The 115343-nt window shown below is 41.4% G+C and carries 99 protein-coding genes (1 of these 99 running past the window's edge); 37 read left to right on the forward strand and 62 right to left on the reverse strand.

The genetic code is table 11. The features are described from left to right. Window positions 1-636 (forward strand): Ig-like domain-containing protein (locus AFM12_RS00025; RefSeq protein WP_055142925.1); only part of this gene is annotated, 636 nt, incomplete at its 5' end. A 22-nt stretch (window positions 637-658) separates the two neighbouring features. On the opposite strand, the gene AFM12_RS00030 is transcribed toward AFM12_RS00025, so the two are convergent. After that, on the reverse strand, window positions 659-1366 hold the full coding sequence (locus AFM12_RS00030; protein ID WP_055144962.1) for an NUDIX hydrolase: 708 nt from the start codon (window positions 1364-1366) through the stop codon (window positions 659-661). 100 nt (window positions 1367-1466) lie between these two features. Between AFM12_RS00030 and AFM12_RS00035 the strand changes: the two genes are divergently transcribed. After that, window positions 1467-2450: an ABC transporter ATP-binding protein gene (locus AFM12_RS00035; protein ID WP_157687239.1), complete on the forward strand. Its 984-nt coding sequence runs from the start codon at window positions 1467-1469 to the stop codon at window positions 2448-2450. Here AFM12_RS00035 and AFM12_RS00040 read toward each other — a convergent pair. Both AFM12_RS00040 and hpt read right to left on the reverse strand, forming a co-directional pair. Beyond that, window positions 2440-3162: a phage tail-like protein gene (locus tag AFM12_RS00040; protein WP_055142929.1), complete on the reverse strand. Its 723-nt coding sequence runs from the start codon at window positions 3160-3162 to the stop codon at window positions 2440-2442. The genes AFM12_RS00035 and AFM12_RS00040 overlap by 11 nt on opposite strands. 66 nt (window positions 3163-3228) lie before the next feature. Then, the gene (gene hpt, locus AFM12_RS00045) at window positions 3229-3759 is read right to left on the reverse strand and encodes a hypoxanthine phosphoribosyltransferase (protein ID WP_055142931.1); all 531 of its coding nucleotides are present in this window, start codon (window positions 3757-3759) and stop codon (window positions 3229-3231) included. Between the two features lie 66 nt (window positions 3760-3825). On the opposite strand from hpt, the gene AFM12_RS00050 reads away from it, so the two are divergent. Next, a complete protein-coding gene (locus AFM12_RS00050; RefSeq protein WP_055144966.1) occupies window positions 3826-5034 on the forward strand; it encodes a tetratricopeptide repeat protein in 1209 nt (402 codons plus the stop codon). 2 nt (window positions 5035-5036) lie between these two features. Here the strand turns inward: AFM12_RS00050 and AFM12_RS00055 are convergent, their stop codons facing one another. The 8 genes from AFM12_RS00055 to rimP all read right to left on the reverse strand — a co-directional run bounded on the left by AFM12_RS00055 (window position 5037) and on the right by rimP (window position 14085). Next, complete coding sequence (locus tag AFM12_RS00055; RefSeq protein WP_055142934.1) at window positions 5037-5507, reverse strand: Lrp/AsnC family transcriptional regulator; 471 nt, start codon at window positions 5505-5507, stop codon at window positions 5037-5039. Between the two features lie 135 nt (window positions 5508-5642). Next, window positions 5643-5969, reverse strand: a complete 327-nt coding sequence (locus AFM12_RS00060; protein ID WP_055142936.1) for an MGMT family protein — start codon at window positions 5967-5969, stop codon at window positions 5643-5645. After that, window positions 5956-6519 (reverse strand): DUF3109 family protein, encoded by a 564-nt coding sequence (locus AFM12_RS00065; protein ID WP_055142938.1) that lies wholly within the window; start codon window positions 6517-6519, stop codon window positions 5956-5958. Before AFM12_RS00065 ends, AFM12_RS00060 begins: the two co-directional genes overlap by 14 nt. A 66-nt stretch (window positions 6520-6585) precedes the next feature. After that, window positions 6586-8679: a LysM peptidoglycan-binding domain-containing protein gene (locus AFM12_RS00070; protein WP_055142940.1), complete on the reverse strand. Its 2094-nt coding sequence runs from the start codon at window positions 8677-8679 to the stop codon at window positions 6586-6588. 4 nt (window positions 8680-8683) lie between these two features. Continuing rightward, entirely contained in the window at window positions 8684-9322 is a 639-nt protein-coding gene (locus tag AFM12_RS00075) for an O-methyltransferase (RefSeq protein ID WP_055142942.1), read from the reverse strand. A 132-nt stretch (window positions 9323-9454) separates the two neighbouring features. Beyond that, entirely contained in the window at window positions 9455-12298 is a 2844-nt protein-coding gene (gene infB, locus AFM12_RS00080; RefSeq protein ID WP_055142944.1) for a translation initiation factor IF-2, read from the reverse strand. A gap of 56 nt (window positions 12299-12354) precedes the next feature. Next, complete coding sequence (gene nusA, locus AFM12_RS00085; protein ID WP_055142946.1) at window positions 12355-13599, reverse strand: transcription termination factor NusA; 1245 nt, start codon at window positions 13597-13599, stop codon at window positions 12355-12357. 24 nt (window positions 13600-13623) lie between these two features. Next, a complete protein-coding gene (rimP, locus tag AFM12_RS00090) occupies window positions 13624-14085 on the reverse strand; it encodes a ribosome maturation factor RimP (RefSeq protein WP_055142948.1) in 462 nt (153 codons plus the stop codon). A gap of 197 nt (window positions 14086-14282) precedes the next feature. Between rimP and AFM12_RS00095 the strand changes: the two genes are divergently transcribed. Next, window positions 14283-15377, forward strand: a complete 1095-nt coding sequence (locus AFM12_RS00095; RefSeq protein ID WP_055142950.1) for an endonuclease/exonuclease/phosphatase family protein — start codon at window positions 14283-14285, stop codon at window positions 15375-15377. Here AFM12_RS00095 and nadE read toward each other — a convergent pair. The 8 genes from nadE to AFM12_RS00135 all read right to left on the reverse strand — a co-directional run bounded on the left by nadE (window position 15374) and on the right by AFM12_RS00135 (window position 24796). Then, entirely contained in the window at window positions 15374-17410 is a 2037-nt protein-coding gene (gene nadE / locus AFM12_RS00100; protein ID WP_055142952.1) for an NAD(+) synthase, read from the reverse strand. The two genes, AFM12_RS00095 and nadE, sit on opposite strands and share 4 nt — an antisense overlap. Window positions 17411-17519: 109 nt before the next feature. Continuing rightward, on the reverse strand, window positions 17520-17990 hold the full coding sequence (locus tag AFM12_RS00105) for a RidA family protein (protein WP_055142954.1): 471 nt from the start codon (window positions 17988-17990) through the stop codon (window positions 17520-17522). 6 nt (window positions 17991-17996) lie between these two features. Next, window positions 17997-18776 (reverse strand): carboxylesterase family protein, encoded by a 780-nt coding sequence (locus AFM12_RS00110; RefSeq protein WP_055142956.1) that lies wholly within the window; start codon window positions 18774-18776, stop codon window positions 17997-17999. A 145-nt stretch (window positions 18777-18921) separates the two neighbouring features. Beyond that, window positions 18922-19239, reverse strand: a complete 318-nt coding sequence (locus AFM12_RS00115) for a LytTR family DNA-binding domain-containing protein (protein WP_055142958.1) — start codon at window positions 19237-19239, stop codon at window positions 18922-18924. A 17-nt stretch (window positions 19240-19256) separates the two neighbouring features. Next, a complete protein-coding gene (locus AFM12_RS00120) occupies window positions 19257-21632 on the reverse strand; it encodes a DUF4114 domain-containing protein (protein WP_055142960.1) in 2376 nt (791 codons plus the stop codon). 279 nt (window positions 21633-21911) lie between these two features. Beyond that, window positions 21912-22379, reverse strand: coding sequence for a hypothetical protein (locus AFM12_RS00125; protein WP_055142962.1), 468 nt, complete (start codon window positions 22377-22379; stop codon window positions 21912-21914). After that, window positions 22376-23689 carry a DEAD/DEAH box helicase gene (locus tag AFM12_RS00130; protein WP_055142964.1) on the reverse strand — a complete coding sequence of 438 codons (1314 nt, stop codon included), beginning with the start codon at window positions 23687-23689 and terminating at the stop codon, window positions 22376-22378. The genes AFM12_RS00125 and AFM12_RS00130 overlap by 4 nt, the downstream gene beginning before the upstream one ends. A 111-nt stretch (window positions 23690-23800) precedes the next feature. After that, the gene (locus AFM12_RS00135; RefSeq protein ID WP_082391137.1) at window positions 23801-24796 is read right to left on the reverse strand and encodes a sugar phosphate isomerase/epimerase family protein; all 996 of its coding nucleotides are present in this window, start codon (window positions 24794-24796) and stop codon (window positions 23801-23803) included. Window positions 24797-25039: 243 nt separating this feature from the next. Here AFM12_RS00135 and AFM12_RS00140 point away from each other — a divergent pair, with 243 nt between their 5' ends. Both AFM12_RS00140 and AFM12_RS00145 read left to right on the forward strand, forming a co-directional pair. Next, window positions 25040-26197, forward strand: coding sequence for an alpha/beta hydrolase-fold protein (locus tag AFM12_RS00140; RefSeq protein WP_055142966.1), 1158 nt, complete (start codon window positions 25040-25042; stop codon window positions 26195-26197). A 35-nt stretch (window positions 26198-26232) separates the two neighbouring features. Continuing rightward, window positions 26233-27435, forward strand: coding sequence for a DUF2264 domain-containing protein (locus AFM12_RS00145; RefSeq protein ID WP_055142968.1), 1203 nt, complete (start codon window positions 26233-26235; stop codon window positions 27433-27435). Window positions 27436-27732: 297 nt separating this feature from the next. Here AFM12_RS00145 and AFM12_RS00150 read toward each other — a convergent pair whose 3' ends face one another. The 8 genes from AFM12_RS00150 to AFM12_RS00185 form a co-directional block, all read right to left on the reverse strand. Next, entirely contained in the window at window positions 27733-28578 is an 846-nt protein-coding gene (locus tag AFM12_RS00150) for a helix-turn-helix domain-containing protein (protein WP_055142970.1), read from the reverse strand. Between the two features lie 88 nt (window positions 28579-28666). After that, complete coding sequence (locus AFM12_RS00155; protein ID WP_055142971.1) at window positions 28667-29053, reverse strand: putative signal transducing protein; 387 nt, start codon at window positions 29051-29053, stop codon at window positions 28667-28669. A 20-nt stretch (window positions 29054-29073) separates the two neighbouring features. After that, window positions 29074-29397: a DUF2185 domain-containing protein gene (locus AFM12_RS00160; RefSeq protein WP_055142973.1), complete on the reverse strand. Its 324-nt coding sequence runs from the start codon at window positions 29395-29397 to the stop codon at window positions 29074-29076. A gap of 88 nt (window positions 29398-29485) precedes the next feature. Beyond that, a complete protein-coding gene (locus tag AFM12_RS00165) occupies window positions 29486-30103 on the reverse strand; it encodes a MarC family protein (RefSeq protein WP_055142975.1) in 618 nt (205 codons plus the stop codon). 183 nt (window positions 30104-30286) lie between these two features. Then, window positions 30287-31585 (reverse strand): galactonate dehydratase, encoded by a 1299-nt coding sequence (gene dgoD / locus AFM12_RS00170; protein ID WP_055142977.1) that lies wholly within the window; start codon window positions 31583-31585, stop codon window positions 30287-30289. A 366-nt stretch (window positions 31586-31951) separates the two neighbouring features. Further along, window positions 31952-33439 (reverse strand): S41 family peptidase, encoded by a 1488-nt coding sequence (locus AFM12_RS00175; RefSeq protein ID WP_055142979.1) that lies wholly within the window; start codon window positions 33437-33439, stop codon window positions 31952-31954. Window positions 33440-33714: 275 nt separating this feature from the next. After that, complete coding sequence (locus AFM12_RS00180; protein ID WP_055142981.1) at window positions 33715-35022, reverse strand: GntT/GntP/DsdX family permease; 1308 nt, start codon at window positions 35020-35022, stop codon at window positions 33715-33717. A gap of 308 nt (window positions 35023-35330) precedes the next feature. Next, window positions 35331-35768, reverse strand: a complete 438-nt coding sequence (locus AFM12_RS00185) for a MarR family winged helix-turn-helix transcriptional regulator (protein ID WP_055142983.1) — start codon at window positions 35766-35768, stop codon at window positions 35331-35333. Between the two features lie 151 nt (window positions 35769-35919). On the opposite strand from AFM12_RS00185, the gene AFM12_RS00190 reads away from it, so the two are divergent. From AFM12_RS00190 to AFM12_RS00200, 3 genes are all read left to right on the forward strand, one after another. Next, a complete protein-coding gene (locus AFM12_RS00190) occupies window positions 35920-36591 on the forward strand; it encodes a porin family protein (protein ID WP_082391138.1) in 672 nt (223 codons plus the stop codon). A 194-nt stretch (window positions 36592-36785) separates the two neighbouring features. Beyond that, window positions 36786-38354 carry a solute:sodium symporter family transporter gene (locus tag AFM12_RS00195; RefSeq protein WP_055142987.1) on the forward strand — a complete coding sequence of 523 codons (1569 nt, stop codon included), beginning with the start codon at window positions 36786-36788 and terminating at the stop codon, window positions 38352-38354. A 24-nt stretch (window positions 38355-38378) separates the two neighbouring features. Beyond that, window positions 38379-39239 carry an inositol oxygenase family protein gene (locus AFM12_RS00200; RefSeq protein WP_055142989.1) on the forward strand — a complete coding sequence of 287 codons (861 nt, stop codon included), beginning with the start codon at window positions 38379-38381 and terminating at the stop codon, window positions 39237-39239. Here AFM12_RS00200 and AFM12_RS00205 read toward each other — a convergent pair. The 13 genes from AFM12_RS00205 to AFM12_RS00260 form a co-directional block, all read right to left on the reverse strand. Continuing rightward, window positions 39228-40850 (reverse strand): M1 family metallopeptidase, encoded by a 1623-nt coding sequence (locus AFM12_RS00205; protein ID WP_055142991.1) that lies wholly within the window; start codon window positions 40848-40850, stop codon window positions 39228-39230. The genes AFM12_RS00200 and AFM12_RS00205 overlap by 12 nt on opposite strands. 20 nt (window positions 40851-40870) lie before the next feature. Then, entirely contained in the window at window positions 40871-41773 is a 903-nt protein-coding gene (locus tag AFM12_RS00210) for an SDR family oxidoreductase (RefSeq protein ID WP_055142993.1), read from the reverse strand. Beyond that, window positions 41770-42489 (reverse strand): peptidylprolyl isomerase, encoded by a 720-nt coding sequence (locus tag AFM12_RS00215; RefSeq protein WP_055142995.1) that lies wholly within the window; start codon window positions 42487-42489, stop codon window positions 41770-41772. Before AFM12_RS00215 ends, AFM12_RS00210 begins: the two co-directional genes overlap by 4 nt. A 5-nt stretch (window positions 42490-42494) precedes the next feature. Then, window positions 42495-42878, reverse strand: a complete 384-nt coding sequence (locus tag AFM12_RS00220; protein ID WP_055142997.1) for a VOC family protein — start codon at window positions 42876-42878, stop codon at window positions 42495-42497. Continuing rightward, a complete protein-coding gene (gene hemC, locus AFM12_RS00225) occupies window positions 42875-43798 on the reverse strand; it encodes a hydroxymethylbilane synthase (protein WP_055142999.1) in 924 nt (307 codons plus the stop codon). The genes AFM12_RS00220 and hemC overlap by 4 nt, the downstream gene beginning before the upstream one ends. A 2-nt stretch (window positions 43799-43800) precedes the next feature. Next, on the reverse strand, window positions 43801-44424 hold the full coding sequence (locus AFM12_RS00230) for a hypothetical protein (protein ID WP_055143001.1): 624 nt from the start codon (window positions 44422-44424) through the stop codon (window positions 43801-43803). 59 nt (window positions 44425-44483) lie between these two features. Continuing rightward, window positions 44484-45965, reverse strand: coding sequence for an RNA polymerase factor sigma-54 (gene rpoN / locus AFM12_RS00235; RefSeq protein WP_055143003.1), 1482 nt, complete (start codon window positions 45963-45965; stop codon window positions 44484-44486). Between the two features lie 259 nt (window positions 45966-46224). Beyond that, on the reverse strand, window positions 46225-47409 hold the full coding sequence (locus tag AFM12_RS00240; RefSeq protein WP_082391139.1) for a chorismate-binding protein: 1185 nt from the start codon (window positions 47407-47409) through the stop codon (window positions 46225-46227). Continuing rightward, window positions 47409-47852 (reverse strand): cytochrome c maturation protein CcmE domain-containing protein, encoded by a 444-nt coding sequence (locus tag AFM12_RS00245; protein WP_055143004.1) that lies wholly within the window; start codon window positions 47850-47852, stop codon window positions 47409-47411. The genes AFM12_RS00240 and AFM12_RS00245 overlap by 1 nt, the downstream gene beginning before the upstream one ends. Continuing rightward, complete coding sequence (locus tag AFM12_RS19570) at window positions 47849-48025, reverse strand: CcmD family protein (RefSeq protein ID WP_095533182.1); 177 nt, start codon at window positions 48023-48025, stop codon at window positions 47849-47851. Before AFM12_RS19570 ends, AFM12_RS00245 begins: the two co-directional genes overlap by 4 nt. Beyond that, window positions 48025-48693 (reverse strand): cytochrome c biogenesis protein CcsA, encoded by a 669-nt coding sequence (gene ccsA, locus AFM12_RS00250; protein ID WP_055143006.1) that lies wholly within the window; start codon window positions 48691-48693, stop codon window positions 48025-48027. Before ccsA ends, AFM12_RS19570 begins: the two co-directional genes overlap by 1 nt. A 20-nt stretch (window positions 48694-48713) precedes the next feature. Further along, the gene (locus AFM12_RS00255) at window positions 48714-49376 is read right to left on the reverse strand and encodes a heme exporter protein CcmB (RefSeq protein ID WP_055143007.1); all 663 of its coding nucleotides are present in this window, start codon (window positions 49374-49376) and stop codon (window positions 48714-48716) included. A 117-nt stretch (window positions 49377-49493) separates the two neighbouring features. Continuing rightward, window positions 49494-50312 (reverse strand): 3-keto-disaccharide hydrolase, encoded by an 819-nt coding sequence (locus AFM12_RS00260; protein WP_055143009.1) that lies wholly within the window; start codon window positions 50310-50312, stop codon window positions 49494-49496. Between the two features lie 236 nt (window positions 50313-50548). Here AFM12_RS00260 and AFM12_RS00265 point away from each other — a divergent pair, with 236 nt between their 5' ends. The 5 genes from AFM12_RS00265 to AFM12_RS00285 all read left to right on the forward strand — a co-directional run bounded on the left by AFM12_RS00265 (window position 50549) and on the right by AFM12_RS00285 (window position 62111). Then, a complete protein-coding gene (locus AFM12_RS00265) occupies window positions 50549-53788 on the forward strand; it encodes a SusC/RagA family TonB-linked outer membrane protein (protein WP_082391140.1) in 3240 nt (1079 codons plus the stop codon). A gap of 12 nt (window positions 53789-53800) precedes the next feature. Next, window positions 53801-55678 carry a RagB/SusD family nutrient uptake outer membrane protein gene (locus AFM12_RS00270; protein WP_055143013.1) on the forward strand — a complete coding sequence of 626 codons (1878 nt, stop codon included), beginning with the start codon at window positions 53801-53803 and terminating at the stop codon, window positions 55676-55678. Window positions 55679-55754: 76 nt separating this feature from the next. Next, window positions 55755-59093, forward strand: a complete 3339-nt coding sequence (locus tag AFM12_RS00275; protein WP_055143015.1) for a VCBS repeat-containing protein — start codon at window positions 55755-55757, stop codon at window positions 59091-59093. 16 nt (window positions 59094-59109) lie between these two features. Further along, window positions 59110-60411: a vanadium-dependent haloperoxidase gene (locus AFM12_RS00280; protein ID WP_229308439.1), complete on the forward strand. Its 1302-nt coding sequence runs from the start codon at window positions 59110-59112 to the stop codon at window positions 60409-60411. Further along, complete coding sequence (locus tag AFM12_RS00285; protein WP_055144994.1) at window positions 60408-62111, forward strand: CRTAC1 family protein; 1704 nt, start codon at window positions 60408-60410, stop codon at window positions 62109-62111. Before AFM12_RS00280 ends, AFM12_RS00285 begins: the two co-directional genes overlap by 4 nt. Here the strand turns inward: AFM12_RS00285 and AFM12_RS00290 are convergent. Further along, the gene (locus AFM12_RS00290) at window positions 62108-63115 is read right to left on the reverse strand and encodes a LacI family DNA-binding transcriptional regulator (protein ID WP_055143017.1); all 1008 of its coding nucleotides are present in this window, start codon (window positions 63113-63115) and stop codon (window positions 62108-62110) included. The two genes, AFM12_RS00285 and AFM12_RS00290, sit on opposite strands and share 4 nt — an antisense overlap. A 341-nt stretch (window positions 63116-63456) precedes the next feature. On the opposite strand from AFM12_RS00290, the gene AFM12_RS00295 reads away from it, so the two are divergent. Both AFM12_RS00295 and AFM12_RS00300 read left to right on the forward strand, forming a co-directional pair. Then, window positions 63457-64617 (forward strand): galactokinase, encoded by a 1161-nt coding sequence (locus AFM12_RS00295; RefSeq protein ID WP_055143019.1) that lies wholly within the window; start codon window positions 63457-63459, stop codon window positions 64615-64617. Between the two features lie 54 nt (window positions 64618-64671). Further along, complete coding sequence (locus AFM12_RS00300) at window positions 64672-66315, forward strand: glycerol-3-phosphate dehydrogenase/oxidase (RefSeq protein WP_055143021.1); 1644 nt, start codon at window positions 64672-64674, stop codon at window positions 66313-66315. A 126-nt stretch (window positions 66316-66441) separates the two neighbouring features. Here AFM12_RS00300 and AFM12_RS00305 read toward each other — a convergent pair whose 3' ends face one another. Continuing rightward, on the reverse strand, window positions 66442-67311 hold the full coding sequence (locus AFM12_RS00305; RefSeq protein ID WP_055143023.1) for a sugar phosphate isomerase/epimerase family protein: 870 nt from the start codon (window positions 67309-67311) through the stop codon (window positions 66442-66444). 102 nt (window positions 67312-67413) lie between these two features. On the opposite strand from AFM12_RS00305, the gene AFM12_RS00310 reads away from it, so the two are divergent. The 3 genes from AFM12_RS00310 (at window position 67414) to feoB (ending at window position 70731) form a co-directional block, all read left to right on the forward strand. Next, window positions 67414-68274, forward strand: a complete 861-nt coding sequence (locus AFM12_RS00310) for a TlpA family protein disulfide reductase (protein ID WP_055143025.1) — start codon at window positions 67414-67416, stop codon at window positions 68272-68274. A gap of 92 nt (window positions 68275-68366) precedes the next feature. Next, a complete protein-coding gene (locus AFM12_RS00315) occupies window positions 68367-68606 on the forward strand; it encodes a FeoA family protein (protein ID WP_157687243.1) in 240 nt (79 codons plus the stop codon). Window positions 68607-68634: 28 nt separating this feature from the next. Further along, the gene (feoB, locus tag AFM12_RS00320) at window positions 68635-70731 is read left to right on the forward strand and encodes a ferrous iron transport protein B (protein ID WP_055143029.1); all 2097 of its coding nucleotides are present in this window, start codon (window positions 68635-68637) and stop codon (window positions 70729-70731) included. A gap of 50 nt (window positions 70732-70781) precedes the next feature. On the opposite strand, the gene AFM12_RS00325 is transcribed toward feoB, so the two are convergent. The 4 genes from AFM12_RS00325 to AFM12_RS00340 all read right to left on the reverse strand — a co-directional run bounded on the left by AFM12_RS00325 (window position 70782) and on the right by AFM12_RS00340 (window position 76428). After that, window positions 70782-71732 carry an aldo/keto reductase gene (locus AFM12_RS00325; protein ID WP_055143031.1) on the reverse strand — a complete coding sequence of 317 codons (951 nt, stop codon included), beginning with the start codon at window positions 71730-71732 and terminating at the stop codon, window positions 70782-70784. A gap of 91 nt (window positions 71733-71823) precedes the next feature. Further along, window positions 71824-72945, reverse strand: a complete 1122-nt coding sequence (locus tag AFM12_RS00330; protein ID WP_055143033.1) for a MalY/PatB family protein — start codon at window positions 72943-72945, stop codon at window positions 71824-71826. Window positions 72946-73004: 59 nt separating this feature from the next. Beyond that, window positions 73005-74042, reverse strand: a complete 1038-nt coding sequence (locus tag AFM12_RS00335) for a DUF4249 domain-containing protein (RefSeq protein ID WP_055143035.1) — start codon at window positions 74040-74042, stop codon at window positions 73005-73007. 1 nt (window position 74043) lies between these two features. After that, window positions 74044-76428 carry a TonB-dependent receptor gene (locus AFM12_RS00340; protein WP_055143037.1) on the reverse strand — a complete coding sequence of 795 codons (2385 nt, stop codon included), beginning with the start codon at window positions 76426-76428 and terminating at the stop codon, window positions 74044-74046. 118 nt (window positions 76429-76546) lie between these two features. Between AFM12_RS00340 and AFM12_RS00345 the strand changes: the two genes are divergently transcribed. The 3 genes from AFM12_RS00345 (at window position 76547) to AFM12_RS00355 (ending at window position 79546) form a co-directional block, all read left to right on the forward strand. Beyond that, complete coding sequence (locus tag AFM12_RS00345; RefSeq protein WP_055143039.1) at window positions 76547-77836, forward strand: Gfo/Idh/MocA family protein; 1290 nt, start codon at window positions 76547-76549, stop codon at window positions 77834-77836. An 84-nt stretch (window positions 77837-77920) separates the two neighbouring features. Further along, window positions 77921-78535: a DUF4254 domain-containing protein gene (locus AFM12_RS00350; protein ID WP_055143041.1), complete on the forward strand. Its 615-nt coding sequence runs from the start codon at window positions 77921-77923 to the stop codon at window positions 78533-78535. A gap of 3 nt (window positions 78536-78538) precedes the next feature. Further along, window positions 78539-79546 (forward strand): glycosyltransferase family 9 protein, encoded by a 1008-nt coding sequence (locus AFM12_RS00355; RefSeq protein ID WP_131458134.1) that lies wholly within the window; start codon window positions 78539-78541, stop codon window positions 79544-79546. Window positions 79547-79572: 26 nt separating this feature from the next. Here AFM12_RS00355 and AFM12_RS00360 read toward each other — a convergent pair whose 3' ends face one another. Together AFM12_RS00360 and AFM12_RS00365 are read right to left on the reverse strand one after the other, a co-directional pair. Further along, window positions 79573-79914, reverse strand: a complete 342-nt coding sequence (locus AFM12_RS00360) for a TfoX/Sxy family protein (protein ID WP_055143045.1) — start codon at window positions 79912-79914, stop codon at window positions 79573-79575. 4 nt (window positions 79915-79918) lie between these two features. Further along, the gene (locus AFM12_RS00365; RefSeq protein WP_055143047.1) at window positions 79919-81379 is read right to left on the reverse strand and encodes a UDP-N-acetylmuramate--L-alanine ligase; all 1461 of its coding nucleotides are present in this window, start codon (window positions 81377-81379) and stop codon (window positions 79919-79921) included. A gap of 158 nt (window positions 81380-81537) precedes the next feature. Here AFM12_RS00365 and AFM12_RS00370 point away from each other — a divergent pair, with 158 nt between their 5' ends. After that, a complete protein-coding gene (locus AFM12_RS00370; protein ID WP_055143049.1) occupies window positions 81538-82977 on the forward strand; it encodes a type III PLP-dependent enzyme domain-containing protein in 1440 nt (479 codons plus the stop codon). 263 nt (window positions 82978-83240) lie between these two features. On the opposite strand, the gene AFM12_RS00375 is transcribed toward AFM12_RS00370, so the two are convergent. Next, window positions 83241-84233, reverse strand: coding sequence for a Gfo/Idh/MocA family protein (locus tag AFM12_RS00375; protein ID WP_055143051.1), 993 nt, complete (start codon window positions 84231-84233; stop codon window positions 83241-83243). A 171-nt stretch (window positions 84234-84404) separates the two neighbouring features. Here AFM12_RS00375 and AFM12_RS00380 point away from each other — a divergent pair, with 171 nt between their 5' ends. From AFM12_RS00380 to AFM12_RS00400, 5 genes are all read left to right on the forward strand, one after another. Continuing rightward, window positions 84405-85238: a sugar phosphate isomerase/epimerase family protein gene (locus AFM12_RS00380; RefSeq protein ID WP_055143053.1), complete on the forward strand. Its 834-nt coding sequence runs from the start codon at window positions 84405-84407 to the stop codon at window positions 85236-85238. A gap of 84 nt (window positions 85239-85322) precedes the next feature. Beyond that, the gene (locus tag AFM12_RS00385; protein WP_055143055.1) at window positions 85323-86450 is read left to right on the forward strand and encodes a Gfo/Idh/MocA family protein; all 1128 of its coding nucleotides are present in this window, start codon (window positions 85323-85325) and stop codon (window positions 86448-86450) included. A 28-nt stretch (window positions 86451-86478) separates the two neighbouring features. Next, window positions 86479-90132 (forward strand): PVC-type heme-binding CxxCH protein, encoded by a 3654-nt coding sequence (locus AFM12_RS00390; RefSeq protein ID WP_055144999.1) that lies wholly within the window; start codon window positions 86479-86481, stop codon window positions 90130-90132. Window positions 90133-90258: 126 nt separating this feature from the next. Next, window positions 90259-93021 carry a T9SS type A sorting domain-containing protein gene (locus tag AFM12_RS00395; RefSeq protein WP_055143057.1) on the forward strand — a complete coding sequence of 921 codons (2763 nt, stop codon included), beginning with the start codon at window positions 90259-90261 and terminating at the stop codon, window positions 93019-93021. A gap of 16 nt (window positions 93022-93037) precedes the next feature. Beyond that, window positions 93038-94498, forward strand: coding sequence for a Gfo/Idh/MocA family protein (locus AFM12_RS00400; protein ID WP_055143059.1), 1461 nt, complete (start codon window positions 93038-93040; stop codon window positions 94496-94498). Window positions 94499-94650: 152 nt separating this feature from the next. On the opposite strand, the gene AFM12_RS00405 is transcribed toward AFM12_RS00400, so the two are convergent. From AFM12_RS00405 to AFM12_RS19580, 5 genes are all read right to left on the reverse strand, one after another. Beyond that, window positions 94651-95073: a DUF1801 domain-containing protein gene (locus AFM12_RS00405; protein ID WP_055143061.1), complete on the reverse strand. Its 423-nt coding sequence runs from the start codon at window positions 95071-95073 to the stop codon at window positions 94651-94653. 65 nt (window positions 95074-95138) lie between these two features. After that, window positions 95139-95678, reverse strand: coding sequence for a DNA-3-methyladenine glycosylase I (locus AFM12_RS00410; RefSeq protein ID WP_055143063.1), 540 nt, complete (start codon window positions 95676-95678; stop codon window positions 95139-95141). 72 nt (window positions 95679-95750) lie between these two features. Continuing rightward, window positions 95751-96182 (reverse strand): ABA4-like family protein, encoded by a 432-nt coding sequence (locus AFM12_RS00415; protein WP_055143065.1) that lies wholly within the window; start codon window positions 96180-96182, stop codon window positions 95751-95753. Between the two features lie 33 nt (window positions 96183-96215). Next, on the reverse strand, window positions 96216-96686 hold the full coding sequence (locus AFM12_RS19575) for an OsmC family protein (protein WP_055143067.1): 471 nt from the start codon (window positions 96684-96686) through the stop codon (window positions 96216-96218). Window positions 96687-96695: 9 nt separating this feature from the next. Continuing rightward, window positions 96696-97331, reverse strand: coding sequence for a pyridoxamine 5'-phosphate oxidase family protein (locus AFM12_RS19580; protein WP_055143069.1), 636 nt, complete (start codon window positions 97329-97331; stop codon window positions 96696-96698). 81 nt (window positions 97332-97412) lie between these two features. On the opposite strand from AFM12_RS19580, the gene AFM12_RS00430 reads away from it, so the two are divergent. Then, window positions 97413-98861, forward strand: a complete 1449-nt coding sequence (locus AFM12_RS00430) for an aminotransferase-like domain-containing protein (protein WP_055143072.1) — start codon at window positions 97413-97415, stop codon at window positions 98859-98861. A 7-nt stretch (window positions 98862-98868) separates the two neighbouring features. Here AFM12_RS00430 and AFM12_RS00435 read toward each other — a convergent pair whose 3' ends face one another. Beyond that, window positions 98869-99621: a hypothetical protein gene (locus tag AFM12_RS00435; RefSeq protein ID WP_055143073.1), complete on the reverse strand. Its 753-nt coding sequence runs from the start codon at window positions 99619-99621 to the stop codon at window positions 98869-98871. A gap of 127 nt (window positions 99622-99748) precedes the next feature. On the opposite strand from AFM12_RS00435, the gene AFM12_RS00440 reads away from it, so the two are divergent. Both AFM12_RS00440 and AFM12_RS19635 read left to right on the forward strand, forming a co-directional pair. Beyond that, window positions 99749-102010: a PQQ-dependent sugar dehydrogenase gene (locus AFM12_RS00440; protein ID WP_055143074.1), complete on the forward strand. Its 2262-nt coding sequence runs from the start codon at window positions 99749-99751 to the stop codon at window positions 102008-102010. A 144-nt stretch (window positions 102011-102154) separates the two neighbouring features. Further along, the gene (locus tag AFM12_RS19635; protein WP_157687245.1) at window positions 102155-102295 is read left to right on the forward strand and encodes a hypothetical protein; all 141 of its coding nucleotides are present in this window, start codon (window positions 102155-102157) and stop codon (window positions 102293-102295) included. Between the two features lies 1 nt (window position 102296). Here AFM12_RS19635 and AFM12_RS00445 read toward each other — a convergent pair whose 3' ends face one another. Further along, window positions 102297-102980, reverse strand: coding sequence for an NUDIX hydrolase (locus tag AFM12_RS00445; RefSeq protein WP_055143076.1), 684 nt, complete (start codon window positions 102978-102980; stop codon window positions 102297-102299). A 25-nt stretch (window positions 102981-103005) separates the two neighbouring features. On the opposite strand from AFM12_RS00445, the gene AFM12_RS00450 reads away from it, so the two are divergent. The 4 genes from AFM12_RS00450 to AFM12_RS19860 all read left to right on the forward strand — a co-directional run bounded on the left by AFM12_RS00450 (window position 103006) and on the right by AFM12_RS19860 (window position 108046). Beyond that, window positions 103006-104067, forward strand: coding sequence for a glycoside hydrolase family 113 (locus AFM12_RS00450; RefSeq protein ID WP_229308440.1), 1062 nt, complete (start codon window positions 103006-103008; stop codon window positions 104065-104067). A gap of 277 nt (window positions 104068-104344) precedes the next feature. Then, window positions 104345-105676, forward strand: a complete 1332-nt coding sequence (locus AFM12_RS00455) for a GntP family permease (RefSeq protein ID WP_055143078.1) — start codon at window positions 104345-104347, stop codon at window positions 105674-105676. A gap of 137 nt (window positions 105677-105813) precedes the next feature. Beyond that, entirely contained in the window at window positions 105814-107067 is a 1254-nt protein-coding gene (locus AFM12_RS00460; RefSeq protein ID WP_055143080.1) for a hypothetical protein, read from the forward strand. A 133-nt stretch (window positions 107068-107200) separates the two neighbouring features. Continuing rightward, the gene (locus tag AFM12_RS19860; RefSeq protein ID WP_216598488.1) at window positions 107201-108046 is read left to right on the forward strand and encodes an ankyrin repeat domain-containing protein; all 846 of its coding nucleotides are present in this window, start codon (window positions 107201-107203) and stop codon (window positions 108044-108046) included. A gap of 278 nt (window positions 108047-108324) precedes the next feature. On the opposite strand, the gene AFM12_RS19790 is transcribed toward AFM12_RS19860, so the two are convergent. The 3 genes from AFM12_RS19790 to AFM12_RS00470 all read right to left on the reverse strand — a co-directional run bounded on the left by AFM12_RS19790 (window position 108325) and on the right by AFM12_RS00470 (window position 109443). Next, window positions 108325-108498, reverse strand: a complete 174-nt coding sequence (locus tag AFM12_RS19790; protein ID WP_165492331.1) for a hypothetical protein — start codon at window positions 108496-108498, stop codon at window positions 108325-108327. 55 nt (window positions 108499-108553) lie between these two features. After that, the gene (locus AFM12_RS19585; protein WP_095533183.1) at window positions 108554-108712 is read right to left on the reverse strand and encodes a multidrug transporter; all 159 of its coding nucleotides are present in this window, start codon (window positions 108710-108712) and stop codon (window positions 108554-108556) included. 122 nt (window positions 108713-108834) lie between these two features. Next, window positions 108835-109443 (reverse strand): pseudouridine synthase, encoded by a 609-nt coding sequence (locus tag AFM12_RS00470; RefSeq protein WP_055143081.1) that lies wholly within the window; start codon window positions 109441-109443, stop codon window positions 108835-108837. 100 nt (window positions 109444-109543) lie between these two features. Here AFM12_RS00470 and AFM12_RS00475 point away from each other — a divergent pair, with 100 nt between their 5' ends. Further along, on the forward strand, window positions 109544-110902 hold the full coding sequence (locus tag AFM12_RS00475; protein WP_055143083.1) for a glycoside hydrolase family 30 protein: 1359 nt from the start codon (window positions 109544-109546) through the stop codon (window positions 110900-110902). A gap of 60 nt (window positions 110903-110962) precedes the next feature. Here the strand turns inward: AFM12_RS00475 and mgrA are convergent, their stop codons facing one another. From mgrA to AFM12_RS00490, 3 genes are all read right to left on the reverse strand, one after another. Then, window positions 110963-111991 carry an L-glyceraldehyde 3-phosphate reductase gene (gene mgrA, locus AFM12_RS00480; RefSeq protein WP_055143085.1) on the reverse strand — a complete coding sequence of 343 codons (1029 nt, stop codon included), beginning with the start codon at window positions 111989-111991 and terminating at the stop codon, window positions 110963-110965. Window positions 111992-112084: 93 nt separating this feature from the next. Continuing rightward, window positions 112085-112924, reverse strand: coding sequence for an alpha/beta hydrolase (locus AFM12_RS00485; protein WP_055143087.1), 840 nt, complete (start codon window positions 112922-112924; stop codon window positions 112085-112087). A 65-nt stretch (window positions 112925-112989) separates the two neighbouring features. After that, window positions 112990-114786 (reverse strand): FAD-dependent oxidoreductase, encoded by a 1797-nt coding sequence (locus AFM12_RS00490; RefSeq protein ID WP_055145005.1) that lies wholly within the window; start codon window positions 114784-114786, stop codon window positions 112990-112992. Window positions 114787-114997: 211 nt separating this feature from the next. On the opposite strand from AFM12_RS00490, the gene AFM12_RS00495 reads away from it, so the two are divergent. Further along, window positions 114998-115343: the 5' portion of an MCP four helix bundle domain-containing protein gene (locus AFM12_RS00495; RefSeq protein ID WP_055143089.1), read on the forward strand. Its footprint extends 251 nt past the window's final position; 346 of the gene's 597 nt are visible here — the first part of the coding sequence; it begins with the start codon at window positions 114998-115000; the stop codon falls past the right edge of the window.

A 115343-nucleotide genomic window follows, 5' to 3' on the forward strand; every position in this document is an offset into this window, starting at 1 on the left:
CTGTCTGATGGCACGAACATCGTTGACCTGACAGACATTACTGTGGATATTGATCCAGCCACCCCTGGAATTCAGGATAGCCTGATTGTGCCGGGAGAAGGAAGATATGATTACGATACGCTGACAGGTGAAGTAACCTTCAATCCTGAGGCAGGCTTCACGACCGATCCAACACCAATCATTTACACCTTGATTGAGAATGCGACCGGATTGGATAGCACCGCAACGATCACGATCACGTACACCGAAGAGCCACCAGTTGCCGTTAATGACAGCTCATTGGATAACAGGTTCGGGACAAAAGTTTATCTGAACATCATAGCTAACGATAGCTTAAGTGATGGTTCAACAATAATTTCTCTTTCGGATGTTCAAGTGGATATTGACCTTTTAACACCTGGCCTTCAAGATACTTTGGTAGTAGCCGGGCAGGGTGAATGGGTGTATAACTCTTTGACCGGAATTATTTCCTTTGATCCGTTTGGAGGGTTTATTGGAGATCCTGATGTAATCTCCTACCTGCTTATTGAAGTACAAACCGGGTTGTCAGATACGGCCAATATTATGATTACCTATCTTCCGGAGGAATGCACAGTTATTTGTGTACCCGTGCAAGTCACCAAAGTAAGCAACTAGAGGCTGCAGAAAATTCCGATGACTACACAATTCTATCGATACTGGGAACAAAATAGAGATTGGAACTGGCGGCTTTTACCGTGTTTTGAGAATTTAGTTCATAGAGGAAAGCTCCTTTTTTTGAGAAGCCTTTCTGTTTTTCGTCCAGTTTGGTCAAAAGGCCGCTTGCAAGGATTCTACGGCTAAAGTTTCTTTTGTCAAACTCGGTATCAAAAATCGCTTCATAGAGCTTTTGAAGCTGTGGGATTGTGAATTTGGAAGGAAGTAGCTCAAAGCCCACGGGATGAAATGCTGCCTTATTTCTTAATCTGGAGATTGCATTGTCCACCATTTCCTGATGGTCAAAAAGTAATTCAGGATGCTGATCTAAATCAAACCACTCTGCGTGATAACTTCCGGAATCAAAATTCTCATAGTCGGTTGAATTAATCAATGCAAAATAAGTTACGGAAACAGTTCTTTCTATTGGATCTCGATCAGGTCTCCCAAATACAGAGAGTTGTTCCAGATAAATATTCTCAAGGCCTGTTAAATCTTTAAGAACGCGGATAGCGGCTTCGTCAAGGCTTTCATTGGGCTGTAACCAACCACCCATTAATGACCAAATGTTTTTGCTTTCTTCAATTCCCCTTTTTACAAGTAATAGCTTTAGTTTTGAGCCATCAAATCCGAAAATAATTGAGTCTAAAGCCACCAGACATTTCGTCTGTTTGCCATATTGATCTAACATAGGTTTAAAAGGGTCTTCTTTTTCGTCAGGAATTGAACTTAAACTTAAGACATCGGATTTGAAATAAGTATTATTGAACGAACTTTTTAATCTTTTCACTTTGGCAAACACTCTCAAAGTCGACAAATTGCAATATAGCATTAATGCTAAAAAGATTATTCGAAGCATATCCTTTGAACTGGGTTCTGAAGAGGTTTTGGCTGTTTTAGGTGAAAGTGGTTCGGGTAAATCTACTCTTCTTAAACTGATTGCCGGTTTTCTTGATCCGGATAAAGGCACTCTTTTGATCGAAGGAGAGCCGATTCCTTCACCCTCTGAAAAGCTAATTCCTGGTCACCCTTCTATAAAAATGGTTCGGCAGGATAATCCGCTTTTTCCAAATCATTCACTGAGGGAGAATATTGATTATGAGCTTCGCAAATACAATTCAGAGTATCGCAAAGAAAGGGTTAATCATTTACTCAAATTGACAGGTCTTCAAAAAGTGGCTGATCAGTTACCCCGGCAGTCTTCAGAGGGTGAGCAACAACGGGCTTCTATTGCCAGGGCTCTGGCTGATGAACCTGCATTACTGCTGCTTGACGAACCTTTTAGTAATCTGGATTATGGAAGAAAAAAAGAATTGAAGAAAGCCATAAAAGACATCGTTCGAGAAGAAAAAATGGCCTGCATTTTCGTGACTCACGACATTTCCGATGTTTTTGGAACAGCCAATCAGTTGGCTATATTAAAAGACGGGAAAATTTCTCAATTGGATGATCCGGTTCAAATCTACAGACATCCGAATTCTCAATATGAAGCAGGCTTAACGGGAGAGTTTAATATTGTCGAAGCGAAAGAAGCAAATATGATATTGAAACTGAAGTCTTCTGATTTAAAGGTGTTAATAAGGCCTGAAGATATTGAGCTTTTTTCTAATGAAGGGATTGAAGCCGAGATCGGAGGCATTGTTGATTACGGAGCTTTCCGTCAGATTTCTCTCAAAATTGAGAATCTCTCTTTAACTGCTTTTACCTCTGAGAAGTATCTGAAGCCTTCTCTGGTCAAGATCAAAATTAACAGGTTTACCGAAATCAATCGATAGTTATAAAACCTGAGCACCAGGTGTTGGCCCCTGGATGTACACCTCCTGTTTCGGCCGATCTTAGTGTTATTTTCTGACCTTCTGTAATTGCCACGGATCCTGTGTTGGTAACCACTGAAGTTCCATCGGCGTTGTCAATAACCAAAGACAAAACCGCACTTCCGTTTACCATCACTTCCATCGTTACCTCAGAGCCGCTATCCAATGTTCTGGAACATGAAGCGGAAAGTTTCGAAATAGTACCGCTAAACGGTAAAGGCATTTCACTTGACTCAATGGAAGCAGAGTATGAAGTACTGAAAATATTAAATCTGGGGCCATAGTTAGCGGAACTTACATATGCCCTTACCGGTAAATAGTTTGCAGAGCCTCCACCACCACCGGATAAGCTACTTAAATTCACTGTTTTTGGTGCTTGTCCGTCTCCCGAAAGTGATAAATGGAGCGTTGTGCCAACCAAGCTTAGTTGATCTACCACCTGAGAATCGGTGTTTGGCCCCAGCTCAGACCATGTCGAATTGTAGTACCATAAGCTTGAGGTACTGGTGTTATAAACGACCATACCATCTATAGGACTTGATATGGCGTTCATTTCAGCGGTTGTTTTTGATGGGATTTTGACAGCATCAGGAGTCATCAGGGCATTCTGACCAACTGAATAGAAAGAGAGTGAAACAGTAAACAGAATGATGAGTAAAATATTGGCTTTCATTTTCAGGCTTTTGGTTCGTGATGAAAATAGAGCCTTCAGTAATGAAAACGTAATTGATTTTGTAAATCAATCAGACACTTTTACAATTTGATTAAGATTTCGCCCATAGCCATTATAATCTAATCCATAGCCAGCTACAAACACATCATCAATCACAAAAGCTTTAAAATCTGGCCTGTAATTCCCCTTAAAAGCAGATTCTTTAAAAAGCATAGTGACTATTTTAATAGAGTTAGGTTTCTTTTTATCAAAATCAGGCAAAATACGATTTAGTGTAAGCCCGGTATCGACAATATCCTCAACAATGATGACATCACGGTTTTCAATATTCTCCGTCAGACCGATTAACTCTGTAACCAATCCACTTGAATGCATATTTTCATATGATTTAACCTTGACAAAACTAATTTCACATTGAAAGTCCAGATGTTTGCTTAGTTCAGACAAAAACATGAAAGAGCCATTCAAAATACCGATGAGCAGTGGATTTTTACCTTTAAATTCTTTGTTCAGTTGTTGAGCCAATATTTCAATCCTTGACTCTAAAACATCTTTTGGTATCAGAGACACAAACTTTTTGTCTTTGATCGTTATCATAGGAGTATGGCAGAAAACCGTTTTTTAGAATGGAAAGGTCGTAAATTTGGGGCAATTAGATCCTTTATGAATAGAAATATCTTCATCACTTGCCTGGTTCTCATAATGCAGAGCACAGCTTTTGGTCAGCTTTTTTCATGGTTTGGTTCTGATGATGAGCCGGTGAAAGAACTTTTGATGGATCGCAAAATTCAGATTGAAACCACTGCGGCCATCAATAATATGTACAACTTCAAATTTTATGAGGCAGACCGCGAGTTCAAATGGCTATTGGTGAAATATCCAAATCACCCTATTGGCCATTTCTTGCTTGGTCTCAGTGATTGGTGGAAAATTGTGCCAGACACAGGAATTGAGAGATACGATAAAAGTATTCATGGTCACATGGATGAAACCATTGATCTTGCAGAGGATATGCTTGATGCTAACGGAGGGAGCAAAGAAGCAGCTTTTTTCATCGCTGCAGCTTATGCTTTCAAAGGCCGTTTATATGCTGAACGCGAAAACTGGGTGAAATCTGCCTGGGCAGGAAAACAGGCCTTGAAGTATCTTGAGAAAAGCAGAGGGGATGAAAATATAAATCCCGAGTTACTTTTTGGTGATGGCTTGTATAATTTCTATTCTAAATGGATTCATGAGAACTATAAGTCGCTTAAACCTCTTCTTACTTTTTTCAGGAAGGGAGACAAGCAACTGGGTATCGCTCAACTGGAAAATGTCAGTCAGAATGCGTTTTACACGCGAATGGAGGCACGTTACTTTCTTGTTCAAATCTATGCTATGGAAGGCCAAAACAGGAAGGCCCTTAGAATGTCGAGTATGATGCACAGTATTTATCCTGATAATTCCTTTTTTCATCGTTATGCGGCAAGAAGTAGTTTTGCCTTGGGCAGAATGCAGGAATCAGAAGTTTTTGCCCGCGAATTACTGGATAATATTACTGCAGGAAAGCCCGGATATGGTGATAACGAAGGCCGATATGGAGCCTACATACTTGGCTTTATTTACAATAATTATAAAAGAGATAAGGAAACCGCTAAATTCTATTACCAGAAATGTGTGGAATTTGCTCAATCAAATGATTCTGAGGATGCAGGTTACTCACTTAGCTCTCTTTTGGCTCTCGGTAACATTGAAATGGATCAAAAGAATTATGAAAAGGCCAAGTCATATTTTGATCTGATACTCGATCAGAAAAACAGGAAATCGAGTAGCTACAAAACCGCAAAAGAAAAGTCGCAGGAGTTGAAAAAGCTAATCAGAAAACAATCCTGATTTTAAGGAACCGGAAGAACCTTGCTGTTTTTAATGGTTTGAAGAATTACCATTGTTTGTGTGCTGGAAACCACCTCAATTTCATTAATCGTATCCATGATCAACTGTTGGTAGTGATTAATATCCTTCGCAATAACTTTCAGTAAGAAATCACACTGGCCGGTAACGTGATGACACTCAATAATTTCCGGAACCTGATTGATTTTATTTGTAAACGCTTCAATGATGGTTTTTTGATGGCCTTTCAAAGTAACCTGTACATATGTCAGAACACCTAAGCCTACTTTCTCGCGATTTACCTGGGCATGATAGCTCTGAATAATTCCGGATTGTTCAAGCTTTTTGACACGTTCAAGGGTAGGAGCTGGGGAGAGACCGACATCTTTCGAAAGTTGGGCATTCGTGATTTTTCCGTTTGCCTGAAGAATTTCTAAAAGTTTGTGATCAATTACGTCTAGTTTACCTTGTGCCATGCTTTAATTTGTTTCAGAATATTATTTGGGTCAAATCTACAATAGAAAACTATAATTTTATAATTTTCTATAAAAAAATCTAATATTCTAATTACAGAGTACAATTTAGAAGAAAGATTATGGCTGGAATATTCCTTAAAGCAGCTCTTTCACGGGCTCCCAGTAATGGGCTTCAAAGTCCTGGATTTGATCTTCTTTTATGGTAAGTCCTTCTTTTTCAAGAAGTTGTTGCATGGTGGATGGTGTTTCAAAAGCATTTTTACCCGTCAGGACTCCCTTGCGGTTAACCACCCTGTGAGCCGGAACATCTTTACGATGATGAAGTGCATTCATGGCCCAACCCACTAAACGAGCCCCGCCTTTTGAACCGAGGTACTCTGCTATGGCTCCATAAGATGATACTTTTCCCTTGGGGATGAGTTTCACCACGTCATAGATATCTTCGAATTTATTCTCCTTCAATTTCTTCTACCAATTGTTGGTACCACTCTTCTCCATAGGCTTTCTGGAGAGGTACTTTAAGAAATTTGTATACTGGAACACCAAGCTTTTCTCCGAGAGTACAGGCATCACTGCAGATACTCCATTGATCGTAATTCAGGGCATGATAATTTTCATACTTGGTAATTCTAATAGGGTAAAGGTGACAGGAAATTGGCTTTTGAAAATCAATTTTTTTGTCAATATAGGCTTGTTCAATCCCGCATTTCAAAATTCCTTTATCATCATAGATGGCATAAGCACATTCACGGCCATTGATCGTAGGTGTGCTATAATCATCTTCGTCGTCATATACGTATTCACCTTGTTCCTCAATTGCTTTGATTCCTTCAGGGCTTAAATAAGGTTTGACCAATGGGTAAATTTCCTGAAGAATCGGTAACTCGACTTCTTCTAAAGGAGCTCCCAGGTCGCCCTCTACGCAGCAGGCTCCTTTGCATTTCTCAAGGTCGCATACAAAATGCTTCTCTTTAATATCGTCACTTATGACTGTATCATCAATCAATATCATGGTACAAAAATAAAGAGGTCAGCCTAAAACTAAGCTGACCTTTCATATTATTTGGAAATATGGCTGTTATCTTACCTTTAAAACCTGTCCTACACTAATCGTGTTACTGCTCAGGTTATTGAGTGATTTTAGCTGGGCCACACTGATATCATTTCGTTTAGCAATACTGAAAAGCGTATCTCCTTTTTTCACAGTATAGCTAAAGGCTGATGTTGCTGGTTGACTATTACCACCATCAGATACTTTCAGACGTTGGCCTACAGAAATATCTGTTCCGGAAAGACTGTTCCATCGCTGAATACTGGAAACTGTAGTTCCATATAACTTTGATATGGAGTATAAGGTTTGTCCTCTGCTTACCGTATGATATTCAGCCCGTGATGGACTAGGTTCTACCGCTTGACTGGAAACTGAACGACTGATGGTTGTTTGCTGCGACTTTGGGTCGGCACTTACGATTAACTCCTGGTCATATTGCAAGACAGAAGATGAGGTCATATTATTCAAGTTTCTCAACTCTTCAACACTTAGACCGTACTTTCTGGCAAGTGAAAATAAAGTTTCACCCTGCTGAACTCGGTGAGTTGTACCCATTGAGGCAGCTTTTGTCGTTGTTTCTGGTTGCGGTTTGACAACTACTTTTTTAGACTCCTTTGGAGTGGTCTCCATTTTCGTGACCACTGGTTTTTCTTCCTCAATGAAACCCTCTTCTTCATTTTTCTCAACAGTAGGAGTAGGCTTCATAACTGCCGGCTTTTCGGTATTCAGATTTGGCTTATCTAAAGGCATCTCATTGACCTCTTTTTGCCTTTCATAGCTTGAAGCGATCGGAAGATCAGGCTTGTTTTCCTCTTGAGGAAGAGCTTGTTTTATAATTTCGACAGGCTTGTTTTTAGGTCTTTTACCCTGAATCCAAACTACCCGGCCAGGTTGAAGCTGCTCAACAGTCTTCAATCTGTTATATTTTAAAACCTTCTTCAGTCTAATTCCATACATCTGAGAAACATCCCAAAAAGATTGATCAAGACCTGCGGTATGGAACTCGACAGGGGCCTTGTTTCCTTTCTTTTGAAGGTAATAAACCTTCCCGGTTTTAATCATATCCCGGTCTGTAAGGTCATTAAACTTCAAAAATTCTTTTAGAGGAACTCTCCCTTTTTTTGCCAGCTGAGCTGCTTCATCACCCGGCTGAGCTAAAATTCCGGCCTTGCCATTAATTTCATATAAAATAGGTTCATCATCAGAAGTAGTTGTAGCCGTAATTCTTCTTAGAATCGGGTAACCCTTATCGGTAATTGTGAGATCTTGACGTTGGTTAATTTTGAGCATAACTTCGTCAGCTCTTTCGGCATTTACAGGAACAACCACGTTATAATTAGTGCCTGCCGGTATAGCCGGAGCATACAGCCATGCATTATAACTTCTCAATTCGCTTAAATCGACCGTAAGCTCTACCGCAATTTCAGCCAGTGATTTTGAATGAGTAGGGTAGATAACAAGTTTTCTTGGTGAATTTTTAAGACGGTTTAAGCGATACTCAAAGGCAATTCGGTGAGCAAGAGCCTTTATTAAATATTCTGGTGTGTTTTTGTCAAATTTTACTTCACTGGCGTAAGACCAGTTATCAGGAATTTCCTTTCCGGCACCAGTGGGCCCCTGATTGTATGCATAAATACAGGAGAGCCAGTTTTTGAAGATAATATTATTCTTTTTGAAGTACTTGGCGGCAGCACGGGTACTTTCAAAAATGTACTTTCTTTCATCTACTTCGCGATTCATTTTAAGACCTAATTCAGCAGCAGTAGGCTCCTTAAATTGCCAGAAACCCACAGCTCCTGAACTTGACAAAGCATCGGGCATAAGATTACTTTCCTGAACCGCCAGATATTTTAGGTCATCAGGTACACCCTCTTCTTCTAAAATGGATTCAATGATTGGAAAATACCATTGCATTCTTTCCAATTTAGCGTCCAGATAAGAGTTTTCCGGTGTGAGTAAATTGAGAATAAGATTGTCAACTTTGCTTTTCGTCTGATCATCAAGACTGACTATGACATTAGCAAATTCTACTCTTGAAGGAGCCTCAGGCAGGCTGTATTGTGATTGACCTAAGGCAGTGAACGAAATAAAAGTGATGAGGAAAGCAGTCAATCTTTTCATAATTCTATTTTTTTCTGGTAACAAAAAGTCCGTCCCGGAATGGGAGAAGGATTTTTTCAGTTCTGGTGTCATTCTTAACTTTTTGATTGAATTCACGTAAGTACTTTGTTTTTTTGTCATTTTGAGTGGAGTCAAAGACTTTTCCATCCCACAAGACATTGTCACTCAATATCAGGCCTCCGCTACGTACTTTATCGATGACCAAGTCATAATAGAGACCATAATTCAGTTTGTCAGCGTCTATAAAGACGAGGTCAATTGGAGTTTCTATCTCGGGAATAATTTCTGCAGCTTTTCCAATTCTCAATTCTATTTGATCAGTCAACCCCGCTTTCGAAATGTTGGCATTTGCCAAAGTTTCAATCTCCTCATTATAGTCAATGGTAAGAAGGCGTCCGTTTTTCTTCAGGCCTTCGGCCAAACAAATGGCAGAATACCCCGTGTAGGTTCCGATTTCAAGAATAAATTCTGGCTTTATCAAATGAGAGATCATTGACAAAAGGCGACCTTGAAAATGGCCGGAAAGCATTCTTGGCTGCATTACATTGGCATGCGTGTCTCTGTTTATTTCCTGTAAAACAGCAGGTTCAGAGTCACTTAAGGCTTCGCAGTAAGCCTCAGCATCTGGATTAATTATTAGCATAGCACGTTTATGTACAGCAAATTAACTGCTTATAATTAGCTTTTGCAAATGTTTGTTTGTATTAAAAGTTCAGAAATAATTGAAAAAAATGAACATTTAAAAAGACTGTTTTTGAGACAGCCTTTTTAAAGTTTATTTCAGCGAGCGTTTAATCTCACGGATTTCGTAAGATTCAATGATATCTCCAACCTGAAGGTCATTGAATTTCTCAATATTAATACCGCACTCATATCCGGCTCTCACTTCGCCTACATCGTCTTTGAAACGTTTAAGTTGAGCAATCTTCCCGTCATGCAAAACAATACCTTCACGAATCACTCGAACGCTATTCTGACGTTTCACATAGCCATCGAGTACGTAGCTACCGGCGATTGTTCCGATTTTAGAGATCTTGAAGATTTCTCTTACTTCGATATTACCAGTAATTACTTCTTCTTCGGTCGGTGCTAACAGACCTTCCATAGCATCTTTGATCTCATTGATGGCATCGTAGATGACTGAGTACAGTCTTATTTCAATTTCTTCTGTATCAGCAATTCTTCGTGCATTTGCGGAAGGTCTCACCTGGAAACCTAGAATAATCGCATCTGCGGCACTGGCCAAAAGAACATCAGACTCAGAAATTTGTCCTACCCCTTTGTGAATAATTTTCACCTGAACTTCGTCAGTTGAAAGTTTAAGAAGGGAATCAGAGAGAGCTTCTACTGAACCATCCACGTCACCTTTCACTATGACACTGAGTTCTTTAAATGAACCTATTGCCTTTCTTCTACCAATCTCATCTAGTGTGATGTGACGTTTGGCTCTGATACTTTGCTCACGAATGATTTGTTCACGTTTGTTGGCGATTTCTCTGGCCTCACGGTCAGACTCCATTACATTAAACTTATCACCCGCCTGAGGAGCTCCTGGTAAACCAAGAATTTGAACCGGAGTTGATGGACCTGCGGTTTTGATTCGCTCACCTACATCGTTGATCATGGCTCTTACACGACCGAAATATTGACCGGCAAGAATGATGTCGCCTACGTTCAAAGTACCTGCTTCTACCAGAATGGTTGAAACATAACCTCTTCCTTTGTCGAGAGAGGCTTCGATTACAGCCCCATTAGCTTTTCTGTCAGGGTTAGCTGTCAACTCAAGCAATTCAGCTTCCAGAAGTACTTTGTCAAGAAGTTCGTCAATACCAATTCCGGTCTTCGCTGAAACTTCCTGCTCCTGGTACTTACCACCCCATGATTCCACAAGAATATTCTCTTTTGAAAGATCTTCTCTGATTTTATCAGGGTTGGCACCCGGCTTATCGATTTTGTTCAGAGCAAATACGATAGGCACATTAGCATTTTTGGCGTGGTTAATGGCCTCACGCGTTTGAGGCATCACTGAGTCGTCTGCAGAAATTACAATAATAACCACATCAGTTACCTTGGCTCCACGAGCACGCATAGCGGTAAAGGCTTCGTGACCCGGTGTATCAAGGAAAGTTACGGACTTGCCTTTATTTTCACCTTCCTGAACTTCTACGTTGTAGGCACCAATGTGCTGGGTGATTCCACCAGCCTCACCACTGGCAACTTTTGTAGTTCTGATGTAGTCAAGTAAGGATGTCTTACCGTGGTCAACGTGACCCATGATCGTAACGATAGGAGCACGCGGCTTCAGGTCTTCCTCGTCATCTACAATTTCAAGGTTGTCTGCCTGAATTTCCTCTTCAGCAGAGATAAACTCAACCTCATAATTGTATTCCATCGCTATCAACTGAATTGATTCAGCATCAAGACGTTGATTGATAGAAACGAACATGCCTAATTGCATGCAAGTTGAGATAACGTCATTGACAGAAACATCCATCATGGAAGCTAATTCAGAGGCAGATATAAACTCTGTTACTTTAAGAATTGTGCTTTCTTCATTAACTCTTGCTTCGTCAAGCTCTGCCTGTTCCGCACGGGTTCTACGTTTCTCTCTTCTGTGTTTTGCACCAAAATCAGGACCTTTGGCCTTCATCTTGGCCATTGTAGCCTTGATGCTGTCTTTGATATCTTCCTGAGTAAGCTCTTCTTTTTGTCCTTTAGCAGGACCTTTTCCTTTGTTCTTATTATTACCCTTCTGGTTCTGGCTTCTTCCGCCACCGCCACCTTCGCTTTCTTTCTTTTTGAAATATTGCTGATCGGTGATGTCGGTAAGGTTACCCAGACGGCTAACTCTTTTCCTTTTTCTTTTCTTTCGGTCTTCTTTAGACTCCGGTTTCTTTTCAACCGGCAATTCGATTTTGCCGAGTACTTTAAGGCCGGCAAGTTTATCTCCTTTAGCCTTAATAAGTTGATTTTCGGGCTCCTTGGCTTCTTCCTTCTTTTCTTCTTTTGGAGCCTCAGCTTTAGCTTCAGCCTTCTCTTCTTTTACAGGCTCTTTAACCTCTTCCTTCTCCTCAGCTTTCGGTGCTTCAGATTTGGCTTCTTCGGCTTTAGGAGCAGCTTGTTCTTTTACGGGCTCTTCTACCTTAACTTCTTCAGGTGCTGGAGCTGGCTTAGATTCCTGAACCGGTTCAGGAGCAGGAGTTTCTGCCTTTACTTCAGGCTTTTCCTCCTCAGGTTCAATTGATTTCGGAGCTGGCTTCTTGTCCAGATCAATTTTTCCGACAACTTTTGGCCCGGTTATGTTGTGTTCGAATTTAACCCGCTCTGGAGCTTTTTCTTCTTTTTTAACCTCAGGCTCTTCTCTGAAATAAAGAATATCTTCATCAGAGCTATGTGTTTTTGGCTTTTCAGAAGGTGATGCAGCCGCTGGGGCTGCTCCCAATAAGACGTTAGTGTCGTATTCTTTTTCAAGAACCTCGAGCAGGTCCGATCCAATTTTGGCGTTTGGTTTGCGGTCTATTTCATGACCCTTATTCACAAGGGTATCTACAACCTGAGTCCAGCTCACGTTCAGTTTCCTTGCCACAAGGTTCAATCGCATCTCAGTTGTTTCTGCCATATATCTTGGTTATCCGATTCTTTTTATTGGATTTGGTATCTACTAATATATTGATTCTATTCAAACTCTTTGTTCAGGATGTCCAATACATCCGTCACAGTTTCTTCTTCAAGTTCAGTTCTTCTTACAAGCTCTTCTTTAGTCAAAGCAAGCACTGATTTTGCTGTGTCAAGGCCAATTTTATGAAGCTCCTGAAGAATCCACTCGTCAATTTCGTCAGTGAATTCCATCAAGTCAACATCTTCTTCGATGAAATCCTGTTCAATATCGCGGAAGACGTCAAGTTCCATTCCTATCAGTCTGCTGGCGAGTTTAATATTTAAACCACCACGACCAATTGCCAAAGACACCTGATCAGGCTTAAGGAATACTGATGCTCTTTCTCCGTTTTCGTCAATCTGAACCGAGCTGATTTTTGCCGGGCTTAGTGCACGAGAAATTAGAAGTGGCATATTATCAGTCCATTGAATAACGTCAATGTTCTCGTTTTCCAATTCACGAACAATACTGTGAATTCTGCTACCCTTCATACCCACACAAGCTCCCACAGGGTCAATTCTGTCATCAAATGACTCAACTGCTACTTTAGCTCTGTCACCCGGCTCACGAACGATTTTTTTCACAGAAATTAAACCGTCGAGAATCTCAGGAATCTCAAGCTCAAAAAGTCTCTCAAGGAATACCGGAGAAGTTCTCGACAATAGAACACGTGGATTACCATTATTTAGTTCCGCCTTGTGAACCACACAGCGAATACTGTTTCCTTTCCTGAAACGATCTTTAGGGATTTGCTCAAATTTTGGCAAAGAAAGCTCATTGCCATCCTGATCAAGACAAATCACCTCACGACCAAGAATTTGATAAACCTCAACGGTAATAAGCTCACCAACCTGATCTTTGTAAAGGTCATACAACATTTCTTTCTCGAGGTCTTTAACCTTTTGAATTAATGTTTGACGTGCTGTCTGAACTACTCTGCGACCGAAGTCTTCAAGCTTAATTTCTTCAGCTACTTCTTCGCCTATCTCAAAGTCAGGTTCAATTTTCTTCGCTTCCGCCAATGGAATTTTGTCAAAATCCCAGATGTCCTCTGAATTGTCGTCCACAATTTCACGAGTACGCCACATTTCAAGGTCACCATTTTCGGCGTTCAGAATGATATCAAAGTTACTGTCGTCGTCAAATTTCTTACGAATCATTGTTCTAAGTACCTCTTCCAGGATAGAAATCATGGTAGGTCTATCAATGTTCTTTTCGCGGGCAAACTCCGCAAATGAAGCAACTAAATCTCCACTGTGCATACGATTTGTCTGTTTCGTTTCTATTTACTTGAAAGAAACCTGAACTACGGCTTCTTTTATCTCATCATATCCAAGCTCTACAGGCTCGGGTTTTGTTTTTTCTTTCTTCTTTTTGTCAGGCTGAATGGTAAATACATTTTCGCTTGCATTTACAAGTTCACCTTTTACTTCAGTACCATCTTTTTGAATCACTTTAAGCGTGCGTCCGATGTTTTTAACGAACTGCCTTGAAAGTTTTAGCGGATGGTCAATACCGGGAGAAGAAACTTCAAGCGTGTATGCATTGTCAATTTCTTCATCCAGAAGTTCACCAAGCTGCCTGCTGATGGTCGAGCATTCATCAATCAGGATACCTTCGTCAGTGTCAACTAATACCGTAATCTTCTGTTTGATTTTCGAGGTACTTACCTTTAAATCAACAAGATAGAATTTAGAGTCGGCAATAATGCCATCAATAATTCCGGTAATTTGCTCTGCTGTGATCATTGCCAAAATGGTAATAAACGAAATGTTGTGTAACAAAAAAGGAGGATTGACGCCCTCCTTAACACTCCAATTCTTCTGCAAAATTAGTCTAATATTTGGTTTTGCCCAAGTTTTGTCTTCAAATTTAAACTAATGATAAACTGGCAGAAAGAGTCCGGTATTTTAATTCTATCTTTCGGCGTGCATTCTTTTTTACTGTGCGATTTTTAAGAGATTTTATCACCAAGTTTTTCTTTCTGCTGAATTTTCTGGCAGCTCTGTATGCCCTTCTGGTATTTCAGATTTCTTATGCTGCAGATATAAGACATTGGCTTGGTGGTTTTCTAATGCTCTCAATTCCGTTTGCCTTTGCCATAAATCTTTTTTTTCTCTTTACGTATGCTTTTTCACGTTCGTGGAAATTTGTGGTGTCACTGGTGGTACTCATTATTGGGTACCCACTGATGGAACGAACACTTAAGTTCTCTCTTCGCTCTGAAACAGAGCTGGGCGATCAAAGGCTTTCAGTGATGAGCTATAACGTGATGTATCTGAATCATGCAGATAGGTCAGATGATGGAAAAGCCTTGGCTGCAAGAATTAGCAATGACCTTGACACTCTCAGGGCTGATATAAAATGCTTTCAGGAAATAATGAACAGCCCTCAGGAACCCCTTTTTGATACCTTTGATCGCCTGAAAAAAGTGAATAAGCATTTCACGTATATGCACTCTGAAATTGACCCGAAAAGTGAATTTGGTGCTGTAGGCCTTGCCACTTTTTCAAAATATCCGATTGTAGCCAAAAAGGAGATTTCATGGAAAATCAATAATAATGGTGTCCTGATAACAGATATAAAGGTCAAAGAGGATACTGTCAGGGTGTTTAACCTGCAGTTTAAATCTATGGGTATACGGGTTCAAAAGGCGATTACGGCGGATGAAATTAAACGGAAACAGGAAGCACGTAATATTCTGAGCCAACTTAAATCTGGTTTTGAGGATCGTGCTCTTCAGGTAGACCAGGTGGAGGAATTAATAAAGGAAAGTCCTTATCCTGTTATTTTGGCCGGTGATTTTAATGAATTGCCATATGGGTATGCCTATGGCCGAGTTAGAAAAGAGCTGGCAAATGCATTTGAAGAAGCCGGTTTTGGATTTGGTTTTACCTATCACAAGCTACCCAGTTTCATCAGAATTGATAATATCTTTTTTGACTCGGATAAATTTGAAGTACTAAACTTCAAAACCTTTAACGAGCTCAAAGGTTCTGATCATTATCCAATCAAGGCAAGTCTCAAAATTAGAAACTAGCCTTTTTGCCGAAAACCAATTTTCGTTTTAGTTGGTCTGTTTTTACCCGAAAGATAGTCGTCCAATTCTTCCAACTCTTTGGTAAAGCCACCACTAAGAATTGGGAAACGACACCAGCTTCTTGGATCCAGATTTCGATTATCCAGATGGAAAGATGGAGCATATCGTTCACGTTTCCACTGGTTACGACTCCATAATTGATAGAAACGTTTTACGTAACCGCCGAGGTGCTCTTTTGAATATTGCTCATGGAAAAGCACTTCCATGTATTTCATGGCTTCGATTGGAGATTTCTTGTCTTTAATGGCCACCTTTTCAATGGCATCAAGAACCTCGTAGGGCATCAGGTCTTTTTCGTCGGTTTGATCGTACTCTTTAGGACGAAGCTCAGCAGTAGGGTGCAAAGCATTTACGTATTTTAAACCTTCAATTTTGATATGCTTGCCTTTGACTTCACAACCGGTTTTCTCGAGCCATATCAACCATTGACGCAACCAATGTTTATCTATTCCGGCGATTGGACTGATGCTGCCCGCTGTATCACCATCCATTGTGGCGTAACCAACGGCCACTTCAGAACGATTTGAGGTGGCTAAAAGTAGATGGCCTGTCAAATTGGTAAGAAGCCAAACACCTGGAGCACGCACTCTGGCTTGTATATTTTGTAAAGGTATGTCGTCGGTCTCCCAGCTCAGCTTGCGATGAATCTGAGCCTCAATCATCTCAGTATATTGCTCAACTATGCCATTGATTTTGACATCAAAAAACTGGGCACCCATTGATTCTGCCAGTGCCTTTGCCGAGTTTCGGGTTTCGTCAGAGCTGTTTTCTGAGCCTTGATATATGGTATGTATGATCTCATGAGCCATCGCTTCTTCAGTTTTTGCTTTGGCAATTTTTGAGATATGACTCAGCTTCTTTTTTGTATTTTCAAAACCAATACTTTCATCTGCCAAACGAATCATCAAGCCGCAGAGAGCCGTGCATGCACTTGAATCGGCCCCGCCTGAAAGTGAAATGGTAAAACCCTGAGACCTTGATTTTCTCAGATAATCAAACAGACCCAAACAAACGGCCCGGGCAAATTCTTCTTCTTTGAGATAACCACCTCTTTCAAAAGGCTCAAGGTCGGCCACATGGTAACTCACCTCTACATCTGTTGGGAAAATAAAGTTTGATTTGATCAGGTTGTTCACCAGGGTAGCCTTTGATTTGATTTTGACCGCATCTACCAAAGCCACATCGGTATCAATAACCGCTGTGGTTAAGGTATGATTTGCATAACTAAAACGGGGGCTACTTTCTAATAATACCCCATTATTGGCTATCTGAGCATCACCATCAAAAATTAATCGGCCGGATTCGTTGCCCAATAAATTGGCATAAACATAGGTGCAGGCATGACTTCTTGAAGACTCAATAATCAGATTTTCGCGAGTCTGAAATTTGAAAAACTCAAACGGCGAGGCACTTGGATTCAAAATGATGTCTGCTCCCTTGGCAAAATGTCGATCTGCCGGTCTGCCCGGTACCCAGGCATCTTCGCAAATCTCAATGCCAATTTTCAGACCATCCAATTCAAAAATTAAATCGCCAACGGGGTAGGAGATATTCTTCAGATTCACTTCTGATTTAACTCCCCCGGGCCAGCGTTGAAACCAGCGGTCCTCATAGAAGAGTCCGTAATTTGGTAAATGCTGTTTACAAGTAAAACCAAGAATTTGCTTATTCGCAATAAGGCAGGCCGTATTGAAGAGTTTATTGTCAATTTCAAGTGGCAGCCCCACACAAACCACCATATCAGCAGTGTAATCAAGAAGCTCAAATAGAGACTCCAAAGCCTGCTTTCTCAGATCCGGCGAGTAAAAAGCATCTTCACAACCATAGCCCGTTAGTGCTAACTCAGGCAAACAAAGTACACTCACGTTTTCAACTCTGGCTTCCTCTATGACATCGAGACAGTTCCTGAGATTCTGTCGCCAATCCATTGGAGTTTGGTTAACTACGCCTGAGCCTACCTTGATAATCTTCATGTATGGTTCTTTTCTTTGGAATGATGCTGAGCAAATTTAGTACAAAATTCGGTGACCACTTGATAATGATATTCAGAAGCTGTAGTCCGCCTTTTAAACTATATTTTGCCTAATAAAGCTCAAACTGTGCTTCAATCTCAACCGTAATATTCTGGGGTAAAGACCCAAACCCAACAGCGGATCTTGATCCCACTCCATTTTCATTACCCCACACTTCTTCAAAAAGCTCACTGCAGCCATTAATAACGTATGGATGATTCTCAAAGTCAGCATCGGCATTTACCATACCCAGAACTTTAATTACTCTCTTCACCTTTGAAAGACTACCGAGATGTGCCCGAAGAGTTGCTAAAATGGCCAAACCAGTTTGTAAGGCGGCATCTTTGCCATATTCCTGTGAAACGGCAATTCCTATTCGTCCGCAAATGAGCTCATTATCGCTACCCGGAGGGTTTACAGGACCATGTCCACTGACAAAGGCCATGTTACCTGTAACGATCATGGGTTTATAGACTCCCTTTGGTTTTGGAGGTTCTGGTAGCCGGTCTGCGTACTTATCGAAAATCTGGTCTAAAAGCATATCTGATTATTTGGTAAACTGAAACATCCAGCCGGGGTAGTCTTTCTCCCCGAATGTATTATCCCAGCTATTATGATTGACGTTTGGGTACTCCTTATAGATGACATTCGCCCCTAGTTCCTGAAGTTTTGCATAGGCCTCCTGAGAATGTTTTACCGGAACCACGCCATCTTCTGAGCCGTGGAAAATATAAAACGGCACCCTGGCTTGCTTCTTTCCGTAGCTGCTTAAATCAGCTCCACCACAAATGGGCATTGCAGCAGCAAAGAGTTTTGGGTATCGGGCGACGGCTTCAAAAGTACCCATACCTCCCATAGAAAGGCCAGTTATGTAAATTCTCTTTTTATCTGCTTTTTTTGACTTTACAAAGGAGTTTACAAGTTCAATTGCCGCATGAAGAGACTCTTTTTCGTTGTAGTCGTAATTGAAGTCAAGATCAAGCGGATATTTGGTTCTTTCAAATTTGACTGATGACCAGTAATTATCTTTAGGACATTGCGGTGCAATCACAATGCAGGGATGATTTTTTTGAAGTTTCTCGAAGACCTTCATGGCTCCGTTTTTTAATTGAGAAACGTTGTCATCTCCTCTTTCGCCCGCACCGTGAAGAAAAAGAACCAATGGATACTGTTCAGACGCATCGTAATTCTCAGGATATAATATTCTGTATTTTAGTTCTGTGCCTTTACTGTCGGTAAATTGATCGGAGTCAAATTGAGCGTTTGCGATAAATCCAACAACAAGAAAAGTCAGGCTTATTATCGTTCGGCAGAAGAGATGATTCATAAGTGGAATCCATTGATAGGTTAGTTCGTGCGAATATATGACTCATCTGAGTATTTTTTTAATTCGTGTTGGATTATCCTGTGGAAGCAAACAAAAAATGCCCTGTTTGATAATGAAGAGATAAGATTACTCCGCATTAGTATGATTACCCAAATAAACTGTATTTCTCTGCCCGGGGTATAATCGTCTGTAATCTTCTTCTTGATACCTTCGTTTTTGTTCCGTCGGAGAGTCGAATGTCAAAAGTGCTATCTTGTTTGATGATCCGATCAATGTATTTTGGATTCAGGAGATAAGCTCGGTTTACTCTTAAAAATCCTTTTAGTTCAGGTTTTTCCTGGTGATGCTTCAATGTAAACCCCGAAATATCTTTTTCGCCATTGGTAAACTCAAATATGGTGTAGTTAGAGTCTGCTTTTAAGTAAATGATCTCGTTTGGCTCGTTTTTTCTCAATTTGTGCATTCTTAAAAGGAGGTTTTTTAGTTGGAACAATCGTTTATTTCTGCCTTCACTACAGCTCCATCTTCAGTACTGAAACCCGGCAAAAATTCTATTGCATTACCCGCAGTTAGTATAACTCTTGAATTAGTATGATTGACGTTTTCTGCCTGGATATACCCTGAGGCCTGATACATTTCTTCTGTATTTGAAGCACTTTTAATCAGTTGAGTATGGTCACATGCCCCGGTTTGACTAAATGCAATTTGATTCAGGTCGAAATCAAAATTTTTAAAGTTGACATTATCACTAATAACTGAAAATGTGATGGCCTGAATGTCTGAAAGGTCAATTCCGTTTCCATTAATATCCTTAAAATCGCAAAGCTTTAACTGAAACCTTTTCGTGTTTTCTGTAAGTGTGATAAAAGCTCTGGCCTGGTGATTCCAGTTTTCGACAGACTCTTTGCTCAGTACTATTTCAAGTGTGGACGATCTGGTTCCGGTGAATTGAAGGTAGCTGTAAGCCGTCAGATCCACTGGTCTTAGTCCGAGTCTTAACGGACGGTGGGCTGAATAGTAGTTCTTGACCTGGCCACTGGCGGTTATACCTCTTTCAACATAATACTTTTTCGATTCGGTTTCGTTAAGGGCACTTTGATAATGAACTTTAAGAGAGGTTTCGGCCACATTTTCAGGTTCATAATTCGCTACCCATGCACCATCAGCCAGATAAATGGCATCTTTATCTTCAATACCTTCTTCTTCGATAAACAGTCCGGCGTCAAAAATCCCGGATTTACTGATTTCAAAGCTTTGAAAAAGAGAGCCATCCAATACAAGGTTCGTTTCGTAAGGCAGCTGGGGGCCATTCTCGTATTCTCGGTAAGAGCCCCAAAGTTTTACCGTTTCTTTAACTTTATTGGTGTTTTTTATATCCAGCCGCAGTTTTCCCTGTTTGTATTCACCAGATCTCATTAAAATTGTAGGTGAAGAACTATATCCGGCTTCTTCTTCGATCCAAAACTTTTTTAAAAGGTTTTCAATACTTGCTTCGGCCAGAAAGAAAGAAAATGAAGGCTCAATAGCCCAAACCTGAATATTGTAGTATTCATAACCTATAGGGTAGTCTTCCGGACTCCAGTGTGATTCAAATTGATAAGTGCTGTCATTGATTTTCCTGAACGTAAAATTTAAGGAGTACTCAAGATCTCCGTTTGGTTTTTCAACGGTAAATAATGTACAAGGGTATTGACCTGATATTCTGATTTGTTTTGAATCAATCACCGAAGAGCCAGCCACTCTGTCGCAGATGGCTTTATTATGCTGGTATGCCTCTTCTTCAGTTTTGGTAATCAAACAAACCGCTTTGCGTTCAGTGTTTTTAAAGTAGTCAACGCTAAAAACGTCGGTTGCATTTGTAATATCTATCAGGTCTTCAGGAGTGGTTATATAGGCCATTGTGCTATCAGGACCTAGTACTGGTGGTATGAATTCTAATTCGCCTGCTGATGATATTTTGTTTTTGACGAAGGCCTTCATGGTAGATGGCCGGCTGAAATCTTTCTTTTCTTCCAGCAGTTCTCTCTTAATATTTCTTTTAGCGATTTTTTCAGCTAGAGAGCCGTTACTTTCTAAGCCTCCATCATTACCTGAGCTTACTGAGGTTCTGACTTTTGTAGTAATATTGATATTGCTGACATCAACAGCTTCCTGACTTGAAGTAGTAACAAAGAAAATGGCATCATTAAAATCGTGATCACAGCTACTGTAATCTCTTCGTATATCCTCAAAACCAAGAATAATTCTTTTGGTTTCCTCATCAAATAGCAGAACATTATGGTAACGTTGATATTCAAGAGGTTCCGGATTATACTGAATGTTTGAAAAAAGTCTTGAGTTACCCCAACCAACCAGCTGTGTAGTGCTGTTCCATCCATTGGCTATCAGTACCCAGCCAATTGAAGTGCCAGGGGTGAAAGTGCCCAGATTTACTTTGTCTCCGGCCGTTAATCCTCCACCACTTCCGATCGCTGAAGCGTTCGGGAAAATGATATTGAGATTAGAAATGTCAATGGTTGGGGGAGGGTTTCCTGTCGGATAGGTATAAAAGCCTAAAGAGTTTTTGAAACCTGCCCCTTCAGCCACAAATGTCACCCAGACATCGGTCGTTTCCTCTACATCAATGTTAGTGGCTACTCCTGAACTAATGTATTGGGGGTTATAGTTGGGGACAGGGTAACTCTCTGGTAGGGATGCGTTTACCATCGAAAGAAAGCTGGTACTTAGCAGGTCGCTTGTAGTCAGATAATCCGGTACACCTTGGGAGTCATAAGTGCCCATGTAGGTATAATTTTGTCCATCAACTTCTGTAAATTTAATGCCTATCAAGGCAATTAAAATAAATGCGTACTTCATGTTTATACTCTTCAATTCACAACCATTCAATGGTTTGCAATTGGATTGCCACAAACTTGATATTTCAATTTTAAGGCATTAAGTATTTGGTAGACAGTTGTTTAAATCTGATTAAAATTAAATGGATGGTTCTGGGAATTTCCAGAAATTGGAAGGCGGCTCTAAGGGGTGGAATTGAAGTGCCTTTTTTGAGGAACTTAATTCCGAATCAAGATTTCTTCATAGGTGTGCCAAAGAGAATAAATAGAGACTGCGGGGTTTGTCTAGCTACTAAAAAAGTTAAAAGACTCTCAAAAGCGGCCTGCTGGTTAATGGCAAAAACGACCATGGAATAGAACTCAGAATTAGAAGGAGGCCTATACTATACCAAACGTAAATTGTGTTGAATTTTTCTCTATCCGCGTGTTTTCTTTTGGCTTTCATGGAGCCAATCGTAATGACGAGAATGGCAAAGATCATAACCGTAATATGCTCCATCCCGAAAAAACGGATTTCTCTGAGATGAACCGCTTCGCCAAAATTATTCAGGAAATAAGTGACAATGGGACTTATGAAGTATAACCAAAAACCCAGCATCAGCTGAATATGGCAAATAGTTGCCGTCATGTGGCGAAGTTTATTGTCAAAAGTTGTAAAGGTTAATTTATTCCTCCGGCCAAACCAGGCACGGCCAATAGTGATAATTAAGCTAATTAAGACCGCCCATCTAAACCAGGAGTGTATGGTCAAAAGTGAAGAATAGTTCATTGGTTTTCAAGAATGCTAATTCTGACCTTCTTTTTCTTCAGTCTGGAGTTGTTAAGTTTATCTATAATAACTGAGGCTTTTTCCTTATGAACGGCAACAAATGCACAGTCTTTTTTGAGCTCTATATGACCTAATTCCTCATTACTGAGCCCTCCTTGCTTTAAGAAAAGACCCGCGATATCGCCTTTTGAAATTTTGTCTTTACGGCCTCCTGAGATAAAAAGAGTTTCCCATGTACTTACAGGGATTGGGAGGGAAATAGGCTTTAGGTCCTCTGTCTCAAAATCCTGAATGAAGTCGGGCAGGTTACGGTTTTTAGAATTCAAGATATAAGCGACGCCATCAGCGTGCATTCTTGCCGTTCGGCCATTTCGGTGGGTAAACTCTTCTTTTTTGAAAGGAATTTCATAATGAATGATAGAGTCAATCTCAGGCACATCAATTCCTCGGGCAGCCAGATCAGTAGCTAAAAGGTAAGGACTGCTCCCGTTTCTGAATCTGATAAGAGCACGTTCCCGGTCAATTTGCTCAAGCCCTCCGTAGAATAAAGAATGCTGAATTTGATGGCCTTCCAGAAACGCACTGACTTCCTGAATACTATCCTTGAAATTGCAAAAAATAATTCCTCTGCCTTGACCAATTTGGGAAAGAAGCCGTACCAAATCCTTAAGTTTTTGATCCTCTTTGGTTTCAATTACTTTAATGTCAAGATTTTTCGATTTTTCGGCGGTAAAATCCAGTTGAAAAGGGTGATTGAGATGCAAAAAGGAAGGAATGCCTACCTTTTGAGTCGCCGAAGTCAGGATTTTCCGTTTTGCCCTTGGCAGGGCTTCTGTTATCTCTCTCATTTCCTTCTCAAAGCCGATTTCAAGTGACTTATCAAATTCATCCAGGACAAGGGTTTGAATATCAAAGGTTTCAATATTTTCGCGACGGATATGATCAGCCACCCGGCCAGGAGTGCCGATAAGAATTTGAGGGGTATGCTGCAAGTCGATTTTATCCTTGCTGCCTGCCCGACCACCGTAAACGGCATTTACTTTAAAACCACTTCCAATTTCTCGCAAAATTGTTTCTATCTGAATGGCCAGCTCACGAGAGGGTACAATGATCAGGGCCTGTATTTTCTCTTCGTCTAAATTTAGTTTACCAAGCAAGGGAAGAAGAAAGGCCAGCGTTTTGCCAGTGCCGGTAGGGGAGAGCAAAATGACCTCTTCATGCTTCTCTAAGGCCTCTTGAGTGGCCAATTGCATTTGATTGAGCTCTTTTATTCCTAATTTTTGAAGGATTTCAGCCGTTGATTTTACCATTTTGCAAAACTAGTTAATAATCGTGGCCTGAGTGTATTTGTTCTCTCCATCGGTTAAAACAAAAGCCCGGCGATTTTCGCCGGGCTTTAAGAAGTATTTTGTGGGTCAGAATTATAATTCTGCGATCACCTTCTCTAAAAGAGCTTTGGTCGCCAGGATTCCTTCTTTTTCAGTCATACCGTTACCTTCATACTCGACACCAATGGTACCCTTAAAACCAGAATCTTTAACAATGTTCATGATTCTTACGAAGTCTTTGTCAGTCTCATTTCCGTTCTCATCGAAATTGTGCGTTTTAGCTGAAACGCCGATAGCGTGAGGCATAAGCTCAGTAATACCTTTGTACATATCGTACTCATTGGCACAGCCATCCGGAGTTCTTTCAATACAAAAATTACCAAAATCTGGCAGAGTGCCTACGTTTTCCATGTCAACGGCTTCCATCACACCGGCAAGCCATTCGCCGTTTGAGCTGTATCCTCCGTGGTTTTCGACCACTACATTAATGCCTTTTTCAGCAGCATAGGTAGCAAGTTTTGCCAAACCATCTGCAGCATTCGTTGCTACTTCTTCAGCTGTACCTTCACCGGCAGCATTGACACGAATAGTGTGAGCTCCTAACATAGCAGCAATATCAATCCAAGGGTAATGGTTTTCAACGGTCTTCATTCTCTCTACTGAATCTGCATTACCAAGGTTGCCCAGGGCATCACACATGATAAGGCCAACTTCAACTCCTGCTTCATCACATTTGGCTTTGAAACCTTCCCAGAATTCAGTGTCATTAGCTTTGCTGAAATAGAAAGTGTTCACCAGTTCAATGGTGTTAAAACCCATTTCTTTAGCAATAGATGGAAAATCGTTAGGGTCAAGTTCGCCCTGAAGCAATGAATCAGGAGACTCCATCAATAGTCTTCCGAATTCAGCCCAGTTACCATTTAAAGCATCACCAAAGAAGCTTTTATGAAGTGACCATTGGGCCAGAGATATTTTATAATCTGAAGTTTCTTCAGCTGTCTGCTCAGACTCCGTTGAAGAATTACATGCTGTAAACAGCAAAGTGAACGAAAGGAAAAGTCCCAGAATACCGAGAGCTTGTTTTTTCATAGGTTTAATAGGTTTAATTGAGTTACAAAGCTAAGAAGTATTGTCTCTTTTGGAAACAATGGATGGTTCAGCAAAGGAAAGCGTCGACGGCGGGCCTGTTTTTTAAGGTTGTCTTGTCAAATTGCGATTCAGTTTCTAAAAGTCTGAGGTTTTAGGTCAATGAAAGAAGTTTTGCCCGCATTCGTCTTTTTGAAGCGTAATTCAGGGATTTATTCAATAATTTAAACCTGAAAAATCAACCCTATGCATAGAAAACAGTTTTTCTTGATCGCTTTTTTGTCTTTTGGTACCAATATTTTTGCTCAGCAAGAGCAGGTAAACATTGACTGGAGGCCTCACCGGAAAACGCTCGATATCCCGATTCCCTACAGTGCTGGTGTGGTATCGCCGCTGGTGCATGATGATCGTACGGTAACCATCAAACTCAAAGCACCTGAAGCCAGCTCGGTTTCGGTAGTTGGTTTACCCGGTGGGGAGCGTGAATTATCTCTTCAAGATGAAGGTATTTGGGAAGTGAAACTTGGTCCGCTTGAACCGGACATTTATATCTACCGCTTGAAGGTGGACGGTGTGACTGCCCCGGATCCGAATAACAGTTTTGTAGGTATGGCTAACCAGCCTCCCTACAGTAAGCTTTATGTACATGGTAATGAACCTCAGTACTTTGATATCAAGAACGTGCCTCACGGAAGTGTCACCCGTCATTTTTATCATTCTGATGTAACCAATGGTACACGTGAACTGTTTGTCTATACTCCACCAGGATATGATGCGGCTAATGAATATCCTGTGCTTTATCTCGCTGGTGGAAGCGGAGAATTAGCTCAGAATTGGATGATAGAAGGTCGTGCTAATTTTATCATGGATAACCTTCTGGCTGATGGAAAAGTTGAGCCCATGCTGATTGTGGTACCCAATAATCAGCTGTTACACAGGATGCATCCTGATCATGTTAACCTTACTTTTGATCTTTTTGAAAGAGACTTGAAGGAGCACATTATCCCATTTGTGGATTCCAATTACAGCACCATAGAAAACAAGCATGGTCGGGCACTGAGTGGACTCTCTATGGGTGGCCGACATAGCATGATCATTGGTCTCAGAAACCTCGATACTTTTGGCTCGTTCGGAATCATGAGTGCCGGTGATGCCGAGGCAGAAGAGACCTTAAAGGACTTTTTGAATGATCCCGCGGCGAATGAAAAAGTAGATTATCTGCTTGTGGGTCAGGGACCTTTGGAGGCCACAAACCGCATGGGTGAAAGGGTGTTTGCTTTAACAAAAGCTTTTGATAATCATGGGATTAAATACGAATACTATGATGAAAAAGGCGGAGCTCATGAATGGAAAACCTGGCGTCAGCTTTTGTATGCTAAATTATTACCTGAGCTCTGGCGTTAAATGGCAATGATAATTTTAAATCCTAAACCTTTACCATGAACCTGAAATTTTTACTCGTTTCTTTTTTTCTTGTAACTCAGCTAAATGCTCAAACCATTCGTGATCGATGGGTTGAAGAATTAGACAAAGTGGCCCGGCCGGTTCTTGAAAATCTGGCACAAGATCAGCTCAAAGCCCAAATGCCTGTTGAGCTTTCAGCACATATTGATAACCCGGATTCACGAAAACAGGTAGCCTACCTTGAAGCCGTTGGTAGAACAATCTCAGGCATATCCCCCTGGCTCATGAGCGAAGGTGGCTCTGAAAAAGAGATCACTTTGAGGGAAAAGTATAAACAATGGACTTTGGCCGGAATCAGGAATGCCGTTAACCCTAAGGCAAAAGATTATTTGCTGTGGGATGGTGGTCAACCATTGGTGGACGCTTCTTTTTTTGCATTAGGACTGGTTCGCTGCCCATGGATTTGGGAGAACCTCGATCAGGAAACAAAAGCCATGACGGTTGCCGCTCTCAACCAATCCCAGCATATCGTGCCGGTCTACAGTAATTGGATCCTTTTTTCAGCCATGATTGAAGCTTTTTATGCTCAAAATGAGCTGACCTATGATCCGGTAAGAATTGAATACGGAATCCGGGAATTTACAGAGCACTGGAGTGTGGGAGATGGCCTTTTTTCAGACGGGAACAGTTTCGCTATGGACTACTATAACAGTTATGTTATTCATCCGTATCTGTCGGCTATTGTGGAGGTAATGAGCAAAAAGACCCGGCGATATGATAAGCAAACTGAAAAAATTACCGAAATGGGGCAAAGATATGCTCAGATTCAGGAAAGAAGCATTGCTCCAGATGGTTCATATCCGCTATATGGCCGGTCAATTGTTTACCGAGGAGGAGCTTTCCAGCATTTAGCCGATGCCGCTCTCAGAGAGAAACTGCCGTCTTCAATATCACCTTCACAGGTGAGGTCGGCCCTAACAGCTGTGCTGGAAAAAACTCTGGCTTGCCCTGACACTTATAATGACCAGGGCTGGCTGAATATCGGAGTCTGCGGATATCAGCCGGAAATCGCTGACTTTTATATCACAACAGGAAGCCTGTACCTCTGTGCTAATATTTTTCTTCCATTGGGTCTGAATGCCGATCATGATTTCTGGACGACTCAAGAAGAGCCTTGGACTTCTAGAAAGGTTTTCGACGGAATTGATGTTCCGGGTGATCATGCTTTACACAAGTAAACAATGGCGGGAAATAAGTTTTTGCGTTCAGGGGAATAGCAAATGCATAAAAAAAGCAGTCATTAAATGACCGCTTCCTGAAAAATTATAATGGACTTCTCGGCAGAAAAGGGGACTATCAGAAAGCCCCGTTTTCTATTACACTAAATGTTATCAGGGCTATACTCAAGATTTTCGTGTGGACTTACAGCGAAATGTCAAACGACATTTTAGATAACCTGTGCCAAAGATAATTCTTGGTTAGCTGAAATAACTTACTGAAATTGGCCAATAGCTTATGAAAAAGGTTCAAAGTGACTATGGTTTCTTAAGCTGGTTTGGGCTGTAGCCAAATTTCTTTTTGAAAGCCGCACTAAAGTTTGATAAGTTTTTATATCCAAAGTCCAGATAAATATCAGTGGATTTTAGTTTGCCTTCTTCAAGAATAGCTTTGGCCCTTTGTAGCCTTTGATCCTGAAAATATTTTCCGGGAGCCACACCGTACTCATTAAAAAAATGTCTTTTGAAAGTGGAAAGACTCATATGGCATAAAAATGCCAGTTCTTCTATTTTGAGGTTTGCGAAGATGTTTTGCTCAATTACCCTGCTGAAGTCTGAGGTGTGTGGTGATATTAAAGAGAACAGGTAGTCCTCGAACTTTTTATCATATTTATTGAGAAGGTAAAGTAAGAGTTCTTCCAGTTTTACCGAATTCATGTCATGAGCACGCGTAGTTGCTGATGAATTAATTGCTGATAGTGAATTAAGGTAAGAGTGAATGTATAAGTCATTCTCTATAATAAAATAAGCCTCTGATCGTCGGGAAGGTCTTTTCTTAATACAAGTTTTATCCAGAAAGTTTCGCAGTTGCTTATCAGAGAAGAACAAGAGTTTACAGTAGTATAAATCAGAATTCTCCACCAGCATTTCTGACCAGAGCCAATTTCCTTTTTTAACAAGAAGAGACTGACCCATGTCTACCATAACCGATGAATCAGCAAAGTGTATTTCTTTTCTTCCATTTTGAAGAAAACTAAACATATGCTGGCTAAGATTTACCTTGGTCTTGAAGACATCATTACTCATCTTGAAATCATAGACCAAAATTTCCGGTTTAGGCGTATCCTGATTCAGGAACACTTCCGGTACATTCTGAATTGGCATTTGTTTTGGTAGTGGGTTACGGTCAAAATAAGGCTGAAAGTTAAATCAAAAAAATGGAATAAGTCTTTCGTATACAGGTAGTAAAGTGTCAGTTTTTCCAGTCTTGCCCACAGTTTAAGCAGCCAAACCTTTCTTTGGTGAAGGAGAATGGTAATCCCAGAAACAATTTTGATAACAAAAGAGCGACGCCCGTTTTCTTTTCTTTTTCTATGTTTTCTGAACTACAATTTGGGCAGATAGGGCCTTCCGGTTTTTGAATTAATCCGGCTTCATTGAGGTGTTTTTTGGCCAGTTCCAGATCTTCCTGTTTTACCATGAGTTTAACACCCCCGAATGCCGGGCTTAAAAAGTGCTGAGCCTGAACGGTAAGCTCGTCTTTAAGGTAGGAGTGGATGCCTTCAGCATCCAGTTTTAGTTTCGCTACCTGAGCCTCATGAGGGTAGGTGTAGGAGGTAAGGATGATCATTTCGCTCATATTGCTCTCTTTTCATATGATTAATCCCTGAGTCGTCTGAAGTAGTCCTGCCCTTCGGCCCTTTCCCATTCAGAGCCTATTGGCTTTTTAATCATTGGAATTATGGCTTTATCATAATTCGCCACCACATTAATATCACAGACCAGAGTATTCTCAGGGTCTGCCATGTAATTCTCATCTTCTGTACCTGACATAAACCGCCAGCCTGAGTCGTTTTCATCATCCGGCATTTCGCGATACATAAAGCCCACTTTCATGCCTTCAACAGTTATTTTATCTGTCACCATGCAGGTTTTCCCAGTGTCTAAGAGGTCTTCAAAGTCGGTAATAAGGTATTTTTTCATTTGATTCGTAAAGACAATCGTTTTGTAAGTCTTGTAAAGATAGGACCTTAAAATTGACTTTTTTTGAATTTAGATTCAAAGGCGGGCACTATTCCAGAATGGTAAAAAAGCCTCTCAATCCGCTAAGGATACTTTGTACTGCGTAGGAGGCCAGAATTAACCCCATAATTTTACTAATGACTGTAATGCCGTATTCACCAATTCTTTTTTGAACAAAGTTTGCCCCCAAAAGGATTAACATGGTGATAGCGACTACCACCATTACTAGTACAGTAGTAATAGCTTGTTGATCAATAGTGTACAGATGATTATCGGTTAATAAGACGACAGCCATTATTGCCCCCGGAGAGGCTATTGAAGGTATGGCTACAGGAAATATGGTGACATGTTTATAATCAGAAATCATCATTTTTTCGGATTCTGGCTTGCCATCACCAAAGATCATGGTCAAGGCAAACAAAAAGAGAATAACTCCACCTGAAATCTGAAAGGCATCAAGGGTTACTTCCATACCTTCAAGGATAATCTGACCCACCACAATGAAGAACAGTAGAATGAAAAAGGCAACGATTGAAGCTCTGATAGCCACTTTTGTCTTATGTTTCTGATCCAATTGCTTTGTTGCTTCCAGATAGACAGGAACAGAGCCAAGGGGGTCAATAACAGCAACGAGGAAAAGGATTTTTGTGATAATTTCGGTGAGCATTTTAATTCTGGCTTTAGGATACCATTGATTACAATTTTAAGTGGGAAGGGGTTCGGCGGGAATTGAGAAAATTTTATGTCTGTAGTAGTCACTATATCTCCGGATTACTTTCTCAAAATCATTGTTCCGTCAAGTAAATCATGAGATCATTTTGTATTTGCTGGAAGACAAACAATGGAATATTTAATGATCCAGAACAGAGCCGTCCTTATCCCACATTTCAGGGAATTCCCATTCAGGAACATTCCGTTCATTCTCAAAAATGTTTTCATCCAATTCAAGGCCAAGGCCCGGTCCGTCAAAATTACCTTTTACCATGATTTCGCCATTATTCATTGTTAGCGGTTTGGTAATATAACTTTTGCCTAAGTAGCTGCGTTCTACTCCATCGTCAGGGGCGGCCTGAAGACTCGGAAGCTCATGGCAAAGAAAATTAGGGATAGAGGCTGCCACATGCATAGAAGCCACGGCTCCTATCATTCCTTCTTTAGCATGTGGCAACATTCCAGCGTAATGTGCTTCAGCCAGAGTTGCTATCGATTTGAGCTCTGTTATGCCGCCGCAGTGGGTTATGTCCGGCTGCAAAAGAGAGGCTGCTTTGAGTTCGAGTAATTCTCTAAACTGCCATTTAGTGACCATTCTTTCACCTGTTGCAAAAGGTATATGCGTCTTTTTTGACATTTCGGCCATCAGTGGCAAATTTTGAAACTGTATCGGTTCTTCATAGAACCAAGGTTGAAATTTTTCCAAAGCCTTGATGATTAGCATTGAGGTTTGTGGCTGATGGTCGCCATGAAGCTCAATCCCCATATCCACCTTTGGCCCTATCACCTCACGAATAGCCGCAATGTTTTCTTCAATACCCTGAATAAAATCAGGGCTTTCTGCATATCGTGAAAGGCGACCACGGCTTGATGTAACCCCTACTTTCATTGAAGTGTAGCCCTCTGCCATAACTTTCTTTGCACCTTCGGGTGTTTGGGCCTGGCCATAGACTCTGATTCGGTCTCGGGTGAGTCCACCCAAAAGCTCATATATGGGTACTCCCAAGGCCTTTCCTTTGATATCCCACATCGCGATATCCACCGCAGATAAAGCGGAGGTCAGTATTATGCCGCCCCTGTAAAAGGCATGACGATAAATAGCCTGCCAGTGATGAGCCACTAGTCTGGGGTCTTTGCCAATCAGATATTTCTCAAGTTCCTGTATGGCGGCCATGGTTGTGGGTATGCGACCTTCAACTGTTCCTTCTCCCAAACCAATAATGCCTGCGTTAGTATACATTTTTACGAAAATGGTACGGAGCGTATGCACGGGGATGATCTCAAGTTTTGTGATTTTAAGATCATCTTTTGGGTCAATCAGGGCTTTGCTGTGATTTAACTTTTCTGGTTTACCGGCATTTGCCTTTTCACTTAAGGCCAAAGAAGCCACGCCGGCAGAAATACCTTTGATCCAGTTTCGGCGGGAGAAGTTTTTCATTTCAAAAAGGGTTTGTTTTCAGTAAGATACATGGCTTGAAAGGCTTTTCAAACTCAACAAAACCTACCCCTAAAATGAATAGATCAATGGTGGTTTTTAAGTTGATTCTTTAAGAGGTTCGACTTAATAAAAATTCAAACACAACTTTTATCTCCGCAAAACTTGAGTTGCAACACTTGGAGTAATATTAGTTTTCTTTTAGCTTGATGAATACCCGAAGAATTCAGTGATCATTAAAGAACAGGATGAATACAACTTCACAGGCCCCATGCGGGTCAGAAAGACTATGATCCTTGAGAAAGGTACCATTACCAAAGGCGAATTTGTAGTTGATCCTTAACGAATTATGGGTTAGATCATATTGTTCTAGTTCGTCTGCCCAGCCTGCTTTTCAGCCTCTCTTTTAAGTTTTCTGATAAGATACACGGCATAATCCAGCTGTGTATCACGACCTGAAATCAGCTGTAAAATAGTGGGGGTATATTGAACGTGAGGCTGAACTCCTTCAAACTCGTCTCCGTAACAAGTGGTATAATCCTTTGAGGTTGACATACCCACTGCCAGACCTGACCGGTTAAGTTCTATGTAGATAGGGTTGGCTCTGAAGATTTTAGTGCCGCCCGTCTCTTCGCCAATAATCAGGCCCATCTGGTAACATTGAAAAGTAGAGGCAAAACAAGAGGCAGCTGAGTAAGAATCACGATTGGTTAGAAGGTAGGTTTGACCTTTAAATTCTTCAATTTCTGTCTGTGGAGATTCATTATAGACCAGGGTCTCATCTGCAAAACTGCCGATAGGATTTCGTAGTAAGGCATTCATGTCTAAATAATGCCTGCCGCCACTCAAAAAGTAGTAATTTGGTAAAGCGGGGTCAAGTTCAAGAAGTTTGTTTCGGTAGGTATCACTGATTTTCTGACTGGTTTGAGCCATTGTTTTGAAATGATTCTCAGTGATATAATGAAAAAGCCCTGACGAAACCTTTGGCCAGCCGCCATAATTTCCTCTGATATCAATGATCAGAGAGTGAATTTCATCTCTTCTGATTTTGCTAAATGTTTGAGCCAGAAATACCTGATAGGAGTTATAATCTGGTACCCGGAAAGCGAATATGCTGATGAGGCCGATTCCATCAGCAATTTTCTCATAGTTATACGGCTCACTGGTACTGAGCTTAAGTTCACGGTCTTTTCTGTTTTCTTTCACGGCCTTTTTCCATTCGCGGTAATCCATATTCTTAACACTCACCTTTTCAGGCCGTTCTACAAAATACTCCAGCTCAGTATCTGCTGAGTGATCAAAGGCTGCATAAAGAAAACTCTCAAAAGAATTATCAATCAACGTATTTCTGAAAGGCGTTAGCTCGTATGAAATGTAGGGATCAATTCTATTGAGAAAGCTATCTACGCTTATTCCGTTTATAGCCAGAATTTTAGCTCCTTCCGGAATCTCCTGAGTGCCGTAATTCTTAATGATATAAAGTTGATTGTCATTGGTTAGATGAACCTTTAGCGGAAAAGCCCCCACCTCTTTTCTTGCGGTGTTTACCCACATTTCCGGAAGTCGCACAGAGCTATGCCCGTCTTTGATTAAAGCGATCATGGAAGCAGCTTCTCTGTAGAAGTCGAGCTTGGTATGAGGCTGGTCAAAAGTAGCCTTGATTTCTTCTGCTTTCTTTAAAAATTCTTCCTCTGAAATATGTGTGTACGGATCTGGGTGAGCCTCAACACTCTTGAGCAAAACCTCAAAATCAATCTCTAAATCATGTTGAGAAAGCTCTTTAAAAAGCTGAGCAAAAGAAGATTGGATGGTAAGAAATAGAAAAATGAGAAGAAGGGTGGTTCTTTTGAAAGTCAATGTGCTAGTGGTTTTTCTTTGCAAAATATTGAATGTGTGGTTGGTTTCAAAAAGTTGGCACTACTAAAGTAAAGTATTGATATCGTGGGCAGAGTTAGTTTGGCCATTACCTCTTTTGTAATGGGTGAGCCTGACTGTTCTAGACTCAGCTCGAACTGACGGTAAGATTAAAGCTTTTTAGCTTTTATTAGTTGTCAGTTCGAGCGAGAGTTGAGAACCTCTTCTTAGTACAAAGGCTAAGGCCCAAATGTTTGATAGGATGTACTTTTTTAAATTTAAACCACCCAGCTCAAAACCAAAACCCCAATCAATCCAATCACAGAAACAAGGGTTTCCATTACTGTCCAGGTGCGGAGAGTGTCTTTAATTGAGAGGTTAAAGTATTCTTTGAAAAGCCAGAAACCGCCGTCATTCATATGGCCCATGATAAGGCTTCCGCTACCGATAGCTAATACCATGAGTTCAGGTTGAAAGTCAGGGTTTGAGGCAAAAAGAGGGGCTAGTATACCTACAGCCGTCAGGCCCGAGACCGTTGCCGAGCCTACACACACACGAATAAACGCAGCCGTAGCCCAGCCTAAAACTAGCGGGTTGATGTTTACACCTTGCAGCATTTCACCAATGTATGTGGAGGTGCCCGTAGCAGAAAGGATTTCTTTCAATGCCCCAGCACCGGCGATGATCAGTAGAATCACCGAAATGTCTTTGAAAGATTCTGCCAGCGATTTTGAGATGTCTTCCAGCGTGCGACCTTGTCTCATTCCTAAAAAGTAAACGGCAAAAAATACGGAGAGCAACATGCCGAAATACGGTTCAGCCAAAAGTTTGACAATGGCATTATCCGGGAAATTGCCTTTGATTACTGAAAACGCCGAAAGTAAAATTACTGGCATCAAAGCCACCAAAAGACTGATGCCAAGCCCCGGTTGATTGTCTTTATTGACCGTCTTAAAACCAAAAAACGAAGGATCAGGATTGACATCGAAATTCTTTAAGGTTTTTCCAAAAATAGGTCCTGCAATGGCGATAGCAGGGATAGAGACAATTAGGCCGTAAATCAAAGTTTTACCCAAATCGGCATTCAACTGAGAAGCAATAGCCGCCGGCGATGGGTGAGGAGGCAGGTAGCCGTGAGCTACAGAAAGCGAGGCCAGCATCGGGATACCTACGTAAAGCATATTATAACCGGAAGCCTGAGCCACGGCAAAAATTAACGGAATCACGATGATAAAACCGGCATTGTAAAACAGCGGAATACCAATCACAAAACCCGCGATAGCGAGGCCCCATTGCAGGTTTTTCTTACCCATCATGCCAATAAGAGCATCCGTGATTTTATGTGCTGCTCCGCTTTCAGCCACGAGTTTACCGAGCATGGCACCAAAACCTACAATCAGAGTCAAATCACCGAGTGTTCCACCCACGCCGCCTTGAATGGCCTTGCCGATCTCAATGACATCGAGACCACTGACCAGCCCAATACCGATGGAAACAATAATGAAAGAAAGGAAGGTGTCTAATTTTACGACGGCAATGAGGAGAATCAAAGCCAAAATCCCCAGAAGGGCAATAACTAAAGGCATTTCAGTAAAGGGTTGAGTTTTAGAAAGACCGAAAAACGTGATTTTTTATGGCTTGAGCAAACGGGTGAGGAAGTTTGAAAATTTATAAGTCTGTTAGTTAAAAAGTTTTGTGTTCAGGGAATATATTTTTTCCCGACTTAAAATAGTGGAGAAGCTTGACACCAGACTCCTAAAACTTCCAAATTCTCAAACTTAAAAACTCTTAAACTTAGAACTACATAAACCAGTCAAGTCCGTTTAACCGTGTATCTACCTGCCACGAATTAGAAACTTCTCAACTTTCAGACTTAAAAACTCTTAAACTTGGATCACACAATTTCCAGATTCCCGTAAATGGTATCCATAATACGGACGAGCTCTGTAAAATCTTCATCAGAGAGGCGGCCCCAGGCTTTGGTTCTCACCTCGGCTACTATGGGGAAAGCACGGGTATGCATTTCTTTGCCGGCATCGGTGAGAAATAGCATTGATTTCCGGCGATCCAGCTTAGCCATCTGGCGTTCTATTAAACCTTTTTTGATGAGAATATCCAGAATTCGCGTAGTCGTGGGAGCGTCTTTGGCTGTGGCCTGTGCCAGGTCATTTTGTGAAATTCCCGGAGAGGGGTAAAGGTGATCTAAAACAACCCATTGATCAACAGTTAGATCAATTCCTTCCTGATTAAGCTGCTTTTGAAGATAGTTTCTTACCCGTTTAACCGTAGTGTCAATCTTGAAAAAATAAGCTCGCTTATCTGAATGGGTCATCTCGAAATCAAAGAGTTAAGAGGCAAATATACAAGGATAATTTATTGCTGCATTTTTTCTCTTAACGATGCCTTAACAATCGCCCTGAAAACCCTGAGAGCTTTGTCCGCATCCAAGAAACAGAACTAACAAAAAGAATAAATCAATAGATATGAAAAAGCTATTATCACTTGTTTTAATTGCCTTGAGTTTCGGAGCTGTTGGCCAAACCTCAATTGGAGTAAGAGGTGCCATTACGGGCTCAACATTTACACGTTTTGATCTCATCGAAAACATTACACCAGAATTTAGATTTATGCCTGCAGCTGGCGGAGCAGTCTTCGTCGAAATACCGGTCAGTAGCCATTTCTCTGTTCAACCTGAGCTATCTTATATACAAAAAGGTTTTGCGGTAAGAGAAGGTATTATTGTTGGCGGAGAATTTCTTGGGGTTGATATTCCAGTAAACGGGAAGGTCAATTTCAGATCACATTATGTAGAGATGCCGGTTTTAGCCAAATTTCATATTGGCGATAAAGAGGCCGCTCATTATTATCTGGCTCTTGGCCCGTCTGTTGGCTATTTAGCTGATGCTGATATGCGTATCAAAGTCTTAGATATCTTTCCGGTAACAGCGAATATTAATGAGAACTTTTACAAGCCTTTTGAGTTTAGTGGTGTGGCCGCACTAGGCTTTGAATTACCTGTTGCTAAGAAAATCGTGGCTTTTACAGAAGCCCGTTACACTCACGGTTTTAGCCGGGTGCTGGACACTCCAGTGGTAGATTTGCCTGTTAGAAGCAGAACACTTGCAGGAGGAGCTGGGATAAAGATTAAACTATAGGATTACACCGATTTTGATAGGTCTGAGGTTTAGGCATTTTTAGAAAAAGTAAAGTAAAGGCTACCGTTTGAGGTGGCCTTTTATCATTTTTCCAGAGCAATAAATTATCGTCTTTTGATCGGTTTTAGTACGAATCCATCCTCTGCTTTGCAATCTCTCAAAACTTCTCTACTTTCGGGTACAACCCTATACCTATGACCAATACTATTCTGGGCTTTTTAGCCTTTACGCTGGCCGTAATTATCTACGTCTGGTACAAGCTCCGCAAAGAAAATCTCGGAACCGAGAAAGGTTATTTTCTAGCAGGCAAAAGCCTCACAGGACCTATCATTGCTGGCTCAATGCTACTGACCAATATTTCAACAGAGCATCTCATTGGAATGAATGGGAACGCCTATAAAAACGGAATTCTGGTAATGGCCTGGGAGGTGACATCTGCGGTCGCACTGGTGATAGCAGCCATCTGGTTTATTCCCAAATACATAAGAATGGGCCTCACAACTATTCCGGAGTACCTCGAAAACCGCTTTGACAAACTCACCCGAACATTGGTAGCAGCTTTTTTGATGATCTCTTTTGTCGTGACTCTGTTACCCATTGTTTTATATACAGGAGCCCTGAATATTGAAGGAATTTTTGAAGTTTCATCTCAATTGAACATCAGCAAAACGGAGGGGCTTTGGTATACCGTATTGGCCATTGGAGGCATTGGTTCACTTTACGCCATTTTTGGAGGGCTCAAAGCTGTCGCTTTTTCGGATACGTTAAACGGTATCGGTCTGTTTCTAGGGGGGCTTTTGATCACCTATTTGGCTCTGAAACAAGTGGATGCCGGTAGTGCCTGGCAGGGTTTAAAGATCGTCTACAGCTCAAACCCTGAGAAATTTAATATGATAGGAGGACCTGAGACTGTATTACCCTTTTCAACCCTTTTCACCGGTTTAATGATTAATCAATTGTACTTCTGGGGGATGAATCAATCGATCATTCAGCGGGCTTTTGGAGCCAAAAACCTTGTTGAGGCCCAAAAAGGTCTCATCTACACCGGTGTTCTCAAGCTTTTTGTGCCGGTCATTATTGTTTTGCCGGGTTTGGTAGCTTTTCATCTATACGGCGATCAATTCTTTGAAAATCCTGATTTAATTTATCCGGTTCTGGTCAAAAGAGTTTTACCAGCCGGACTTACCGGCTTCTTTGCCGCTGTTATTCTCGGGGCTGTTTTGAGTACTTTTAATTCAGTGCTCAATTCTGCCAGTACTATCTTCTGCATTGACTTGTATAAACCATATTTCGCAAAAAAAGCCGATCAGAAAAAAATGGTTAGAGCCGGAAAGTGGGTGGCTCTTATTCTTGCTGTTTTTTCTATCGCAGCTGCCCCACTCGTGGCCGGGGCTCCGGATGGCCTGTATCAAATGCTCCAGCAGTTAAATGGGATATTCTTTATACCCATAGCTTCTATTATGTTTGCCGGGCTTTTTGTGAAACAAATCAATGCGAATGGTGCTAAGGCAGGCCTTCTTGTCGGACTTATTTTCTATTTGCTTACCACTTTTGTTTTTGAAGTTGACATACATTTTGTCCATATCTGGGGAATTGAGTTTGTACTCAACTTTCTTGTCATGATCATTATTTCAAGACTGATGCCGACGGATAAGGTGGTGGTAGATATTCAAAAAGATGACAGCCCTCAGTGGCCGCATGTCAAAACTGTCGGATTAATTTTGGTGGTGCTTACATTGCTGATATACATACTTTTATCCTAATTTTGTCAAAACATTCAATAACCTATGAGCGATTTTGAAAAGAATCCATTGCAGGATCTTGATCACTGGGAAGATGATCTGCTGAAAAGATATCCTGAGCCTGAAGTAAAGGCGAAAGAAGATTACAGAAACTACGTGGATTCTGAGCGTCAGAATACCGTTCGTGAGTTTTACCGACTCAATCATAAGTATCAAACCTATGATTTTGTAAAGGAGAAAGAAGCGGAGTTTTTGCAATTCAACAAACGAAAAATGTCAATCTGGGAGGCTGTTGACTTTCTCAATACTCTTGTAGATGACAGTGACCCTGATACCGATCTGGACCAGTTTCAACACCTTTTGCAAACCTCAGAGGCCATCAGAGCTGACGGTCATCCTGATTGGTTTGTCCTCACGGGTTTTCTGCACGATTTAGGCAAGGTTCTTTGTCTTTTCGGTGAACCGCAATGGGCAGTGGTAGGTGATACTTTTCCTGTCGGCTGTAAGCATTCTGACAAGATTGTATATCCTGAGTTCTTTGAGGACAATCCTGATAGCAAAGATGAAAGATACAATACAAAATATGGTGTTTATGAGGCCAACTGCGGACTTGATAATGTAAAAATGAGCTGGGGACATGATGAGTATATTTACCAGATCATGAAAGATTATCTACCGGAAGAAGGTTTGTACATGCTTCGATATCATTCCTTCTATCCGCAGCATCGCGAAAATGCTTATGATCACTTAATGAGCAAACACGACCATGAGATGTTCAAATGGGTTGATAAATTTAACCCGTATGATTTATACTCAAAAGTGCCTACCCCTCCTGATGCCAGGGCATTGAAGCCATATTATGAAGATTTAGCGGCTAAATATCTGCCGGATGTACTAGCCTTCTGATCTCCAACTGGTTTCTATATAAAAGTCTTCGTCCACTATCAGGCCGGAGACTTTTATTTTTTGCGGCTTCCTGGTGGGGCATATTCTCTTAGTTTCTCCATTGACCTTGATATCAACAGGCATTGAAAAACCGGAAACTACATTCTCCCAATGGTATTTTATTTTTTTACCTTTTTGAGTTAAGACCAGTTTCGGAATTTTAGTTGTTCTCAAATATTGGTCAAAGACCTTACTGAGATCAATTCCGCTTTTTTCACTGATATAATTTTCAACCTGAGCCGTGGTAACGGTTTGGTGATAGAAGTCTTTATTGAGACCTCTCAATATACTTCTCCATTTTTCATCGTCATTGATGATCTGACGTATAGTATGCAGCATATTGCCACCTTTGTAATACATATCAGAGGAACCGGATTGACTTACTTTATAATCTCCTATAATCGGGCGGTCATTTTGAATTAGCCTGCGGGTGCCTCTGACATATTCTGCTCCGGCTTCTTTGCCATAAAAGTATTCTGTAAACAGATTTTCGGAGTAATTGGTGAATCCTTCATGGATCCACATATCGGCTTTGTCTTTGTTGGTAATATTATTGGCAAACCATTCATGACCGCTTTCGTGAACGATGATGAAATCCCATTTCAGACCCCAACCGGTGCCGGAGAGGTCAGTTCCTTTATAACCATTGCTAAAGCCATTACCGTAAGTAACAGAGCTCTGGTGTTCCATTCCCAGATAGGGCACTTGTACCAATTTGTAGCCATCTTCATAAAAAGGGTAGGGGCCAAACCAGTGTTCGAGTGCTTCCAGTGTACGATAGGCATCAGTAAACTGAGCTTTGGCTTTTGGGAGGTCTTGTTCTAAAACATAGAATGAAACATCCAGAGGCCCTTTTTCTCCTTGATAAACATCTTTCCAGCTGACGTAGTTGCCAATGTTAATGTTGACCCCGTAGTTATTGATAGGGTTATTAACAAACCAGGTGGTACTTCTTTTTCCGTCACCGGAGAGCTGCATATCACGCATCTGACCGTTAGAAATATTCCATAGTTCATCAGGAACAGTTACTCTGATTTGCAGACTATCCACTTCATCTGCCGGGTGGTCTTTGCAAGGCCACCAAATACTGGCACCTATCCCTTGATTTGCCGTGGCTACAAACGGTTTTCCATTACTGTCTCGGGTGAAAACCACTCCGCCATCCCAGGGAGCATTTTTAGCCTCATGCGGCTGCCCCTCAAAATAAATTTTAATGGCACTTAACTGTCCTTTGACTATAGGTTCATTAAAAAAGATATGATAAGTATTCTTAGCAACTTTATTGAACTTCAAAACCAAATCTGCCTGAGAGACGTCCGTAATTTTCATCGGAGGCTGAAGATCGATCTGCATGACAGAACCCTCTTCTAAGGCTTGAAAAAGGATGACATTGGAACCTTTGAAAAATTTATTTTCAATGTCTACCTCAACATCAAGATCATAATATTTCAAATCCCACCAGGTTCTTTCAGGCGTAATGACGCCCATCAGACTGTCGTCTTTGGTGTACTGAGAAAAAACCTGACTCGTGAATACGAGCAGTACTAAAGTAATGAAGGCTTCTTTTTTCATAAGAAGCCCAAAATAGCAAATTACTTTTTGATTTGCTCTGCCAGCAGGGCAATCCCTTCCTGAAAACTTTTTGGTTGGTAACCCAATACCTTTTTGGCTTTTGAAATATCAAAACCTGTTTTTGGCGGTCTTTTGGCGGGTTGTGAGAAAGTAGCTGCCGTGGCCTCAGCAATAAGCGTTTTGTCCAGGTTAAAGAAATCGGCAGTCAAATTGGCCATTTGATACGGGTTCAAAAGCTGTTCGCCTGAGATATTGAATATGCCCGCAGCCTCTTTTTCGGCAATGAGTGCACAGCCTTTAGCCAGATCCTCAGCAAGTGTTGGAGTTCGCCATTGATCGGTAACCACATTGATTTTTTTGCCTTCTTCCAGCGATTTTTTCACCCAAAGGATGATATTTGACCTGCTCATATCATGAGCAATTCCATAGACTAAAACAGTACGGGCAATGGCCCATTTGATATCAGAATGGAGGATCAGCTTTTCGCCGGCCCACTTGCTCCAGCCGTAAAAACTTAATGGATTGGCTTCGGCTTCTTCTTTGTAGGGGCCCTCAGTTCCATCAAAAATAAAATCAGTGGAGAGATGGAGAAGAAATGAATCGCTTGCTTTGCAGGCTTCAATCAGATATTCAACAGCCGTAACATTCTGTGCCCAGCAGTTGTCTTTGTCAGACTCACACTGGTCCACGTTGGTCATGGCCGCAGTATTGATAACCACATCCGGTTTGGCTGCTTTTATAACAGACAAAACTTCTTCCCGGTCGGTGATATCCATTTTTTTGAAGGTGTAACCATCGGTATAAGGCAGACGGTTTTCTCCTCTGGCGGTAGCAATAATCTCTGATTTTCCTTCATTTTTGAGAAGTTCTACCAGTTTTTGACCAAGAAGTCCGTTTGAGCCTGTGATTAAAATTTTCTTCATTCTGGGTAGGCGTATCCGTATAAATTCGAAATCTTTTTCTTACTCATTCTTTTGGCAGAGATGTTCATTTTAACATCTTCCAGAGGTCTTTCTGCACCATCAGTCTCCATTTTTTCTATGGTTTCGGCCACCTCAATTCCTTGGATGATTTCTCCAAAAACAGTGTAATTATTATCAAGGAAGGGTGTTCCACCGATAGTTTGGTAAGCCTTGTATTGTTCAGGAGTGTATTCAAGTTCTATCCGAGGGGTGTTCCCGCTGACTTGTCGTGCTTCAATTGCTTTCAGTTGTTGCTCTTCGTATTTTTTTCCGGTAACAATGTAAAACTGGCAACCACTGGATTCTTTTCTTGGATTGTTCGTCCTTGCCGCTGCCAACGCTCCTTTTGTATGCACATGCTTCGCGGTGAATTCATAGGGAACTTTCGGTAGGTTACTACCTCCGGCTCCCAGTCTTGCTCCTTTTCTGGCATTCTTAGAGTCCGGATCTCCCCCCTGTATCATAAACTCATTCACGATTCTGTGAAAAAGTAAATCCTGATAAAATCCGGATTCTGTCAGTTTGAGAAAATTTGCTTTGTGTTTTGGCGTATCATCAAAAAGAACGGCATGCATGGTTCCCTTTGATGTTTCAATGGTAATCAGATAGTCTTTTTTGCTCTTCTTCTGTGCAAAAACAGATGTGCTTAAAAGTATTAGCAGAAGCAGTCTGGTCATAGTGCTTATTTTTTTGGCGGTTCCCAAAGTTCAATCTTTCGCCCTTCCGGGTCAATAATCCATCCGAAATTGCCAAAGTCGGAGTTTTCTCTTTCTGACATAACCTCTACTCCTTCCTTTTCAAGTGTTGTGAGAAGTTCGTCCAGATTTTCAACCTGAAAGTTGATCATAAAGTCAACATTTGAAGGCTTCATATAATCGCCTTTATCATCAAAAATGCTAAAAGCCGTGTATTTATTACCTGCCGGATTTTCAGGGGTATCCCATTGGAAGACGGCTCCCCATTCTTCCATGGCAATGCCGAGGTGTTTCTGGTACCATTCCATCAGGCCTTTTCTGTCTTTTGATTTGAAGAAAATACCGCCTATTCCTGTGACTCTGTTCTTCATAAAGCTGAATTTAGTTGGTTCCTGATTTCCTTGAGTATTTCTTTTCCACCCTGATCCATCAGTTTTTTGGCCGTATCTATGCCCAGCTGTTCAGGATCATCAAGCAAAGTGCTTACCCGAATAATCTTTTTGCCGTCCAGGCTCACAATCCCCGCATTGAGTTCAAGCAGATAATCATCAAACCAATTGCAATATCCGAATACGGGAATGCTACAGCCTCCATTGATTTCTTTCAGAAAACTTCTTTCAGCCCTCAGGCATATCTCTGTTAACGGATGGTTACAGGCATGGATGATCAATTCACGCTTTTCCTTATCAAGATTGACACTTGATTCTACAGCCACGGAGCCTTGTCCTACCGCAGGTGTAAAACGTTTAACAGGTAGTTTCTCTTTGATTTTATCATGATAGCCCATGCGGTGGACACCGGCGTAGGCAAGCAACAAGGCATCACAGTCTCCTGCTTCCATTTTACCAATCCGAGTTTGCAGGTTGCCACGCATATCCACAATATTGATATGAGGGTAAAAGGCTTTCAGCATGGCTACACGACGTGTGCTGGAGGTGCCTACTGTAAAAGAGGACTCCATGTTGAGCTCTTTATGACTCACCAAAACGTCATTAACTTCTTCACGCTCTGTAAAAGCAATGATTTCGAAATCTTCGTCAAGTGATGATTGAAGGTCTTTGGCACTGTGGACGGCTATATCGATTTCACCTGAGCGAAGCTGATCTTCCAGCTCCTCTGTAAAAACACCTTTGCTCCCGATTTTTGAAAGTGAGCGATCCAGAATTTTATCCCCTTTGGTATGGATGATTTTTATCTCTACCTGGGCACCGGCTTCTTTGAGTTTTTCCTCAATGTAATAAGCCTGCCAAAGTGCGAGTTTACTTCCCCGGGTTCCGATGGTTATAGTCATATCTAAATATAAAAGACGCCAAATATACTAATGAAAAGACCCAGCAGAAAGCCTGCTGCTATTTGCAAGGGCGTGTGAGCGTTGAGTTTTAAACGAGCTGAGAGTACCAGGCCACCAATAAACAGAGCCGTAAAAAAAGGTACACTTAATAAAGACTCGTCATAATGAATTCTGAGGGTGAAGAATGCTCCGATAACCCCGCCGATAGCTGCCGAATGAGCTGAAATTTTCCATTTCAGGTTTATGACGGCTACAAGGGCAATAACCAAAGTAATGAGCCCGATAATTAGTGCAGAAGGCAAAAGCATACTCGATTTCTGAGCGAAGAAATAAGCCAGAAAACCGGAGCTTACCACCGTTATCAGATAGGGGATTCTTCGCTCTTTGGGTTCTTCCATTGTAAGACTCTTTATTTGACCTCTTTTATACAGCCAGTAGACCATTAATGACGGAAAAATGAAAGTGTACAAGAGAACAAAAAATAGCAGTAGAAGCTTAGCAACAGTAGGGTAGCCCTCAATAGAAACAAGATATGGTGCCACGAAATACAAAACAGCCAGCAGGTAGGTGGGTATGAGCCCCGGGTAAAAAAGATAAGAAATATAAGCTGCTGTCTTTTGGCTCAAAAAAAAAGAGTTTCTGACGCAAATATAGCATCAGAAACTCCTCTAAGGTAATGTTTTGATTACAATTGTTTCCGAAGGCGGGCAACGGGTATGTTTAACTGCTCACGGTATTTTGCCACTGTTCTTCTGGCAATCTTATAGCCACGCTTTTTCAATTGCTTCTCCAGCTTATCATCAGAAAGTGGGGCGTGCTTAGGTTCTGAATCAATTAGCTCTTTCAGAATATTCTTAACCTCACGGCTTGATGCATCTTCGCCGGATTCTGTAGAGATACCCTCTGAGAAGAAATATTTAAGCGGATAAATACCGAAATCTGTCTGAACGGCTTTGCTGTTAGCAACTCTTGATACAGTAGAGATATCCATGTCAATCTTCTCAGCTATATCCTTCAAAATCATCGGCTTAAGCTTGCTCTCATCGCCATCCTGGAAGAACTCTTCCTGATATTTAACGATAGCTTCCATGGTCTTGAGTAAAGTTTGCTGACGCTGCTTAATAGCATCTATAAACCATTTTGCTGCATTTAATTTCTGCTTTACAAAAGTGACTGTTTCTTTAACTTCTTTATTCTTTTTGTCGCTTTTGTCATAGGTGTCAAGCATTTCTGAAAATGATCTGCTAACCCTTAGCTCCGGTGCATTCTTTGAATTAAGAATGATTTCAAGCTTGTTGTTTTCTGAGGTAACAATGAAGTCAGGCATCAGGTACTTGGCTGTGCCTTCGTTACCTGAAATTCCACCTGGTTTTGGGTTTAATCGGGTAATCAGGTCAATAGCATCTTTAAGCGTTTCCTGATCTGTCCCTAGCTTTTTACGAATTACCTCAAAGTGTTTTTTAGTAAACTCCTCAAAATAATTCTCAATAATATCGATGGCATACAGGCACTCCTGAGTGTGACATTTCATTCTTTCCAACTGTAGGCTCAGGCACTCCTTCAAGTCACGTGCACCAATACCAGCTGGTTCAAATTTCTGAACTTTGTGAAGTACGTCCTCAACCTCTTCCTCACTCACATAAAGGTTCTGACTGAAAGCCAGATCATTACAAATGGAGCGGACAGGTCTTCTAATATAGCCGTCGTCATCAATACTACCGATCAGCTGTTTGCCAATACTTTCTTGTTTTTCATTCAGTTTCAGAAATCCGAGTTGCTGCTCGAGTGATTCCATTAAACTGCTAATAGAAACCACCGGCATAACTTCACGATCTTCATCCCATCCATCGCTGTACATTTTGTAACCAGAATAATCATCCTGGTTCATATATTCTTTAACGTCAAACCGCTCGCTTGAATCAAGACTTTCGTAGTCACTGAAATCATCACCATAGTCGTCTTTGTCATCATAGCTGTCATCAGAGTAATCGTCTTCCTTGTTTTTCTCCTGCATTTCTTTTCCTTCTTCAAGGGCAGGGTTAATTTCAAGTTCTTCTTCGATTCTTTGGTCCAGCTCGGCAGTAGGGATTTGTAACAGTTTAATGAACTGAATCTGTTGCGGCGAAAGACGCTGCTGGAGGGATTGGCTGAAAGTTAATTTTTGCATCGTAAGTCAAGTTTCTTCAAAGTATATCAGGATAGTTGTTTATGCTTGATCATTAACCGTGCCAAACATTTTTTTTCTTTTCAGATTGACAGCCTGAATACATCTGTTAAACTTGTTTGGTTTAATATAGGAATTTGCGTAAGCCTTTGATTTTTAGACAACTATATTCAAATAGTTGCACCCAAATCAAATGTTTTATAATGATACAAAAAAAAACTGAAAATGAAGCAATGATTAGCCTGAGTATGAAAAATGCTCCTTAACCTATAATGGTTTTTAATTTCATTTCTGTCTCTTTCCATTCTTTTTCAGGAACAGAGTCGGCGGTGATTCCGCAGCCGCCGAAGAGGCTGATTTTATGATCAGCAATACATAAACTTCTAAGATTTACGAAGAGAGTGGTTCTTTGATTTAAGTTGACCGGCCCAAGGTATCCACTATAAAGGCCGCGATTGTATGGTTCATTTTCTTTAATAAACCCTAAGGCCTCTTCTTTCGGCATACCACAAACAGCGGAGGTTGGGTGCAGTAGCTCAAGCATGACTGAAGCTATCTGTGGAAAGTTAATTTTGTGAGAATCCACTTTGAAAGTGGTTTGTAGATGCATCAGGTTTCCGGCCTGAATAGTTTTAGGGCCTATTTCATCAAACTCACGCACTCTTATTTTCTTGAAGCAATTGATGATGTATCGACTAACCAACGCCTGTTCTTCAATTTCTTTCTGACGCCAAAGAGCCTCACTGCAAGAAATCAGCTCACCATTCTGGTCGTAAGCTGATTGAGTGCCGGCAAGAGCCATAGTTTCAAAAATGCCCTGATCGTCCTGAGTTACAAGAATCTCCGGAGATGCTCCTATCCATATTTGATTTTCCTGAGGCAAGTAAACCAATGAGCAAAACAGAGAGGCATACTTTTGACAAATTGACCTGAAGTGCTCAAGGGCGTCAAAATTTTCAGGAATGTCAATTTCTTTTTTCCTCGAAAGAACTACTTTCTGGAAAGAATCAGTTTCCTCAATTTTAGTTACAGCCCTCTCCACAAGTTCTTCAAAAGCTCTTTGTTCTCCTGCCTCAGACAGAAAGTTGATTTTAACTTCAGGTTTGCTTTTTGAAGGCGTCTGATTTTCAGTTATGACGAGCCCAAGTTCCTCCTCAATAAAGGTTAGTACTTTCTCCGGTGTCTGCTCATTTAGACTTGTGAGCTGAACCCATAAATCTGCCAGAATAAAATGAGACGCTTCCGAATCCTCAAAGGGAGTCATCAGAAAACCACCCGGAAGCTCTTCAAGGTCAGTTTTGAATACTTTTTGTTCCTGATTGGAGGAGAGGACAAGATTTATATCTTTTTGATTCGGTAACCGCCAAAGAGCAAAAGGGAACTGTCCGGTCATCAATTGCTTCAATGTCTGGAGAGTATTGATCTCTTTGGTTTTGGTTGGAATCATTATTCGTTTTCAATCATTGCTGTTTCTTCCACTTCTAATCCTTCATTATTGTATTTTGAAGGGCATTTCAGTAGAATTTGCTCAGCTTCAAAGTATTGGTTCTCAAGGTTCATTGACCCCACAACCACTACCTTTTCAGAACGCTCCAAATCCTGAGGTTTCGGCTTGTTGAAAACAACTTTGGATTCATTCTGAAGGGAATCAATCATCATAAATTCAAAACGGTTAGGATCAACTGAAGGCTCGTAAACCATTCCAGTAATGTTTCCCATTCCGTCTTTTTTGAGCTCTCCCACGACATGAACGGCATTTGAATTACCATCTTCAGCCATTCTTTTTGCTTCACCAAAATCAGAGTAGGTGCTGGCGTCACCAACGGTTGATATGATCATGGCAACAGCCACGGCTATAACCGCCAGAGCAATTATATGTGATTTCTTCATTGTTTTTCCAGTTTGCTAACTCGTTTGTCTAACAAAAATAAATAGAGTAAAATTCCTAAAGTTACCACCGCCACGACAGCGATAACCACCCAGAATTTTCCATCCTGACGAAGGCCGTCAGCCATTACCACGTCAGATTGAAGTAATATTGATAAAATAAGATCAAGAGACATTATTGATTCAGTTTATTGTATTCCAATTTGATAATTCTGGCCTTTAAAGAGGCTACCCAGATGCCTACTAAAACCCACCCGATAACAGCGGGGTAGAAAACCATTCGCATTTGATTGTCCATGTCGTACTTTCCGAAAGCAGGGTTGCCTCCGTTACCAGGGTGAAGCGAATCTGTAACACGAGGTAAAATCCAAACGAGTGGCATAAAAGCTGCAAAGGCAAAAATGTTGTAAACCGCTGAGAGTCTCGCTTTTTTCTGTTCATCCTCAAAAGAGCCTCTCAAAATGAAATAGGCGGCATAAATGAGCAAACCTACTTCTACGGCAATGAGTTTTGGGTCGGCCGGTAAGGCAGAGCCCCAGGTGAATTTGCCCCAGATGGCACCAGTGATGAAACCCAAAATTCCCAGATAAAATGCTGTACTGGCAAAAGCGATGGCCTGCTGGTCACGTATGATGTCTCCGGTTCGCAAATACTGAATTGATCTCCAGACCGAAATCGTCATCAAAGTCATCATTGAAAACCACATGGGTACGTGGAAATAAACGTTTCTGATGGTTTCATTGAGAATGGGCTGGCGAGGAACCTCACCCGCAAGACCCATTATAGAGACATATACCAGAAGAATGGCTCCCAGAATTTTCCACCATGTATTTTTTAGTGTCATTTTTTTGATGAATCAAACGTTTAGCTTCTCCATAAAAACGGGAAAAGAATAAAACTAAGAGCCAGAACTATGGCATCAAGGCCCAACAAAGTTAATATTTCGTCCTGACTGACACTGAATGCCAGCCCGTCCATAGCGTTTTTTGAAAGCCTCATGAGCATCAGCAACATGGGAATAATGATGGGGAAACTCAACAAGGCCATTATTGAAGTTGTATTTTCAGCTTTCGAAGCAATGCCCGAGATAAGGGTTAAAGTTCCCGAAAATCCCAAAGCTCCCAAAACCACCGATAAGATGTACATTGGCATATCCTGAACAGGATTTTGAAGAAAAGCCAGATAAATACCAAAGCCCACCACCGCCAGAAAAAGCATCAGGATGAAATTATAAATAAGTTTCGAGATGATAATGGCCTCCGGGCTGGCAAGCGTAAAATAGTAAGCTTGTCTGTTTTGGTTCTCCTGAGCAAAACTCTTAGCCATTGCGTTTATGGCTGTAAATAAGATAATTATCCAGAAAAGTGTATTCCAAACGACCGGGCTCAGACTGTTAGCCTTAATACGAAAACTTAGAAAACAGATGAAAACAGTAGAGACCAGATAGAGAATCATACCATTGAAAGCGTACTTATTTCGCCATTCAAGGGTGATGTCTTTCTGCAATAAAGCCAATATTTCTCTCATCGATCTTCCCCGACTCAATGCGGGAAGGCAAAGTTACAGTCAAAAAGCTTCGTGACATACCCTTTTGTCTAAAAAACTCCAACTCAAGAGGCTGATTTATCTCATATTCAGAACCGTCTATTTCTTGTACTGATGACTAAGGTCAAGGAGTTTAATATTTCTGAACCAAACGGGGTGACCTTCAGCCTGTAAGGCAATGTATCCTTCTTTTAATGGTTTGCCAAGGTTTTCAATATACCATGTTTTATCCTCAACCCACTGCGTTTCATCTTCCTGCTCCCACCCTCCAATTTGAGGTTTTGTGTAGGTTAATACAGTATCGCCTTCTACAATATGATGAACTATGGAGTCACCTAAAACCACGGCTTCAATACTTACCCATTGGTCTTCAAAGGTCGGCCCATCAGCATACATCATATGGTCAGTCCAAAGTTTCCCGTCTTTCACAACATGAGTTCCTGGATTGGCAAGGTTGCCTGTGGCACGATCCGATGAGTCAATTCTGGAAAGAAACTGAAATTCGATGGAAGCCGGGAAGTTCTGATTCAACTCCTGACTGGCGGCTGATTGCGAATGTAACATAATGCCGCTATTTGCCTCAGCATAATAAGGACTCCCAGGTGTGAGTTCTCCAAAAATCCGATATTCCATTTTTAGCCGGTAGTGCGAGAATGGCTTATTGTAATAAAGGTGACCAAACTCATGAGTGAAGGTATCGTACTCGGCATAGTTGACCTTAATGATGCTATCCTCTACAATAAATGTGTTGTTATAATTATCGTTAAGCTCATGTCCGGAGATTTTAATATCCCAGCCGGTAAGGTCTTTTCCATTAAAAAGAGAAATCCAGTTTTCACTTTCCTTCGGGTTTTCTTTACAGTTGGTAAAAGCAATTAAAAATAGGAGTAAAACTGAAAGGATTTTGAAATTCTTCATGTCAATGGGTTCGGGTTGAAATGATTGATAGTTAGGGTTGAAAAAATTACGTATATGGATTGCGTTAGCAAAGAGTGTTCAAGGTTCGTATTTGCAATCACAGCAAATATCCAGAAATTTCAATAAAAGATATTCTTTTAATGCAGTATATGCAGTTATTGTTTTTACATTTGCATCAACCTAATACTACCTAAACGGTCTGCTTTAAAGAATATTCACCTTAAACTATTTGTTGTATGACAAAAAGATCTACTTTTTGGAAAGTAGACAAAGGCATACCACAGTATTCTAGCAGGAAATCGTTTTCTAAAAGTTTATTGTCTGTCCTTTGTCTTATGCTGTTTGTTCTGCAGGTTAAGGCTGCTCAGCGTATTTCCGGAACGGTAACTGACGAATCAGGTATTGGAATGCCTGGTGTTAACGTTACCGAAAAAGGAACTACTAATGGAGCCGTAACTGATGTAGATGGAAAGTACACGCTCACTGTTGAAGGGGCGAACTCTGTACTCGTTTTCTCTTTTGTTGGTTACGAAAGTCAGGAAGTAACCGTTGGGTCTCAAACCGTAATTAATGCTTCTCTTGCTCCTGATTCAGGCACGCTTGAAGAGGTAGTGGTTGTTGGTTATGGTACTCAAAAGAAAGTAACTGTTACCGGTGCGGTTACAGCTATTAAAGGTACTGAAATTGTTAAGTCACCTGCGGTTGACATGTCAAACTCTCTTGCTGGTCGTTTGCCGGGTCTTGTTGTGATCCAGACAAGCGGTGAGCCAGGTTATGATGGAGCCAGAGTTCGTATCAGAGGTAATAACACACTGGGTAACAGTGAGCCTTTGATCGTAATTGATGGTATTCCTGACAGAGCTGGTGGACTTGGTCGTTTAAACCCGAAAGACATTGAGTCTATCTCTGTTTTGAAAGATGCCTCTGCAGCAATTTACGGTGCCAGAGCGGCGAATGGAGCGATTTTGATTACTACTAAAAGAGGTAAGTCAGGCAAGCCGACAATCTCTTACGATTTTAACCAAGGTTTTTCTCAGCCAGGAACTATCCCTCAAATGTCTAATGCTTATGAGTACATGAGTATTATGAATGAGCTACCGATTTATAAAACTGTACCGGTAGATGAGTGGGGAAATGCATGGCAATCAATTCAGTCAACAGGGACCTATGATTCACCGACAGCTGGTGTTTCTACCATTAACTCTCGTTACCCGTCTGATTTAGTTGAGCGTTATCGCACTGGTAACAGTGATCCGTGGTTCTACCCTGATACTGACTGGTATGATGATACTTTCAGAGACTGGGCTCCACAGGGACGTCACAATCTTCAGATTTCTGGTGGTGCAGAGAGTATTCGCTATATGGCTTCAATGGGTATTGTGAATCAGGAAGCGATCTACAATAATTCAGCGACCAAGTACAATCAGTATAATTTCAGAACAAATCTGGATGCCAATATCAATAAGTACATAAACACAAGTTTAGGTGTCTTGGTCAGAAGAGAGCAACGTAAATTCCCAACTGTGGGTGCCGGAGCTATCTTCCGTATGTTGATGCGTGGTCGTCCTAACGAGCCGGCTGTCTGGCCTACGGGTGAGCCAGGTCCTGATATTGAAAATGGGCAAAACCCTTATGCGGTTACTACAAACGCTACAGGTTATGTAGATGATCCTACAGATTATACACAGGCTCAAGGTGCCATTAATATCACCAACCCATGGATTGATGGTTTGAAACTGACACTTTCTGGTGCTATTGACAAAACCAACCGTACTACCAAGACCTTTGAAACTCCATGGAAATTATGGAAATGGGATGGTGAAACTGTTGGTGCTGATGGTTTACCTGTTCTTGAAGGTGCAATTCGCTCAAACTTCACTGATCCACGTCTTCGTCAGCGTTTTGAGTCGACATTGAATACTAACGCTACAGCGATGTTGAGCTATGATAAATCATTTAACAGTGGTATTCATAACCTTAATATGTTAGCGGGTGTTACTCGTGAGACATTCCAGGGTGAAAACTTCTCAGCATACAGAAGAAACTATATCTCTTCTGCAATTGATCAGATTTTCGCTGGTGGAACAGAAGGTCAGCAGACAGGTGGTAGTGCATACGAAAGAGCTCGTTTAGGTTACTATGGTCGTGCTCAGTATAACTTCAAAGAGAAATATCTTGCTGAGTTTATCTGGCGTTATGATGGCTCTTATATCTTCCCTGAGTCAGGTAGATTCGGTTTCTTCCCGGGAGTTTTGGTTGGTTACAACATCTCTGAAGAAGACTTCTTTAACGTAAGCGGAGTAGATTTCATGAAGTTAAGAGGGTCTTTCGGCCAGATGGGTAATGATCAGGTATTCTACAATGGTCAGCTTCAGGAGTATGCGTTCTTATCTACTTATGGTTTTGGTCAGTATCCGATCAATAATGCAGTAGTAAATACTCTTCGTGAAACGGTTTTAGCTAACCCTAACTTTACATGGGAAAGAGCGAATAATTTAAACGTAGGTTTAGATGCAGGATTCCTGAATAATAAGCTCGACCTTACTTTAGAGTACTTTGTGAATAAGCGTGACCAGATTTTGATTCAGAAAACAGGTTCAACACCAGCTTCTTCTGGTATCAGTTCTCTTCTACCTCCTGTAAACGCAGGTAAAGTAGAAAACAGAGGATTTGAATTTGCTCTGGGTTATAATGGTAGCACAAGAAGAGACCTTCGTTTCCGTGCAGGTGTAAATGGTGGCTATGCCAAGAACAAGATCATCTTTATGGATGAGGTTCCTGGTGCACCAGACTATCAAAGACAGGAGGGTAACCCTATTGGTGCTCCGTTGGTTTATCTATCTGATGGTGTTTTCCAAAGCGTAGCTGATATTGATGCCAATAACATCGATTACAGTGCAGTGACTTCTCAATTGCTTCCAGGTGATATGAAGTTTGTAGATTATAATAATGATGGTAAAATTGATGGAGATGATGCTGTTCGTTATGATAAGAATACAACTCCTACCTTCAACTATGGAGCTACTTTTGATCTGAACTACAAGAATTTTGATCTGGCTATTCTTTTGCAAGGTGCAATGGGTGCGGCTATCAGAGTTCAGACAGAGTCAGGTGATATTGGAAACTATTTGAGATATGACTACGAGAACCGTTGGTCAATTGACAATCCAAGTGCTACAAGCCCGCGTTTAGCAAGTAGAGGTGATACCTACTATACCGGTGGTAACTATGGAAACAATACATACTATCTGTTCAGCAAAGATTATATCCGTCTGAAAAACATTGAGTTGGGTTATACCTTGCCAAACACAGTGCTTGAGAAGGCTGGAATTGGAAATGTACGTTTGTACGTGAATGGCTTGAATGTGTTCACATTTGCTAAGCAGAAAGTGTTTGATCCTGAATTTGAGTCAGGTAGCGGTCAGTATTATCCGCAAAGTAGAGTGATTAATACAGGCTTAACTTTAACTTTCTAAATCGTATTAAGAATGAAGAAAATAAAACAAAAAATAGGCTTATTAGTAGCTCTGTTTGTCGTGAGTTTCTCATGTGATACGGAGTTCCTGAATACGCGGCCTTTAGATAAAATATCGAGTGATGCTACCTGGGCTGACGGTCCTTTGGCTGAAGCGTTTATTTTTAATATTTATTCCTTTTTGGGATATGGTGGTTTTGAGGAGCAAGCCTTGGCGGCTTACACTGATGAGGCCATGTTTACCCACTCTGGTCGTAATATCAATACCTTTACTGAAGGTACTGAGAGTCCAAATAACGTTGCCTGGGTTTCGGGAACGTATGAGTGGGGCAATATGTATCTTGCCATTCGTCAAGCCAATACGGCTATTCAGAACCTTCCTGATGCATCCTTTGATGATCAGGGTCTGAAAGACCGTCTGATGGGTGAAGCTCACTTCTTGAGAGCGTATTACTATCAGCAGTTATTGCGTTTTTATGGTGGTATCCCAATCATCGACAGACCTTATGGTTTGGATGAAGATTATAGTATTGCCAGAAACACTTATGAAGAGTGCGTGAATTTCATTGTTGCTGACCTTGACAAGGCCGCTTCTCTTTTGGACGGCAAGTCAAGAATTCCGGGACGTGCTTCAAGATTAGCTGCAATGGCTTTGAAAGCAAGAGTATTGCTTTATGCAGCTAGTGACTTGCACGATGCTGGTAAGGCTCAGGCGAATAGCTCAACGCTGGCTGGTTATTCTGATATCGCTCTTGTAGCTTACACTTCTGGTGATCAGACAACTCGTTATAATGCTGCAAAAAATGCAGCTAAAGCTGTTTTGGATGAACTTCCTGGCTATAAGCTGGATTTGTCAGCTCCTGTTTCAGAGAGTGAAGGACGTTCAAACTATAAGTCAATCGCTATGGGTGGTCGTTCTGCAATCGGTGACCCTGCCGCAGAAGCAGAGTTGATCTTTGAGCGTACGCACACTCCATTGTACACTCAGGAAGATAATTGGCCTTTGGGTGGTATTCACTATGGTATCAATAACGGACCAAACGGTTATCATAACTGGGCCGGAAATACTCCGATTCAGCAATTGGTTGATGACTATGAAATGATGGATGGTTCGTCTTTTGACTGGAATAACGGCGAGCACGCCTCGGCTCCATACCAAAACCGTGACCCACGTTTTTATGCAACTGTTCTTTTTGATGGAGCAGACTGGAAGCCAAGACCTGCCGATGTGGCTCCGCTTGACCCGGTAAATCAAATTCAGACTGGTTTCTACGATGATGGGAATGGTGGTGTAATTAATGGTATAGATACCCGTAAATCAGTTATTGAAGACTGGAACGGTACCCGTACACATTATTATACTCATAAGTTTATTGATGCTGATCCGGCTTTGGCTGACAATCAGTCTAACGCTCAGGTGATTCCATGGCCGTTTATCAGAGTTACAGAAATGGCTCTTTCTTATGCGGAGGCCGCCTTTAAAACAGGCGATGAAGCTTCGGCTAGAGAGTGGATTAACAAGATTAGATTCAGAGCAGGTATGCCGGCTATCAATGATAGCGGAGCAGACCTTTGGGCTCGTATTATAAATGAAAGACGTGTAGAATTGGCCTATGAAGAGCATCGTTATCATGATGCCCGTCGTTGGATGATTGCCCCTGAAACCCTTGGTCGAGGTATCAAAGCCATTGATGTCAAGGCTACTTTGAAGCCGGGTGCTACAGCTCATTCGCCATACAGGTATGACCCTGAAGTGTATAATTATACATACACGGTGGTAGATGAAACAACCAACGAATCCCGTAAATGGGATGACAAAATGTATTATCGTGTTTTGACTCGTGATGAGGTAAACAGAAACAACCTGTTGGTGCAAAACCCGGGATACTAAAATTTGTCAAAATCATTTTGAAATAGAAAAATCTATCCCTGAAAATTGGGATAGATTTTTTTACTTTTAGAGCTATATGCAAAAGCCCTTAAGTATCATAACTCCCTTTTTTCTTTTCCTCTTTTTGAGTGGCCTTTCTTCTTGTGACAGGTCCGGAGGCGGATCTGAAAAAAACACAGATGAAGGAGAAAAACTATTTACGCTATTATACCCGACACACACCAATATTAATTTCCAAAACTCCCTGACCGAAGGCCTGAATACGAATATATTGATGTATGAGTATTTCTATAATGGCGGGGGAGTAGCGGCGGCAGATTTTAATGGAGATGGCCTTGACGATCTCTACTTTACTGCAAACATGAGTGAAAATAAGTTGTATCAAAACAACGGCGATTTTCGCTTCCAGGACATAACGGGAATCGCCGGTGTCAGCGGAAGGCCAGGGCCGTGGAAAACCGGGGTTTCGGTTGTGGATATCAATGCGGATGGCAAAATGGACATATACCTCTGCTACTCAGGGGCTCTGCCACCTCATAAACGGGTCAATCAGCTATTTGTTAATCAGGGTAATAATGATCAGGGGGTTCCCCAATTTAAAGAAGCAGCCGAAGAGTACGGACTCGCCAGTGCTGGCTACAGTAATCAGGCCTACTTTTTTGATGCTGACCTCGATGGTGATTTGGATATGCTGCTACTCAATCACAATCCTAAAAATCTCCCGATTTTAAATGAAGCAGGTACCCGTCAATTGATGGCCAAAGATGATCCTGAAATGGGCCTTCGTTACTACAGAAATGATGAAGGTCTTTTTAAAGACGTTACCACTCAAAGTGGAATTAATGGCTCTGCTTTAAGCTATGGTTTAGGCCTTGGAATTTCTGATTTTAATCAGGATGGTCTCCCTGATTTTTATGTCTCAAATGACTACTCCGTTCCTGATTATTTATATCTCAATCTGGGAGGAGGTAAATTCAAGAACCAATTAGAAGAAAGTCTCAGACACACCAGTCAGTTCTCCATGGGAAATGATGTCGCGGATTATAATAATGATGGCCTGACCGACATTTTCACCCTTGACATGCTACCTGAGGATAATAAACGTCAAAAGCTTCTTCTGGCTCCTGACAACTGGAATAAATTTGACCTCAACTTAAGAAGCGGTTTCTATTATCAATATATGAGAAACATGCTTCAGCAGAATAATGGAGACGGTACTTTTAGTGAAATAGGCCAGCAAATGGGTGTATCTAACACTGACTGGAGTTGGTCTGCTTTACTGGCTGACTATAATAATGACGGCTTTAAAGATCTGTTCATATCAAATGGCTATTTCAGAGACTATACCAACCTCGACTTCATCAAATACATGGATGATTTTGTAAAGGAAAAGGGTAGACTTCAACGAGAAGACGTTCTTGAAATAATTAAGCAAATGCCCTCTTCTAATGTTGTCAACTATGCCTTTGAAAACCAAAATGGAAAAGGTTTTACCAACAAAACCGCTGAGTGGGGAGTTGGTGAGGTGGCCAATAGCAATGGAGCGGCCTACACTGACCTTGACAACGACGGAGATCTTGATTTGGTGGTCAATAATATTAATAAAGCGGCTTTTGTTTTTAAAAATGAGTCAAAGTCAAACTATCTCAAAATAAAATTCAAAGGCTCAGAAAAGAATCCTGACGGCCTTGGTGCGGCAGTGGAAATCAGGTCTTCGGCTGGTATGCAAAGACTTGAGCAAAATCCATACAGAGGTTACCTTTCAACCATGTCAAAGGAATTGATTTTTGGTCTGGGTGACCAGAAGCAGATTGACGAACTCATGGTGCAATGGCCAGATGGGAAAACACAGCGATTGGCTTCGGTGAAAGCTAATCAGGTTATAGAACTGGATTATAAAAATGCTTCAGAAAAAGTTAAAGGAGAAAAGGATAGCCAGAGGCTTTTTGACGAGGTAAAGGCTCCGTCTTTTGAGCATCAAAACAGAACTATTCGCGACTATGACAGGCAGTCGCTTTTGATTAATGAACTTTCATTTTCCGGCCCTTCATTAGCCAAAGCTGATGTGAACGGTGATGGCCTTGAAGATATTTTTGTCGGAGGAAATGCCGGGCAAAGTTCCACTATCTTTTACCAGAACGCTTCCGGCGGTTTTACCTCAAATTCAGACTCATTTAAGGCGGATGCAAGTTCTTCTGATGATATTGCTGCATTTGCTGATGTAGATGGCGACGGAGATTTTGATCTCTATGTTGGCGGTGGAGGCTACCATGATTTCAAAAAAGATGATAAAGTTTTGCAGGATCGTCTATACCTGAATGACGGAAAAGGTAATTTCACGAAATCCTCCGGTTTACCGGAGATGCTTACCTCTACCGGTGCCGTGGCTTTTTCAGATATCAATGGAGATGGTGCACAAGATCTCTTTGTGGGAGGAAGGGTGATTCCCGGTGGGTACCCTGAAAGTCCTCGATCTTATATTTTGATTAATGACGGCAAGGGAAGTTTTACCGATAAAACACTCGATTTTAATCAGGAACTCGGCTACATAGGTATGGTGTCAACAGCTCAATGGGCGGATTTAAATGCTGATGGAAGTAAAGAACTCATTCTGGCGGGAGAATGGATGCCACTTTCTGTGTTTGAGTTAAAGGCTGGCAAACTAGAGAATCAGACCCAAAAATATTTCGGTAAAGAACTAAAAGGCTGGTGGAATACTTTTGAAATCGCAGACCTGAACAAAGATGGCTTACCCGATATAATTGCTGGAAATATGGGTTTGAACACTCAATTTAAGGCGAGTAAAAAGGAGCCTTTGGAACTGTACTTTGATGATTTTGATGAAAACGGATCAATTGATCCTATTTTCAATTTTTATGTTCAAGGGAAAAGCTATCCGTACTTAACCAGAGATGAGCTGGTTAATCAAATTCCGAAATTCAAGACTCAGTTTAATACTTTTGAAAGTTACTCTACCGTAGGACTTGATAAGTTCTTAACCACAACTCAAATTGAAAAAGCAGGTCATCTCGCGGCCAACTTCATGGAAACTGCCATCTTTTTGAACCAAAAGGGTGGGACCTTCTCCAAAGTAACTTTGCCTGCACAGGCTCAATACTCACCAGTATATTCGATTCAGGTTCTTGATGCTGATAAAGACGGAGATCAGGATATTCTTTTATTTGGTAATAATAGCCATACTAAACTCCGTTTTGGAAAGTTTGATGCTAATTACGGTGTTTTGCTAAGGGGTGATGGAAAAGGTGGTTTTGAATACGCCAGTCAATCGGATTCAGGTTTTAGTGTGCGTGGAGATGTGAGATCCTCGGTTTTATTGAAGGATTATTTAATTTTGGGAATCAACGGAAAGTCGCTCAAAGCGTATAAGAACATTGAGAAACAACAAAATATTTAATCTAATAACCTTGTTGGTGGCTTTCTTAGCGACCATATCTTGTCAGGATAAGTCCGAGCCAATTTCTGAAAATGATGTAGCGGTTTCTTGGGCCAAAATGACTTTGTATTTGACCCAGTACACGCCGGCTAATTCTCCAACCTATGCCTCCAGAGCCATTGGTTATATAGGGCTTACTATGTATGAGTCGGTAGTGCCAGGTTACCCTGATTATCAATCTGTTCAGCCTCAGTTAAATGGATTGCCGGAATTGCCAAAACCTGAGGATGGTCTTGAGTATAACTGGGCAGCATCTTTCAATGCCGGCCAGGCTGAAATATTGAAAGGTATTTATATGCAAACCTCTGATGCTAATAAACTCAAAATTGACTCGTTGGAGGCTTTGATTGAGAAGAGATTGACTGATCATACTGAGGACAAAGCTATTATTGAACGATCCAAGGCTTTTGGCCAAAAAATCGCAGCCGCCATTTACGAATGGTCAAAAACAGACGGTGGTCATCGTGCTTACCTTCATAATTTTGATAAAGAACTTGAGCATCCTGATTTCCCTGGCTCCTGGAAACCACCCCTATATGCCCAGTCGTTCAGTCATCATCCTTTACATCCTTATTGGGGCGAAAATCGAACATTTTTGAAAGAAAATGACAGTCTGGCCACGCCTTATATGATTCCCTATGATCCATCAAAAGGCTCAGATTATTATAATCAGTATCTGGCCGTTTATGAAAAGGATTTGGAGCTGACTCAGGAAGATAAGGAAGTGGCCATATGGTGGGGCGATGACCCTGATGACACCTTCACGCCACCTGGTCATTCATTTTATGTAGCGACTAAAGCCGTTGAACATTATAACGTACCATTGATAAAAGCTGCTGAGACTTATGCTCGTGTCGGTATGGCTGTCGCTGACGCTTTTAGAAACTGTTGGAAATGGAAATATCATTTCTTTTCTGAACGGCCAAATACCTTTATTCCGGCCAATATTGATGAAAGTTGGGAGTCCTTCTGGCCGGATCCGCCTTTTCCAGCTTTTCCGTCAGGTCATGCCATAAATGCCGGGGCAATGGCTACTGTAATGGAAGATCTGTATGATCCGTTTACGTTTACAGACAGTTCACACGTCAATCGGGAGCGTGACCATGTACGTGATGTTGATTTTGTACCTCGTACTTTCAACGATTTCTGGTCTGTGGCCAAAGAGACGGCTGATTCGCGTTTTTATGGAGGAATTCATACTCCTCAGGATAATGAAGTTGGTCTGGAAGAAGGCCGAAAAATTGCGGGACATGTGAATAACTTGAAATGGAAAAAATGAGAACCAGATTATTCATCATACTGCTCCTTTTTTTGCTTCCTCTAGCTAATAGGGCCCAGAAGGCATTTACAGATGTTACTCAATTAACAGGCATAAATCATCAATTTAGGGTTTATGAGGGGATGTTTGGTGGTGGTGTGTGCGTTTTTGACTTCAATAAGGATGGCTTTGAAGACCTATATATCACCGGGGGCATGAATGATGATGCCCTTTACCAAAATCAGGGTGATGGTACTTTTAAAAACGTTTTTGTGGGTAGCGGTCTGGAGCGAACACGCGACTTTGTTACTCAGGGAGTAGTTTCAGCTGATTTCAATAAAGATGGTTTTCGTGATTTGTTAGTCACTACCATCACTAGCAGAAATGAGAAAAAGGTAATTCCAAGAGCTATAAACCTACTTTTTCTTGGAAAAGAAGGTGGAGTTTTTGAGGACGTTACGGAGGATTTTGATCTTGATAAAATCAACACTTTCAGTACAGGTGCAAATGTGGGTGATTTCAACGGAGACGGCTGGCCTGATGTTTACATCGCTAATTATTTCAATCAATTTGAAGGTGAATTGAGTGAAATCAATGATGCCACGGTGGTAGGTGCGAATCAAATTGCAGAAGGTAATCTTCTACTGAATGTTAAAGGCAACTATTTTAAAGACGTTTATGCCGATTATGGCCTGGACATGAAAGGCTTTGGCTTTGGTGGTCTTTTTACTGATTTTGATAACGATGGAGACCAGGATTTGCTGGTCAATCATGATTTTGGCTACAAGCGAACGCCTAATCTTCTCCTGCAGAATAATTATCCCGAAAAGAACTTTAAGAATGTTGCTAAAGAACTTGATATTAATTTGAGGATCAATGCCATGGGCTCGGCGGCAGGCGATTACAATAATGATGGCCTGATGGACTATTATATGACCAACATCCGTTTCAATCAGTTTGTGGTCAATCAGGGAGCTGGGAAACCCTTCAAAAAGATGGATAAAGAACTGGGAATGGATTTCGTCTCTATCAGTTGGGGGGCTAACTGGGCTGATTTTGATCATGACGGAGACCTTGATCTTTTTGTCTCTAATGGGGATCTCAATCCTAATTGCGTACCCATGGCCAATTACTATTTTGAAAATCTGGGTGGGCGTTTTGAGGATCATGCTCGTGAAAAGGGGTTAAATGGCTACGAAATAGGGCGAGGCTCAGCCATTTTTGACCTTGAAAATGATGGTGACATGGATATTATTGTGGTGAGCCAAAAACCGGTTTATGACAATTATCCCATGGAGTCAATGACCAGAGTTTACAGAAATGATAGTGTCTCTGGACATTGGTTAAAAGTTAAACTCAAAGGCACAAATGCTGAAGCAGATGGTTTTGGTTCGAAAGTTCAATTGATAGCCGGTGGCAAAATATTTATAAAGGAAATTGATGGAGGAGGTTCAAGTCATATTTCTCAAAACTCGTCCATTGCTCACTTTGGTTTGGGTGATATTCAGACGATTGACACATTGAAAGTTTACTGGACAGGTGGCTCAACTCAAATTATGACCAATATTAAGGCCGATCAGTTGCTAGAAATTATCCAACCTTATACCGAACCAAAGGCAAATCCGAATCTTTGGAAAGTGGGGGTCTTGGGTTTACTTTTATTTGCGGCCAGCAGTTATTATGCTCTCAGGCTTTACCGTAAGAAGAAAGAAAATGTTTAGTGAATTATTAATTCGGTTTTGATAATAATTTCTTGATAGTCAAGCTCTGACTCTTGATTCTGAAGGCACTTGAGAAGCAAGTTTGCCGCCTGAGCTCCCATTTTAGAGGCAAACTGCTCAACCGAGGCAATGGGTGGGTTTTCAAGAAAACTGGTAATTGGCAGGTTTGCGAAGCTTACAAAGAGGATATCTTTGTTTGGCTCTACACCGGCCTTCCTGCAAGCCGACATCGCATAAAGGGCCACATAATCATTAAAAGTAAGTACAGCTTGCGGTCGGTCTTCAAGAGCCAGTAACTCCATCATACATTGCTCCGTCTCCTCACGGGTAAGATTACCCGATTTGATATAATGCTGTCGGGCATCAATACCGAATTCCATGGCTGCTTCCAGATACCCATTTAGTCGCTCGCCAGAAACTTCCAGATTGCCGGGGCCATTAATTAGTCCAATTTTAGTAACTCCTTTGTTTACCAAAAATCGCATGGCTTCTTTAGCTCCCTGTGTAACACTATTACGGACCTTGTGGCATTTAATATTACGAGGTACTCTGTCAAAGAATACCACCGGGATACCATATTCTTCAAGAGCCTTGAAGTGCCCGTAATGGTTTGTTTCTGCTGATACCGAGGCAATAAGACCATCCACTCTACTGGCAATAAAGGATTCTATCATTTTCTTCTCCCGCTCCAGGCTATCTCTGGATTGACTAATCAGTACATGGTAGTCCTCTGGCATCAGAGTGTCCTCAATTGCCGAGATAGCCAGTGAAAAAAACTCTTCTTTGAGGAAAGGAAGCAAGACCCCGATGGTGTACGTTTTATTCTTCTTAAGTAATAAGGCCGCCGGGTTAGGAACATAATGCAATTTTTCAGCGAGTTCTTTTACTCTACTTTTGGTTTTTTCGCTAATTCTAGGATGATCATTGAGAGCTCGTGAGACAGTGCTCACTGAAACTCTGAGTTGCTCAGCTATGGCTTTTAAGGTGGCCGGACTCTTTTGCATTACTGTAAATTTTCTTCAATAACGATCTTTTTATGATGATGTGCAAAAGATTGCACAACAAGGTCTGAAGCATAATAAGGCCTATGCAAACATTTGCATTCTCCGTAATGGTATTTTATGAATAATTTATTAGACAGAATAAAGTAGGCTTTTCTTAGCTTTGTATTAGGCCAATCTTACGCTTTTCATCGGGAGTATCCTGATAAAGTTTAAGGTTAAAATTTAGGTAGACAATAAGAAACTATGCTGATGTTGTCGGCATAGTTTTTTTGTATTTTTGACCATTAATTATTTCTCATCCTTGCAAAAGGAACCTGATCCTATTGAATCAGAATTTTACAATGAACGCCTCACTAATCGCTAAATCATTTCAGGAGAAATTCAATGCCACACCCACTTTACAAGTTAAAGCTCCAGGTCGTATCAATCTTATTGGGGAGCATACAGATTATAATGATGGTTTTGTGTTGCCAGCAGCAATAGACAAGGCTATTTATTTTTCTTTAAAGCCTCGGGAAGATGACCAAATCAGACTTTATGCTGTAGACTTAAATGATGAAATAAACCTAGACCTTCAAAATCTAAAAAAATCGAAAAAAGCCTGGGCTAATTTTTTGATTGGAGTAATCAATGAACTTTTGGAGCGGGGAGCTCAGATTACTAACGGTTTTGACCTCGCATTTGGAGGAGACGTACCTCTTGGTGCCGGAATGTCCTCTTCTGCGGCCATTGAAAGTGGGATGGGTTTTGCTCTAAACCAAATGTTTGAATTAGGCCTTAGCCGTCTTCAATTGGCGAAAATTGCCCAATTGGCAGAGCATAATTTTGCCGGTGTAAAATGTGGCATAATGGATATGTATGCTTCCCTTTTTGGTAAATCAGAGCATTTAATCAAGCTTGATTGTAGATCTCTTTCACACGAATATCTCCCTTTTTCCTTTGACGAGGTGTCTGTTGTGTTGTTCAATACAGGGGTGAAACATAATCTGGCTGATTCAGCCTACAATAAGAGAAGAGAAGAGTGTGAGAGAGGTGTAGAGGTTTTAAAGCAAAGAAATCCGGACATTCTTAGTTTAAGAGACGCCACTTCTGATGATGTGAATGCCGCCAAATCGGAAATGACGGAAGACGTTTATAAACGATGCTTTTTCGTAACCTCAGAAACCAGAAGAATGATGGAGGCGACGGATGCTTTGAATAATCAAAACCTGATTCGCTTCGGTGAATTGATGTATGAAACGCATGACGGCCTGAGTCAGGATTACGAAGTGAGCTGTACCGAACTTGATTTTCTTGTGAACCTTGTCAGAGACAAAACCGGTGTTTTTGGAGCCAGAATGATGGGAGGTGGTTTTGGTGGATGCACGATTAATTTAATTGACAAGTCCAAGGCACGGGAAATAATATGCGATGTGACTAAAGCATATAAAGATCAGTTTGGTTTTGAGGCAGAACATTTTGAGGTTTGCATTACCGATGGATGCACAGTCGTAAGTGGATAGATAAAGGTGTCCAAACAAGCTTTTGCAATAGGCCAATCAGATACAGAAATTAAAATGAAGCGACCGGAAAATCTTGACAGACTTAGAACAGAGGAATTTGATATCTGTGTTATCGGGGCCGGAGCCAGCGGCTCCGGAGTAACTCTGGATGCTACTCTGAGAGGTTTTAAAGTTGCTCTGATAGACCGAAGTGACTTCTGCTCAGAGACTTCCTCAAGATCAACCAAACTCATTCATGGAGGTGTTCGGTATTTAGAACAAGCTTTCAAAAAATTAGATTTTGCTCAGTTAAAACAGGTAAATCATGGCTTACATGAACGTAAAACCTTGCTGAAATTAGCTCCCCATTTGGCCAAGCCTTTGGCTTTAATCACTCCTGTATTTTCCTGGTTTGAGGGTCTTTACTACTCTATTGGTTTGAAAATTTATGGTCTAATAGCCGGAGATGATGGAATGCCAAAGGCCAAATGGCTCAATAAAAAGGAAACATTTCAGCGTATTCCCGGCCTGACCCGAAGTCTTCATAGCTCTATTATGTATTACGACGGGCAGTTTGATGATTCAAGATTCACCGTCGCTATGGTACAGTCGGCCGTAAAAGAAGGGGCAGCAGCTGCCAATTATGTAGAACTGAAGAAGTTTCGAAAGAACGCCTCAGGGAAAATTCACAAGGCCGTTGTTTCGGATTTGATTTCGAATCAAGAGTTCTCAATTTCGGCGAAACTTTTTGTCAATTGTACTGGTCCTTATGCAGATCATGTACGATTAATGGCTGACCCGGCAGAGGAGCTTCGTATGCGACCTGCAAAAGGTGTGCATATCGTTTTTCCGTCTTCCTATTTGCAGAGTAAGGATGCTATGCTTATTCCAGAGACCAAAGACGGACGCGTCGTTTTTGTGAAACCATTAGACGACGAAGTGATGGTGGGCACCACGGATACAGCATACCATGATTTAGCCAATGAACCGGTTTTGGAGGAGCAGGAGGTGGATTATTTACTGGAAACGCTCGAACCTTTCATTGAGAAAATGCCTCAAAGGGCGGATATTAAAGCGGGTTTTGCAGGAATCAGACCACTGCTTGCTCCTAAAAGTTCAAATCGAAAAGATACGAAGAGTTTATTACGTGATCACGAGGTAGAATATGATCAAAACTCGGGACTTATCAGCCTTTTGGGAGGTAAATGGACCACCTACCGGGTTATGGCCAAAGATACAGTCGATTATGCCGCTGAACTTTTGAGGAACTCTGTGCCTTGTCAAACTGACTCCCACGTTTTAGTAGGAGCTCAGCAAAAAGACTTCAATGCGATTGAATTCTCAAAAAAGGCATTGGAAACCGGAATTTCAGAGGAACAAGTCACCCATTTATTGGATAAGTATGGCGATCAGGCTGAGGAAGTTTTGAAGCTCTTCAGCGAAAGCAAGGACTATTCAAATCCGATTATTGAAGGTTACCCATTCCTTAAAGCTGAGGTTGTTTACACTCTCAGAAACGAAATGGTTACCAAGCTTCGGGATTTTCTTTCCAGAAGAATTCGGCTTGAGATTTCAGACTGGGAGGGAAGCATAAAGGCGGCTGAAAGAATTGCACCAATACTTCAGAAAGAACTTGGTTGGAGTGAAGAACAAACTCTTATTGAGGTTGCTGAGTATGTGAAATTGATAGAAGGTTTTAAGGAGAAAGCTGGTCTTTAGGAGGTCAGATCGGAGCACCGGCCTGCCTTTGACATGTCTTCCAGGAAATACGTTTGCTACTTGTAAAAGAAAACCTCGAAGATCTTTAAGACCTTCGAGGTTTTCTTTGTATTAGAGGATTTAAGCTTACTTAAAACCAAACTTGATCAAACCCTCACGGCTAAGTTTGATGGCTTCCATTGGAGTCATTCCGTCAAAAACCTGATCTTGCTCTACGATATAATACTTCATTCCTGAAAGCTTTCTGTTCGCCAGAATTTTGCCGAAATCGATGTTTCCTTGTCCGACTGGAGCGAAACGACCTTCGTCATCCATATCCTTTACGTGCCAGATTTTGAAACGACCTGGGTATCTGGTGAAATACTCAACAGGATCTGCACCAGCCTTAGTTACCCAGTAAAGATCCATCTGGAAATTAACATACTTAGGGTCAAGGTTCTCTAGCATGTAATCAATCGGTACAATTCCATTTTTGTTTTCTACAAACTCAAAATTGTGGTTGTGATAGAGAAACTTAAGACCTTTTGCACTCACCTTGCGGGCAATAGTATTTAAAACCTCTGTAAGACCTTCCACATCATCTGTCATGGCAAGTGATCTTGTTTCACGATCAAAAGTGAACATTCCCATTGGAGGAACAGGAGCGATGAAATACTCGAAACCAGCCGCTTTTACATCATCAGCCAGTTGGTCAGCATTATCAACGGTCATAGAACCCATGTGAATGCTAATTGGCGTAAGACCAAGGCTCTTGGTGTAAGATTTGAATTCTGCTGGAGTTAATCCGTAGAATTTACCGTCTTTGTAATCAACGGCTTCAATGTACTTATATCCCAGATCAGCTACTTCTTTAAGAGTTTGTTTAGGGTCTTTGCCCATTTCATTTCTGACCGTGTAAAGGGTCATGCCGCCCCATTTTTTCTGGGCAAACACCGAAGAGCTCATTGAGAGCATCAAGACAACTGCTAATACCTTAGCAAAAAGACTTTTTTTCATGTTAAGTTTATTCAGGTTATAGTGTTTTAATAAACGAAGTCGCTAGTTACATAATTATCTTAAAACAGAATATGATTTTGGATGGATTAGGGCTAATTTTAGATGAAAGTGCTACAAAACTTTAATCCTTCTCAAAGGGTCTATTCAGATACTATAAGCCAGGTTGAATCTGTGAATATCTTAAATACTGCCATGCGTCATTTTCTTACAATTGCTTCAGCTATAATTCTCCTCAATTCTGCCTGCAAAGAATCAACTCAAAAAGTTGAAGTTCTTGAGACTTTTGAGCATCAAAGTCAGGATTTTATGACTTGGTGGGTTTATTATAACGATAGCATCAACCTTTCTTCTGATTTTTTAGCTTTGGATTCTTTGGGCAATGAAATGTCAAAAAGTGATTTTCTAGAAGTATTGACGACCAGTAGGTTTCTTCCGATGAAATTACCCGGGGAATTGAAATATCAGTTGTATAAACCTCAAGAGAAACTTCAGGAAGATATTTTCAATACGATCATGTGGCAAAGCAAAGACTATCTTCATCATTACCGAATGGAGGGGCTGACTTTGACGGACTCACCAATTAAAACTCTGGAAGGTCAAGAGCATCAACTATCAGACCCAAAAGGCAAATACCTCATTGTGAAATGTTGGTTTGTGGCTTGTCATCAATGCATTGAGGAAATGCCCGAACTCAATGAAATGGTGAAAAAGTACGAAAGTCGTGGAGATATGACATTTCTGAGTTTGGCATTTGACGATGAAGGTAAATTGAGAAACTTTCTGTCGAAAAGAGAGTTTCTTTATGAAACTGCTTCTGTACCAGAGGGTTTTATGGAGTCAGAATTAAGAGTTACGGCCTATCCGACTCATGTGGTTATCGGCAAAAACGGTAAGGTTCTGAAAGTAGTGAATGGGGCTGATCAACTTAAGAATTTTCTGGCCAAGGAAATTCTGGATTCCTGAAAATTGAAAATCTTTCAGATACTGATTGAAATCATTTTGAGGTAGAACGTTTTCTGATACCTTTGTGTTTAATTTAAACTAATTCTAAATTGGTGACAGAGACACATCTAACACTGGCAGATATACCGAAAGGCAGTAAAGCTGAAGTCATTGGTTTTCACGATATCCCTTTATCTCTTCGATTAATGGAGCTTGGTTTTGCACCAGGTGCTGAGATAAAAGTAGATTGCCATGCTCCTTTAGGCTGCCCGGTGTGTATCAGTTTAGATGGTGATTATCATCTGACGCTTCGTAAGTCTGAGGCGGAAACTATAGAAGTAAAACTAGTCTAAACTAAACCCCTGAAGGGTATTTCGGTGCATGAAAGTAGCTTTGTTAGGTAATCCCAATTCAGGAAAATCTTCCCTTTTTAATCAGCTTACAGGTCTACGTCAGAAAATTGGCAATTTCCCCGGAGTAACAGTCGATAAGAAAATTGGTTTTTGCAAAATCAAAAGTAACGTAGAAGTTGAAATCATCGATTTCCCCGGTACCTATAGTATTTATCCCGGATCATTGGACGAACAGGTAGTACTTGAAGTGCTTGCCAATCCTGATAGTCCCGATTATCCTGACCTCGCTGTGGTGGTGGTAGATGCCACTAACCTGAAAAGAAACATGTTGCTTTTTGAGCAGGTGAGTGATCTCAATATACCATGTATATTGGCTCTTAATATGCTGGATTCGGCTTTGGATCTTGGTATTGAGGTTAATTCCATGAAAATGGCGTCTCTTTTAGGAGTACCGGTGGTGGAAATTAACGCTCGTGAAGGAATTGGTCTGGAAGGACTGAAACTGGCTATTTTTAAGCAATTAGAGAAGCGGGAGTATCATCATAATGTTAGCATTCTGGATGAGGAATATTCTTTACTGGCTGATAAAGTCAAAGAGGAGTATGACATTAAAAACTCATATCTGGCTCTTCAATATCTCGCCCAGTCTCAAAAACTGGCATTTTTAGGTTTTGAAAAGCAAAAGGAACTCCAGCAACTGGCTAAAGCAAACAGCTTTGACCCTGATCGCTTTCAGTCAAATGATACCATAAAACGATACGCTGATATTGGGGGAACACTTGCCGAAGCCGTCCGAACTACCGGAGTTAAAAAAGAAACGGTAACTGAAAAAATTGACCGCGTTTTACTTCATACGGTTTGGGGCTACGTTATTTTTATTGGTGTCCTTTTTCTTCTTTTTCAAGCAGTTTTTGCTTTGGCTTCATATCCGCAAGATTGGATTGATGCCGGAATTGGCGAATTGACAGGTTGGCTTAGTTCACTCTTACCGGAATCAAAACTGACGGATTTATTACTGGATGGAGTTATCGCCGGTGTAGGAGGGGTGCTCATTTTTATTCCTCAAATCGCTTTTCTGTTTATCCTGATCAGTATTTTAGAGGAGTCGGGTTATATGTCAAGAGTGGTAGTCTTAATGGATCGCCTGATACGCCGTTTCGGAATGAGTGGCAGAAGTGTGGTACCACTTATTAGTGGAATGGCCTGTGCGGTTCCGGCGATTATGTCGGCCCGTACTATAGGAAACTGGAAAGATAGGCTTATTACTATAATGGTTACACCTCTGATGAGTTGTGCGGCTCGTTTACCTATCTACACTATCATTATTGCCTTGGTGGTGCCTGAACAAAAGGTTCTTGGCGTTTTTGGATTGCAAGGTTTGCTATTGATGGGCCTGTATCTTTTGGGTTTCTTTTCAGCCTTGATTTCAGGTTGGTTGATGAAACTGATTCTCAAATCAAAGGAACGTAGCTATTTTGTAATGGAGCTGCCTACTTATAAACGACCACGCTGGAGTCAGGTTTTTTATACAGTCTATGAAAAGGTGAAAACCTTTGTTTTTGAGGCCGGACGTGTGATTTTAGCTATTTCTATTGTCTTATGGGTTTTATCATCATATGGTCCGGGTGAAGATTTTAATAAGGCTGAAGAAATAGTGAGTACTCAATTTAGTGGCCTTGACGATGTTCAACTTGAGAATGAAATTGCTTCGTATAAGCTTGAAAACTCTTATGCTGGTCATTTCGGTCGGTTCATAGAGCCGGTAATTAAGCCGTTGGGTTACGACTGGAAAATCGGAATCGCTTTGATCACTTCTTTTGCTGCCCGTGAGGTGTTTGTTGGTACCATGAGCACGATTTACAGCATTGGTTCTTCTGCGGATGATGAGCGAACTATAAAGGCCCGATTAAAAAAGGAGATGAATCCTGAAACGGGAAAAGCCCGCTTTGATATTGCGACCTCTGCATCATTGCTTGTTTTCTATGTTTTTGCCATGATGTGTATGAGTACCTTAGCTGTTGTTTATAGAGAAACCAAAGGCTGGAAATGGCCAATGATTCAGTTAGGCTACATGACTGCACTAGCCTATTTGGCGGCTTTTGTGACGTATCAATTATTGAAATAACGAATTGGATTTGAGAGCCCAGTCAGGATAGAGAGGGCTCTCAGGATTATCTAGCCCCAAAGACTTTCCAAAGAATAGTCTGACCCTTCAATGCACCAGAAGTCACCTTTAATATATCGGTAATCTTTATTGACTTTGGCCAGTTCATTCATTTGGTCTTCAGATAAATCAATATCCGCGGCAGCCAGATTTTGTTTTAATCTTTCAGGATTTACCGACTTAGGAATTACCGAAGTACCTCGGTTTACTGCCCAGGCAAGCATTACCTGAGCCGGACTGGCATCAACTTCTTCCGCTATTTTCTTTATAGTCTCATTATCAAATAGCCTGGGTTCATTATCAGCGATTCTGTTGGCTGGCCTGTCAGCAGAGCCCAACGGTGAATAGGCCGTGAACAGGATTCCGCTTTGATCACAGAATGTTTTAAGCTCGTTTTGCTGGTGAAAAAGGTGGCTTTCTACCTGATTCATCTCGGGTCTTACCCCGGTTGCTCCTTCCACTTTTTTGATTTTTGCCGGAGAAAAATTGCTTACACCAATATGTTTTGTCAATCCTGTTTCTTTAACCGCGATCATTCCTTTCCAGGTGTCTTCCAGTGGAGTTGTTTGCAGGCTTACCAAATCTTCGGCCGTTTGAGGGTACATACTGTCATCTTTCAAAACCACCGGCCAGTGAATCAGGTATAAATCCAGATAATCAAGCTGAAGGTTCTTTAAAGTCAACTCCAAAGCCGGCTTTACCTGCTCCGTCCGATGCCTGTTATTCCACAATTTTGAGGTAACGAATATTTTATCCCTGCTGGTTTCACCTGCGGCAAAGGCATCTGTAAAAGCCTGACCAATCTCCTCTTCATTGCCATAAACATGGGCACAGTCAAAATGCGTGTAACCAATTCGAATTGCTTCTCTAACAGCTTCATAAACCTCTCCGGGTTTTGATTTCCAGGTACCAAGACCAAGTGAAGGTATTTTGTCGCCGTTATTAAATTGTAGGTATTTCATGTTGTAAGTCTTAAAGTCTGGAAGTTCTAAAGTTTAAAATTCGTACGTTTCGTTGAATAGGAAGAAAGCATATTTTATCTTCAATCACCAATCACGAAAAAGCTTTTTTTAGTATTCCAATTGCTTTCTCCAGATTTGCTCTTTGGGTTCCGAAATTGAGTCTAAAATAGCCTTTTCCCTTGAACTGATGAGCTCCTGAAACACCAAGTCCGTATTTCAATAGATATTCTTCCGGATTTTCTTTATCACAGGCTATCCAGGCCAAATAGGTCGCTTCGCATGGTTCCATTGATAAGCCAGGAATATTATTGACCTCTTTAAGTAAATAATCATGATTGGCTTTAAGGTATTTAATCAATTCTTTCCGCCATGGTTCTCCGTACTTATAGGCTGCCATCACTGATCGTATCTGCCAGTTGTTCATATGCGGCATAATACCAAAACAGGCCTTTTCAAACTTCTCTCTGATTTCAGGATTTGGGATTACGGCAAACGAGCCTCCCAAACCGGCAATGTTCCAGGTTTTACTAGGTGCCAAAAGTGTAATTGACTGATTTTCAATTTCCTTATTGAGAGACGCAACGGAGATATGCTCTTTTGATTCATCAAGAATAAGATCGCAATGAATTTCATCGGAAACGAGAATGAGATCATTTTTCAAACAAAAATCGGATAGCTCAAGAAGCTCTTCTTTATCAAAAACGCGACCGATGGGGTTTTGCGGATTACAAAGCATATACATTCCTGTTTGAGGAGTGATTTTCTTTTGCATCGATTTAAAATCCATCTTGCAGCCGCCATTTGAAAGATCAAAAGGCACTTCAATGGTTTCATTCCCCGCTGAGCCCGCCGCTTTAAATAAGTGGAAGTAGACAGGCGTGGATGTCATTACTGCAGGTTTGTCTTCCAAAATTCTTGCTGAAGCATGAAGGCCGGGAACAAGGCCGGATAACAGAACGATCCATTCTTTTTTGATTTGCCATTGGTGTCTTTTTGAAAGCCGATCTATAATAATCTCAAAAAGCTCATCAGGTGGCCAGGCATAGCCATAGATCTGGTGATCAACAAGGTCTTGCAAAGCATTTTTTATTTCATCAGGACTTTCAAAGTCCATATCCGCTACCCACATGGGGAGAATGTTTTCGGGCTTCATATCCCATTTCACGCTGCCGCTTCCTCTTCTTTGGGTGGGCTTATCAAAATTATAGGGCATTTCGGGGTTTATGTTTTGACTATAAAACTAACAAATCAGCAGGATGCTGGTTCCTTTTCTTATTGAGGAATCAGAAATTCGTTTTCATTAATTTTGAAAGCGGCTGTTGAACTTCTGAATGAACCAAAAAAACCGAGACCTCCGATGATATTACTGTAAAGGGGAGTAGGCTCCACAAACGGGTTTCCGTCATTCTGTTTTAATCTCGAATCTTCAAATTTTGCATAGGATTCATCAATATTGAGGAGTTTTACGGTCAATGTCTCCAAAACCGGAGATACATCTTCGTAATTACTTCCGTTATATTTTGAGGTTTGGAGGTACAACTCCGCTGTTTTTGAGAAATCCACCTGATTCAGAAAATCACCGGCAAGTGAATTGCCAAAATACAGATTATAGAGCGTATTGGTCGGTATTTTGTACCATCCATTTTCAACCGGAACTGCGTTTGAAGGAATTGAAGAATTTCCGGCAAAATTAAAAAAGAGGGTATCTGTACCGGTGGCAGAGCCCCTAACGATGTAATAATTACCAGCTTCAGTTAAGTCTTTCCAATTCACCGTGAACGAAGGAATCAAATACCGATTATCTTCTCCAAAATTTCGTTTGATCACCTTCATTTTAACCTCTTCAATATTTGGAACGGCATTAGGAATAGTGGTTTGGGCGGTAACTGTTTTACCGTTGGCTTTCACTGTTAATTGATAATGTTCACCGGGGTTCAGAAAAGGAGCTTCAACATCCTGAATAAAGCGGTAAGTGTAGGAGTTGGGGTCAAAAGTGAAGCTAATTTCACCGTTTTGGCCCAGAAGCTTTACTTCCGCATTACTGATACCAACAAAATCTGAGCCCAGTTGGGTGGTATCTCCTAATGCGTTGACATAATACGATTGGGTTAAGTTTTGATTGTACTCAAAAACCGGAACAGATTCCCCGACATAAACTTCTATGATTTCCTCGTCCGGTGATATAGCTGAAGAAACTACGAGTTTGGGCTTATAGCCTGAAAGCTTATCGCCCGGTATCGTCTCAATAAACTTTTCGCAGGAAGAGAAGAAAAGGCTGCTGAGTAATATATATAGGAGGCTTCTTCTCATCTCAAAACTTAAAATTATAGGTGAAAGATGGAATAATCGGGAATAGCGAAATCCTCTTCAGAACTGTACGTTCACCTTTGATGGCGTCAGTTTGAATCTCGGTCTGATAGAAAAATGGGTTTCTTCTGTTGTAGGCATTGACTACCCCAAACTCCCAGGTTCTTTCATGCCTTCTTTTCTTTTTGTGAAACTGAATGCTTAAATCCAGACGATGGTAAGATTCGGCTCTGAAAGAGTTTCTCTCTCCATAATCAGAGTATTGCGGCAAAATGTTTCGGTTAATGTCGTTATTGAGGTTGGCCGTAGGTATTCTTATTCTAAAGCTTGCCAAAGGCATGGTAAGGGCGTTACCGGTACCGTACACCCATACCCCAGATAATGAAATGCGTTCATTGACTTCATATATACCGACCAAAGAGATATCATGGCGTCGGTCGTATTTCGGGAAGAACTTTTTACCATTGTTTAATTCTTCAAACTGCCAGTTTGTCCAGGATAAAGTGTAGCCAGCCCATCCTGAGAATCGTCCGGTCTTTTTGTGCAGCAGAAACTCTGAACCATAAGAATTACCACGACCAGAAGTGATATTGTCCTGCCAGTCATTAAAGGAATTGGTATTGCCATCAAGTTCAAGAAAGGAAGCCCCTTCTTTATAACTGATGATGTTTTTCATGTCTTTGTAGTAGCCCTCAAGGCTCAGGTTGAAACCAGTATTACCCAGATCTTTGGCTAAGCCAATGGCCACCTGCTCTGAGCGTTGTGGTGCTACTCTATCCGTGGTAGGTACCCATAAATCTGTCGGAAGGCCAATGCCGGTATTGGTCAACAGGTGAATGTATTGATTCATGACTGCGTATGATCCTTTTAGCGAAAGGTCTGGTGCCATTTTATAGGCTATTGAAATACGTGGTTCTAGCCGGCCGTAATTCTTTGAGTCCGTGTTGAAATTGGAGTAACGAAGTCCAAAATTGAGTTTTGCCTTTGTATTGATAGTCCAAACATCTTCAGCATAAATACCCGATTCCAATGATTTGAGGCGGTCAGGTTTAACGTTGATATTACCCTCGCCCTCAGTCCCATTAATCACAAAGGCTGTAGGACTAAAAATATGGCGGGTAAACTGCAGGCCAAACTTGATTTCATGATTAGCATTGGGGTAAAAGTCGAAGTCTGTTTTTATACCGAGATCATCGATTCCGGAGGAGTAATCCAAGCTGAAATCTGAGACGTTGTTTCCATCCTCATCGTATTCAATAAGTTCATTATTAATCCCAAAATTGAAGTTGCTGAAAATGAGAGAGGTATTTGAAAATAATTTTGGATTGTAAAGGTGATTCCAACGTAACGTCCCTGTTTTATTGGCCCATTGTAACCCGGCGATTTCTTCAAAAGATTCATCCAAGGTATTCAGATTAAACTTGTCTTTACCGAAGAATCCACTAAGATATATTTTGTCTTTCTGACTGAAATCGTAATTGAATTTGAGGTTTAAATCCTGGAAGAAATAACCTGCAGAGCCTTCTCCACCTTCATTTTCAATAGCCCGCTCAATGAATGGTTTGGCCAGAATATCCAGATAAGTTCTTCTGCCTGACAAAAGGAAAGACCCTTTCTTTCTTTTACCCAAAGGTCCTTCTAAAGTTAGGCGTGAGGAGATCAGGCCAATTCCGCCTTCTCCGCTTAACTTTTCTTTATTACCATCTTTCATTTGCATGTCAATCACGCTGGAAAGCCGGCCGCCGTAACGGGAGGGAAAACCACCTTTGATGAGTTCAACACTCTTCAAGGCATCGCCATTAAATACTGAAAAGAAGCCGAAAAGGTGATTAGCATTATAAACTGTAGCGTCATCAAGAATGAGGAGATTTTGATCTGGCCCGCCTCCACGAACGTAAATTCCGGCCTGGCCTTCAGTTCCTTTTTGAACACCAGGCATCAGCTGAAGCACTTTTAATACATCTTTCTCACCCAAAAAAGCTGGAATCTTTTTGACCTGCGAAACCGGTAGTTGAATGCTTGACATTTGAATGTCATCAGAAATTCTTTGGCTTTCCCTTTCAGCATTTACTACGACTTCTTTGAGTGTATTGGCAGGTTCAAGGGTTATGTTGAATTCCTGATTTGTAGTTGCTGACTTTCTGAGTTCCAGTTTTCCGTATCCAACAAATGAAAAAATCAAGGATACCGTGTCTTGTTTAGGAATAGTTAGAGAGAAAAAACCGTAGTGATTGCTGCTGACACCAGCGGTTTGATTTGCGAGGTAAACACTAACTCCCGGGAGTAGCTCCTGACTGCCTGACTCCCTGATATAACCGCTGAAGGTTATCTGCTGGGCCATCGAGCCTGTGGTGATAAAAAAAACAAACAGTAAAAGTTTACACTTCATCAAGGGTTTTTAGCTGGATACAAAACGAATTCAAAACTATGGTATTGCTGATAAAAAGTATCTGGGGCAATTGCCTTAACGGCAAAATTATTAATTTCAGATTTCAACCCAATTTAATATGAACAGACAAGATTTTATAAAAACTTCTGCTCTGGCTACAGCCGGAATTATCTCAAGACCCTTTATCACCTTTGCAAATCAATCCAAATATAAGGTTGCTCTCATCGGTTGTGGCTGGTGGGGTACCAATATTCTTCGTGAAGCTGTGGCTTCCGGAGTCTCAAATGTGGTGGCTCTATGTGATGTGGATGAAACTCAAATTAAGACCTGCCAAAACGAACTCAAGACCTGGACAAGTGACCAGCCGAAAGTATTCAAAGATTTTAGAGAATGCATCAAAAATACTAAACCGGATATTGTGATCAATGCCACGCCTGATCACTGGCATGCTCTGATTGCGATAGAGGCGATGAAAAATGGAGCTCATGTTTTTCTTGAAAAGCCGATAGGACATACCATAAAAGAAGGCTCTGCAATTCTCAAAACGGCCAGAGATACCGGCAAAATGTGTATTGTGGATTTTCACCGCCGTTACTCGCCGCATAATGTCAGCGGGATGGAGTTTCTTAGAAGTGGTAAAGTAGGTCACATCAGCGAGGTGAGGGCGTTTGTGAATTATGCTCAAGGCTTTGGAGAACAAAAACCAAGCGAACCATTACCTGACGGGATGGACTGGGATATGTACTGTGGCCCGGCTAAGTTAATTCCTTACCACTCAGATATTCACCCAAGGGCATGGAGAAGGCAGCGTAACTTTGCAAACGGAACCTTGGGCGATTGGGCTCCGCATTGGTTTGATCAGATTTTATGGTGGACGGAAGAAAATGCTCCAAAAAAGATTTTCTCAACCAGCACTAAAAAGTCCAGAGATAATATTCAGGATGTGCCCGAAAATCAATTGGTGACCTATGAGTTTGAGAGTTTTATCTGTTTCTGGGAGCACAGTATCAATAATAAGCGGCCTGTGCAGCAGGGGGAGAATGTAGGAGCTTATTTTCATGGAACTGAGGGTACTTTTCATATGGGATGGCACGGTGGCTGGACCTTCTACCCACAGAGTAAAAATGCTTCAATAATTCATGAAGACCCTCAATTAGACCTGCCGGATGGTCAAAACATCAAATTAGTATGGGCTGATTTAATAAAAAGTATTGAGTCCGGAAAAATACCTCATGCTGATATTAAGCATGGTAGATATGCGACTAATATGTCTTTGTTGGGGATGCTCTCTAATGATCTTGGAAGAAGTATCATCTGGGACGATGAAAAGGACATGGTAGTAGGTGATGTGGATGCTAACAAGCTTTTACGAAGAGATTACAGAGGGGAGTGGGTTTATCCTTCATAAATGAATTTCAGAATGCCTCTTATTTTTTGACGAATGAAGTTCGTAGGAAACAGAATGTTCCCTAATTCCAGCTAAATTTGCTCCATGAATCTACTTTCAGCCAAAGAAATCATTTCTATTTTCAGAAAAGCCATTGATGATTACCATTTGCAGGATCATGTGAATGCTTCATTGACAAACCCTTTTGACCAGAATTCTTTTGAGGGTTTATTATATGTCAAAAACTGGATTGACACGGTTCAGTGGCACCTTGAAGACATCATCAGAAGAGATGATATTTCTACTGAAGAATTCGTGTTGACCAAGCGTAAAATTGATGCGTCAAATCAAAACCGAACTGATAAGGTGGAGGACATAGATGAGCTTTTCTATAAAGTTTTCTCAGAGGTCGATCGGTCAGAAAATGCACGAATGAATTCTGAGACGCCGGGCTGGTTGCTCGACAGGCTCTCTATTCTGGAGCTGAAGATTTATCATTTTATGGAGCAGGCTGAGCGTAAAGATGCAGATACTGAACACCGTGACAAGGCTGCGGCCAAGTTAGAGGTTTTGCTTCAGCAGGAAAATGACCTTTCCATCTGTTTTAACGAACTCATGCTTGACCTCAGCAGAGGGGATAAGTATATGAAAATGTATAAGCAGATGAAAATGTATAATGATCCCAGCCTTAACCCTGAACTATATAAAAGCAAAGTCTGATCGGTGAGAACTTTCCTTGTCATTCGGTTTTCAGCGATGGGTGATGTTTTACTTACCCTACCTGTTTTAGTGCAGGCGTGTGAGCAAAATCCGGACGTCAAATTTCTGGTCCTGACACGGCCAAGATTTAAGGCCTTTTTTGATGGATATGATCAAATTCAGATTATTGATGCTGATGTAGACAAACAATTCAAAGGTCTCATTGGAATTTTTCGTTTGGCTAAAAGACTCAAAAAGACCTATCAAATGGAAGGAGTTCTGGATCTACATCAAAACCTGAGATCGGGTTTGTTAAAGTTTTTTCTCACACCCTTAAAATCTTTTACGCTGGACAAGGGTAGGGCGGATAAGAAGGATTTGACTGTAGGTAAGAATAAAAAAAGAGTGCAACTAACTCATTCTACTGAACGGTACGCTGAAGTACTTAAGCAGGCCGGAATTGAGTTTGAATTTGATAGTAAGGCATCTAAAAACTATTTCAAAAACCTGCCAAAACCCTTTTTTGAAAAGGAAACATCTTGGATTGGAATCGCACCTTTTGCTCAGCACAAGGGGAAAATTTGGCCCAAAGAGAACATCAGAAAGGTAATGGAGCAGATTCCCAGGAGTTATTACATTTTTCTTTTTGGTGGCGGAGATGAGGAACTTTATCAGCTTAGGCAGCTTTCGGTTGATTTCCCAAATTCTCTTGTTGTTGGTATTTCATACAGCATGAAAGATCAGTTGGCCATGATTTCAGCTTTAGATGTCATGATTTGTATGGATAGCAGTAATATGCACCTGGCGGCACTGGCAGGCGTTAAAACGGTGTCAATTTGGGGTGCCACACATACTAATGCAGGTTTTGGCCCTTATGGTGCACAAAAACATGAAATCGTTGAGGTTTCAACAGATGAACTCCCATGCCGACCGTGCTCAGTCTATGGAAATAAGCCCTGCCTGCGTGAAGACCATGCTTGTTTGAATTGGATAACAGCTGAGGATGTTACACAACGTTTTCTGGGTGATTAAGAGAACGTTGAACGGTATCTCTGGATTCACTTTTTCTTCTTCGAAGCCTTTGCTCTGGGATTAAAATCAAGGCATAGGTTTATCCAGAAATCAAAATCAGCGTTTTTCTGAAGACCGATTTCATCTACCTGAATGAAGCTTTTCATTGGCCTGCCGGTGAAATCCATTGGGCGGGAGCCGGGGCGTTCTAAGGCATTAGGAATATCGACCGGATCAATACGACACATCATTTCATCCTTGATGACGCCGACGCACATTTTGTCATTGACCATAAACGCCAGACCACCCATCATTTTCTTTTCTTCAACGTTTTCCACGTTTTCAAGACGTTCTCTGATTCGTTGGGCAAGTTCCTCGTTATAGGCCATGGGTTTATTTTTTGCGTTTGAAAATTCCTCTGAGTTTAGAGCTCTTTTTATTCTTTACCGCAGTTTTTTCTCCCTCTGGTATATCAACGGGCATTTCAAGAATCTCTTTCGCCAGTTGGCTAAGGTCGGTTCCTCCGAAAGTCCCGGATGACATAAGGAGTAAATTACTGTTGTACCAATTTTGACTTTTCAGGAAGCTGTCAAGCTCTTCAGCGGTTGTAAATACCTCAATATCATCACGACCAAAAGCCTTTTTTATTTCATCTTTTGAGATCGCTGGCATCTTTTTGATCTCCAGTGTATGTGGGCTGTAAAACACTACAGCTCTATCTGCGGCATCCAGTTTTTCAGCGTAATGAGGCAGGAAATCCTTGTTTAGGCTACTGTAAGTATGTAACTCGTAGCAGGCAATAAGTTGACGCTCAGGCTGTAGCTCTTTGCCCGCCTTGGTGGTCGCTTCTACTTTTGAAGGTGCGTGAGCAAAATCACGGAATATTTGGGTGTACTTATTTTCGCCAAGCTTTTCAAGTCTCTTGGCCGCACCACTGAAGCTCTGGATAGCCTCGTAGAACATTTCTTCGGTAATGGCCAGTCGTTCTAATATCTTCTTTGCACCATTCAGGTTTTTCATATTGTGCTCTCCAAAAATCTTTAGAGGCACTTTTCCATTGTCCGTTAGAAGATAAGAAACTCCGTTTTTGACCTCATATGGGTGAGCTTTATAAGGGACTTTGTTGACATCCTCGCGTTCTTTTTCACAAATGACATCCACCATATTATCGGTTTCATCAAAAATGATAGCTCCGGCTTTTGGCAGGCCATCAGCCAGTTCTTCAAATGCCTTTACATAATCCTCAAACTTGGGAAAGACATTAAAGTGATCCCAGGCGATGCCGGAGAAAAGGGCGATATGCGGATGATAGAACAAAAACTTAGATCTCATCTCTAATGCAGATGAGAGGTATTCATCTCCTTCTATAATGATGGTAGGGGCATCATCTGATAACTTAACCATCAGATCAAATCCTTCAATCTGTGCACCTACCAGATAGTCGAAGTTACGATTGTAGTATTTTAAAACATGAAGTATAATGCTGGTGATAGATGTTTTTCCATGACTACCGGCAATCACTATTCGTTGCTTTTCTTTACTTTGCTCGTAAACATACTCCGGGAAAGAATAGATTTTCAGACCCAGCTTTTGAGCTTTGAGTAATTCAGGGTTTTCTTTTCTGGCGTGCATACCCAAAATCACGGCATCAAGGTCCTCCTTGATATTTTCCTCGTTCCAGCCTATATTGTCAGGTAAGATACCGGCAGATTGAAGTCTGCTTTTGGCAGGATCATAAATTTCGTCGTCTGATCCGGTGACCTGATAGCCTTTTTGATGGAGAGCAAGTGCCAGATTATGCATAACGGCACCGCCAATTGCGATGAAGTGAACTTTCTGAGGGCTGTTTGACATGTAAATGTTCGACCTGAATTGCTTAAAAAAAATGCTCTAGTGGAGCTTTAAATGGATTGCAATTTCTGAATTTATCTGCACATTTGCACGTTGTTTTTTTGAGTGCTAAAGCCAACTCACCATTTGAAATACAGGGTTTCTGAACCCGCGACAGATTAATGAAGAGATATATTGACCTTATTCAGCAAACTTTTGAGTTCCCAACCAGAGAATTCGGTATTGATGAAAATAATAGTTTGCTGTTCAATAATGTACCCTTGATGCCAATTATTGAAAAATATGGCACACCTCTGAAAATCACTTACTTACCTAAAATTACTGAGCATATAGAGAATGCCAGAATGATGTTCAGAAATGCGATCAAAAAGTACAATTATAAGGGAACATATACGTATTGCTATTGCACAAAATCATCGCACTTCAAGTTTGTTCTTGATGAAGCTTTAAAAAATGGTATTCACCTGGAGACTTCTTCAGCCTTTGATATGCCTATTATTAAAGCCCTGCATGAAGAAGGTAAAATAAGTAAAAGCACATATATCATTTGTAATGGTCATAAGCGGCCACAGTATCTTGAGTACATTTCAGAAATGCTGAATGATGGTTTTGAGAACCTCATTCCCTGTCTGGATAATCTTGACGAAATAGACCATTATCTGGAGCACGTAGATAAGGCCGAACAGGTTCAGATAGCTATTCGAATAGCAACAGATGAAGAGCCTAATTTCCCTTTCTATACATCAAGATTAGGGATCAGATATAAAGATGTCGATGAGATCTATTTGGAGAAAATAAAGCCAAATAAGCGTTTTAAGCTTAAAATGCTTCACTTTTTCATCAATTCAGGGATTAAAGACACGGCTTATTACTGGTCAGAGCTTACTCGCTTTATGTTTAAATATTGCGAAATGAAGAAGATTTGTCCTGAACTAGACAGTATTGATATCGGTGGAGGAATGCCAATTCAAACCTCGGTAGTTTTCAATTATGACTATCAGGCCATGATTGACGAAATCATTGAAAACATTCAATGGATCTGCAATAAAAACAACGTTCCTGTTCCAAATATTTACACTGAATTTGGTAGCTATACTGTTGGTGAAAGCGGTGCAACGCTTTACAAAGTAATTGACATCAAACAGCAGAATGATCGTGAGTTTTGGTACATGATCGATGGTTCTTTTATTACCCAATTGCCTGATTCATGGGGGATTGGGCAAAAATACATCATGTTGCCGGTCAATAATTGGGGTCTGCCATATACCAAGGTGAATCTTGGTGGCTTAACCTGTGATTCTGCCGATTACTATAATACAGAGGCTCATTCAGAAGACCTTTACCTACCGATGTTTGATGAAGAAATAGACGATCAGTATATCGGTTTCTTCCATACAGGAGCTTATCAGGAGTCCCTCGGCGGCTACGGTGGCATTCAGCATTGTCTAATACCGGCTACCAAGCACGTTTTGGTGGGCCAAGATGAAGAGGGTAACCTGACTACAGAGCTTTTTGCAGAAGAGCAGGATGCCGAGTCAATGATGAAAATATTGGGTTATCGTTCAAAACGAAAAAAGGCTGAAAAGCTAAAGCTTGACTAATTAATCTGGGATATTTTAGTCTCTCAAAGTCGGGTATTGAGAGTCAAAAATAAAATATCCTTATTTTTGGTTCGTTTTTTGAACAGTTAGCTACCAAAAGACTTAACTATTAAGATGAAACTTAAAATTGCGATCCTATTTATTCTAACTTCTGTGGCTTTTGCCTCTTGTAGCAAAAAGCAGTGTCCTGCCTATGGAAGTTCTCTTCAAGAAGCTGATGTAGAAGTGGTTAAGGCGTAAAGGTGAGATTGGCTGAGACTCAGCTATTTATCAACTCTTACGCAAATTTCTTCTAGAACTTTGTTGGTTCTTGCTCCGCTGATTCCTGTTGAGGGGCATCGGTTATTTAAACCATTTAGTTCATCAACCATACCTTGAATTAAGGGCTGCTGAATATGTTTTGGCATTTCAAAAGAGAATTTCTCGACCTTTGCGTTTTCCTGAAATAAAAAGACATCAGAACCCGTGAAGAAGCTAAATTCGATTCGGCCTTTAGACCCGTAGATCGTTGTTTTTTCAAGTTCCGAGTCTACGTCTGTTGCGAAGCACCAACTTCCCATACCTAATACACCGTTTTCAAACTCAAAAGTGCCCAGAGTGGTGTCTTCTGCTGAGTATAGTCCCCCAAAGTTTTTGGCTATTCCATTAGCTTTTACGACGTGCCCAAATAAAAAGTCAAAATAATCAAGCTGATGGGAGGCCAGGTCATAAAAGTATCCTGCTCCGGCTACATCAGGTTTGGTTCGCCAGTTGTCAAGGTTTTCGCTTTGGCCAACAATATCCGGTTTGAGTGATTTATGTACTTTGATGTCAATAAAGCGAATATCTCCAATGGTATTTGAGTCAATCAGTTCTTTGATTTTCAAAAAATTAGGAAGGGCTCTTCGGTAGTAAGCTACAAAAAGCTTGACGCCGGCTTTTTCGCAGGCTTCCACCATTGTGAGGCATTCTTCATGACTCCTGGCCATGGGTTTCTCTACATAAACAGTTTTGCCTGCTTCAGCAACCATTTTTGCGTAGGGAGCATGTCCATCCGGAGGGGTGGCAATATAAACTGCATTGATTTCAGCGTCGTTAATAAGGTCTTCAGCTTTGTCATACCATTTAGGCACTCCATGTCTTTTTGCAAAGTCTTCAGCCAGGTAGCCGGTCCGTCGCATGACAGCGACTAACTCAGAACCCTCTGCATTTTGGAGGGCTGGTCCGCTTTTTATTTCACACACATCACCAACTCCGATAATTCCCCATTTGATCATATTTTGTTGTTTTTTGGGTAGAATGATTTTCCAATTTATACAATGCTAATCAAAGAGCTGATTAACTTGTTGACAAGATATAAAAGTTAATAGACCAATGACACTTTCATAAGCATAGCTGTTATTATATAATCGTGTATATTTAACACATATAGAATTCGACCCTTAATAATGACAAACAAACGTGGAATTAACCTCCTGCTCTGGGGGGTAGAGATGACAGAAGATCTCTTGCCAGTTCTTAATCTCATAAAGGAAACGGGCTATGATACGGTGGAGATACCTATCATGAATGCCGATATTTCTCAATGGAAAAACTGGAAAAAAAGACTGGATGAACTTGGACTAAACGTGGTGGCCGAAACCATTAATGGACCAGACCTGAACTCAATTGACAAAGACCCCGATGTGCGAAAAATGGCTTTAGAGTTTAACAAGGGAGTTATCGATGTCGCCAATTTTCTGGAAGCCGAACTGTTTATAGGTCCATATCATTCAGCTTTGGGAGTCTTTACCAGTGAACCGGCTACTAACGAAGAGAAAAAATGGGCAGCAGAAAACCTCTGGCATTTAGCTGAGCATGGCCAAAAAAGTGGAGTCATGCTGGGGTTGGAATATCTTAATCGATTTGAGAGCTATTTATGCACTTGTACCGATGAAACCTTGGAGCTCATTGATCTGGTAGATCATCCGAATTGCCAGATGATGTTTGATACTTTTCATGCGAATATTGAAGAAAAAGACCTTGCTGAGGCGATTAAGAAAATCGGCAAAAGGCTGGTTCATGTTCAGCTTTCGGAAAATGACCGTGGAACTTTGGGAGCAGGGCATATTGATTTTCCGGAAATTGTCGACGCTCTGAAAGGCATTGATTATCAAGGTGTCATATCCGTTGAGGCTTTCAGTCAGAAACTTTCAGCGGCCCATATCTGGCGTCAAATGTTTGAAAGTGAGGAGCAATTGGTGAAGGATAGTTATGTGTACCTGAACAAGTTGCTTGAATGAGGTTCTCGGCTCCGCTCGAACTGACAGTTGAATAAGTCAAAATAAACATTTAGAAATTGAATAAACCCTTTAAAGAAATATAAAATGAACAAACCTATTAATGTGGCTATTGTGGGCCTTGGTTTTGGTGCTGAATTTATTCCTATTTATCAGCGTCACCCTGACGCCAATATGTACGCAATTTGTCAGCGAAATGCAGAGAAAATGAATGCGATTGGTGATGCGTTCAATATCGATGTACGCTATACCGATTATGATGAGCTTTTGAAAGATCCGAATATTGATGCGGTGCATATCAATTCACCCATTCCGAATCATGCAGAGCAAACGTTAAAAGGACTCTATGCGGGAAAGCATGTAGCTTGTACTGTTCCTATGGCAACTAGTGTGGAAGACTGCATGAAAATCGTAAAAGCATGCAAAGAAACCGGTAAAAAGTATATGATGATGGAAACCGTGGTTTATGCCCGTGAGTTTCTGTATGTGAAAGAGTTATACGAAAAAGGAGAACTTGGGAGAGTACAATTCTTAAAGGCTTCTCATCAACAGGATATGGATGGTTGGCCAGATTACTGGCCGGGCTTGCCACCGATGCATTATGCCACTCACTGTGTAGGGCCTGTCACTGGTTTACTGAAATTGGAGGCCGAATATGTTTCTTGTTTTGGCTCAGGAACAATAAGAAAAGAGTTGGCCGATATTCATAATTCTCCGTTTGCAGTGGAGTCGGCTCATATTAAATTCAAAGATTCAGATCTGAGTGCATATGTTTATCGTTCGCTTTTTGATGTGGCTCGTCAGTATCGGGAGAGCTTTGAAGTTTATGGCTCAAAAAAATCTTTTGAGTGGACTTTGATTGAAGACGAGGAGCATGTTTTACATACCGCCAAGAAACCTGAACCGGAAATCCCTGAGAAAGTCAAAGTACCTGATTACGCTCATTTATTGCCTGAAGGCATACAGGATTTCACCACTAAAGGTGTTTATGATATTGCCGAGAATACGCATTTGAGTTTTGCCCAAGGTGGTGGCCATGGTGGTTCGCATCCTCATATGGCTCATGAGTTTATTATGGCTTTAAAAGAGGATCGCGATCCGTTCCCAAATGCGGTTCAATCGGCGAATTGGACCTCTGTCGGAATTTTGGCTCATGAATCCGCCTTACAAGGCGGGGAGCGACTTTACCTTCCTGATTTTGCCGCTGAAGCCTGATTGATTGGAATTTGAAAACCTATTGAAAATGAGAAAAATAACGTTGTTTTTACTATTGATTTCCTCCTTTGCCATGGCACAAAGTGGCCGAAGGTTGGAAGTTTTATTTTTAGGGGATGACGGGCACCACAAGCCCATTGATCGCCTTCCAACCTTGATGGCTGCTTTAGGACCACAGGGGATTAATTTTACGTATACCGATAAACTTTCTGATCTGAATTCAGAAAATCTGAATCAGTATGATGCCCTAATGCTGTATGCGAATATCGATGTCATTGATAAGGCCGCCGAGAAAGCCTTGTTGGATTTTGTGGCCTCTGGTAAAGGATTTTTACCCATTCACTGTGCATCTTATTGTTTTAGAAATTCACCGGATTTTGTAAAACTGGTGGGAGGGCAGTTCTGGCGACATACGATGGACTCTATTCAAACTCAGACCGTGCAGCCAAATCATCCTATCATGAAAGGTCTGAAGTCTTTCAACGTTTTTGACGAGACCTATTTGCATACTCGTTTGCAATCGGATAATAATATTTTGGCTGTTCGTGAGATCAAAGCTGATCAGCGAAACGATAAACCGAATGAAAAAACGGAACCGTATACCTGGACCCGAACCCATGGCAAAGGCAAAGTCTTTTATACGGCCTACGGTCATGATGATCGGACCTGGTCAGACGAAGGTTTCCAGCAATTACTTTTTAATGCGATTGTTTGGTCAGTTAATGATGAGGCCAAGGCCGCCTTTCAAGCGAGAAATGTCAAACCTTTTGAGTACCGCGTAGCTCAACTGCCAAATTACGAAAGACGGCCTGGGGAACAATTGCAACAGCTTCCGCTTAGTCCGGAAGAATCAATGAAGCATATTCAGGTTCCGGTAGAGTTTGATCTTGAACTTTTCGCGGCCGAGCCGGATGTTATGCATCCTATTGCTATGACTTGGGATGAAAAAGGTAGACTTTACGTGCTCATCACCAAAGACTATCCCAATGAAAGAAAGCCCGAAGGCGGTGGTGATTACATTCTGATGTGTGAAGACACCGATAAAGATGGGAAAGCCGATAAGTTTACCCGTTTTGCGGACGGAATGAGTATTCCGACAGGGATGGTCTTTGCCAATGGGGGTTTGGTGGTAACACAGGCACCTGATATTCTCTTTTTTGAGGATACCAATGGCGATAATAAAGCGGATGTTAAAAAGACACTTTACTCCGGATTTGGTACTTATGATACTCATGCGGGTCCCTCAAACCTTAAATATGGTTTTGATAACTGGATATGGGGGAGTGTCGGCTACTCTGGATATCAGGGAGTTGATGGGAACGGCGATACGCTTCGGTTTGGGAATGCACTATTCAGGTTTAAAGCTGATGGCAGTGATTTACAATGGATGACCAGTACCTCAAATAATACCTGGGGAATGGCCTTTAATGAAACCAACGATATTTTTGCTTCAACGGCCAATAACTCGCATGGTTGGTATCTGGCGATCCCGAATCAGTTTTTCAATGCCGCTAACCGCACCAATAACGGGAGCCGTGGAACTGATACTCATAAAAATATGACGCCTATTACTCCAAAAGTGCGTCAGGTTGATGTTTTTGGTGGATTTACAGCGGCTTCAGGCCATGATTTTTATACAGCCCGTTCTTTCCCGAAGGAGTATTGGAATCAAATTGCTTTTGTTTCTGAGCCTACCGGTCATGTTTTGCACCGTAATCATATCGTTAAAAACGGCACGGACTTTAGTGACAAACAAGCCTTCAATCTGATGGCCGGGGCAGATGAATGGTTCTCACCGGTGTTTGCTCAGGTTGGGCCGGATGGGGCTGTTTGGGTAGCTGACTGGTACAGCTTTATTATTCAGCATAACCCAAAACCAGATGGTTTTGAAATGGGATCAGGGAATGCCTATGAGACCGATTTGAGAGACTACACGCATGGAAGAATTTACCGTGTTGGTTATAAGGATGCCGCTGATTATGAGCCTGTCGTGTTGTCAATGAACAATCCTAATGACTTGTTGAAAGCCCTGGAAAACGACAATATGTTCTGGCGAATGCAGGCTCAGCGATTGATCCTTCAAAGAGGCCAAAAAGATGCAGTTCCGGCCTTGATTAAATTGCTCAAAAATCAGGAAAGTGATGAGATTGGCATCAATGCTCCGGCTATTCATGCCCTTTGGACTTTGCAAGGCCTCGGTGAGGCCAGTCAGGAGATCATTGAAACAGGCTTAAGACACAGCAATGCCGATGTTCGGAAAAATGCCTTAAAAGTGATGCAAGAACAGGGTTTTGAGTCTGATGCTATGGCCGCCCGTAATATTGATCTGGTTTTGAAATATAATTTGCTGTACGATCAGGAGCCTCTTGTAGTAATGAATGCCTTGCTTGTTCTTTCTCAGGGAGATTTAAATGATGAGGCTGAGGCAGTCTTTCTCCAAAAGCTTCAAAACTCTAAAGATGTAAGTGATCGTTGGCTACCAGATGCCTACTCGGTGGTACTGACGGCAAACGATGGCAAGCTGATGAAACAATTGCTTTCTAAGCAGGAGTCGGCTCAGATGACGAATCATTCTTCTATGGATCATAGCGGTCATACTATGACAAGTTCCTCAGAACAAAATCTTAAGAAGTCGAAGGGTATTGATTTGATCATAAGCGATGTAAAAATGTCTCCTGAAAACCCTGTAGTCAGAGAGAGGGTAGCTTATACGGTAGAGGTAACCAATATCGGCTCAGAGGACGTACCGGCCGGTGTTTTTGTTCCTTTTGACCTACGTTTTGAAGGTATGGGGCAGGTTGAAACCTTAACAAGCCGAAATTTTAAAGATGGAATTAAATCAGGTGAAACGGTTTCTATTGATCAGACGATGAATGGTCCATGGAGAGGGAACATCCGTTTTTCATCTGATATTGCCGGAGATTACTCTCTCAATATTGACCTGAATAATGTAAACGAAGTAAACGAAAGCAATTACAGGAATAACAGCTATCGTAAAACATTCTCTTTCAGTCAACCTTCGAATACAGAGGCTTTTGCCTTAGAAAGAGCAGTGAGGTCATATGCTTCAGCAGTTTCTATTGATGAGCTAACCCCTATCATCAAAGAAGCCCAGAGATTGGGTGTTCAGGGTAAAAATGCCATTTACAGAGCTATTGCCGATGGCTGGAATTTCCGCCGAAAAGACATAGAAATGAGTCCTGTGAATATGACTTACTTAAAGAGTCTTGGTAGTACTGCCAATGAAAATTTGCAAAATGTACTGCTCGCCTGGAAAGTGATAGAACCTCAAAAAACCGATGAAAATGTAAAAGTGGTAACTATCAAAGCGGTGCGTGAAGCCATGAAATATGACCTCACAGAGTTTACCGTTAAAGCAGGCGAAATGGTTGAATTGGTTTTTGAAAACCCTGATGCTATGCAGCATAACCTACTTATTATTCAACCAAACTCTACAGAAAAGGTGGGTGAAGCGGCAGACATCATGGCTCAGGATGCCCGTGGTGCCGAGCGAAACTATACACCTTCAATGTCTGAAATTCTGTTTTCAACACCATTGGTAAATCCGGATGAAACTTTCAGGCTAAGGTTTAAGGCTCCTGCTGTTAAAGGAGATTATCCGTACATCTGTACTTTCCCTGGGCACTGGAGGCTAATGCAAGGGTTGATGAAGGTGGAATAGTAAATACATCTTTTTAAGAAAGAGGAGTCTGAATGTCGGGCTCCTCTTTTTTGTATTAGAAAGGCGGAGAGTCCTTCGGAGAACAGATTAGTTTTTCGATTTTTGTAGGCTCAAACATCAACATTTTTGAAAAACTTACTTCTTTTCCTACTCTTCACAGGTCCATCTGCCTTCTCACAATTCTTTTCTGAATCATTTTCTTACCCATCTGGTCAGTCGGTAACCGGCTTTGGTTGGACTGAACACAGTGGAGGAGGTTCTAATCCCTTGCAAACCGGAGAAGGACTTTCTTTTGGGGCTTTCGCAAATGATGGTGGTATTCTGATGAATGGTGGAGGTCAGGATGTTCATCACACATTTTCTCCTCAAAACAAGGGAGTTGTTTATGCTTCGTTTTTGGTCAATGTACAATCTGCTTCAGATGATGGCGAATACTTTTTCCATCTCGGGCCTGAGAGTTTAGGGACTAACTTCAGAGGTCGTGTTTTTGTTAAAAGTTCAGGTGACGGAATGCAGTTTGGCGTTAGTAAATCCTCAAACTCTCCAAACTACAGTGCACAGGTTTATGATCTGAACAAAACCTATCAGTTAATCTTGAAGTACACTTTTTTCAATACTTCAGGTACTGACGATGAAGTAGAGATTTTTGTACATGCTGAACCAACAAGCACTGAAACGATTTCAATTGCCAAAGCTGCTGACGGTGAGAATGATACTTCAGATCTGGGCTCTGTAGCTTTAAGGCAGGGTTCCTCCTCAAAAGCAGCAACCTTGATGATTGATGAAATCAGAGTGGCAGGTACCTGGACTGAAGTGACTGAACTTAAAAAAGAGGAGAAAATTGAGCTGGTGTTTCCGCCTTCGTTGTATAGCTTTTCAGGAGAAGCAGAAAAGGAGAGTGTTTTTGAGCTCGCTCTTTCAGGTTACTCTTCGGAGTCTTCTCTTTTCTTCTGGTCTCCATCTACAGATGTGGTAAAATTCTCAATAGATAAAGAGGATTGGTTTGATCAGCTTCACTTTAAATCTGAGGATGGTAACTACTTTGAGACCTTCTACATTCAGACTTTCCCCGTGGATACGGCAGTCGGTTCCGATCAGGTCGATTTCGTTGTTGATAATCAAAATGGGGAGGAGTTTGCTCGTTTTCAGACTTTAATAAAGATTTACAAGCTTAGAAGTAATGGTAGTTTGCCGGTCTTGTCAGCGAAAGAATTATTGCCCAATGCTCAGGTTAAAGTCGCTGGTAGGGTAACCGCCTCAGCCAATGAGTTTCCGGGTTTTAACTATTTGCAAGATGAAACCTCAGGGATTCGCTTGCAGGGAGATTATAGCTTTCAAATTGGTGACTCTGTCGCTTTTTACGGATTGTTGTCAGAAGTATACGAGGAGCCAATTTTGGTCTGGGATAGCACCAATACCATAGAACTTTATGACCGTAAGGTGGTACAGCCAATGGATATTTCTTGGCAAAATGCAGAACAAAACCAAGGCCGATTAGTAACGGTTCGTGAGCTTGAACTCAATGATCAGGACTTTGTCTTTTTACCCAATACCAATGAAAATTTCCGGCAAGATGGGATCTCTGGCACAGCCAGAATCTGGTCAAAAACAAATATTGACGGGCATATGAAACCTCAGGGTTCAAATGCCTTTACGGGTATTATTGGTCAATTCAGAAGCCAATATCAGCTTTATCCGCGAATGAAGGATGACATAGAAAGTGTTGGTGAAATTCCATCAGACCCATTAAATATTTCCAAAGAATATACATTTGACCTCGCCACCTGGAATCTCGAATGGTTTGGTAGTCCATCAAACGGCCCGGAAGACGATGAACTGCAATTACAAAATGCCATCAAAGTCATGCAAGAAATAGACGCGGACATTTATGTTCTTGAAGAAATTACTGACCTCAATAAGTTCTCTTCTCTGGTTTCTTTTTTAGGTGAATATTCCGGCGAATGTTCTCCTGCGGTATCGGGTGGAGGTGAGCCTGATCAGGCTCAGCGGGTTTGTTTCGTTTATAAAAATAAGACGGTAAGTAGGTTAGAACTGAAACCGCTGTTAAGAAATGTGCCTCCAATTTCCGGTTACCCGGATACTTTTGAACGCTTCTGGGCAAGTGGTCGCCTTCCGGCACTTTTTGAATGTGAGGTTGATATTGACGGAGTCAAAAGAAGACTTCATATTATTGGGATTCATGCCAGGGCTAATCGCAGTGGAGATGAAAAAGACCTGGTTTATGATATGCGGAAAATTGATATTGAGGTGCTTAAAGATAGCCTTGATGAGTATTACTCTAATGCATCTGTAATTATAGCAGGTGATTATAATGATGATGTGGACGAAACGGTGGTGAGCGGCCAGTCAGGCTCTACTTACCAGCCTTTTGTTAATGATGAAAGTCAATGGAAAGTACTAACCGCTGAATTGAGTAAAGCAGGCCACAAATCATACATCGGATACAATGATGTCATTGACCATATTACGATTTCCAATGAGCTTTTTAGTGATTATATCCAAGACGGAACAATCTTGCAATTGCCCTTCGTAGGGATTGAGGAATACCCTGATAATACCTCGGACCATCTTCCTGTTTTGAGCAGGTTTATGCTAAATGATGTACTAACGCCTGTTGAAAAGGAAGATTCTCTAATCATTTACCCTAATCCAACTACCGGAGGTTTGCGAATTAGAATGAGCCCAAATCAAAAAGTGAATGCCTGGTTAAGTGACAGCAAAGGGACTTCGCTACTTTTTGTCAATGGTTTTCAATCTGAGATTGAGAAAAAGCTAAGTAGAAAAATGGAGAAGCTCAATGCCGGGCAGTACGTTTTACAGCTTTTGATTGGAAATTCGGCTAAAAGCTACAAAATTGTGAAACAGTAAAACCTATTGAAAGTCTATGAACAAAAAATCAAATCGCAGAGATTTTATTAAATCCGGTGCATTAGCCGCCGGTTCATTTATGATAGTGCCCCGGCATGTACTGGGTAAAGGCTATAAGGCCCCCAGTGATAAATTAAATCTGGCTTCTATCGGAGCCGGAGGCAAGGGCTACGGCGATATTGTTAATGCTTGGAATAACGGTTCGGAGAATGTTGTGGCACTATGTGATGTAGACCTTAATCAGGCTCGGCGAGCTGTTGATAAATTCCCGAAGGCTAAGATTTATCGTGATTTCAGAGAGCTATTTGATCAGCAGAAGGATATTGATGCCGTTACCATTTCTACTCCCGATCATAACCACGGAGTAGCGGCCATGACGGCTATGCAAAATGGTATACACGTTTACGTTCAAAAGCCTTTGACCCATAATATTTATGAGGCCAGGATGCTGACAGAAGGTGCCCGTAAGTACAAAGTGGTTTCCCAAATGGGGAATCAGGGAGCATCAAACCCCGGCCAGCAGCAGATGATTGAGTGGTTTAAAAAAGGAACCATAGGTAAGGTTAATGAAGTACATATCTGGACCAATCGCCCGGTATGGCCACAGGGTATACCTATGCCGAAGGGAAAGCATGAATTACCAGAAACTATGTCTTCCAAAAACTGGGATACATGGCTTGGGCCTGCAGAATATGTGGATTATGATCCTCTTTACCATCCGTTTAAATGGCGTGGATGGTGGAATTTCGGTACAGGTGCTCTTGGTGACATGGGCTGCCACCTGATTGATCCACCTTTCAGAGTACTTGAATTGGGTTATCCAACTGAGGTTGAATGTAGTGTTGGGCAGGTCTTTTTACAGGATTGGGTGGCCGAGTACATTCCTGAAGGTTGCCCGCCTTCCTCGCATGTTCAGGTTAAGTTTCCAAAGACAGCGGCCAATAATAGTGAGGTAAAGATGATTTGGTCAGATGGAGGAATAAGACCGTTCCATCCGGATATTATCCCGGCGGATCACCCAATTGGGGATAACGATTCGGCTAACGGAGTAATGATGATGGGTGAAAAAGGTGTAATGACTTGTGGAACCTATGGTCTAATACCTAAGGTTTACCTGAACACTGGTGAGATTTTGGAAATGCCGGAAGGTTATACAGGAGGTTTGAAAAATACTTCTTTACCTGAATACGGTCATCAGACGAGCTGGGTTGAGGCCGTTAAGGCTGGTTTCAATAGCAAGGAGCATAAAAGTTTGACTTCCTCTTTTGATTACTCTGGTCCTCTTACAGAAACAGTTATAATGGGTAATCTGGCCATTAGAAGTTATCAGGAAAGCACGGGTGGCGAAGGTAGAGGTCGTCAATTTGCAGGCCGCAAAAAGCTAATTTGGGATGGTGATAATATGAAAATCACCAATTACGATGAAGCCAATAAGTTCGTTGGTCGTCAATATCGTGATGGTTGGAAATTGATCTGATTTTCAAAGACTTGTGAAGAGGAAAAGGCTGGGGAGGAATCTCCGGCCTTTTTCTATTTTAGATTTATCTAATACATACGAGGCTCAAAGTGAATATTTTGAGGAATACTTCTTTCCGCTTCTCAATACTCAAAACTTCTAAACGGCCGTTGTTAGCCATATTTCTCGTTCATGTAAGCCCAGCTTTCTTGACAAAGTTCTTTTAAAACGCTCTCGTTGACATCGGTCAATTTCTTAATGTAAAGACAAGATTTTCCGGTTTTGTATTTTCCTAAACTTCCCATCAGTTCCTCGTATCGCAGAAAACCTGGCATGATATAAACGGTCAGGGCTGCTTTGCGAGGAGAGAAACCTATTTTGAGCATATCGCCCTCCCGGCCACTGTCATATTTGTAGTGGTAAGTGCCAAAACCCACGATGCTTGGCCCCCACATTTTAGGCGGCAGGCCGGTGATTTCTTCCATCCATTTCATGACGATGAGGCTATCCTGACGTCTGGTTTCGTTTTCAACGCTGTTTAGAAAATCCAGAACTGAGGCTTCGTTTTCTTTTGTTTTTAGATCTGCTTTAGCCATTTGATCAAAGTTTTAGGTCAATTTAGTGAATTTGAAACAATTGGTTTCTCGAGGCCAAATCATAATCACTCAAAGAACCTCCTTTTCAAACCTTCAATTTCCTTATAAACAGGGCAGTCTTTATCATGTGGTGTAGGTAGATAGCCGCTACTTTGCAGAAATTCATTGACGATCTCACCACCGACAAATTTGAAATTCTTTTTGAAAAGTTTAACCCATTCTTCTTTGGTCAATGGGTAATGATGTAGAATCCATGCTTTTAAGCTTCCATACTCCTTCCGAAGCTCCAGAATTTGCTGAGCATTGTAGATGGCAGCATTTACTTTAAGTTTATTTCGAATGATACCCGCATCATTCAACAACCGCTCACGTTCATTTTCTTCGTAGGCCGCTACTTTTTCAATACTGAAATCATCAAAAGCCTTTTTGAAATTCTCCTGTTTTCTCAAGATGGTATCCCATGAAAGACCAGCCTGATTGATTTCTAAAACAAGTCGTTCAAAAAGCTCGTCGTCATTCTCAATTGGGTGTCCGTAATGAAAATCATGATAAATACGATGATGATTATCCGGGGGAAGATCAAGGCAGAATTTGCAGTAAGACATTCTTTTTTGAATGCAAAATGGGTTAAAAATAGCGAGAATAGAGGGAGGAGGAAGAATTGCTAAAATCTTTATCTAGACAGCATGTAGCCACTTTTTAGTATAAGCGAATCTCAAAATCAGGTAAAGTAAAACTCCTAAAGGCCCCATAATAAAAGTGAAAAGCTGACATGGAATGAGTAGATAGCGGTTAAGTCCAAGTTCTTCAGCGTTTTTTGTGATGTAGAGGCCGGCTAAAAGGTCAAACGCCAGATAATGTATCCAGCCAATGACTACGTTCATGGGGTCAGCATTAAGCTGAGCTAACTGGCTCAATTCGCCAAAACTCTCAAACGTATCAACCGAGAAATGTGTAAAAGCCAGGAAGCCATATAAAAGAGCAAAACCTGAGATTATTATACCGAGAAGTAGCTTTTTTGACCATTCTTTGAATGGAAATAATAGTAGAATAATCCAACTCAGAAGAGCAATGGTATTCACCAATTGAAAGATTTGATCAGGACTCATAAGATTGAAATTTATCCTGAAAATACTCAAATCTTATGGCTCTACCCGAATTCTTGGTTCGTGTTTTACCTCAAAATTGCAGGAATTAGCAATGAAACAAAACTCGTTTGCCTTATGATGTAATTCTAAGGCAAGATCGAGTTTCTCAGGTTCCCTTATACTTATTTGAGGCTTGAGTAAAACTGTTTTGAAACGTCCTTTTCCACTTTTCTCTTCTTCCATAAGGCCTTCCGCCTTGTCAAGGTAGCTGGTAACCGTGATACCATTTACAGAGCAAAAGTGCAAATACCATAACATATGACAAGAGGATAAAGAGGCCAGAAAAAGCTCTTCAGGATTATGTTTTGCCGGATCACCTCTGAAAGCCGGATCTGAACTCAGTTCAATGACAGTTTTATCATCTACTTTGAGAAGGTGAGACCTCTCATAACTTTTATAGCTAATGGTGCCTTCTCCTGTGTTGCCTGTCCACTCTGTAGTGATATGATAGTGGTGCTCTTTCATGCCTTAAAATTAATATTTAAGGTGATCAGGCAAAGGTATTTTTGCTCCATGTTCGTCTGGCAAGGGCTGGTGACGTAGTGGTTTGATAGGTATCAGTCCTGTCCAGATAGGTAAATCCATCTCATCTTCCTCATGGCTTGGGGCTCCCCGACGAATTTTGGCGGAAGCCTCATCGAGAGAAAAACGTATTGCAGTGGTCTTGTTGACCTCTGACTGAGACATTGGCTTTAGATAATCCCAACTGCCGGGCACCATCTTCTCCGTTAAAACTTTGAAGGCTTCGTATTTCTTTTCGATGTCATTGATTTCTTCACCTTTGGCAAAAATGACAACAGACCTGTAATTCACAGAATGATGAAATGCCGTTTTAGCCACTACCAATTCATCGGCCAGCATGACGGTAATACACACCGGGCGGCCATCTGTTAGCTTTCTGACAAAATGAGAACCCACAGAAGCGTGTAAATAAATGTAATTGTCTATTCTAACGAAAGACTGCGGAATACTAAAGGGTTGGTTGTCTTCAGCATAGCTTATGGTACAAAAAAGAGCTTCATCAAGAATTTCATAGATGTTTTCATCTGAATAATGTGCCCTTTGATTGGCCATGCGGCTTGGTGTCGTTCTTTTCGTTTTTCTACTCATACATTTTGAATTTGTGATTCAAAAGTAGATGTTTGCCGGATGGTCCAGGTAGTCCAATAAGTTTAAAAGTGATAGTCCGGTATGTTTCAAAACCTTATTCAAGTAGACAGGGAGTCTGATAAACCGATTTTTAGACAATTGGCAGATCAACTCATTGAGCAAATCAGAGAAGGCGTGCTTCCGGCTGAAACGAAGCTGCCGGGTACCAGAAAACTGGCGGATTTATGGGGTTTACATCGCAAAACGGTGATTGCGGCCATAGATGAATTGGTTCTTGGTGGCTGGCTAGAAACGCTTCCGGGAAGAGGAACTTATGTAGCTGCAAAAATTGAAATTTTACCTGCTGATTTTCAAAAAGAGAAGACTGTGGGTAACTGGGCAACATTGCCAAAAGTACCGGATACTTTGAGTCGGAAACTAAGGCTTACTACAGAGAAATTCAGATTAGACGACGGTTTACCTGACCCACGCCTGGCTCCTTCGGCAGAGTTACTCAGAGCATACAAAACAGCAATGAATCAGGGTAATATTTTTTTGAAATATGCCTACGGTGAAACCCTTGGAAATAGCTTTTTACGTGAAGTTTTGGCGGAGTACCTGAACTCGAGTCGCGGAATGAAAATTAGCAAAGATCAGATTTTGATTACCCGTGGGGTTACACAGGCTTTGTACTTGTTTATTCAGGGATTTGTAAAACAAGGTCAGAAAGTGGCCGTTCCTGAACTGAATTGGGAGTCTGCCAATGTGAATTTCATTCACCACGGAGCCCAACTGATTAAAGTAAAAATAGATGAAGAGGGCTTGGACACCGACCATCTTGAAGAACTATGTAAAGTCAACGATATCAGTGTTTTGTACATCACACCGCACCATCAATACCCCACCACTGTTATAATGCCGGCTTACAGGCGGGTGAAGTTGATTCAGTTGGCTCGTCAATATGGTTTCTACGTCTTCGAGGACGATTACGATTATGATTTCCATTACAGTAGCCACCCGCTCATGCCGCTGGCGTCAGCAGAGCATGGCGACTACGTTTTTTACACCGGCTCATTTACCAAGGCCATTTCACCTGTGTTTCGGGTAGGCTATCTGGTAGCTCACAATGATCAGGTCGATTTACTGGCCAGAATCCGACGCTTAGTTGATAGGCAGGGTGATACTATTCTGGAACTGGCCATCTCAGAATTAATGCAACTAGGATTGATTCAGCGGTCTTTGAAGAAAAATAAACGTATTTATGAACAGCGGAGAGACTATTTCAGCTCTTTGCTTGAGAGCGAATTGTCGTCTGTTTTATCATTCAAAAAACCTGAGGGGGGAATGTCTGTTTGGGGCCTTTTTGATGAAAAAATAGATATCCCGGAGTTATCACAGAAAGCTCATTTAAATGATCTGTATTTTCAGGATGGAGCTCAGTTTGACGCTTCCGGTCAAAAAATCAATGCGACCCGAATGGGCTTTGCTTCATCAAATGAAAGCGAGATCGAACAAAGTGTTGAAATCTTGAAGAGATTGATTAGGATCTAAGGTTTGATTACATCAGAAATTCCAGAAATTTTATAACATCTGTCTCTTCTTTGAAATTGATTTTTTGATCCTTTACAAACTGCTTTACTGCTTTTTTGTCTTTGGTGAATTGCTTAATAAAATAGCCTTTGGATTCCACTTTTAAAGTTTTCTTGCCATTGATTAAATAAAAGGAAGGGTTCTGAGAAAAAATGCCTGCATACTTATCCTTGTCTACAATGTATCCCTGCAGTTCATGGCTGGAGTTATTATGCTGCAATTTGTCATGTCTTTGAAGCAGGGAAAATCCGTTTTTCTCAAATCCCGTAAAAGTGTAAAAGCCATAACTCAACAAATCGTATTCTGGATATGAAGTGAATGTCAGAGAATCCAATTCAAAATACTCAGGCTGTATAAGTGTGCCGGCCCCGAAACCACCATGATTTTTAAAGTAGAGTCGCTGAAAGACCTGATTATAGCTTACGAAACCTTCCAAAGGAATTTGTCCCGGTAACTTCACTATAGCTCTTGTCCATTGTTGATTATTGAAATACGGTGTTCCTTTATAGTAGATTCTTTTTTCTTTGGCTGATCCGTTAAGTATTGATTTCTCCACCTTGATGAGCTCGGGCTCTCCCTGGCTGTTGTTTTTGATTTCAAAGTATTCTTCAATTTTGTACTCAGGGTTACGTTCTACAATATCCGTCAAAACATCATAATTCTGAGCCTTTGCAAAGGAGAAAAAGAGTGAAGCAAAAAATAGGAATGCTGTTTTTTTCATGTGCATATCAATGGTCTAACAAATTACGAATTAGTTTTAACTGCTCTAATCTTTGATCTTCTATATCTTTCAGATCGCCAAAATTCTGCTTTCTTTTGTAGAGTCAATTGACTAGAAAAAGCCATTTATGAAGTTCAAAAGTAGAATCACACGCTTACTGTTTTCCTTATTCCTTTTGCCTTTTTGTCTCTCTGCCCAGCCTCCGGGTTTTGTTGATGAGTTACTTTCTGATGGTTGGGATACACCAACAGGGCTCGCTTTTGACAAAACCGGGCAATTATACGTTTGGGAAAAGCCAGGACGAGTATATACGGTAGACAAAAAGAACGGAGAAAAGAGTCTTCTTCTTGATCTTAATGAGGAGGTTTACAGCTATCTTGATCATGGTTTAAACGGGATGGTGCTTGATCCCAACTTCTCAGAAAATGGGTATATGTATTTACTATACACCGTTGATAGGAATTACCTGTTTTTCAAAAACTCCGAAAGTTATGATCCTTCAAAGAATGATCAGTTTTCAGCTACCATTGGTCGTATAACCAGATACACCCTTGATTCAGGCCGGGTTGCAGAGGGTTCCAGAAAGATAATTTTAGGTGATCGCTATGATAACGGCATCCCTATTCTCATGGATAATCACGGTGTTGGCTCACTGGTTTTTGGTTCTGACGGAAGCCTGCTGGTGACGGTCGGTGATGTAGCAATTGCCAAAAATCCTCCATTCCAAAATGGAGATGCATTTTACTATGAATTGGCTATTTTGCCTATTGAGGAGGGGATTATCACTGAAGATCAAAATATCGGACCTTACAGAGCCCAATACCTCAACTCACTCAATGGAAAGTTATTGAGAATCAATTCTGAAACCGGCGATGGTTATGAATCAAATCCCTTCTACAATCGTGAAGCACCCGCTTCTGCGGCTTCTCGAATATGGGCATACGGACTCAGAAATCCTTTTCGCTTTTCAGTGAAGCCCGGTACAGGAAGCAGTGATCCGGCCGATGGCGATCCCGGAACTCTTTATGTGGGAGATGTAGGCTGGGCCAGTCGTGAAGAGGTGAATGTTATCACGGAAGGGGGGCAAAACTTTGGCTGGCCATATCTTGAAGGAATCAGTTTTGATACCGAATGGTTTGATGATCCTACATATCAGCCTTCGAATCCTTTACCACCTATTTTGGAATGGCGTGGAGACAGAGCTCAGGTTTTTGTGGATGGTGAGGCTTATGGAGTAGGGTCGCCTGAATTCATAGGTGAAAACTTTACCGGTAATTCATCGATCGGAGGGTTATGGCTTAGCACAGATCATTTTCCGGGATATGAAGGGACGTATTTACACGGTGATTATATGGGCTGGATTCGTTTCTTCAAATTCGATTTCAGGGATATCCCATTCCAGGTAGAGAAAATTGTAGACGGAATACACCCAACCTGCTTTGCTGAAGACCCTACAGACGGAAGTATTTATTACGTGAATCTATTTTACCCGGATATCAATGAAGTCAGGCATTTGTATAACGAGGAGAACCCGAATTACCCGCCGGTGACAAATGCAAGTGTGGGGCCTATTTATGGAGACTCCCCGCTTGTGGTTTATTTAGATGCCCGCCAATCTTCGGACCCCGAAGGTGGTCCTTTAACCTTTGAGTGGGATTTTGGTAATACATTTACCAGCCCTAATAATTTTGAAACGTTTGAATACCGAAGTAACATACAACAGACCTTTTCACCGAAAATTACGATTACCGATGAACAGGGAAAGTCGACTGTTAAACGCTTCAAAGTGTATGTCAATAACTTCCCACCTGATATTCAATCTACTTCGGTTGATGATATTGAGTCTTTCTATAACGAAGATGGTCTTACCTTGAATGCGAGTGCTGTGGTAGAGAACCATAATCCGGACGAAGAGCTTTTCTATGAGTGGTCTGTGGTGCTTCATCATGAAGATCATACCCATTTGATTACCTCATACAAAACTGAGCAGGCGGAGATCTATCTTGCACCAATTCCATGTGACGAACAGCAATATTTTTATGAAATTAAACTTCGGATTGTTGATGGTGAAGGGCTCGGAAGTACGTATTCACACTTCATTGAGCCTAGTTGTGAACAAGAGCCGGAACCAGAGCCTGTTCTGAGTTTAAGTCCAAATCCGGTCAGAGATGAAATCAATATCAGAGGAGAAGACCTGCTGGACGAGAGCTTTCTAAAGTATCAATTATTTGATAGCCACGGCCGTTTTTTAGCTCAAAATGAAGGGCAGTGGAAGCAGCTTAAGAGAGGTCTTAATAACAAGATTTCTGAATTCTCCACAGGTGTTTATATCCTCAAATTGATCACCGAAGACTATTCAAAAGCCTTCAAGTTTGTAAAGGAAGATTAATCCGAGAAGGTTTAAAACGGGCTCGTCTTAAACATTGATATGAGTGTACTCATATTCCTAGGAAAACGTCTTGTTTGTGTGACTTTTATCTTGTTTACTTACAAGTGTAAATAATGGCTTGGTGTCAAAATCAAAGTCTCACATATGGCAAAAGCATTTGTTACGCTCGTTTCTTACGGCAATGGTATTTTTATGATGGGTATCTTCGGCCTGGTTTGTTTAATTCTTGTAGCTGCCGTTTTAATTTCACTTTTTAGTGATAAAAAGAACCAAAAGCCAGAATAGCCTAAAGACTTAATTGGCTCATAAGTTCGAAGTCTCCCACTTCTTTGAGGTATAAGTAGTTCAGTAAGAGTCCGTTGGTATTATTAATTAGCTGATGTGCTTTCTGAAAGGATAGTACATGAGTGGTTATGAATTCATGTTCCTCATTGGTGCCGTGCCGTTGATTCTCGAAAGCTTCAATTTCTGCCTTTGTCATCTCAAGTTCACAGGCGAAAAAGAACATCGCTTCATCACTGGTGCCTGTACTTGGGTAATAGGGCTTGCCTTTTGAAAGATCAAGGAGCTGGTCTTCAGTAATATGAATACCTGTTTCCTCAAAAACCTCCTGAACGCAGATTTGAAAGGTGGTTTTAGTCCCGTCTACCATACCTGCCGGGTGTTCAAAAGTAAGTTCACCGGAAGCAATTCTTCTTTGCCTTACCAGCAGAAGATACTTCTCTTTTGTTTCGGCATCAATCAGACAAACCAAAATACACACGACATCTCCCTTAAGGAAGCAAATAGGAGGTATTTTATGACCTTCAGGAGTTACGGCATCCAGCATAAGTGTTGAAAAAAGTACCTCTCCATTATGATTGCGTCGGGTATAAACTTCCTCTACACCATTGATCTTCAGATTATTTTCAACGAGTTTCTCTTTCCAACGTTTAAATTTGCGTGCGTCCTGTAGTTTTTCTTCTTGCATTTAAAATACCTAACTTGAAATTAGAATGAAAACAAAACTACTGACTTCGGGGGTAATAGCTATTTTGCTGGCAGCTTATTTTCTAAACCGCAGCCGGCCAGAGCCTTTTGTTTATAAAGGTGAAAAGCATACAGGGGTCTCTTTTGTAGCCCCAAGAAACCCTCTGGAGCAATCGTCATTTGAAAACGTGAAACGTGTTAATGCCGAATGGGTCTCTTTCATGCCCTATGGTTTTGTAGGATCTGAAGATACCGAGTTACATTTTGTCAGAGAAGGAGCTGAGGATTCTGAGAGGCATCAGTGGTGGGGGGAACGGCCTGATGGGGTGAAAAAGTGTCTGGAGCTAGCCCGGAAAAGTGGTTTTAAGGTTATGATGAAGCCTCATATATGGGTTCAAAGAGGTACTTACACCGGTGATTTTACTTTAGAAACTGAGGAAGAATGGAATGCTTTTGAGAGAACATTCGCTGAGTATATTCTTCAATATGCCCGGATTGCTGAGGTTTTTCATGTGGAGGTCTTTTGTATTGCCACTGAAATGGAAAGTATGGTCAGAGAAAGGCCTGATTTTTTTCCGGCTCTTATTAGGGCGGTAAAAAAGGTTTACAAAGGCAAACTGACCTATGCTGAAAACTGGGACTGTTTTGAGGAAGTGCCTTTCTGGAATCAGCTCGACTTCGTGGGCATCGATGGCTACTTTCCTTTATCGGATGAAAAACACCCCGATTACGAAGAGCTAAAGAAGGGTTGGCGAAAGCATTTAAAGCAAATGGATCGTTTTGCTGCTGAAGTTCAGAAGCCAATTTTATTCACCGAGTACGGCTACCGAAGCTGTGATTTTTCAACTGAGAAACCATGGGAAACTGATTATTCCTTGCCTGATAATGAGGCACTTCAGGCTTCTGCTTATCGTTCACTGTATGAAGAGGTTTGGCAAAAGCCCTGGTTTGCCGGCGGCTATTTGTGGAAATGGTTTCCGGATAAGCCGCAAGATCGACCGTCCAGAGATAAGTTTTGCCCCCAACATAAGCAGGCAGAAAAAGTGATTACTGAATACTACGCAAAAAACGCTTCTGAGTTAGAATAGAGGATTTTGACTCATGATTCAAGAAACATTTTAATTTGCTCAATCAATTATTTCTTTATCCTGATGTGATTACAAAAGAAGCTTGGATTTCCAAAGATCTTTTATGAACCTGAAAAAGCATTTTAAGCTGCTCGAAAACTGAGCAGAAGGGTAGAGATCAAGCTTTTGTAGTCAAAATTCTACCCTTTGTTTTTCCTGTCAGCTTTTGCGAGGCCTGCCTTTAGGAATTGAGCGTTGTTTTTCATTAATTCACGGGATCAACCCTAATCTATAAAACATGCTGATTCTCTTATTGCTGCTTGCAGTAGCTCTCATTGTACTAAGTACCACCCGATTTAAACTTCACCCTTTTCTGGCTCTCATTTTTGTGGCTATCCTGTTTGGCCTAGCAGCCGGAGTAGATACTCAAACGCTAATTGAAAGCATCAATGAAGGCTTTGGTAAAACTCTGGGCAGTATTGGTTTGGTGATTATTATTGGGGTCATGATCGGTTCCTTTCTGGAGCATACGGGAGGAGCTGTACGTCTGGCAAATGGTATGTTAAAACTCATTGGCAAGAAGCGTGTTCCTGAAGCTATGTCGTTGACGGGTTGGTTAATTTCAATTCCGGTTTTTGGTGACAGCGGCTTCGTGATTTTGAACTCATTGAACAAGGCTTTGACGAAAAAAGCCGGGCTTTCATTGACCGTAACCACTGTTTGTCTGGCTACCGGCCTTATGGCAACCCATACTATGGTGCCGCCAACTCCGGGGCCCATTGCTACGGCCAGTATAATTGGGGCAGATCTTGGCCTTGTCATCATGTTTGGGGCAGTGATCAGCTTGATTGCATTAATTCCTCCCATCATATTTGCCAAGAAATATGCCTCTAAAACATGGATTGAGCCTGAGTTGGGAGATGATAACGCCGACTTCGATGAAAAGCTGAAAACAGCTCCTTCATTTATGAAATCGCTGCTTCCGGTGATAATTCCTTTGCTTCTGATTGTACTCAAGTCGGTTAATGATTTTGGCAGTTATATCGGCGATGGACAACTTAAAACGCTAATTGATTTTGTAGGAACTCCGGTTATTGCTTTGATTATAGGTCTTTTGCTTGCATTTCTGCTACCCCGTAAGCTTCAGCAAAGTATGATTTCGTCTGAAGGTTGGTTAGGGAAGGCCCTGCTGGACTCAGCATCCATTGTGATGATTACCGGTGCCGGTGGTGTTTTTGGTAAAGTTCTTCAAAATGCCGGACTTGGTGATGTTATAGGAAATGCTCTGGCTGATTATCCCGTTGGTATTTTGCTGCCATTTATAATTTCTTCTGCTCTAAAAACGGCTCAGGGTTCATCTACGGTAGCAATGATTACCACGGCCTCAATTATTACGCCGATGCTTCCTCAGCTGGGTCTTGATACGGAAGTTTCTAAGGCACTGGCGGTTTTAGCCATCGGGGCTGGTTCTGCTGTGGTTTCTCATGTTAGTGATAGTTTCTTTTGGCTTGTGACTCAAATGACCGGGATGAATATCTCACAAGGGTACCGAATTCATACGGTTGCCACAGGAATTGTGGGGGTTTCCTGTTTCATTCTGATTTTTATCGCCAAGATGATTTGGGGCTAATTTCGTCATCTTGTATGGACTTTTTTTGACTTATTTCCCAAGTCATAGGACAATATTGTACGATTCATCTACTTCGTTTCGATAGTGTAACTGTGCTTCATACCTTCGTATGTTGAATTGAAACACTTCGTCTTACCATGAATAAACACGTGCAATTTCTGTTGCTGTTGTTTGCGTTTTTAACTTTCAAAACACAAGCTCAAACAGAAAAACCTAAGCTTTTTATTAATTGTCAACAGGCTCGATGCTTTCAAACCTATCTTCTTACGGAGCTTGACTACTTTACTTTCACTCGTGATCAAGGCTTGGCTGATGTCCAGATTCTAATTACAGATCAGGGTAACGCCGGAGGAGGGCGAAACTATCAGATTAACTTTATCGGACAAAAAGAACGGGAGGGTGACGATTTCCTGATTGAGTTTGAGACAAGTCAGAATGATACTGAAGCTATTGCACGTAAGATTGTTTTATCAAAAGTTAGCCAGGGACTACTGCACTATGTGGGTGGCACAGAGATGGTAAAAGATGTTAAAGTATCATTTCCCAAATTAGCAGAAACTGATAATAAATCTACAGAAGAAGAGGAAAAAGACCCGTGGAATAACTGGATATTCGGGATTGGAGGTTCCGGGCGGTTTTCAGGTGAAAGTAACAGAAGCGAGGTCAGATTAAATACCAATGTACGTGGTGGACGTACCACTGATAAATCAAAGTATAGTTTTTACACTTACTTAAATCAAAATACCAATGAGGTAACCCTTGACGGAGAAAAGGAAGTGGCCAAAGTAAACAGTTATGGTTTCAGCACGCTTTATGTGACTTCTTTTGCCAAAAATTGGAGTTTAGGAGGTTTAATGAGGGGTTTTCATAGCGTTTACTCTAATATTCAGTTTTCAAATAGTTTGGCACCGGCAATTGAGTATTCAATTTTTCCTATTGAAGATTTCAATAAAAAGCAGTTCCGCTGGATTTATCAAGCCGGTTATCGTCGACTTGATTATATAGAACCAACAATCTACGATTTGGTACAGGAAGGAAAACCTTATCACCAATTGACCAGCATTTTAGGTTACACACAGCCCTGGGGTAATTTCTCAGCCGAGTTAAATGGCTACCAGTACATTGATGACCCGGATAAATATAGATTGAGTTTAGAGCTTGAGCTCAGTTGGCGGGTATTTCAGGGAGTATCCCTTCGCTTTTATGGGTCGGGTTCTCAAATTAAGGATCAAATCTCGCTGGCAAAAACCGAGAGTAGCAGCGAAGAAATTCTTCTTGGTGGACAGCAACTGCCTACTTCCTTTGCTTATTTCACCTCTTTTGGTCTGAATTATACCTTCGGATCTGTGAACAATAGTATTGTAAATCCTCGGTTTTCAGGTCTGAACTAGTGTCTCATCAGGAAGTAAGTTTTGTAGAATCTGAAAAGGTTTTCGGAAATCTCATTATTTGAAAACCATCTTTTTTGAGGGATAAGTCTTTTTGCATTAATGGTTAACTTTAGACTTTACCCGATAAAAGTCTATGGATCATACTGCGTTTTCACGTCGAAATCTGTTGAAAACCTCTCTTGCTGGCTTTGCCTTACCTGGATTAGGCTTCTTGCCTCATTTGAGTAGTAAAATCCTCGATCCCGAGCCACTATCTGTGCACTATCCAAATTTGGAACCTGATTTGGTTTCGGAAGTGGTCGGTGCTTCACATTTTGATTTTGATAAGGTTAAGATGCTCGTTGACAAACGTCCTGAACTGGCCGTAGCTACATGGGAGTGGCGTTTTGGAGATTTTGAGTCTGCATTAGGGGCTGCTTCACATGTGGGGCGTCGAGATATTGCTGAATATTTGATTTCTAAAGGTGCACGACCGAATATCTTCAGCTTTGCCATGCTTGGAGCTTTTGAGGTGGTTAAATCAATGATAGAATTTAGTCCCGGTCTTCAAAGAACTACCGGACCACATGGAATCAGTTTATTACGGCATGCCAAAACAGGACTCAGAAATAAGGATCAAATGACCACCAAAGAGTTTGACAAGGCTAACCAATTGGTCGATTATTTGGAAAGCCTGGGAGACGCCAATGGCCCGAATTATCTCAATGTTACCGAAGAAGAGCAAAAGCTTTATCTGGGAGATTATAGATATGGTGAAGGAAAGGATGAGGGTTTCTCTGTAAAAATCAATATGCAGAAATTACTTTCACTTGCCCCCCTGGGCGGATTTGGTGGCTCAATTTATAAAGTAGGGGAGAACCTTTTCATTTACAATGGAGCCCCATCGGTGAAAATCTCTTTTGAAATGAATGACGGATTAGTTCAATCGTTAACGGTTCGTGATCCTGACTATGAGGTAACAGCACAAAAAGTGAATTGAATACTTATTCTAGTTCATGCTCGATCACTTCAAGAGCTTTTGCAAGCTGCCATCGCTTCTATGGTCTATTTTCCTCTTTAGGCCTTAAAAGATCTTATAGTCATTGACGAATTACCTCATTTGAAAACAGGTTAGAATCAATGAAATGGGATCACCAAAAAATGGTTTCGCCTTAAAGTTTCCGGTACATTGAAGTTAATGTAATCAAAAAGACGGGATCTATTTGATGTATTTTGTTTACCATACTGGAAATTTACACCCTTGGAGGGCAATCAAAGTTATTTCCATTTAGAAAGTACTGCCGCCATGATGAGGCCAAGTCCTATGCCTCCAAGGATGCAGCCTACAAATGCCATGATATTGGTTTGAAGAAAAAAGAAGCCTATGCCTAAACCAAGCATGGTGCCACCACCCACTGCCCAGCTACTTTTGTCGTAATGTTCGTTTTCCATTGAATTAGATTTTTGTCAAGTTAATGAGAGTCTGAAAAGAATAATATGATTGGGCTCAATCCTTGTTCTTAAGGAAGGTAGAGGCCACCAAACCAATTCCCATCCCGATAAACATACAAGCTGTAAAAGCCATTGGGTGTATGTCTCTCAAAAAAAAGCCAATTCCCATTCCAATTAAAGTGCCACCACCGATAATACTGTATTTTCTGCTCATGTTATTAAGTGTTTATTTGATGCTAAGGTAGGTCAGGTGTACTATTCAGCGAAAGCGATTTGGAGTGAACCGGTATCAAACCGGAGTGAACCTTGGAAATAGAAGGATGAAATAGAGAATCTTTAAGTTTGTTTTATACTCAGCAACTTGAAAAACTCAACTTCATCCAACTCTTTGACTTGCCCACTTGCCAAATCACCCAATTCCAAATCATCTATGGAGACACGGATAAGACGTTTACATCGGTGATTGACTGCCATGACCATTTTTCGAACCTGACGGTATTTACCTTCTGTTAATGTAATTTTCAGCCAGGAGCTTCCTGCATTATGGTAAAGCCTTTCGGGTATTTCCGGCAAATTTTCAGGTGCTTCGCAAAGGTCTACTTCGCAAGGGGTGGTGGTCCACAAATGTCCGCCACCTCGTATTCTTATAGGTACTCCCGTACGAAGTCTTTCCAATGTCTTTTCAGAAACAATCCCCTGCACTTTAACCAAATAGGTACGCCGGTGTGGCTCTTTGCTTCCATAAAGCAGTTTTGTGACACGTTTATTTGTGGTAAGAATCAACAAGCCCTCTGATTCACTATCAAGTCTTCCGATAGCGTGAGTGCCTTCGGGGAAGTCAAAGTCCAGATCGGCCAATAGTTTATTGCCTTCCACAGGTTTAATAAACTGGGAGAGCATTTTGTAGGGCTTATTGACAATGTAGTATTTGTGATCTGAAGCCATAGTGAGCTTACAAAATTAGTGCTTGAATCTGTAATACTGTACGGAGTTTAGAATGTTGATAATTTATATTCTAGTTTTGCGGCAATAGATAACATCCTGTATGAAATACCTCGTCATTTTCCTCCTTCTGCCCATTCTTTCCATGGCTCAAAAAACCGAAAAATGGCTCACGGTCACCGATGGCTCGGTCTTATTTGAAAAACAAAACTTTAGGGGTGAGTTTGTCAATGCGGAGGATACCGATTTACCCACCGTTTTTGTCAATCCGGATCGCAAGTTTCAGGAGATGGATGGGTTTGGATTTACCTTGACGGGAGGTTCGGCTATGTTGATTGATCAACTTTCGCCAAAAGCTCGGAAAGAGTTGCTGCTGCACCTTTTTGGAAATGGAGAGCAGGAAGTTTCTATCAATTTCCTTCGTGTTTCTGTCGGAGCTTCTGATCTGGATGATCACGTTTTTTCTTATCAGGAGAGTGAGAATACACCTTTTGGTCTGGCTGAGGATGAAAAACATATGATTCCGGTTTTGAGAGACATTCTGAAAATACAGCCGAAACTGAAGTTGATGGCTTCGCCCTGGTCGCCCCCGGCATGGATGAAAACAAACGATAATTCCAAAGGAGGCTCACTGAAACCGGAGTATTTTGAGGCCTATGCCCAATACCTGATTACCTATTTGCAGGAAATGCAAAAACGAGGAATCGACATCGAATACCTCACTATTCAAAACGAGCCACTGCACCCGGGAAATAATCCCAGTCTTCTGATGTATGCCTATGATCAGGCGAAATTTATTCGTGAAAACCTGGGGCCTGCCTTGGCGAAGACCAATCTCAAAACCAAGTTACTTGTCTATGATCATAATGCCGACCGGCCCGATTACCCACTTACCATTTATGCCGATACTGCAGCTGCTAAATATGTGTATGGTGCTGCTTTTCATCTTTACGGCGGTCGTACGGAAGCCATCCGCGATGTAAAAGAAGCCTATCCGGAAAAAGCTCTTTTCTTTACTGAGCAGTGGATAGGTGCCCCCGGAAACCTGAAAGGAGATCTGGCCTGGCACGCGGAAACTCTGATGATGGATGCCGTGAAAAACGGCTGCAAAACGGTATTGCAATGGAACCTGGCCGCCGACGCCAAACAAGAACCACATACACCCGGCGGCTGCACGGCCTGTCTGGGAGCCCTTGCCATTGACGGACAAAAAATCACGAAAAACCCGGCTTACTACATTGTAGCCCATGCCAGCAAAATAGTAACTGCCGGCTCGGTACGCATCGCCAGCAATGAAACCATGAGCCTGCGAACTGTGGCCTACCAACGTCCCGACGGTAAAATCGCCATCCTCATTCTAAATCCAGCTGAGCAACCCATCGATTTTCAGATCAGAATAGGAGCCAGGGCCCTGAAAGATACCCTGCCGGGTGGAGGGTATGGGAGTTATTTGGTGAAGTGAGGTTATTTTATAGGTCAAATCTAAAAAACCCCTCCAGGGGTGATATTAGCTTTTCAATCGTTACCCATCCGAAGACCGCTTCCACAAATTAATCCCACCATCCTGAGCATATTTGTCAATTTCCTGTAGTTCGGTGTTCGAGAACTCCAGGTTATCGAGAGCGCCTACGCAGTCGATGATCTGCTGTGCTTTGCTGGCTCCTATGAGGGCGGAGGTGACACGGTCTTTTCTCAGAGTCCATGCGATGGCCATTTGGGCTAGGGTTTGATTTCGTTTGGCGGCTATTTCGTTAAGACTTCTGATTCGACTCAGATTTTCATCACTCAGGAAACCATCCAACAGTGATTTTCCCTGGCTGGCTCGACTGTCTTCGGGGATGTCTTTCAGGTATTTGTTGGTAAGCATACCCTGTGCCAGCGGTGAAAATACGATGGAACCTACGCCCGTTTCTTCCAGCGTATCCAGCAGTCCGTCGGTTTCCACCCAGCGGTTTAGCATGGAGTAACTGGGCTGGTGAATGATAAATGGTGTGCCCAGCGATTTCAGGATCTCGTAAGTTTCACGGGTACGTTGCGAATTATACGATGAAATGCCCACGTAAAGTGCTTTGCCTGAGCGAACCAGTTGGTCCAAAGCTATCATGGTTTCTTCCAGCGGCGTGTTAGGATCAAAACGATGCGAGTAGAAAATATCCACGTAATCAATGCCCATGCGTTTGAGGGATTGCTCACAGCTGGAAATCACGTATTTCCGGCTGCCCCACTCGCCATACGGGCCTGGCCACATCAGATAACCGGCTTTGGATGAGATGATTAGTTCATCCCGAAGTCCGTTAAATTCCTCTTTCAGAATACGTCCAAAGGCTTTTTCAGCACTGCCGGGAGGAGGTCCGTAGTTATTGGCCAGATCAAAATGCGTGATGCCCAGATCAAAGGCCGTGGTGCACATCTCCACCTTACGGGCATGCGGTGTGTCGTCACCGAAATTATGCCAAAGCCCCAATGAAATGGCAGGCAGTTTCAGGCCGCTGTTTCCGCAGCGGTTGTAAATCATTTTGTCGTATCGGGCTTCGTTGGGTTGATAGGGCATTTTTGAAGTACTTTTAATTTAGTGCATTTTAAGAATCCTGCTTCAAATAAAAAATTTCATGACGATTATTGACATAAGAAGTTGGAAGATAACTCACTCAATTTTAACTACCGGGGTTTCCTCCAAATAACCAAGGGACTGCAGAAACTGGTCTGCTTTCGTCAAGGTATCTTTGTAGAACTCAAAATTTCTGTAATTGAAGAAACCATGTTTTTGATCCTCATAGAGATGAAGGTCACATCGGCTATTGACCTGCTCCATCACTTTTTGGTAATATTTACCCGTCTCCACAGGTATCAGGTGATCACTGGTGCCTAGAAAAAAGATGGTAGGGGGTGCACCACTTTTTAAATTATGTAAGGGCGAAAAGCTTTTGTAGGCTTCATCAATTCTTTCGTAACCGTAGCCACCGGGGCCATTATCAATGACCGGGTTAAATAGTACCAGTGCCTGTGGAATGCAGCTTACCGAAAGATTATCGTTAGGGTCATTATAATCAGTAATTGTGGCCGAAGCTGCGGCCAGATGCCCTCCGGCTGAACCGCCTGAGGCAATGATTTTGGTCGGGTCAATATGGAATTCATCAGCATGTTCCCGGATAAACCGAATGGCAGATTTGGCATCTTTCAGGGACTCAAACGGAGATGTGTTATTTCGACTTTTTACCCGGTAGTCGACCAGAAAGCTGACGAGTCCTCTTTCGGAAAAATACCGGGCCTGTGGTTCAAATTGGGCGGTTGAACCTCCATTCCATCCACCACCAAAAAAGAAGATTATTGCCGGGTATTTTTGAAGTGGGTTTAAATCTTTTGGCATGTAAACCTCTAGAAATAATCTTGTGGTATCTACTTGTTTATAGGGGACTTGTTTCTGCGGAAAACCCGTAAATGGAATAATCAGGCTGAGAAGCAGTACTATCAAAGTCTTATTCATGGCAAGTGTAAAGCAGGAGTTCGATTAAATGTCTACCGAATTTATTGATTTTGAGAATAAAGTCGTTATTCCGAAATCAGGAAACCTTGTAGATCCACTTGAAACTGATGAAACGGGTCAGCCATTTGATCTAAAAGATAGGCAAATTCGGCTCTGGTAATTTTAGATTCTGCTGCTGAATTAGTGAGCAACAATTCTCTTGATTTACCTTTAAGTTTAAGGGCAATTTGCTGAGCTTCTTTAAGAGTAAGTTCTTTATTATCAGATGTCAATTCAATGTTGAAATCCTTAAGGTTATTTGTCAATTCCGAAACATTTACGGTGGAATCCGGAAAAAAGCGGGTGACATTCTCCCAGCCTATGGTTTCTCCTTTGCCCCGTAAAATTCCGGTAGCACCAATACGCTGAATTGCCTCAAAATATGGGTGATCAGGCATTACATCGCGATATGGCATCAGGTAGGCTTTGGCTTTCAAAAGTTCATCCTGGACATCCCGAACTTCTATTTCTTCTGGACTCTTGTTTTGCTGTACCGAAAGAGCAGCAAGGGCTCCGGCAGCCTGCCCCAGTAACATACAAACAGGCTGTAGTCGGGTGGTCCCATTGACAAGATTGGTGACCGAAATCGACTTTTCAGCCACAATGAAATTTTTCGCTTTTTCAGGGATCAATGTCCCCAGAGGAAGCGAGTAGGAAGGGACGGGATAAAAATGCAGATCGGGTAATTCTTGAGCATTGGGATAGGCCGCATGATGATGATCCACCGGATAATCGCCAACAGCGATCCCTGTTCGATAAAGGACATCCGGCTGCTCAAAAGGTTTCGCAAGATCATTCAGATCAAATCGAACCTTACCATGCATTCTTCTGGATTCCCGGTGATAGGGGATAAATGGAAGTTGATCTCTGGTTGGATAAACATCATCGGCGAGGCCCAAATGACTAAAACCCAGATAATGCTGCATGTAATACACGTAAGACAGCGTATGATTTTTGGCCTTCTCCAGCATCTTTTCTCTCCTCGTAGGGTTTACCTCTATGAGGTTCAGATAAAAGTCATTCCCGTAAATCGGCCAGTTGATCATATAATACCCATTGGGCAATTTGCCATAATTCAGCATCTGTTCGCAAGGCCAGAGAGTTCTTGAGATGGTGTCCGGGTCGCATTGGCCCTCGCAGGTACAGAGAAAGGGTGTTGGGTCAAAATGCTTTGGCTTCTCAATCGTCTTATTCGCTCCCTCTCCATAATCTTTTAAAATAGCAACATAGGTAAGGACCTGAATAATATCGTTAGCCTGCTTGGGAGCAATCTCCTCTCCAGTAACATATCGGCTGTCCATACCAATGTCATAAGGGATTTTGGCTTTGGGCAAAATATCTCCAAGTTCAGAGGCGTCAATCAATATTTTTGTTTCAATCCACACATTCGAATCAGTTTTGACCCGCCAGCCATTATCCAGTTTTTTCAGGGATTTAACAGAAGTGTTTAAATGAACTTTCACATCTGCTTCTTTGAGCATTTTTGTCAGAATTTGAGCCGCCACCTGCGGTTCAAAAAGTACATTGCTTACCCAACCTGTTTTCAGCGAGTCAGTTCCACCATAGTGTTCTTCCAAGGCCAATCTGAATTCGTGCCATAAGCCGCTGGGAAGCTTATAATTGCCGTCGATGGCACTCACACCTGCAGATGTCAGCATGCCGCCAGGCCACGGAGTTTCTTCGATGAGCATCACTTTTACACCTGAACGAGCTGCCTGAATGGCTGCCATGGTACCACTGGCTCCTGCACCGATGATCAGAACATCGGTGTGCTGGGCGAAGGTTATTCTTACAAATAATAAGATGATTAGAAGAAATCTCATAAAACAATTATAGCGAGAAAACTGCGAGGTTTCATGAAACATTCTGACGAATCTTCAAAGAAAGGACGAAACATTTTCTGATTGGCCAGGATGCAAAACTTTATTAAATTTCCACTCCTCTATCACTTTTCCAAAACTTGATATAATTCAACAAATTATTGAGTTTGTTTTATATATTTAACTACACTCTCATCAATAAATCTAAACGAATATGACCTTATTTGAAAAAGTAAAATGGGTGCTGGGCATCCTCTTAATTTTTGTAGTGGTACTTACCACTAATCTGGTAGATCGTGGTAATTATAACCGCATTAGAAACTCAGTTGTTACTATTTACGAGGATCGTATAGTGGCTAACGACCTTATTTTTGAAATATCAACTCTGGTACATGAAAAAGAGATAGCGATCAGAACCTCTGATAGCGACTTCTTTATGCAACGCAACCCAGCCATTAATGAAAATCTCAATGCCTTGATCAGCAGATATGAACAAACTAAAATTACACCAACCGAACAACGCGTTTTTGATGATCTCAAATTGCATCTAACTGATCTGC

It is taken from the genome of Jiulongibacter sediminis (assembly GCF_001306455.1).
Lineage (GTDB): Bacteria > Bacteroidota > Bacteroidia > Cytophagales > Spirosomataceae > Jiulongibacter > Jiulongibacter sediminis.

Bases quoted from the DNA above. Each gene is read 5' to 3' on its own strand.
- AFM12_RS00105 (WP_055142954.1), bottom strand. From the start codon at position 17,990: ATGCTTTTAGACCAGATTTTCGATAAGTACGCAGACCGGCTACCAGAA.
- AFM12_RS00160 (WP_055142973.1), bottom strand. From the start codon at position 29,397: ATGAAAAAATACCTTATTACCGACTTTGAAGACCTCTTAGACACTGGG.
- AFM12_RS00300 (WP_055143021.1), top strand. From the start codon at position 64,672: ATGAAGCGACCGGAAAATCTTGACAGACTTAGAACAGAGGAATTTGAT.
- AFM12_RS00370 (WP_055143049.1), top strand. From the start codon at position 81,538: ATGAAGAGATATATTGACCTTATTCAGCAAACTTTTGAGTTCCCAACC.
- AFM12_RS00145 (WP_055142968.1), top strand. From the start codon at position 26,233: ATGAACCTGAAATTTTTACTCGTTTCTTTTTTTCTTGTAACTCAGCTA.
- hemC (WP_055142999.1), bottom strand. From the start codon at position 43,798: ATGACTATAACCATCGGAACCCGGGGAAGTAAACTCGCACTTTGGCAG.
- AFM12_RS00415 (WP_055143065.1), bottom strand. From the start codon at position 96,182: ATGAGTCCTGATCAAATCTTTCAATTGGTGAATACCATTGCTCTTCTG.
- AFM12_RS00195 (WP_055142987.1), top strand. From the start codon at position 36,786: ATGACCAATACTATTCTGGGCTTTTTAGCCTTTACGCTGGCCGTAATT.
- AFM12_RS00405 (WP_055143061.1), bottom strand. From the start codon at position 95,073: ATGGCTAAAGCAGATCTAAAAACAAAAGAAAACGAAGCCTCAGTTCTG.
- AFM12_RS19585 (WP_095533183.1), bottom strand. From the start codon at position 108,712: ATGAGCAGAAAATACAGTATTATCGGTGGTGGCACTTTAATTGGAATG.
- AFM12_RS00055 (WP_055142934.1), bottom strand. From the start codon at position 5,507: ATGGCACAAGGTAAACTAGACGTAATTGATCACAAACTTTTAGAAATT.
- AFM12_RS00475 (WP_055143083.1), top strand. From the start codon at position 109,544: ATGAAATACCTCGTCATTTTCCTCCTTCTGCCCATTCTTTCCATGGCT.
- AFM12_RS00030 (WP_055144962.1), bottom strand. From the start codon at position 1,366: ATGTTAGATCAATATGGCAAACAGACGAAATGTCTGGTGGCTTTAGAC.
- AFM12_RS00200 (WP_055142989.1), top strand. From the start codon at position 38,379: ATGAGCGATTTTGAAAAGAATCCATTGCAGGATCTTGATCACTGGGAA.
- AFM12_RS00125 (WP_055142962.1), bottom strand. From the start codon at position 22,379: ATGAACTATTCTTCACTTTTGACCATACACTCCTGGTTTAGATGGGCG.
- AFM12_RS00220 (WP_055142997.1), bottom strand. From the start codon at position 42,878: ATGAAGAACAGAGTCACAGGAATAGGCGGTATTTTCTTCAAATCAAAA.
- AFM12_RS00295 (WP_055143019.1), top strand. From the start codon at position 63,457: ATGAACGCCTCACTAATCGCTAAATCATTTCAGGAGAAATTCAATGCC.
- AFM12_RS00180 (WP_055142981.1), bottom strand. From the start codon at position 35,022: ATGCCTTTAGTTATTGCCCTTCTGGGGATTTTGGCTTTGATTCTCCTC.
- AFM12_RS00350 (WP_055143041.1), top strand. From the start codon at position 77,921: ATGAATCTACTTTCAGCCAAAGAAATCATTTCTATTTTCAGAAAAGCC.
- AFM12_RS00325 (WP_055143031.1), bottom strand. From the start codon at position 71,732: ATGAAATACCTACAATTTAATAACGGCGACAAAATACCTTCACTTGGT.
- AFM12_RS00460 (WP_055143080.1), top strand. From the start codon at position 105,814: ATGAATAAACACGTGCAATTTCTGTTGCTGTTGTTTGCGTTTTTAACT.
- AFM12_RS00040 (WP_055142929.1), bottom strand. From the start codon at position 3,162: ATGAAAGCCAATATTTTACTCATCATTCTGTTTACTGTTTCACTCTCT.
- AFM12_RS00155 (WP_055142971.1), bottom strand. From the start codon at position 29,053: ATGAGCGAAATGATCATCCTTACCTCCTACACCTACCCTCATGAGGCT.
- AFM12_RS00335 (WP_055143035.1), bottom strand. From the start codon at position 74,042: ATGAGAAGAAGCCTCCTATATATATTACTCAGCAGCCTTTTCTTCTCT.
- AFM12_RS00050 (WP_055144966.1), top strand. From the start codon at position 3,826: ATGAATAGAAATATCTTCATCACTTGCCTGGTTCTCATAATGCAGAGC.
- feoB (WP_055143029.1), top strand. From the start codon at position 68,635: ATGAAAGTAGCTTTGTTAGGTAATCCCAATTCAGGAAAATCTTCCCTT.
- AFM12_RS00490 (WP_055145005.1), bottom strand. From the start codon at position 114,786: ATGAGATTTCTTCTAATCATCTTATTATTTGTAAGAATAACCTTCGCC.
- AFM12_RS00485 (WP_055143087.1), bottom strand. From the start codon at position 112,924: ATGAATAAGACTTTGATAGTACTGCTTCTCAGCCTGATTATTCCATTT.
- AFM12_RS00075 (WP_055142942.1), bottom strand. From the start codon at position 9,322: ATGCTAATAATTAATCCAGATGCTGAGGCTTACTGCGAAGCCTTAAGT.
- AFM12_RS19635 (WP_157687245.1), top strand. From the start codon at position 102,155: ATGGCAAAAGCATTTGTTACGCTCGTTTCTTACGGCAATGGTATTTTT.
- nadE (WP_055142952.1), bottom strand. From the start codon at position 17,410: ATGAAGATTATCAAGGTAGGCTCAGGCGTAGTTAACCAAACTCCAATG.
- AFM12_RS00290 (WP_055143017.1), bottom strand. From the start codon at position 63,115: ATGCAAAAGAGTCCGGCCACCTTAAAAGCCATAGCTGAGCAACTCAGA.
- AFM12_RS00165 (WP_055142975.1), bottom strand. From the start codon at position 30,103: ATGCTCACCGAAATTATCACAAAAATCCTTTTCCTCGTTGCTGTTATT.
- AFM12_RS00065 (WP_055142938.1), bottom strand. From the start codon at position 6,519: ATGATATTGATTGATGATACAGTCATAAGTGACGATATTAAAGAGAAG.
- AFM12_RS00400 (WP_055143059.1), top strand. From the start codon at position 93,038: ATGAACAAAAAATCAAATCGCAGAGATTTTATTAAATCCGGTGCATTA.
- AFM12_RS00215 (WP_055142995.1), bottom strand. From the start codon at position 42,489: ATGACCAGACTGCTTCTGCTAATACTTTTAAGCACATCTGTTTTTGCA.
- AFM12_RS00435 (WP_055143073.1), bottom strand. From the start codon at position 99,621: ATGAAAAAAACAGCATTCCTATTTTTTGCTTCACTCTTTTTCTCCTTT.
- AFM12_RS00135 (WP_082391137.1), bottom strand. From the start codon at position 24,796: ATGAAAAAACAAGCTCTCGGTATTCTGGGACTTTTCCTTTCGTTCACT.
- hpt (WP_055142931.1), bottom strand. From the start codon at position 3,759: ATGATAACGATCAAAGACAAAAAGTTTGTGTCTCTGATACCAAAAGAT.
- AFM12_RS00240 (WP_082391139.1), bottom strand. From the start codon at position 47,409: ATGATTCCAACCAAAACCAAAGAGATCAATACTCTCCAGACATTGAAG.
- AFM12_RS00450 (WP_229308440.1), top strand. From the start codon at position 103,006: ATGAAAACAAAACTACTGACTTCGGGGGTAATAGCTATTTTGCTGGCA.
- ccsA (WP_055143006.1), bottom strand. From the start codon at position 48,693: ATGACACTAAAAAATACATGGTGGAAAATTCTGGGAGCCATTCTTCTG.
- AFM12_RS19790 (WP_165492331.1), bottom strand. From the start codon at position 108,498: ATGGAAAACGAACATTACGACAAAAGTAGCTGGGCAGTGGGTGGTGGC.
- AFM12_RS00115 (WP_055142958.1), bottom strand. From the start codon at position 19,239: ATGCACAAATTGAGAAAAAACGAGCCAAACGAGATCATTTACTTAAAA.
- AFM12_RS00205 (WP_055142991.1), bottom strand. From the start codon at position 40,850: ATGAAAAAAGAAGCCTTCATTACTTTAGTACTGCTCGTATTCACGAGT.
- AFM12_RS00330 (WP_055143033.1), bottom strand. From the start codon at position 72,945: ATGCCCTATAATTTTGATAAGCCCACCCAAAGAAGAGGAAGCGGCAGC.
- AFM12_RS00380 (WP_055143053.1), top strand. From the start codon at position 84,405: ATGACAAACAAACGTGGAATTAACCTCCTGCTCTGGGGGGTAGAGATG.
- AFM12_RS00470 (WP_055143081.1), bottom strand. From the start codon at position 109,443: ATGGCTTCAGATCACAAATACTACATTGTCAATAAGCCCTACAAAATG.
- AFM12_RS00275 (WP_055143015.1), top strand. From the start codon at position 55,755: ATGCAAAAGCCCTTAAGTATCATAACTCCCTTTTTTCTTTTCCTCTTT.
- AFM12_RS00385 (WP_055143055.1), top strand. From the start codon at position 85,323: ATGAACAAACCTATTAATGTGGCTATTGTGGGCCTTGGTTTTGGTGCT.
- AFM12_RS00110 (WP_055142956.1), bottom strand. From the start codon at position 18,776: ATGAATCATCTCTTCTGCCGAACGATAATAAGCCTGACTTTTCTTGTT.
- AFM12_RS00310 (WP_055143025.1), top strand. From the start codon at position 67,414: ATGAAAGTGCTACAAAACTTTAATCCTTCTCAAAGGGTCTATTCAGAT.
- AFM12_RS00210 (WP_055142993.1), bottom strand. From the start codon at position 41,773: ATGAAGAAAATTTTAATCACAGGCTCAAACGGACTTCTTGGTCAAAAA.
- AFM12_RS00130 (WP_055142964.1), bottom strand. From the start codon at position 23,689: ATGGTAAAATCAACGGCTGAAATCCTTCAAAAATTAGGAATAAAAGAG.
- AFM12_RS00190 (WP_082391138.1), top strand. From the start codon at position 35,920: ATGAAAAAGCTATTATCACTTGTTTTAATTGCCTTGAGTTTCGGAGCT.
- AFM12_RS00410 (WP_055143063.1), bottom strand. From the start codon at position 95,678: ATGTCTTACTGCAAATTCTGCCTTGATCTTCCCCCGGATAATCATCAT.
- AFM12_RS00260 (WP_055143009.1), bottom strand. From the start codon at position 50,312: ATGAAGAATTTCAAAATCCTTTCAGTTTTACTCCTATTTTTAATTGCT.
- AFM12_RS00120 (WP_055142960.1), bottom strand. From the start codon at position 21,632: ATGAAGTACGCATTTATTTTAATTGCCTTGATAGGCATTAAATTTACA.
- infB (WP_055142944.1), bottom strand. From the start codon at position 12,298: ATGGCAGAAACAACTGAGATGCGATTGAACCTTGTGGCAAGGAAACTG.
- dgoD (WP_055142977.1), bottom strand. From the start codon at position 31,585: ATGAAAAACTTCTCCCGCCGAAACTGGATCAAAGGTATTTCTGCCGGC.
- mgrA (WP_055143085.1), bottom strand. From the start codon at position 111,991: ATGCCCTATCAACCCAACGAAGCCCGATACGACAAAATGATTTACAAC.
- rpoN (WP_055143003.1), bottom strand. From the start codon at position 45,965: ATGCAAAAATTAACTTTCAGCCAATCCCTCCAGCAGCGTCTTTCGCCG.
- AFM12_RS00245 (WP_055143004.1), bottom strand. From the start codon at position 47,852: ATGAAGAAATCACATATAATTGCTCTGGCGGTTATAGCCGTGGCTGTT.
- AFM12_RS00070 (WP_055142940.1), bottom strand. From the start codon at position 8,679: ATGAAAAGATTGACTGCTTTCCTCATCACTTTTATTTCGTTCACTGCC.
- AFM12_RS19575 (WP_055143067.1), bottom strand. From the start codon at position 96,686: ATGAAAGAGCACCACTATCATATCACTACAGAGTGGACAGGCAACACA.
- AFM12_RS00285 (WP_055144994.1), top strand. From the start codon at position 60,408: ATGAGAACCAGATTATTCATCATACTGCTCCTTTTTTTGCTTCCTCTA.
- AFM12_RS00270 (WP_055143013.1), top strand. From the start codon at position 53,801: ATGAAGAAAATAAAACAAAAAATAGGCTTATTAGTAGCTCTGTTTGTC.
- AFM12_RS00340 (WP_055143037.1), bottom strand. From the start codon at position 76,428: ATGAAGTGTAAACTTTTACTGTTTGTTTTTTTTATCACCACAGGCTCG.
- AFM12_RS19580 (WP_055143069.1), bottom strand. From the start codon at position 97,331: ATGAGTAGAAAAACGAAAAGAACGACACCAAGCCGCATGGCCAATCAA.
- AFM12_RS00150 (WP_055142970.1), bottom strand. From the start codon at position 28,578: ATGCCAATTCAGAATGTACCGGAAGTGTTCCTGAATCAGGATACGCCT.
- AFM12_RS00390 (WP_055144999.1), top strand. From the start codon at position 86,479: ATGAGAAAAATAACGTTGTTTTTACTATTGATTTCCTCCTTTGCCATG.
- nusA (WP_055142946.1), bottom strand. From the start codon at position 13,599: ATGCACAGTGGAGATTTAGTTGCTTCATTTGCGGAGTTTGCCCGCGAA.
- AFM12_RS00265 (WP_082391140.1), top strand. From the start codon at position 50,549: ATGACAAAAAGATCTACTTTTTGGAAAGTAGACAAAGGCATACCACAG.
- AFM12_RS00430 (WP_055143072.1), top strand. From the start codon at position 97,413: ATGTTTCAAAACCTTATTCAAGTAGACAGGGAGTCTGATAAACCGATT.
- AFM12_RS00255 (WP_055143007.1), bottom strand. From the start codon at position 49,376: ATGAGAGAAATATTGGCTTTATTGCAGAAAGACATCACCCTTGAATGG.
- AFM12_RS00345 (WP_055143039.1), top strand. From the start codon at position 76,547: ATGAACAGACAAGATTTTATAAAAACTTCTGCTCTGGCTACAGCCGGA.
- AFM12_RS00185 (WP_055142983.1), bottom strand. From the start codon at position 35,768: ATGACCCATTCAGATAAGCGAGCTTATTTTTTCAAGATTGACACTACG.
- AFM12_RS00440 (WP_055143074.1), top strand. From the start codon at position 99,749: ATGAAGTTCAAAAGTAGAATCACACGCTTACTGTTTTCCTTATTCCTT.
- AFM12_RS00455 (WP_055143078.1), top strand. From the start codon at position 104,345: ATGCTGATTCTCTTATTGCTGCTTGCAGTAGCTCTCATTGTACTAAGT.
- AFM12_RS00360 (WP_055143045.1), bottom strand. From the start codon at position 79,914: ATGGCCTATAACGAGGAACTTGCCCAACGAATCAGAGAACGTCTTGAA.
- AFM12_RS19860 (WP_216598488.1), top strand. From the start codon at position 107,201: ATGGATCATACTGCGTTTTCACGTCGAAATCTGTTGAAAACCTCTCTT.
- rimP (WP_055142948.1), bottom strand. From the start codon at position 14,085: ATGATCACAGCAGAGCAAATTACCGGAATTATTGATGGCATTATTGCC.
- AFM12_RS00140 (WP_055142966.1), top strand. From the start codon at position 25,040: ATGCATAGAAAACAGTTTTTCTTGATCGCTTTTTTGTCTTTTGGTACC.
- AFM12_RS00445 (WP_055143076.1), bottom strand. From the start codon at position 102,980: ATGCAAGAAGAAAAACTACAGGACGCACGCAAATTTAAACGTTGGAAA.
- AFM12_RS19570 (WP_095533182.1), bottom strand. From the start codon at position 48,025: ATGTCTCTTGATCTTATTTTATCAATATTACTTCAATCTGACGTGGTA.
- AFM12_RS00305 (WP_055143023.1), bottom strand. From the start codon at position 67,311: ATGAAAAAAAGTCTTTTTGCTAAGGTATTAGCAGTTGTCTTGATGCTC.
- AFM12_RS00375 (WP_055143051.1), bottom strand. From the start codon at position 84,233: ATGATCAAATGGGGAATTATCGGAGTTGGTGATGTGTGTGAAATAAAA.
- AFM12_RS00365 (WP_055143047.1), bottom strand. From the start codon at position 81,379: ATGTCAAACAGCCCTCAGAAAGTTCACTTCATCGCAATTGGCGGTGCC.